This is a genomic window from Paenibacillus sp. J22R56 (assembly GCF_056269375.1).
In genome coordinates, this window is the sequence record NZ_JBWDNV010000013.1 from 1 (window position 1) to 115343 (window position 115343).

The following is a 115343-nucleotide window of genomic DNA, read 5'->3' on the forward strand; positions in this document are numbered from 1 at the left end:
TTTCCCAATTAGTAAGACCCCTTGAAGACGACGAGGTTGATAGGTTCGGGGTGGAAGCACAGCAATGTGTGGAGCTGACGAATACTAATCGGTCGAGGGCTTATCCTAAAATACCTTGCATGTTAATTGCAAGTGATATAAATTGCTTAACTTTCATTCATTCGCATCCAGTTTTCAAGGCGTAAGCCAAGAAAAGTCTGTCGCATTAGCGGCAGGCTTTTTTGTTATTTTAAGAGGCTTGAAGGAAAGTTAAAAGATATTAATAATCATTTCAACCCTCTGATAACTTAATAATAATACGAATTATATATTAAATAACGAGTATATTCATGGAAGAACATCATAGAATGAGAATTATATTAGAACAGATTAGAATATTCTAGTTAATTATGATGTTCAGGATAGTTATGGTATACTCGTGAGCCCAAGAACAACTTAGGCTATTTACATTCTGGAGGGATTTGCTTGATGAAACGAAAGTTAGGATTACTTGCTCTAACGATGCTGATGGCATCGATCTTCTGTCTGCCATTTCAGGCTTCAGCCGCATCATTAACCGTAGGCAGCAAAGGTAGTGAGGTTGGAGATTTACAGGAAAGACTCTACATGCTGGACTATTATAAAGGTTCAATTACAAAATACTTTAGCGCTTCGACGAAATCGGCTGTTGCAGCTTTTCAAAAGGGAGCAGGCCTGAAAGCTGATGGTGTTGCGGGTTCCGTTACGCTGCATGCACTGCATAAAGTTACGGTTGACCGCTCCGACTTATCTCGAATGGCGAGAGTGGTGAATGCAGAGGCGAAAGGTGAAAGCTACAAAGGGAAAATCGCTGTAGCTGCTGTTATTTTGAATCGTACCAAGGCTAATGGTTTCCCAGGTACAATTCGCGGCGTTATTTTTGCACCTAGCGCTTTCAGCGTAGTGAGTAACGGACAGTTCTGGGATATGCCAACAGTCAGTGCACTAGATGCATCAAAGGATGCTGCAAAGCGTATAGATCCAACGCATGGAGCATTGTATTTTTACAACCCTAAACTTACCGATTCCAAGTGGATGAAGTCTCGTCCAGTAACAGTGAAGATCGGGAATCATGTCTTCACGAAATAAAGAGAAAAGCCTGTCGTTACGATTACTCGTAATGACAGGCTTTATTTTATCCGAAGAAGGTTTTGTAGAGCAGGTAAGCATTCAGTCCAATAATGACTATGGCTACGAACCAGGCTAGCAGCTTTACCCAGAGTGGATTAACGAACGTACCCATTTTCTTCTTATCACTTGTAAATTGTATGAGAGGAATGACGGCAAAGGAGAGCTGGAATGACAAGATAATCTGGCTTAAGATCAGGAGATCCGTTGTACCACTTTCTCCGTATATGGCTGTTACGATGACGGCTGGAATAACGGCGATGAGCCGTGTCATCAAGCGGCGGAGCCAGGCGGCAATCCGAATGTTCAGGAATCCCTCCATGACGATCTGGCCGGCTAGAGTGCCCGTTAAGGTAGAGTTTTGACCGGATGCAAGGAGAGCAACTCCAAACAAGACCGAGCCAACTGCTGTTCCAAGCAAAGGTGTCAACAAATCATAAGCCTCGCTAATGTCAGCTACCTCGGTCATGCCCGCTTTGTTAAAGGTTGCAGCAGAGATGATCAGAATGGCAGCATTGATAAACAGGGCAAAGAACAAAGCAATTGTAGAATCCCATGTTGCATATTTTATCGCTTCACGTTTACCAAGCTCTGTTTGCTCGATGCGCCTAGTTTGAACGATAGAGGAATGCAGATACAGGTTATGCGGCATAACCGTTGCACCGAGAATACCGATCGCGATGTATAGCATAGTTGGATCCATTATGATGTGATGACTAGGAATAAATCCAGCAAATAAGGCGGATGTGTCTGGCTTAGCGAAGAAAATCTCCGTAATAAAACATGCGCCAATCGTGAAAATAAGAACGATAACCAAGGTCTCAATATAACGGAAGCCTTTGTTCTGAAGCAGCAGTACGATAAAGACATCAAGTACGGTTATAATGACCCCATATATGATCGGGATTCCGAATAATAAATTTAACGCGATGGCTGAGCCAATAACCTCGGCTAAGTCACAAGCTGCAATCGCGAGCTCACATAGGATCCAGAGCCCGAATACGACTGGTTTGCTGTAATGATCGCGGCAAGCCTGCGCCAAGTCCCGGCCTGTTACAATCCCAAGCCTGCCTGCCAATGCCTGCAGAAGGACCGCCATCAGATTGGAAATGAGGATAACAGACAGTAAGGTGTAGCCAAACATGGCACCTCCTGCAATATCCGTGGCCCAGTTTCCTGGATCCATGTAGCCTACAGCAACTAAGTAACCTGGTCCTGCGAAGGCGAGGAATTTTTTAAGCCATGAGCCTTTCATTGGAATACGGAGCGAGCCATGCACCTCGGGGAGAGAAGGCTGAGAGCCTTTTGTTCTCCAAGCATCATCTTGCGAGCCTGTAGCAGATGGTCCTACCATCGTGAATCACCTCTTGTCTTTTCCTTAGACTAATAATGTTGCCTTAGTGCAACTTATTTTGTAAAAAAAACCACATACATAGGTGTATGTAGGAATGTTCTGAATGTTGCTATAAATTTATTGTACCAGTGCAACTTTTTTTGTCAATGACAACTTTTTCGTAAAGATCAAAAAGGTCATCTATAGTGATGGATTAATGGGACTTGTGTGGATGAAGTTATACTGCCCCATTTTGCTAATCAATACTCTATGTAAGTGATGTATAGGCAAAAGGCTGCTCCGCTTGGGAACAGCCTAAACTTGATTATTGGTGTTTATGAGTAGGAAGCTCCTCATAGTGGCTATCAAATGATTCTTGAACATGATCGACGATTTCTTCAACAGCATCGCTGACCATATCCAGAGGTCCTGAGCTTTCATGGTTCTTTGGCGTATTAATACCTGCAACGGTATTGGATGTTTCATTATACATTTCGTTATGTTCATCATCGTGCTTCTTTTTGCTCATGTTAGACAGCCTCCTTTTGCACGTCACTCTGCTACTGGTCTTGAGGTAGTTTACCCGATTTGAGGAAAAGCCAAACAGATGTCATTCGACGAATTTCTACGTACATGCACTTCTAGGCCGTGGCCTACATACAATGTAGAACCGACTTCATCGTGAACCAGTGGTATGTCATGCCCCTGGTAATCCAGCTTATGGGGGTGCAGGAATATGGGACTGTTTGCTGCAATTGCTTTGTTCATTAAGCAGCTGTCGCTGCTCGTATCGTACGTGAAAAATAATGCTTTTCCGCAGCCGCTTCATGAAGAGGAAGAGATGAAGCATCTGCAATTGATGGCAGAAGGCAATGCGCATTCGCGCAATCTGTTGATTGAACATAATTTGAGGTTAGTCGCGCACATTGTAAAAAAATTCGATAACACAGGCGAGGATCTCGAGGACCTAATCTCGATCGGTACCATCGGGCTAATTAAAGCGATCGAAAGTTTTCAGACGGGTAAGGGGACGAAGCTCGCGACATTCGCCGCTCGTTGTATTGAGAATGAAATACTTATGCATTTACGCTCTTTAAAGAAGACTAGGAAAGACGTTTCTTTGCATGACCCTATTGGTACGGACAAAGAAGGCAATGAAATTACCTTGATCGACATCCTCGGTACTGAAGCCGATGATGTCGTTGACCGGGTGCAACTGAAGATCGAGAAGAGCAAGATCTACCGCAACCTCGATATACTCGATGAGCGGGAGCAGGAAGTGATCCGCGGCCGGTTCGGCCTGGATCATGGTGGGGATGAGCGGACGCAGAGGGAGATTGCAAAGGAGCTGGGTATCAGCCGGAGTTATGTTTCGCGGATTGAGAAAAGGGCGTTGATGAAGCTTTATCATGAGTTTTATAAGGCGAAGAAGTGAATTAATTGAGGGAGCAGGGAATTGGTTGATAATAATACATTAATGTCTGACTATACCTCCAAGATCGAAGCTGCACAAACAAAAGGCGACATTACACAAGATCAAGCAATTAAGAAAAAGCAGGCTGTGATGAAGGATGTTGAGGACTTCGTGGATCATACACAGACAAAGATTGAGCTAGAAGCTAAAAAATAAGTTAAGTATGAAGGCTGCCGGCGACGGCGGCCTTTTTAATTAGACATATCGGGGGGATTAATGAAGTAATTAGGAAATAAGACATGCTAAAAGCCAGGAATCAACAGGAACATACTCGTCAGTTTAAAATGTGCTCTGGTTTATCTCATCTCACTCAATTAAACATACATTAATTATGAAATATGTCAGAGTAGTATTTATTAAAAAAATTATAGAGAGAGGGATATATACGAATAAATATCTCACGTGGAAACAAGTTTTGGAAAAGGTGAAGTATGCTTTAGACCGTAGAAAACCTTTTTCATTGGTTAGAATTGGCGATGGAGAGAATATTTGCTTAGCACAAAACTCGGTATGGCCCATACGCGATGTTCTGAAAGAACCTTGGACAATAAGGGCCAATCATGGAGAGAAAGGTGTGAATTTACCTAATATTCGTCTAAGAAATGAGCTTGTTCAAGGGATTAGAAATGCAAATGTTGTAGGCATTCTACCATTTAACGATAACAGAATTCATGCTCCAAAGAGACTTAAAAGAATTTTAACAAACAAAGTTTTCACTCATTTTAATCTCTCACCACGTTTTACATGTGATGCCTGTATTAATCGCTATATTCCTAAATACAATGCTTTTTGGGGCGTTCTGAAAAACAGAAGAATTCTTCTCATTTCACAACACGCAAATAAAATGAAACAAGTACTCGTTAATAAATATAGTTTAAATATAACAGGAACCATATTATTTTCGGATTATAGACAGACTAATCGGGTATTAGAGGAAGTTGAGGTGCTGAAAAACAAATTTGATTTAGTACTCATTTCAGCAGGCGTAAATGCTGTTATTCTAGCACCAAAGATAGCTCGAAAGACGGGGAAAGTTGCAATCGATTTTGGTCAAGGACATAAAAACTTTATGAAATCCCGGAAAGTTTGAATATCACGCTTCATGTAAAAAGAATGAGAAAGGTGATGACCAAGTAAAAATAGTATTTTATTTAAAAGTCGCATGATATGCGGCTTTTTTGTATTCTTCGCAGAATTAGGATAAATTTGTACTTCTCATTAGAGTATTTTCATAGATAACGATATTTAGAAAATGAGCAGATTTGAATTGAACGCTATAAAGGAGTTCTAAAAGAAGTTACTTCATTCTCATGTTGAGATGATCGAAGCAACCAAATCTCAATCCGTCCCGGAGTGGACTAGCGGTCTAAAGGCATTGGCCCATCAAATGATCCTGTTTGTCGTTAAGGATGAAGTTGAACTTTATTTCGGAGAGCACATTGAGCAAATTGAAAAAGATGCTCTTTTTTTTATTTCTACCTGATACGGCCGACACGCTTGATTAGTTGACCGAAAGCCAATTTTTGCAGAATAACAATAATTACAACTGTCGTTGAAGTTCCGCTAGACTTACTTCCACAACTTTTATTCCCACAGCTCTTATGCCCAGAACTTTTATTTCCACAGCTTTTGTTTCCACAACTCTTGCTCCCTGAACTTTTGTATGAGACATCTTATCTCCTCCATTTTCCAATACTTTACATCATATAGATCAAATGAAACTTGATGTCAATGCTTTCGAGGAAATCTATTGTAAAGATCATTTGATGAGCTCCCATTTTTATTGAATTAATGTTAAGGGCAGGAGTGTTTAACTACTGGGCGAATAATTCTTTATAGAGCAAGAGAGAACGCACCAAGAGATGCTGCAAATGTACCATAGATACAATAGTGAGGTGTGACTATGGAAGTTGTGACGATAAACGAATCATTAAAAATTTTGGAGATTGACCAGTGGCTGGCACCGTTTGAGGGAGACTTGCGGCTGCGGATGTCGGAATTTGAGCGGACGAAAAATCGGCTGTTGAGTGGTGAAAATCAGACACTTTCGGATTTTGCGAATGGCTACAAATATTTCGGTTTTCATCAGGACGGCGACTGCTGGACTTTCCGTGAATGGGCGCCGAATGCGGAGATGATGTATCTGGTCGGCGATTTCAACGGCTGGAATGGGCTTTCGCACGAGATGACGCGGCTGAATGGCGGTGTTTGGGAGCTGCGCATGCCGGGCAGTCTACCAATCGGCTCGAAGGTTAAGGTTCAGCTGATCGTGGATGGTGAGCCGCTCTATCGCGTGCCGAGTTACATCAGCTACGCCATACAAAATGATAATTATCAATTTGATGGTGTGATTATGCAGCCAACCTATCAGTTCAAAAATGCCGCGCCCGACCTGTCAACTGAAGCACCGCTGATTTATGAGTCACACATTGGTATCTCTTCAGAGGAGCATAAGATCAATAGTTACGAGGAATTTACGCGCGATGTGCTGCCGCGGATCAAGGCAGCTGGCTACAACACGATCCAGCTAATGGCGATTATGGAGCATCCGCTCTACGCGAGCTTCGGCTATCAGGTATCAAATTTTTATGCAATCAGCTCCCGTTTTGGAACGCCTGACGAACTGATGGAATTGATCGACACAGCGCACGGGCTGGGGCTGCGTGTCCTATTAGACGTCGTCCATTCGCACGCGGTGAAAAATGTGGGCGAAGGACTGAATTTATTTGACGGCACGACGTCGCAATATTTCCACGAGGGCGATCGCGGAGAGCACGAGGCTTGGAACACAAAGCTTTTTAACTATGGAAAGGACGAGGTCATTCATTTTCTGCTATCGAATCTGAAATTTTGGCTCGAAGTTTATCATTTTGACGGCTTCCGCTTTGACGGCGTGACGAGTATGCTTTACCACCATCATGGGCTCGGGACCGGCTTTGACAGCTATGAGAAATACTTCTCAATGGATAAGGACATCGAGGCAATCATCTATCTGATGCTCGCAAATGAGCTGATCCGCGAGGTCAATCCATCAGCGCTGACGATTGCTGAAGATATGTCTGCGATGCCAGGTATGGCGCTCCCGCTGGCTGATGGTGGCATTGGATTTGACTATCGTCTGTCCATGGGCATTCCTGACTACTGGATCAAGCAGCTCAAGACGAAATCGGATGATCAGCTGGACCTGATGGAGCTTTGGTGGGAGCTGACGACGCGGCGGCCAGGAGAGAAAAATATCGGCTATGTGGAAAGTCACGATCAGGCGCTTGTCGGCGACAAGACCCTCATGATGTGGCTCGCGGATGCTGAGATCTACTATTCGATGGATGTTCATTCGCAGTCGCTGATTATTGACCGTGCGATCGCGCTACATAAAGTTTTGCGGCTTGTCACTTTTTCGCTTGCAGGCGAGGGCTATTTGAACTTTATGGGCAATGAATTTGGCCATCCCGAATGGCTCGATTTTCCGCGCGAGGGTAATGGCGACTCGTTTGACCATGCGCGGCGGCAATGGTCGCTTGCGACCAATCCAGAGCTTCGCTTTCAGTATTTGCTCGGCTTTGACAATGCGATGATTGCGCTGGAGCACGATTCAAAATTTTTACAGAAGACCGCAAGCCTGCAACAGAAGTGGATTCAAAACGACGATAAATTGCTAGCCTACCAGAAGGGCGATTTACTCTTTGCTTTCAATTTCCATCCGACGGACACGAAATTTGTCAGTTTTGACTCAACGCCTGTTGAACTGATTTTTGATACGGACGACGCGCGTTTTGGCGGTTTTGGACTGCGCTCGCAGTTCAAATGGGCGGCTGGTAAGCTCGAATTACAGCTCGCTAGCCGTACGGCGATGGTGTTTAGGGTGATGTATCAGTTGTAAAACTTAAATTACATTGGGTTGTGTTCATAACGTCTGATAATACCGGGGGAAGATCTTGAGGATCTGATCTCCATCGGGACAATCGGATTAATCAAAGCGATCGAAAGCTTTCAAACAGGAAAAGGAACAAAGTTGGCCACTTTTGCCGCTCGTTGTATTGAGAATGAAATACTTATGCATTTACGCTCTTTGAAAAAGACTAGGAAAGACGTTTCTTTGCATGACCCTATTGGTACGGACAAAGAAGGCAACGAAATTACCTTGATCGACATCCTCGGCACGGAGGCCGATGATGTTGTGGACCGGGTGCAACTCAAGATCGAGAAGAGCAAGATATACCGTAACCTCGATATACTCGATGAGCGGGAGCAGGAAGTGATCCGCGGCAGGTTGGGGATGAGCGGACGCAAAGGGAAATTGCGAAGGAGCTCGGTATTAGCCGGAGTTATGTGTCAAGGATTGAGAAGAGGGCGCTGATGAAGCTTTATCATGAGTTTTATAAGGCGAAGAAGTGATACTGATTGTTTGAACCAATTAAAGTAGCGAAGAGGTCAGGGGTTCGAGCCCTGGGCTCCACCATAATAAAGTATTCAAAACCCTTGTGAATCAAGGGTTTTTCTTTATTTTTGGAAAGATGCTCATTAGCAAAAGAATATCTGTATATGGTAATAGGGGACGGATTTGAGACGATTTGATGATTTTCAATTATAAACGGATTGGCTAACGTTAGGCTCACTATTAGCATTTTTGGGCTTTTAACTGGAATTGATGGCTCATTTAGAGATCAGAACAACCCAAAGGATTTAAATTCAATACAACACAAGGGGAGCTGACATGATGTTCAGCCCCGTTTTCATGATAGGTGTGGGTTTAGTGTAAAGTCAAAGTGTATGACTCGATCGTACGTCATTAAGAGCTATCCTCCGTTTCAAGGAAGCGGTGGAGATGATCAATTCGGACTGGGGAACGAAACTAGTGTTCAAGATGTAACGCGACAGCAGTCATTTTCGGCTGCTGTTTTTTTATTTCTTATATGATGAATTCAGGGGTTGAGAAGAAATAACTCCTTGATATGATGGTAATAGACCCACGAAGCAGGTTGAATCAACAATACACTATAAATCACCTTTGAACGGGAGTTGTAACTTAAGTGCGCTTACAAATCGACTATGAGCACGAAATTCCGGTTAATGCGTTTATATGGATCCCTGAATCGATTAAAAAGCCTCTTCATTATCACACAAGTTTGGAGATTGGATGTTGTATATCCGGCGAAGGAGAGTTCTATTTCGGGTCTAAGAAGTATTCCGTCGTTCAAGGAGATATCTTTATTGTTAATCATATGGAGATGCACATCGCTCGTTCGGCAGAGCATAATCCCAGCACGTTTTTGTTTATTAATTTTGATCCAAACCTATTATTGGTGGAGGATGAGCGTCTTTTGCTTCCTTTCTCTATACCTTCAGAGCGTTTTCAGAACCTTATTCCGGCAGTAAACGAGTTGTCTAAAAAGATGTTCTCAATAATGAAGAGCATCTGGAGCGAGCTTGAGAGCAAACAGGAAGGATATCAGATCATGGTAAAAGGACTTTTGTTACAGCTTTGTTCGCATATCCTTCGACATTATTGTTCACAAACCGACCCGGAAGCCTGGAAGAAGCTCGCTGTAGCTTTTTCGAAGTTTCGGCTGCTTTCCGACTATATGAACAGTAACTTTAATGAACCTTTAGATTTAAATCAGCTTGCTAATGTGCTTAAAATAAGCCCCTCAAGAGTATCGCGATTATTTCAAGAAGTATTAGGGAGAAGCTTTAAGGAATATTTGTTATTACTTCGCCTCACTGAAGCTCGACGTCTTCTTATCAGAGCAGATCTGTCCATTACGGAGGTTTGTTTTGCAAGCGGATTTCAGAGCGTTTCTTCTTTTTATCGTTTGTTTGCTGCAGCGGAAGGGGTATCACCTATGAACTATAGAAGCAAATATTCTGGAGTTGCAATTTTTGAGAATGAAGAACTTTGAATTGGGAAGCCAACTGCCGTGTTTTTATATATGATCGATAGTAAATGTACCAAAGAAGGGAAGGAAAACTTAATGGCAGGCTGGGATCTATTACAATCGCTCGTTAAAGAAGAAGTTGTTCAAAGAACGGAAGAAGGTTGCAAGACAAAGGGATTTGATCAGAAAGTAGAGGAAGCGGGAGACAATGAACGACAGCTTATAAGCTTGTACCAAGAGTTATCTAAGCTGCAGGTTCGTTCAGACTTCCCTTACGAGGAACCGTCAGATCTGGAGCATATCCGCAGGCTTCGCCCGGAAGGTCCTCGCAGCTTGCAAACAGGATGGTCGGAACAGGAGTGGCGCAATAAATTTAAAGGGGCGTGGTTGGGTAGAAGTGTTGGCTGTGCCCTAGGCAAGCCATTGGAATGCTGGCCATTCATGGCCGGAACCAAGGATAATCCTGGATGGAGGAATATACAACGCTGGTTTGAAGGAGCAGGTGCATGGCCTATTAAAGGGTATACTCCGATTGAATCGCCAGGAGCTAAGGCATTAGGATTGGAACTGGCTCATTACGGTTTGAAAAGCACACGTGAACGTATTGCTTTTATGGAAACCGATGATGATATCCGTTATACGGTTCTTGGATTAATGATGTTAGAAGAGAAAGGGCTCGAGTGGGATTCATGGGATATCGGCAAGCTTTGGCACAATAAGCTCACCTACTCTCAAGTATGCACAGCTGAAACGCAAGCTTATTTGAATTTTTCTCAAATCACTTCTCATGTTAGGGCTGACAGACCAGAGGATTGGAAGAACAAGCTGGAATGGGTTCGTATGCATTTGAATCCATATCGAGAATGGATTGGGGCTCAAATTAGGGTAGACGGATATGCATACGGAGTAGCCGGAAGACCGGAGCTTGCTGCAGAGCTGGCTTGGCGGGATGCTTCATTCTCACATATAAAGAATGGCATATACGGGGCTATGTTTGTAGCGGCTATGATTTCCGCGGCTTTTGTAGAAAAAGATCCACGCCGAATTGTTGAGATTGGTCTTAGCGAAATTCCAGCGACATCCCGGCTTGCAGAAGATATTAATAAGGCAGTAGAAATTGCTACATCCACGAACGACCAGCTTACGCTTGTAGCACGGGTTTGGGAATCATTTAAACACTATAACCCCGTTCATACGAATAATAACGCTGCGCTTGTTGCTGCTTCTTTGATATTTGGTGATGGAGATTTTGAGAGATCCGTCACTACTTCGGTATTAGGTGGTTGGGATACAGACTGTAATGGCGCTACGGTTGGATCAATTATGGGGGCTTTATTAGGGGCAGAAGCTATTCCTTCTTATTGGACTGCCCCATTAAACAATACGTTGTTTGCTGATTTAATTGGTTTTGATCCCATTACCATCTCCAGTTGCGCAGATCGGAGTTATCAAGTATTTCGTAAGTTGTCGAAGTAATTAGCATAATAGAAATATATACCGTCCTAAAAAATTCATTTACGTTCGCTTAAGAAAACACGCAAGGTTGTATCCTAGCATGACCCGATTGGTACGGATAAAGAAGGCAACGAGATTACATTGATTGACATCCTCGGCACGGAAGCCGATGATGTCGTGGACCGGGTGCAGCTGAAGATCGAGAAAAGTAAGATCTACCGCAACCTCGATATCCTCGACGAACGAGAACAGGAAGTAATACGCGGCCGGTTCGGCCTGGATCATGGCGGGGTCAAAAGAACATTGAAAAGACAATCCATTCTTTAATGTGGATTGTCTTTTTTTAACAGCAAACTAGCTGTTAAGAGGTTGGGTGAAAATATGTTCTGGATCCATGAAGCGGATGCGACCATGAAGGTCGCCGCTGAAATGAAAATTAAGCAGACCCTAATGATATAGACATGATTGGGTCGCTGCATCCTGTTGGAAAGTTAAATACTTCCGTACTTCCCTTAAGACGGCCACGTTCATGGACAACCGCAACAGGCTTTAATCACGCTCGAAGCGAATATCTTCGGGGTTTGTTCGGGTTCGTGCCCGATAAGTGCTGGGCGTTACCCCGTGCCGTTTTTTAAAATGCGATGTGAACGACTCGGCGGAATGATATCCGACTTCTTCGGCAATTGCGCCGATTGTCATCAAGGTTGCATCAAGCAAGCGAGCCCCTTCCTGCAGACGGGCTTCTAGCAGTTTTTCACGCAGGGACATCCCGAATTGCTTGTGAACCGCACGTTCGGTTTGCCTGATGCTAAGGCCGAGCTGATCGGCAAGCGTTTTTATCGTGATGTGTTTATAGTTATACAAGATGTTGTTCTCGATCAATACCATTCGTTTATCATCCAGCGTCTTCAGCGGTGCAGTCTGCAGCGTCGGCCTATTGTTCGTATAGTCCCGGACTAGACCGATGACGATCTGCTCCAATAGGATCGTTATGCTGCGCCGATAGCCAATAGAGCGGGCGTTTATCTCCCAAGCCAGCTTCTCGAACACATGCTGCAATTGCTGGCTGTCCTGTCCAATCCAGAATGGCGTGTCCAAGAATAATCTCGCTATTTCGCCGATATCCTCGGAATCGACTCCGCTTCTCCAGTACAACGGCTCACGGTAATGGCGACCGCTAGGGAGCGCCTCGAAAAAAATACAATACTCAAACATCGGGTCGGACGGATCGGTGATCTGCTCATGGCCGATTCCCGGTCCTGTCATGTATAAAATGCCGGGTGACAGCGGGAATTCTCTTCCTTCTGCAATCAGGCGTCCGTGGCCGGACGGAATGTAATGGAGCTCAAAACTGCCGTTACTGTGACGATGCTCGGGCATTGACTGGTGGAAGAACCCCGATTTAATATATAGCACGTTCAAAACAAGCTTCCCAAGCATGATCTTGAGATCCAGATTATCTAATAGAATCATTGGATGCCCCATTGGAAGCCCTCCTATCTGTATCATTGCGACATCTTTGTCCAGATGGACGTCGCACTTCCCTCTATCCCGCGCTATTTCGGGTGGCTATGATTGGATTATAGCACATGCGAAAGGAGTATAAAGATGGATAGAAACGTATATTTAAAACGAATTGACGAGGAGGTCGCATCGGGCAACTTCAGCGACGACTGGGATTCGCTCAGCGGTTTCCGTGTTCCGGATTGGTACAAAGACGCAAAGTTTGGCATTTTTATTCACTGGGGAGTCTACGCCGTACCGGCTTTCGCCAATGAGTGGTACCCGCGAAATATGTACATCCAGGGCACACGAGAATTTGAACATCACCGCGCGACGTACGGCGACCATCAAACGTTTGGCTACAAAGATTTTATACCGCTGTTTAAGGCGGAGAAGTTTTATGCGGACGAATGGGCCGAATTATTCGAGCAAGCGGGAGCACGGTATGTCATGCCGGTTGCGGAGCATCACGATGGCTTTCAGATGTACAAGAGCGAGCTGTCCAGATTTAACGCATTCGAGATGGGACCTAGGCGAGATGTGCTGGCAGAGCTCAAATCGGCTGTTGAGGCACGGGGATTAGTTTTTTCCGTGTCGTCCCACCGGGCCGAACATTGGTTCTTCATGTCGCATGGCAAAACTTTTGAGTCGGACATCCGCGAACCGCTTGCATGCGGTGATTTCTATTGGCCTTCGATGGCGGAACCTGATCATCAGGATTTGTACGGTTCTCCGCCGACTAAGGAATATTTGGAGGATTGGCTGCTTAGGTGCTGCGAATTGGTCGACAATTACCGGCCGAAAGTCTTTTACTTCGATTGGTGGATCCATACGGCAGCCTTCAAGCCATACCTCAAGAAATTCGCGGCGTACTATTACAATCGCGCGGCCGAGTGGGGATATCAAGGCATTATCAATTACAAGCACGATGCTTTCAAGTTCGGTTCTGCGGTTCTTGATATCGAACGGGGCCAGTTCGACGATCTGCAGCCGTTCTATTGGCAGACCGACACCGCCGCGGCGCGTAATTCTTGGTGCTATGTGGAGGGAATGGATTACAAATCGTCCGTAGAGATTATTCAGGATCTCGTTGATGTGGTGAGCAAGAATGGCAACCTGTTGCTCAACGTTGGACCCAAAGCCGACGGTACGATTCCGGAAGGCGACCGTCAAATTCTTCTCGATATCGGCGGCTGGCTAAAGAAGAATGGTGAGGCGATCTACAGCACGACATTCTGGCGAACGTTCGGCGAAGGGCCTACGGCTGTGGAGGAAGGGCAGTTCACGGATGGAAAGGCGAAGCTATTCACCACCGAAGACATCAGGTTCACAATGAAGGGGAGCGCTTTGTATGCACATGTTCTGTCTTATCCGGACGATGGGGTCGTGAAGATCAAATCGTTGAAGGAACGGGCACACCTATTCCACGGCATCATTCGCGAAATCGATGTATTAGGGTTTGATGAGAAGCCGATATGGGAAAGGACCGAAGAGATGTTAGTTATCCGAACGAGAGAGGTGCGCAGCTCCTATCCTGTTGTCTTCCGCATTCGCGTTGATTAAGGCTGATTACCCTGATTGATATGCTAGGCACGGAGGCCAATGATGTGATTGAATCATCAGCCGAAGGCCGGCAAATGGTCGTTAACGGAACGGCCCAGCTATTTGCGTCTGTATGCATGCCGTCCCATCGAAAGGGACAATTTTTTCACCGTAAGCAACGTCATTTCACACAGAGCGTTTAGAACCGTTCACAATACTGTAACCGCAAAAATAGATCTAAGCGGTATGGTTGACGAACAAGAAGCGGGTCTTTGTCATTTTTCACAAACCTATTGCACGATTGGGGTTCAACAGCGGAAAGTTTAGTTATGAGGCTGCTGAAAGCCGTAAGATGCGGTAACCAATGTGAATTAGGATCAAGACTAGATCATTGGTTCCCTCGTAATGATTCAGTTTCCTCACTCAGACTCATGAATTCGCAGGATTTCATCCTTAAGTTAAGTCGAAGAGAGGGATGATTGGGGGAGCTGGTGGCTAGGAGATAGAGAACTGGGCATGAGGAAATAAAGAACTCACAAAGCCTAAACGTAAAACCGAAGAAAGAGGATAAACCTTTGCTGTGTACTGTTGAAATAGTTGTGTATTATTAATTCTTGAACCTTGATGATCCTCGTGACCATCAAGGCTTTTCTTTTGTCCGCTATCTGGTGCGTTATTTGGTTACATCGGTTTGTCTTCACAAACTCGAAAAGGAAATTTGCCATGAGATGAACCCAGTTGGGCGTCCTCGCATAGATTTAATCTATAGCTAGAGATAAAAATTACATCGGATCGTGTTCGCATTGTCAAAAAATTCGACAATACCGGAGAAGACCCCGAAGATCTGATCTCCATCGGGACAATCGGATTAATCAAAGCGATCGAAAGCTTTCAAACAGGAAAAGGAACAAAGTTGGCTACATTTGCTGCTCGCTGTATTGAGAATGAAATACTTATGCATTTACGCTCTTTGAAGAAGACTAGGAAAGACGTCTCTCTACTTGACCCAATTGGTACAGATAAAGAAGGTAATGAAATTACGTTGATCGACATCCTGGGCACAGAGGCTGACGACGTTGTTGACCGGGTGCAACTGAAGATCGAGAAGAGCAAGATCTACCGGAACCTCGATATACTCGACGAGCGGGAGCAGGAAGTGATCCGTGGCCGGTTCGACCTGGATCATGGTGGGGATGAGCGGACGCTGCGGGAGATTGCGATGGAGCTGGGTATCAGCCGGAGTTATGTTTCGCGGATTGAGAAAAGGGCGTTGATGAAGCTTTATTCATGAGTTTTATAAGGCGAAGAAGTGACCTTATGATACTGAAGCAAAAGGACGCCATCGAGATGATCTCACTCGATCCGTCCTTTTTTTGCTTGTTTTTGAGCTTCAGATGCCGACTTGAACCAGTCAATGGCTCAAAAAAATAAAAGAAAATACTTTATTCCACTTTGCATAAAAGTGAAAATCTGATACCATATAGAATATAGTCTATAGATTTAGTAAGGATTAAAGGGAGGCACTTTTTCATGGACAATTTGATGCTTGATTCCATAGATGCAACAACACATCTGGATCAACTCGAGGCTGAAGCGATTTATATTATTCGAGAAGTAGCGGCGGAATGTGAAAATCCCGTGATGTTGTACTCGATCGGCAAGGATAGCTCTGTGATGCTGCATTTGGCGCTGAAAGCATTTTATCCAGAGAAGCCGCCGTTTCCTTTCCTGCATATCGATACAACGTGGAAGTTCAAAGAGATGATTGAATTCCGCGACCGCAAGGCGAAAGAATTCGGAATCAAAATGCTTGTTCACTCCAATCAGGAAGGGATCGAGCAAGGGATCAACCCATTTGATCATGGTTCCGCATATACGGATATTATGAAAACCCAAGCCCTGAAGCAAGGCTTGGACAAATATGGATTTACAGCTGCTTTTGGCGGCGGAAGACGTGATGAGGAAAAATCACGTGCGAAGGAGCGGATTTTCTCATTCCGTAATAAGAATCATGCCTGGGATCCGAAAAATCAGCGGCCGGAAATGTGGAAGCTTTTCAACACCAGAATTAACAAGGGTGAAAGCATGCGCGTATTCCCGATTTCCAACTGGACGGAAAAAGATATCTGGCAATACATTCGCAGAGAGAACATTGATATTGTTCCCCTCTACTTTGCGAAAGAAAGGCCTGTCGTCAACCGTGATGGGCAGATGATTATGATAGATGATGAGCGAATGAAGCTCGAGCCAGGTGAGAAGATTGAAATGGCAAAGATGCGGTTCCGCACATTAGGCTGCTATCCGCTGACTGGCGGTGCCCCGTCAGAGGCAGACACGCTGGATGCTATCATCGAAGAAACGCTTGGTGCGGTATCCTCCGAACGGACAACAAGGGTTATCGACCAGGAAGAAGCGGGAAGTATGGAAAGACGCAAACGGGAGGGCTATTTCTAAGATGAAGAGTCTGCTTAAGTTTATTACTTGTGGAAGTGTGGATGACGGAAAATCCACCTTGATTGGACATATGCTTTATGAGGCTAAGCTCTTGTTCGCCGACCAGGAGAGAGCGCTCGAGCTGGACAGCAGGCTGGGCAGCCGTGGCGGCAAAATTGACTACTCCTTGCTTCTTGACGGGCTGATGGCGGAACGTGAGCAGGGGATTACGATTGACGTGGCTTATCGGTATTTTACAACGGATAACCGTTCGTTCATTGTAGCGGATACGCCAGGGCATGAAGAATATACACGCAACATGGCCGTAGGCGCATCCTTTGCTGATCTTGCCGTTATTCTGGTGGACGCTACTAAAGGGATTATTACTCAAACGAAGCGTCATACCCGAATTTGCGCCCTTATGGGGATTAAGCATCTGGTTTTGGCAGTAAACAAAATGGATTTGGTGGATTTTGATTCGGATAAATTTGATGAAATTAAAGAAGAATTCTCTCGCATTACCACTGAATTCCGGTTTGAGAGCATTCAGGTAATCCCTGTTTCTGCAACAGAAGGGGATAACATTACGAAGAAATCGCCTAATACGCCTTGGTACAAGGGGCTTGCTTTGCTGCCGTATTTGGAGAGTGTTGATGTTCATGCAAGCGATGAAGTGAAGCCATTCATGATGCCCATTCAGCGAGTATGCCGACCGGACCACACCTTCCGCGGATTCCAAGGCCAGATAGAAGCCGGGAGCATCGCAGTTGGCGATGAACTGACAACTCTGCCTAGCCATGAGAAGGCAAAGGTCAAGCGAATCTTAGTAACAGATCAAGACAGGAATTCGGCTCATGCGGGACAACCTGTCACTATTCAATTAGATCGCGAAGTCGACGTTTCAAGAGGTTGTGTGTTTACGAAGGACAATCAGCTTCAAGAAGCTGACAGCTTTAGCGCCACGATTCTTTGGATGGATGATTCTGTCCTGACGCCGGGCAAAGATGTTCTGGTGAAAGTTGGTACTAAGATTCTTCCTGGTACGGTGACGGCAATCAATTACAAAATTGATGTGAATACAGGCAATACGGTTACAGCCGATCATGTGGTTAAGAATGAATTGGCTAAATGTGAAATTTCATTATCGGATGGTATTGTTTTTGATAAGTTTGAAAAAAATAAAAGCATCGGTGGATTTATTCTCATCGATCGTGTAACAAATATGACATCCGCTTGCGGCGTCATTGATGAAGCTCTTCAAAGCTCTTACATTGTTGACCGAATGGATACGGAAATCACACGAGATGTTCGTGCCCAGCAAAAAGGACAGCAGCCATTAACGCTTTGGCTTATTGGTTCAGTTGTAGGCAATACGGCTCTTGCGAAAGAAGTCGAGAAAAAGTTGGTAGCGAGAGGCTATCATACGATGTTGATCGATAACAGCTTAGGTGAATCTGTGCGGCAACTCGCGGGTTATGCCACATTGCTAAACGATGCGGGACTTCTTGCATTGGTACCAGCTGGTTCTACGAACGACAACGACCAAGCCATTGCGCAAGAAATCATTGGTCAAGCCTTTTTGCCAATCGAGGCTGCTATCAACAGCTCTTCGATCGAGGAAGCGGCAAAAGATATCGTAAAGCGTGTTGTGAAGGCTCTCATTCCAGATAGTTATACCATATAAAAATAAAAGCGCCGAAAAGTCCTAAGGACTTTATCGACACTCTGAGAGCACTGTTAACGCAGTGCTCTTTTTTATTTCAAAGATATAATCCCTTTCCTTCCTCGACAAGCTGGGCTCGCGGAAGCCGGATGAAGATACGCCCAATAAGGATCATGTCGATGAGGGGACGGGTCAAAAGGAACCAACGCTTCCTGAGATTAAAACCATAGTTACGGAGGTGGAAATGTGTTTTGTTCATTTTACTTTGGAGGCAACTCTGAATTTAGTGAATTTAAGAAAACGATTATAAGACTGCTGCAAGGAGGCGAGATCGTAGATACGGATGATAATCTCACAGTTTCTTGTGATGGATTTACGCCAGTGAAGATCATAGTATTGAATTGAAATTTAATGTTTATATTGACGTTATTGTTTCCTATACGAATTGGGCATGTTGTAACTGTTGATGAAAAGAAATTAAGTGGAGAAAAAGGGTTTCCTTTTGGCGCATTGGGTATTGATCTTGAGTATCAAGGGTTTTTTTGTTTGAACAAGATAACTTCTAGCCCCAAAAACTAATCGTGAGAATTCCTATTAAAATGATGACCGAGCACAATATCCGTAAAGTACCCTGCTTCTCCTTAAGGACGACAATGCCTAGAAACGTGGCAAATACGGTGCCAATTTCACGCATTGGGGAGATATGGGCAACGGGTGCGTACTTCATTGCGAAAAGGAACAATAAATACGATCCTGGATTGAGAATTGCTCCGAATAAAATGATCCTACTGTTTAATTTCCATTCCATGCGAAGTTGTTTGGAGGCTATAACGGTTGGTGTCAATGCCGCGACGAAACCGATATTAGTCACCTCAAGTAAAGAGATCGCTGAAATATGTTCAAGGTTGAGCTTATCTACGAAGACATAGCAGGTCGTGCATAAGCCAACACAAAGCGCCATAAAGAAAGGTTTAACGGACCCAATGGAAGCTGAACGTGATCTTACTCTGGTGAAAATGCCGCTGAGTGAAACGAAACCAATGACCATACAAAGCAGTCCAATCCATCCATATACCGATAAGGATTCACGAAGGAACAGGACACCAATAATGGGAACGAATAAAGTACTGGTACCTCTCATAATCGGATAGATTTGCGACAAATCACCCATGTTGTAGGTACGTGCTAACAAGAGAGAATAAACGGCCTGCAAGCAGGCAGATAACAGCAGAAGGCTGTAGGACGATAAGGATAAAGGATGAAGCCATAATTCTCTTATTAAATAAGGAAGAAGAACGATGGTGGTTACCATAAGGATGGACCATAAGAAGACGCTTTTGTTATGACTGCTTTTTGTGAATAAACTCCAAATGGCATGTGCTAAGCCAGAAGCGATGACTAGCAGCGTTGCGACGATGATCAAACCATTACCTCCAAGTTAAGAACCAGGGATGTGTTCAGGCTGCTCGGTAATAACTGTGCCGTCAGCAAGTCGCAGCCACATCTCGAAGTTATGCTCGTCTTCTCGGAGTCGGATCATTCTTGCGCCTCGTTGAAAACCCTCTTTTCCATACGTGTTATAGCCGCTGGCTCTGCCGTAACAAAGACGAATCCCGTGCAGATCACCCCAATAATCGTTGATATGATCATGGCCAACGAAGGTTCCAACGATATCGCCCATCTCAAGCATAGCTGCAAATAGGCCTGAGTTCACTTGGCTGCTGGAGACACTAGCCTCATAAAAGTGCCCATAACAAGTTTTGGTGTCCCACACCTCTTGATATTCTGGGAAGGGAATATGGAAGAAAGCGAGAGCTGGCAAAGGCTGTTCAGCTGAAGTATCTCCAATCTGTAGAGATTCTTTCTTGTACCATTCAATCTGATCGCTGCGAACCCAATCATATCCTTCAATATGGGGAACGGGTGAATAAGCACCTGAATCAAAAAAGTAAAGGTTGAATTTGCTTTGCCCTGCAGCATTTTGAATGGACAACCGGTAATTCCCTTCTCCGCTAACCTCTACCGGGCCCCGCTGGGTAACCGTATGGGGATATTCCAGAACGGCATGGATGAGCTCTTCTCTCGTAATGATCGATTCCGTGTCATGATTGCCGAACACGATAGCCCATGGAATCCCGCGAGTCTCTACGGAGTGGACTGCTTCTCGTAATGCACCTAATGGGTCCTCGCACACGAGATCACCTGGGGCTACCTCACCGGTATAGATGACATCACCTGTAAAAACAACAAGATCTGGCTGTTCAGCATCGAGGATGTCCTCCATGAGACGGCGTGTCTTCTGATCTAGCTCACCGTTATCTTTCCAATGTAAATCAGTGAATTGCGCAATCGTAAAGGTGTGATTCTCGCGAAAGACGAGTGAATGTGGCACGATAAGCCCTCCATGTTTATATTTAATGATGTCAAAACCATTCTTTAATCATGTTGAATTGTGTTGTTTTCATGTTGTTTTATGAAAATTGTAGCGCCGCTAAATCAGACTGTCAACCAGAAATTCTGATAACGTTCCGCTGCAAGAGGAATCAGCTGATGAGTTGACATCCTGTACCCCTGCTTCTAAAATGATGAAAACAACACAAAACAACATTAATAAGATGAAATCAGTCAAGTAGGAGGCTCCTGATGTCATTAACGTTTGAAGATCGCAGGATGACGATTCTGAATCATTTGGAAATGGAAGGAAAAGTGCAGGTGCATCACCTGTCTGAGCTGCTCAGCGTTTCAACGGAAACGGTGCGGCGTGATTTGGATCGACTGGAGAAGGAGGGCAAGCTTCGCAAGGTGTACGGGGGCGCGGTCAAAATGCGCATGGAGCTTGTCGAGCCGCCTTTTCTGAAGCGGACCCAGATGATGAAGACAGAGAAAATGTCCATTGGTAAGCTGGCGGCTTCTTTAATTAAAGACGGCGAAACGATTATGGTGGATACCGGAACGACGACAATTGAGATTTTGCCTTATTTAAAGGATCGAACGAACATTACTTTGATCACGCACTCGGTCCCGGTACTTAATTTAGCGATGGAAACGTTTCGTGGGAAAATTATTTTTGCAGGCGGGGAAGTAAATCAAGAGTACCAAGCGACAACAGGCTCCCTGACCGATCAGATACTGGATCAATTTAAAGTGAACAAAGCGTTTATTTCGGTGGGTGGCATTTCACTTGTAGATGGCATTACGGACTACCATTTAGCTGAAGCGACCATCTCGCGGAAAATGATGCAGCGGGCGGAAGAGTCTATTGTGGTTGCGGATCACTCCAAATTTGGGATGTCCACGTTTTCCAGAGTATCGAGGCTAGAGGAGATTTCAATGCTGATCACGGACGCAGGTTGCTCCAAAGAATGGGTAGATACGATGGAAGCGCTTGGTATCGAGGTGCGAATTAGCGAGTAGGATTTGAAGTAGTAGCATGAGTTTTATAAGGCGAAGAAGTAGCTCATAAAAATTATAAGAAATAAATGACAACTCTCTTCTGCAATGGGAAGAGGGTTGTCTTTTGTATTTGCGCTATAAAAACCACCTGAGGTATGTGCGGGCAAACCTACCTACCTACAATTACTGAGGTATATTGTCAATTCTTGAACAGGTTGTTTCTCTCCTATCTTGGATGTAAAATTTCGGTGAAATCATGTAGCTTTACATCAATTTTAAATTACAACGAAAGGGTGCTCATTGTCTGCTTGTAAATTTAGATCGGTCAATACATTAATTTCTTTAAAAGGTAAAGAAATGCTTTTGTATGTAAAAAAATGAACATTGTTTTTTTATTTGGTGTTGTTTCAGGTCTAATTAAAGGTTTTACAATGAATAAATGCGAAAAAATCTATACTTTTTAAATAAAAAAACACATCGATTAATAATAGCAATTATTTTAAGATGAGCACAGGTTCAAATTAAAGTTAGATATAACCAAAAGAGGAGGCAACAAAATGATTAGGAAGTCATTAGCAATTTTGTTAGCGGTTACATTGTTGGTGTTCATAGTACCACGCCAACAAGTATTCGCTGCGCAGAAGGAAGATACGACCTTTGAGAATCCGTTAATATGGGCGGATGTTCCGGATCCCGATGTCATTCGAGTAGGTGATACCTATTACATGACCAGTACAACGATGCATATGAATCCTGGTGTTCCTATCATGAAATCTTATGATTTGGTCCATTGGGAAATCGTCAATTATGTGTATGACATCCTCGCAGATGAGGATGAGCAAACTCTTCGAAATGGAAAAAATGATTACAGTAAAGGATCATGGGCAAGCAGCATTCGTTATCATGAAGGCAAATATTACATTGCGTTTGCTTCATACAGCACGGGTAAAACTTACATCTATCAAACATCGGATATTGAGCACGGCCCTTGGACACATGCGGAGCTGGATGGTGTCTACCACGACATGTCCCTTCTGTTCGATGATGATGGACGTGTGTACATGGTTTACGGCGGTGGAGATATTCGGATCATCGAGCTTAACTCAGACGCGACCGCTGTTAAAGCGGACGGGCTTAATAAAGTACTGATTCCGAATGCAAGCTTGGTTGCAAGCACGCAGGAGAACGTTGGTCTTACTGCGGAAGGCACACATATTCAGAAAATTAATGGCTATTATTATGTGTTTAATATTACGTGGCCCAAGAATGCACCAAGAACGGAAATCGTACACCGTTCCACTACAATTGACGGCACGTATGAAGGCAGAGTCGCTTTACAGACAGGAGTCGCACAAGGCGGCATTGTGGATACGGAAGATGGCAAATGGTACGGAATGTTGTTTCAGGACCACGGCTCTGTTGGTCGGGTTCCCTTCCTTGTTCCAGTGTCGTGGGAAGATAATTGGCCGGTATTTGGTGAAGATGGTTCAATTCCCGAAAACATAAAAATTCCCGTAAGTGGTATCAATTCTAAGAGTTTATTCGTAGATTCCGATGAGTTTTATCCACAGGCTGAGAAATCTGGAGCCTCCCATTATCAATCAAGTGATTCAAGCGCAAGCACAGCGAACATGACACAAAATACAACATTGGCAGCAACGCACGGGACTAGCGAGCTGACGATTGAAGAAGGGAAAGAGCTTCTAGTTAACGGGGACTTTGAAGACGGACAAGAACCATGGTCAGCTCATGATGATGCTGCAGTGACGGTGACAAGCGATGTTTATAGCGGCGGGTCACAGAGCTTGCTTATAAGCAATCGACAAGCTACTGGGGCTGGTGTTCAGCAGATGCTTACCGGTAAGCTTAAAGCCGGAGGCACGTATTCGTTTTCAGCAAAAGTGAGATATGACGGTGATGAGTCGCTTCCAGCTGCCAAACGGTTTAATTATGATATCCAGGATGGAGACTGGCAGACAATTAAAATACTTGGCTCTGCCATGATTACGAAAGGAGAATGGGGGACCATTGAAGGAACGTATACGATTCCGGCTGATACTACGTTTAATGAACCTCGCATTTTCCTTGAGACGGTATGGACGCCAGAGCAGGATCCTATCCAGGATCGAATGGACTTCCATGTGGATGATATTTCCTTTGTGGACGTGACACCGGATTCGAACCTTCTGAAGAATGGCGGATTTGAATCCGGTCTTGCCCCATGGACCAAACACGATAATGCTGTGGTGGCGGTAACAACAGATGAAGCGAACAGCGGAACCAGCAGCTTGTTCATCAGCAGCAGAACGGCTACAGGTGCAGGAGCACAGCAAGATGTAACTGGGAAGGTAAAGCCAGGCGGCGTGTACAAGTTCTCGGCGAAAGTGAAATATAACGGAGACGAGACGCTTCCAGCAACCAAACCCTTTAACTTCGATTTCCAGGATGGAGATTGGAGAACGATTAAGGTTCTTGGTTCAGCAACGATTGAGAAAGGGAAATGGGGAACGATCGAAGGAACCTTCACCGTACCGGAAGATGCTTCATTGAATGCTCCGCTTATTTTCCTTGAGACCGTATGGACGCCTGAACAAGATCCGGTTAAGGATCTGATGGATTTCTATATCGATGATATTTCTCTTGAAGATGTTACACCAGTCGGAGGATTGGACAAAACAAACGACGGAGAGAACGATTATAACGGCGATAACTTGTCCCTGGTCTGGCAATGGAATCACAATCCGGATAACAACTTATGGTCCCTTTCCAAACGTTCAGGCTATCTTAGACTGAAGACGGGTCATAAGAGTACTTCGATGCTCGATGCCCGCAATACACTTACGCAACGTACGTTTGGTCCGGAGAGCTCAGGCAGCATTGCAATCGATGTTGGGCAAATGAAAAATGGGGATTATGCTGGACTTGGCGCCCTGCAGAAAGACTACGGGTTTGTAGGGGTCAAAATGAACGGGAATACGAAATCGGTTGTTATGGTTAATGGAAGCTCGGGAACTGCAGAGGAAATCGCCAGTGTTCCGCTTAACCAGAACAGAGTCTACTTAAAGGCTGAGTTCGATTACAAGAATAACACGGATAAAGCATACTTCTACTATAGTCTGAACGGCACAGAGTGGCATGCAATCGGCAATACGCTGCAAATGAGCTATAAGCTTGATCATTTCATGGGTTATCGCTTCGCCTTGTTTAATTATTCGACCAAAACAACTGGCGGTTACGTTGACTTTGATTATTTCAGAACGGAGGACAAATTGACCGGTGAGAACGGTGCAGCTTCTATTCTGAATGCAAGCCTGGATGACGTATCCAATGTTATTGGCGTTCAAAACATGGAGCTGGAGGTTCCAGTACACATGGAGGCATTGCCGGAAGGTCAATATTCATCCATTGCGGCATCGTTCAACATTCCGGAGCATCTTTCTGTTACCGATGTCGTGTTTAATACGGACAACATAACTGGAGAACCAACGTACACGTATTCGGGCAAGCAGCTGCAGATGAGTGTATCCGGCAATAAAGTGAACTTCACGAATGAGTCTTCTAATCTGTTCGCCACTATCAAGTTGAGAGTGGAAGGGTTCGTCCCATCGGATCTAACGGAACAGATTCGTACGGATTATGTAAAGGTCGAAGGCGGAAGTGCAGCTTATAACGTTCATAACGCAGTAGCGAACATCGGATTGAAGCTATTTGATACCGAAGCACTTGCGAAAATTCCCGGCTATTCGAACCCGCTTATGAGCCATAAGCTTGGAGCTGATCCGTTCGCTATGGTTTATGACGGTAGAGTCTACATCTATATGTCTAGTGATGAATTCGAGTATGACGGCAATGGAAATGTAAAAGATAATTCGTTTAGTAATCTAAATCGCGTATTCGTCATTTCCTCTGATGATATGGTTAACTGGACCGATCATGGTGCGATTCCGGTAGCCGGGCCAAACGGCATTGCAAAATGGGCCTCTTTCTCATGGGCTCCCGCAGCAGCGCATAAGAAGATTAACGGAGTAGATAAGTTTTTCCTTTATTTCGCGAACGGAGCAGGCGGTATAGGGGTGCTTACGGCAGACAGCCCGATCGGTCCTTGGACAGATCCGCTTGGCAAGCCGCTTGTATCGGGCAATACGCCTGGTGTTCCTGGTGTCGTATGGCTGTTTGACCCAGCTGTATTGGTCGATGACGATGGAGCGGGCTACTTGTACTTTGGAGGCGGAATTCCAGGAGATCCAAATCCTTCAGCTGAACAAATCGCCCATCCGAACACGGCCAGAGTCATAAAGCTAGGTGATGATATGCTCAGCACGGTTGGCTCGGCAGAAAAGATCGACGCACCCTACATGTTTGAGGATTCCGGCATTCATAAATTTAACGGCAAATATTATTATAGCTATTGCTCGAATTTTGCAGGTACACATCCGGAAGGAACGCCACCTGCAGGTGAAATCGCGTATATGGTAAGCGACAATCCGATGGGGCCATTTACTTACGTTGGACCCATTCTGAAAAATCCCGGTGTGTTTTTTGGAGTGGGCGGTAATAACCATCATTCCATCTTTGAATTTAATAACGAGTGGTACATCACTTACCATGCTCAAACCGTCAGTAAAGCGATGATTGGGGATGGGAAAGGATACCGTTCCACGCATATCAACAAAGTGGAGTTCTATGAGAATGGTCATATCAAAGACATTCAAGCGGATATGAAAGGGGTTTCCCAGCTTACTAATCTGAATCCTTATACAAGAACGGAAGCAGAAACGATTGCCTGGAATGCAGGCCTTGCGACGGAGAAGTCAGAGGCACCAGGAAACCCTGTTGAAGAGATTAATCTGGATGTTACGAATGTGAATCAGGGAGACTGGCTAGCGGTAGCAAACGCTGACTTTGGGACGGATGGAGCAGCGACCTTCGAAGCGAATGTTGCTTCCACCAATGGGGGCAAAATCGAAATTCGAGTAGACAGTCCGATCGGCGACGTCATTGGCACGCTGGATGTCCAGTCTACAGGCGGAGCACAGCAATGGAAGCTCATGAAGACCGATGTCACGAATGTGACAGGCGTTCATCATATTTTCTTTATGTTCAGTGGTGAAGGGGATAATCTATTTCATATCGATTATTGGAAGTTTACTTCAAAGAACCAAACGTCACCAGTAATTCCAATAGAATCCGTTAGCCTTGCAGATGCTCCTGCCTCGATGAAGGTAAATGGACAGGTAACGGTAAATGCTGCACTCGCTCCGGCAAATGCAACAAGCCCTGTCTACAAATGGGAAGCAAGTGGCGCGATCAGCATCGCTGGAGCTGACAATCAAGCAGCCGTTACGATTAAGGGTGTATCTGCAGGTTCTGGAAAGCTGAAGTTGATGGTTACAGCTGGAGGAGTGCAGAAACAAGCGGAAGTAAGTGTTACGGTAACGAAGGATAGTGACAGCGGTAATCCAGGAGCACCAAAACCGACAACACCAGAACCAACTGATCCTGTGGAACCACCAACTGTTCCTGTATTTACCGATTTAAGTGGCTACTCTTGGGCGGAAGAAGCTATAAACGCTTTGGCGAAAATAGGTGTCATTAATGGAACATCCAGTACAACATTTGAGCCAAGCCGCAGTGTGACGAGAGCTGAATTCGTAACGCTGCTGGTCAGAGCGATGGGGCTGAAAGCCGAAGTAACAGACAATTTTGTCGATGTACCAGCTAATGCGTATTATTATGAAGCATTAGGCGTAGTCAAGCAGCTCGGTATCGCGCTGGGGTCTGGAGACAATGCATTCCACCCGAATGCTACCATTTCCAGACAAGATATGATGGTGCTTGTCGCACGGGTACTTGAAATTGCGAATAATGAGCAGTTGGATGGTAATGCAGCTGACCTGAGCGGTTTCACCGATAAGGACAAGATTGCTGATTACGCAGCAGAAGCACTAGCGGCATTAGTGAAGGAAGGCATTGTAACGGGAAGCGGGAACGGCAAGATCAATCCTCTTGGGGTGACAAGTAGAGCCGAAGCGGCCGTTATTATTTATCGCATACTGAATGTGTATGGCCAAACACGATAATTTTTTGTAATAAAGAAAGCCCATATCCTTGATGTGGGCTTTCTTATTTTGCCGAGCTGGGTAAATCAACTGGTGATTTTTTTTGTTTATTTTGTTTTAACCCATCTAAGAATAGATCAATAATCAATGAGGATAGGTCATTGTTTTGAATAATTAGATATTCTATACTAACTTCAATAAGAACAATGAAAGCGCTACCAAATGTGAATAGAAGGAGTATTAAATCATTTTTCACAGAGGGGAGCGGCTATTATTTTGAGCCTTAAGCATTGATTTCTGAATATTAAGAATTATGAATTAATTTAAATAATCAGGTGGTGTAAAACGATGCGAATTCCTTACAACAAGAGTAGAACTTCATTTATAAAATTTCTATACATACTGCCATTTATGATCTTACTTGGTATCTTTGCTTACTACCCTCTTTATGGATGGGTATATGCATTCTTTGACTATACGCCTCCCATTCCTCTATCTCAGTCGCCCTTTGTAGGTCTAAAGTGGTTTCGTTCTTTGGTCGAAAACCAAGTGAAAATAGATCAACTTCTTCAAATTATAAAAAACACGTTTGGCATGAGCGGCTTAAATCTACTTTTCTCCTGGCTTCCCATGGTCTTTGCCATATTCTTGACAGAGATTAAAGCGGTCCGATTCCGGAAGTTTATACAGACGGTAACGACCCTTCCAAACTTTATCAGCTGGGTATTGGTTTATTCTTTGGCGTTTTCCATGTTCTCGAGTGAAGGGATCATTAATGGCCTCCTGAAGATGCTTGGATTTATCGATTCTCCGATTTTATTTCTTCAAAACTCCGACCACGTTTGGATTACGATGTGGATGTGGTCGACTTGGAAAGCATTAGGCTGGTCCGCTATTTTGTATATTGCGGCAATTATGGGGATAGATGATTCTCTTTATGAAGCCGCCCATGTTGACGGTGCGACGCGAATGCAGATTATTTGGTATGTGGTATTGCCAAGCATGCTGCCGACTTATTTTGTTTTATTGATGCTGCAAATTGCGAGCTTCCTGAATAATGGTCTGGAACAATATTTCGTGTTTCAGAATGCTTTTAACAAAGATACGATACAGGCTTTGGACTTATATGTATACAACCTGGCAATGGGCGGCGGCAGCTATTCCGTTTCGGTCGCAATCAGTATGCTGAAGAGCTTGATTAGCGTGGTGCTTCTCTTTTCTGTGAACAAATTATCCAAATTGCTAAGAGGAGAGAGCATCGTATGAGTAAAGTGAAAGTACAGACTAGCACCACAGACAAAATGATTTCTGTCTTGATCTATACGGTGTTTTCCCTGTTTGCTCTTATATGTGTGTATCCCTTTTATTCCATTATCATTAACACCATTAGTGCGAACGATATTAGTGCTAGAGGCGATGTTGTATTTTTCCCTAAGCATATTCATTTCCAGAACTATCTGGATGTATTTAAAATACCTGGACTATGGGACGCTGCTGTCATATCTCTAAGCAGAACGTTAATAGGTACAACTTTGACAGTCGGCGCATCCGCTTTTCTGGGCTTTATGTTTACCCAGGAGGATATGTGGGGGAGAAGATTCTGGTATCGATTTACGGTCGTTACGATGTTCTTTAATGCCGGGGTTATTCCATGGTATTTGACGATGAGATCTTTGCATCTAACCAATAACTTTTTGGCTTATATCCTGCCTACAATCGTAGCTCCCTTTTTCATCATTCTTGTAAAGACCTTTGTAGAATCGACACCAAAGGAATTGCAGCAGGCGGCAAGCATTGACGGCGCCGGCATTATGACTCTCTTTTTCAGAATCATGCTGCCTATAAGCAAGCCTATACTAGCAACCGTTGCTATATTCTCGGCCGTAGATCAGTGGAATTCCTTTCAGGATACGCTGCTTCTGGTTACGGACAGCAAGCTTTATAGCTTGCAGTTTATTCTCTTTAACTATATCAATCAGGCAAGCTCCTTATCTACCATGGTCAACCTGCAAAATGCCGGTTCAACAGCCATGGCAAGCTTGGCCACAAAGCAGACCACGACTTCTATTCGCATGACCGTTACCATTATTGTTGTGGCGCCAATTTTACTGATTTATCCGATATTCCAAAGGTTCTTCGTAAAGGGAGTTATGATCGGTGCAGTGAAAGGTTAACTTGCGCCATTATAATACATGAAATGATTCGGGGGGATGTAAATGAAGAGCAGCAATAAAAAATGGACGTTGTTATCGGCTGCAGGTATCTTCTTGTTGTCGACAACATTAGCTGGGTGTCAGAACGCTTCCAATCCATCGCCAAGTACGTCATCAGAGCCTAGTAATGGGACGGGCACATCGCAGTCCGGCAAAGGGATCGATCACAGTAAGCCGCTGACCGTTACCGTTTACGATAATGCGGCCAATTACCAAGGAGAGCAGACAGGGTGGTATGGAAAGCTCATTAAGGATAAGTTCAATATCACGTTGAACATTCTTGCTCCTCAGGTTGCCGGCGATCAGCTGTACAAGACAAGAACCGCGGCTGGAAATTTAGGTGACCTCCTGATTGTCGATAATAGTCAGTTGGAAGAATTAATTCCGGCAGGGCTTGTTATGGATATCTCGGACAAGGTGAAAAATACGCAATATCTTTCCAAATATGTGGATAATCATTTCAAACCTTTTAATACTGCCTTTGATAAGGTGAATCCGGATGGAAAAATTTACGCCATGCCGACTTTTGAAGCAGATACTTCTCCAACAACATTCTCGGAAGAAATCCCTTATTCCAGCCCAATTATGCCTTGGGATTATTACAAGGGGGTAGGTGCTCCGAAGATCAATAACTTGACCGATCTTCTGAATGTATTGAAGGAGATGCAAAAGAAATATCCTGCTACGCCAGACGGCAAAAAAATCGTTCCGATTACTTTGTGGAAGGACTGGGATGGCGGAAGTATGGAAAATGTACGTTGGCTCAGCAACTGGTACGGCTATGAGCAGCCAGACGGAACATCGACCATTCAATTGAATGCAAAAGGTGATATCGTTCCGCTTATCGATGATAACAGTATGTACAAAAAGATCTTGCAATTCTATTTCACAGCCAATCAGATGGGTCTTGTCGACCCCGACTCTGCATCGCAGGATTGGAACAAGGTCTCGGAAAAGCTGACCAACAAACAGGTTCTTCTCTTGTGGTACTCCTGGCAGAGAGGTTTCTATAACTCTATTGAAAGAGGCAAAAACGGTGATGGCAATGTGGCTGTTCCGATTGCCGACACTCATATTATTCAGAGCAGCGATGCTTATTACGGAAATGGCAGAGTATTCGCCATTGGTTCAAAAGCTAAGGAACCTGAAAGAATTATGGAACTCCTTGATTGGATGGTTTCTCCTGAAGGTCTGCGATATTATACAAATGGATTTGAAGGCTTCAATTACGAAAAGACTGCAGATGGCAAGTTGAAGCTTACCGAAATAGGACAAACCGCCTTCCAAAAAAACACTCCGGTTCCGGATCAGTACGGAGGCGGCGGATACCAGGACGGACAAAGCAAGATTAACAGTATGATTATGAGTGATTTTGTCGTCGATCCGGATACAGGGGAATTTTATAACAGCACTTATTGGAGCTCAACTATCGAGGCAAACAAAACGGCACTCACTACAGACTGGCAGAATACCTATAACGCAGCAAACGCAACCGAGTATTACATGAAAAACAATATGATTGACATCGTGCCGAATATCAATACAAGTCTTGGAAGTGATTCATCGGACATTAAAAACAAACGCAGCCAGATTTCGGATTATGTAAAGAATACATCCTGGAAGATGGTATTCGCTAAGAGCCAAGAAGAATTCGATCAGTTATGGACAAAGATGAAGAGCGATGTAGTAGGACTCGGTTGGAATGATGTCGTTGCAGCGGATACGGAAAAAGCTCAAAAAATCGTAAAAATGCGCGCCGACGCAACAGCCGGCAAGTAATTATTCGGTTAAAGGGAGGATGAAGCATGCTTAGAGTTGTGAAAGTGGAAAACGGGATGGTACAAGGGCTGCCGGCTGCTGATCCCCGGATTACGAGTTTCAAAGGGATTCCTTTTGCCGCTCCGCCCGTAGGAGAGAACCGCTGGCGTGCACCTCAGCCGGCCAACGATTGGGATGGCGTACTGAAAGCCTACGAATATTCGCCGATCCCGCTGCAGGTCAGACAGGAACTTGACGATAACAATATTTATACGCGGGAATGGGCCGTTGAGCCGGATATTGCGATGAACGAGGATTGTCTTTACCTGAACGTATGGACCCCAGCTAAAAACGCTGGCGAAAAGCTCCCTGTATTTGTATGGTACTTCGGCGGAGGCTTACAGGTTGGTCATCCTTCCGAAATGGAATTTGATGGTGAACGCATTGCCAGAAGAGGTATCGTGGTGGTTACCATCAACTATCGGCTGAATGCATTTGGATTTCTATCCCACCCTGAAATTACGGCAGAAGCGCCGGATGCACCTGCCAACTTCGGCCACCTCGATCAGCAGGCAGCTACTAGATGGGTCAAATGCAATATTGCGGCTTTTGGCGGTAATCCGGACAATATAACGATTGGCGGACAATCTGCTGGCGGCGGGAGTGTCATGAACCAGCTAACTTCACCTCAGAACAGTGAACTTTTTCAGAGAGCGATTGTTCAGAGCGGAGTGTTCACCCAGTTATACCCGAACGCAGGAATGCCAAGGTTTCTCCGCACGTTAGAGGAAGCCGAAAAGGAAGGCATCCAGTTCTTTAACTTTCTTGGAGTAACCTCGCTTGAAGAAGCACGAAGCCTTGATGCCGTCTATTTACGGGATAAGATAGTGGAATATAAAGCTTTTTGGGGGACCGTCGTAGATCATAAATTCAGCGTGGGGAACTCCTTTGAACTATTCCTTCAAAACAAGCGTTTGCAGGTACCGGTCATGCTCGGCCATACATCGTCCGAATTTTTCAGTGTTCCTAAAGCGGTATCACTGGAAGAATTCCAACAGAATGCCGTCAATCTGTTCGGTGACAATGCCAAGACGTTCTTGGAGCTATGTGAGTATTCAACAGGCAACCTTGAAGAAGTTATTAAAAAGGCTTCGGTAAGCAGCATCGAATATGCGATTCGGATTGCAGGCCAGGCGAATGCCGATACGGGGGCAAATACTCCCCTTTATTATTACAATTTCGATGCAGAGATTCCAGGATGGGATAATCCAGGGACCTTTCATTCGGTAGATCTTTGGTTCTTCTTCGAGACTCTTGCCAAATGCTGGCGGCCTTTTGTCGGCAAGCATTACGATTTGGCCCGTCAAATGTGCAATTATTGGGCGAACTTCATCCATGCTGGAGACCCGAACGGCAAAGATTCTACTGGAGAGGATTTGCCGCGTTGGGAGCCCTATACGCCTGATGGACCTTACGGTATGAAGTTCGCGGATCAGGCTGAGTTTGCCAAGGAACAGCCTAATGATAGGATGAAATTCCTCGTAGGAGAATTTTTTAAGGAGAATCAATTGATTTCGACGGAATGACCGGTACGTCCTGAATCTCTTCGAAGGAGTCAGCATGCATTTGGAATTTTCGCGGCGAATAACCGGTTACTTGTTTGAATTGCCGGCAGAAATGTTCCACATTTTGATAGCCGCACCGATAAGCAACTTCGGTAATCGTTTGAGAGCCGTGGAATAAATATTCTTTGGCTAGACGAATTCGGCTGATGATGACATCCTCTATGCAGGAAATACCAAAGGTCTTTTTGTAAATGGTCTGCAGATAGCCCGGGCTGATCCGGAGGGAATCCGCCATTTTCGGAACCGTCCAGTGATCGCCCGGGTTGCTTTGAATGGCTGCCCGCAGTCTTAATAAATCGTAGTATTGCGTCGTAAAGCCATCATGGCAGTAGGACTCCAATAGCTTATTGAACAACGTATGAAGTAGATAATCAATGGAAGATTTCTTGTAATCTTTATTAAAATTATGCTCGATCACTAGCAGCTCGAACAGCTTGTGGCAATAGTCCGGATCATCCAAGGAGAATGGAATGCCAAATGGAAGCGATGTTTTTGAAACGAACGGTTCATCCGATTCAAAGCGGATCCAGTTGTTTACATATTTATCAGCGCAGGCCTGGTAATAGATTTTCTGTTGTGCTTGGTAGAGGATTGCGCTGTGGGGCGGGTATTTTTTGAGTTCACCATTAACCCAGAATTGAGCAGGGGTCTTGGTGATGACCAGAAGCCAGCAGTGATGGCCTTGAGGAATATCAAATATAAAATTGCTTGCGTGCGTAGCATCGCATTCCACATAGTGAATATGATTCATCTCATTTTGTCTCTCCTTTTACATGCTGTATATTCCCATTATTCCGTTCATAATGACAGGGGACTCCCTCAAATATACAAAAAAGGAATTAGTAATTTAGGTAATAAACGGCCTATAACTTGTACGGTTATTAAACCGTTTTTAACAGGCTGTTGTCAATGAGCTGGAGATGCTACTTTATTTTATAATAGAAAGATTTAGAAAGGGGAAAGGCAAATATGTTTCTTGAATCAGCTCCTCTCGGCTATGACCAATATAGGGAGGACATTCCTCACGGTCAAATAACGACTGTTGAATATGAATCCGGCACGGTTGGAAGCACACGAAAATGTATGATTTACACACCTCCAGGATACACAGAGGAACTAAAGTATAATGTTCTGTATCTCTTGCACGGGATTGGCGGAGATGAGATAGAATGGTATAAACATGGTGCTCCGCAGGTTATTCTGGACAATTTATTTGCGGAAAATAAGCTCTCCCCTATGATCGTGGTTCTACCTAATGGGCGTGCAATGAGGAATGACCGGGCGGAGGGAGATATATTTGCACCAGAAAAGATAAAAGCATTCGAAACGTTTGAATCCGATTTGCTGCATGACTTGATTCCTTTTGTTGAGTCGCATTACCCAGTCCTAACAGGTTCCGAGAACCGCGCTTTAGCCGGCCTATCCATGGGAGGCGGGCAATCATTAAATATGGGGTTTAATAATCCCGATTATTTTGAATGGGTAGGGGCATTCTCTGCTGCGCCAAATACAAGAGAGCCCGATAAGTTACTGCCTTATCCGGAGAAATCGACAACGCAATTGCGCCTGCTGTGGTTGTCTTGTGGTGTGCTTGATGAGCTGAAGCATGTCAGCGACAGAACGCATGCGTATCTTGCGCAGGAGAATATTACACACCTCTGGTATGAGGAAAGCGGAGGTCATGATTGGCCGGTCTGGAAAAATGATTTGTACCATTTCTCCCAATTAATCTTCAGATAATACGATAGAACAAGCAATCGGGGCAGCCACCACGTAGCGGTTGCCCCGATTGTTATGTTAGTTGATCTTCACCAGCTGCCACTGCTGGTTCAGGTTGCCCCGATACAAATTCTGTTGAATCAGAGCATTGTTGGCTGTTGAAGAATTAGCAACTTCAACCGCCTTATTGCTGTTCACGTTGATGATGCTCCAATACCCGTTGCTCAGCTTGATGAGTCGGAACTGCTGCGGGGTATTATTGTTATCCGACATGAGCTGAATGGCTTCTCCATTGTTTTTTGTGCCGTTTCGGACATCCATGACTTTGCTGTCGGACGAGCTGACACTCCGGAGCTTGTAGTAATTATTGTAGGTGCCTTGATCCGAAATAACCCACTGCTGTGCGGTTGCGCCATTGTCTGTGTATTGCTGGAGCTGCAGCGCGTTTGTGTTTGCACCGCCCGGCACTTCCAACGCTTTTCCGGAAGCCCGGTTAATAATCTTGTAGGTCGATCCGGACTGTATGCCATTCCAGATTCCGTTCCATGGATGCAGCTGCGCCCGTTCGTAATACCATTCGAATATAAATCGGGCCATGCCGTCCCTCGCCGTATTGCCGTCATACTTCAATCCGGCCGTAGGATCTGCGAAGGAGCTTCTTGTACCCGGCTCCAGCAGGAAACCGTTCATATGAACGGCGATGCTGACATTGCCCGCCGCTGTAAAGATCGCTTTCGTATTCTTGCCAAAGCCTTCGTTAGAACCGTTGAACAAATCCCAATAGGAAGAGTCTCCAGTTAATGTCTTGAACCAAGTTGTCTCGGTAATATTGATTGGATAACTGTTGGCACATGGCTTGATGGTATCATCCCAGATCTGCTGCAGAGATGCATAATCATCATGAGCACCATAACCAGGATACCAGTGAACGGCATAACCGTAATTGTTGAGCGGATCAGTCAGAGGATAAGAAGCGCATAGTTGATAGTATTGGTCCCATCCAAGTCCTGCCGCCCAGATCACATTATCTGCTCCGTTATTGCGGATCGTTGAGATGATCGAGTTCTGGAACGTCTTAAGAGAATTCCAGTAGGCAACGAAGTCGCTTTGGGCAGGGTTGCCGCCCCAAGAACCGTTGGCATTAGCTTGGACAGGCTCATTAATGAGCTCGAACATGACATTGTCCGCACTCTTGATGGCCGTCTGGGAGGACAGATAACCCCAGATTTGATTGAATTTGTCTAGATTAGCCTGTGTAGTCGCTTGGTTATTAAGAATGGTGAAGTCAAGTCCAAGCGTGACATATACTCCCTTGGTCTTAGCGTAGTTAATGAACGGAATGATAACTTCCTGAGTGACGGACTGCAAGCCTGCAAAATTGTAGGTGCCGGCCGCCACGTCGCCCATGTCCTCACGATCAATGAACAGGCGGACCTGGTTCATATACCAGCCATGATTGTTGCCGTATTTGTTTGATGTGTTGGTAAAGGTATCCGTAATATCCTTCAGGTACGCCAGAACAGCCGCATGCCTGTTCCCGCCATACTGATCTAGATAGTACTTGCTGTCCTGATACGTCCAGTATGAGCCGGAAGGCTGATGCCAACCGCTCAGCAGTACAGGCTGACCGCTGCTGTTCACAAGCTGATTGCCGCTTACATGAAGCTTGGACATGTTCATTCCTGACCATGCTTTCGCCGGATTACTGTTCAGCAGGGATGGCGTTAATATAAGGGCCACCAGTGTGAACAGCTTCAGAATCCAGCTTGACTTGCTCTTTCTCATTAATACCCAACTCCTTTGGTATTTGGTTGTCGGCGCAATTGAATGCGCTTGCAAGAACGAGTTTACTACTTGGGAACAGGCGATGAACACCTGTCTAATTATGGGGCTTAACCCGCTTAACGATATAACAGCGGCAGGCAGCCCAAACGGCTGTACAGTCATTTTTCTGCTCAACAAGTAAACAACGGGTAAGGAAATAAAGAGATGTGTATTGTTTAACCCTACTGCTGGTCAGATAATTAAACATATCATTTCGAAAGCGGTTGCATAGATTTCGTAAGCTGACTTCTTGGTAAAGTGCAGGTGTTAATAATGTACAAAGCGATAGTAGTGGATGACGAGCCCTATATGCTGGAAGCCTGGGAAACGCTGATTGATTGGCAGGCGTTCGGCTATCAATTATGCGGGACGGCAAAAGACGGTGAAGAGGCGCTTGCTTTAATTAAGACAAACGAGCCGGATCTGGTTATGACCGACATTCAGATGCCCGTACTGGATGGTATTGAACTCGTACGTGTGATGAAAGAGGAGCTTAGACTGGAAGCCCGGACTGTTATCGTAAGCGGTTATTCGGAATTTACCTATGCGCAGCAAGCGCTGCGATACCAGGTTGATCATTATGTACTCAAGCCTTTAATGCTGAAGGAAATTCACAGCATCCTCACGGAACTGAAGGAAGAGCTGGATAAAGCGCGGATAGCCAAGGAAGAAGTTAACAGAGAGAGAGCTGCGGCGGAAGCAGCTACCATTTTAAGACTAGCCAAATGCGGCGGAACTGCTACTGTTACAGCTGCTGAACGGCTGCTCGGATTAGAAGGGGATTCACAGGTAACTCTGCTAATGGCTGAATCTGCTAATCAGACGAATCGATGCGGGGATAGCCATTCTGAAGAAGAGGCTCTGTCCATTGCAGTCCGACTCCAACAATATGTCAGTCAAGTATTCCAAGACGACAGCATTCGGATGTGGCAGTTCGAAGATGGTCCAGAGCGTGCGGGACTACTTGTCGTGAATGAACAGCTGGAGCAGGAGAAATGGGAGACAGCTCTTGCGCTTGTTGCAGCTGCGCAGCCATTCTTGCTGGAAGAGCTGACGGTTTATAGCAGCGCGAGTTCTTGCAAGCTTTCAGAATTGCATGAGCTGTACAACCAAATATTAGAATCTCGCCGCAGTGCACAATTTTTCGTGAAATCGGGTCTTCTGGTGTGCCGCAGACAGGAACAGGACTGCTGCAAATTGGAGGATATAACAACAATTGCTCACGAACTGCTTAGTCATATTGAAGCAGGCGATTCTGACCGTATACATTCGACCGTTGATCGGCTGCATGAAAGGGATAAAGGTACGCCATTCATGTACGGCTGGCTGCAAGGAGCTCTTGAGTATCTTTGTGGTGAATTGCTGCGCAGGTATGAGGAGGAGAAGGATGAATCCGGCTGGCTGCTGAATTGGTGCAAGGAAACGACAAGTACAAAGTGCTGGACAAGTGAGCGTCTGAAGGCGAAATGCATGGAGGTATCGGTGCATACGAGGAACCGGAAGCAACCGCTTCGTGCAGTGGAAGGAATCATTGCAGAAGCGATTAACTACTTGAAGAACCATTACCAGGAAAAGTTGCAAATATTGGATGTGGCTGATCTGTTCCATCTGAATCCGGTTTATTTCGGGCAGCAGTTTAAACGGACGACAGGCACCAGCTTTCATGATTTTATTCACAATCTTCGGATTGACGAAGCGAAAAAGTTGATCAGGAGAACGGATTTGAGACTTTCCGACATTGCCAAAATGCTAGGCTACCACAGCACGGAATATTTTACCGTCAAATTTAAAGCGCTTACAGGTAAGCTGCCTTCCGCTTACAAAAATGCTTGTCAGAGGTGAAAGATATGGACGGCAGAAAGCCTGGGATTATTGGCATTAATGATATCCCGCTGAAATACAAGTTCCTTCTTATTTATCTACTATGTGTTCTGCTTCCCATCGTAACCATTAACCTCTTCTTCTATCAACGGAATTCGGAGGATATTAAGATACGTGAACAGGATAATTTGCGCAAATCGATTGAGCGGGCGTCCGGTGAGCTGCTTGGCATGATTGACGAGAGCGTCGCGCTGAGCCGATCAATTGGCAGCGATGATTCGATCTATGAGGTACTGGACCGGACTTATGATTCGCCCAGTGATTATTATGAGGTGTACAACGGATTACTGCGGGACCGTCTGACTCGTTATATGTCCGAGAATATTGTGGAGGCTCGAATTTATACAAGCAATCCTACGATTCTGACCGGTGCAAACTATTATGTGATGGACTATTCGGCTGACGAGGATTCCTGGATCAAGCCGCTTCAGCAATCTAACGGCAATATTATAGTGGCGGCCTATTACGAGAGTACGGGATTTAGTCCTGGCAAACGCATCAGCGTTATTAGCAAGATGAATACGTACACTTCGTTTTCCAAATACCCCAAATATTTACGTATTGACTTAAATGTTGACAAAATTAATCACATTCTTGATCGTGAGCTGGACAGTCTTCAGCTTCGTCTGGTGGATGGCCGGAACCGGATTGTTGCTGCTAGCAGCGGACTACAAACCTCTGATCCGTCAAACCCGGAAGAGCTGCTGGTTCAAGTACCGGAGGCAAGCGGCGATTATACCATCGAGCATATGCTCGGAGATGTCAGTTATGCAAAGGGCTGGAAGCTGACGGGCATTGCAGATACGCGGCGGATAGACAAGCTGCTTGAGGATGCGCACCGCTCGATCATTTGGCTTGCAGTGATTAGCACGGTAGTACCGTCTTTACTTATATTTATAATTTTCCGTTCCTATCATTACCGGGTGAAGAAGTTATCCAGACATATGCAGAAAGCAAGGAACGAGAAATTCGAGCTCATTGACATTCAGGAAGGCCGAGATGAGATTGGAGGTTTAATTTATACCTTTAATGTCATGACCGGCAAAATCACAACGCTGATTAATGATGTATATAAGCTGGAGATCCGTCAAAAGAGTATGGAGCTTGAGCAGGTCCGGACAGAGCTGTCGATGCTGCAAAGCCAGATGAACCCTCATTTCCTCTTCAATACTTTAAATGCGCTGCTAATCGTCTGCATGAAGAAAGGTTATTGCGAGGTGACAGAAATAATCAGTAATCTGTCGCTGTTAATGCGCCAGCTTCTGCAGAGCGCGGACGGTCTTGTTACGCTTGAGGAGGAACTTCAATTCACTACGATGTATCTGCAAATCGAGAAGTTCCGTTTTGGCGATCAGTTTGACTATCATTTTGAGATTGATCCGGCATCCCTCTCCATGAAAATTCCGAGAATGAGCATTCAGCCGCTTGTCGAGAATGCTTGCAAGCATGGTTTGCAGGTTAGAAAAGGGAACAGACTGATTCATGTTACCTCGAAGGTTAGTGACCGCGCTCTTGAAATCAAGGTAATCGATAATGGAGTTGGGATGGATGACAGAAAGCTTCAGCAGCTGATGGAGAGAGTAAGAAACGATCAGGATATGGAAGGCCATGTCGGTATCCGCAATGTATACCGCAGGCTGGAGCTGTTCTACCACGGGCATGTCCGTTTTCTGATCAGCAGTAATCCTGATAACGGAACGGCAGCTGGATTCCACATTCCTTTATCCAAACTTGAGCCTATAAAGGAATAGAAGGAGGCAAATACATGTATAAAGTACTGCTGGTAGATGACGAACCAATTGCAATTGAAGGCCTTGAGCTGCTCATTAATTGGGCAGAGTACGGTTTTCATATTGAAGCTGCATGTAATAATGGGGAGGATGCGATGAACTATATCCGGAATTACAACCCGGATCTCGTTGTTACGGATATTCAAATGCCGGTTCTAAATGGACTGGAGCTAATTGAGCAGACGCGCACTATGGGCAATCATTCAACGATGTTCGTTATTACAAGCGGATACAACAATTTCGACTATGCGAAGAGAGCGATTCGCCTTGGTGTTTCGCATTATTTGACAAAACCTATTAACAGTAAAGAAGCTAATGCCGTACTTCTGAATTTGCAGGAGACGCTTGAGGAGCGGGAACGCCAGCACCTGATTAAGGCTAGTGCAGACCAATATGCAAGTAAACGTGCTTTAACACGGCTTCTGTTCAACCATGCGGAGAAAGAGCGACTTGAAGCTAAAGAGCTGCTGCAGAGGGTTGCAGGACAGGTGGATCAATGGATCTGCATGCAGCTTATTACGGATGCTGAAAATCTAGGCAATGCGCGTGAGGCAGCCCACCAGTTTTCCGTTCAACAGGATTTATGCTACTTGATTGACGGTGATAAGGATAGGCTGGGCCTGATAATCGGGCTTCAGACAGGCGGCGGATCCACTGACAGACAAGGGCGCATACACGAGTATGCGGACGGGCTGCTGCAAGCCGTGAAGAACAGGGGCCATGGAAAAGTCGGAATAGCGGTCGGCAGCAGCGCCAGAAGCCTGGATGAGTTGTTCATGTCCTGGGAGAGCGCTGAGGAAGCCGGTCGTTTTTTATTTTTCAGCGAGACAGAGATTGTTCTTTGTGAGGATATCCAGATAAACCGATTCTCCAATGATTCCAGTTTTCTGAAAGCGGCAGATTCAATTATTGAGATGCTGGAGAGTGGTGATGAGGGAGATTTGGAATTATCCATCCATGAGGCATACTGTAACTTTAAGTCTCACCGAACAATACCTGAATTAGTCAGTATCTTTTATACCCAGGTTATGATGCGCTGTGCAGCCGTGTATAAGGAACTGGGAGGTAATCCAGATGAACTTCTTGTTGGGTTCGGACAGAGGCTAAGCGCTTCAAGAAGCGAGGATTTGCATGAAATGGCCGTTGCCTTGACCAGCTTTTGCCTGAAGAGCCAGAAGGCGATTCGGCTGTTACAGGAGAAGAATACGGGTGGAACAGCGGTAAAGGTAGCAGAATTTCTTAATCAGAACTACAGGGATCCGTTGACGATCAAAGATATTGCAGAACGCTTTTATATGAATCCGGTCTATCTGGGACAGCTGTTTGCGAAGAAATACGGCAAAGGTATTGTTGATTACATTCATGATCTGCGGATGGAGGAAGCTAAACAGCAGTTGGTTGAAACGAATCAGGCTTTATATATGATCGGGGAAAATCTTGGCTACAGCAGCTATCAATATTTTATGAAGCAGTTCGAGAAGCGAGTGCTCATGAAGCCGGCAGATTATAGGAGCCATCATAAAACCACTTAATTATGGGGGTTAAAAATCTAAAGTATGCGTATGTTGCAAGCGCATTCATTTCTTCATAATAAAGAAGCAAGGACATAAGGAATTTAAAGGAGGAGCAATAAAATGGGGGTAATGAAAAGAAAAACGTTGTTAACCACGATGTCGCTTACACTTGCACTTAGCTTGACACTTGCGGGCTGCAGCAGCGGTAATAACAACAATGGCAAAGAATCTCCGACAGCTTCAAGCAATGCATCTGGTTCCGTAAACACGGCAACGGATAAGAAAGAGCAAATTACGATTTCGGCCTTTTTGGGTTCACCAAGTCAGGCGCCTACAGCAGATAATCGGATCTACAAAAAGATTCAAGATGAGCTTGGGGTTAAGCTCAATATGGAAATGCTGGTAGGCGATCTGCAGCAAAAGCTGGGGGTTATGATTGCCGGCGGCGAATACCCGGATCTGATCACGGCCGATACAAAACTTGTAGCTGCAAAGGCGGTTATTCCGCTGGAGGATTTGATTGAGCAGTATGCACCTAATCTGAAAGCACACTATGCTGATGTATGGAACAAGATGAAGGACTCCAGCGACGGTCATATTTATTGGCTGCCGAACTACGGTGTTCAGCAAGGCGAAGTTCATTCCAACTACTATTCCGGTCCGGCCTTCTGGATTCAGAAAGATATTTTGAAGGAAGCAGGCTACCCAACTCCGAAGACACTTGACGAATATCTTACTCTCATTCGCAATTACTCGGCCAAGCATCCGACAACAAGCGATGGTCAACCTACTATTGGCTTCACAACTCTTGCATTCGACTGGCGGACCTTCGGGCTGCTGAATGCACCTGAGCATCTGACAGGACATCCGAACGACGGTGGTGTTGTGGTCGATAACGGTGCAGCTTCCGTTTTCGCCGATAAGGATATTGCGAAGCGCTACTATAAAGAACTGAACGGCCTTTATAACGAAGGTCTGATGGATAAAGAGGCATTTGTTCAGAACTACGATCAATACCTGGCCAAAATCTCAACCGGCCGCGTACTTGGCATGTTTGACCAGCACTGGAATTTCCAGGCGGGTGAAGATACGCTTGTTTCCCAGAACAAGATCGGTGAGACGTATGTCGGTTTCCCACTTGTTTATGATGCAGGTACTAAAGATTATTATTGGGATCGTGCTTTGCCTAACTTGAATAACGGTTTTGGTATCAGCAAGGATGCCAAAGATCCGGTTGCAATTATTAAGTTCCTTGATGCCCTTATGAGCGAGGAATGGCAAAAAACGTTGTCATGGGGTGAAGAAGGCGTTGACTATATGGTAGGCGACGATGGAAAGTTCTACCGTACCGAAGAACAACGTAAGCAGCAACAGGATCCTACCTGGAAGCTGGCAAACAAAGCAGAAGCCTTCTACGCCGCATCACCGAAGATGGAAGGCAGCTTCAGTGACGGTAATGCAACAGATGCTGGCAGCCAGCCACAGGAATTCTATGATTCGCTTAAACCGGAAGATAAAGAACTGCTGGACGCTTACAAGTTCAAAACCTGGACAGATTTCTTCTCTTCACCGCCAGAAAACCGGGTTGACTACCCAGCATGGCAGGTCGATCTGATTGACGGCTCGGACGCATCTGTTGCCAACAAGAAGATGACAGATTCATCGCTTAAGTTTTTGCCGAAAGCCATTATGGCGAAGCCTGAGAAGTTCGACACAGTATGGCAAGAGTATGTCAACGACTACAAGAAAATTAACGTCAAGGCGTACGAAGACCGTATTAACGAGCAGCTGCAATGGCGGACTCAGAACTGGACGAGCAAATAAAAAGAAAATAGGATGAAGTGCCGGAAGCAAAGGCAAAGCTTTTGCTTCCGGCAGTCACTCTATATGAAGGATCGGAACAAGGAGGAGAGAAAGATGGCGAGTACCCCGGAGATAATGACATCAAAGCCGTCTGCGAAAGCCGGCACTAAGTTATCGGTAATGAAACGGATGCGTGGCCAGAAGCAGCTCATGCTGATGTCGCTGCCTATAATGATTTACGTAGTTATTTTCTCTTATTACCCCATTTGGGGCTGGACTATGGCTTTTCAAAATTACAGTCCAGCAAAACATTTCTCCGAGCAGCAATGGGTAGGTTTCAAGCAATTTAAATTTTTGTTCAGTGATGAAACGTTCCTGCGGGTTCTCCGCAACACGATTGGTATGAGCGTTATTAATATGGTGTTTGGTTTCGTAACAGCGATTGTATTTGCCATATTGCTTAATGAAATTAAGAACAAGCTGTATAAACGCACCATACAGACCATTTCTTATCTGCCTCACTTCTTATCATGGATCATTGTAACTGGCATTGTTGCCAATACGCTGTCGGTAGATGGCGGGATCGTGAATGATGTACTAATGAAGCTTGGCTTTATTAATGAACCAATTATGTGGCTGAGTAAGCCTCATTATTTCTGGGGAATCGTAGCTGGATCCCATGTATGGAAAGAAGTTGGTTGGAATGCCATTATCTATCTTGCGGCTATTACGTCCATCGATCCTTCCCTGTATGAAGCAGCGGAAATCGACGGGGCTAACCGATATAAGAAAATGATGCATATAACACTTCCGGGTATCAAATCCATCGTTATTATTTTGCTAATTATGAACCTCGGTTGGATTCTGGAAGCGGGCTTTGAGGTCCAGTACCTGTTAGGTAACGGGGTTGTTATAGACTGGTCGCAGACGATTGATATTTTCGTACTGAAGTATGGTTTGCAGCTCGGAAACTACTCGCTTGCGACAGCAGCGGGCATCTTCAAAACAGCCGTCAGTATTACTCTTATTTTTGCAGCTAATAAAATCGCCCAGCGTTTCGGCGAAGACAGACTGATATAGGAGGGCAATCTGAAATGAAAACTAAGCAGCTTCGAGCAGAACCGATTGTCTTCCATTCGTTTAATACCATTGTCATGATCTTGCTGGCTGTTGTTACCTTATATCCGTTTCTGAATACGCTCGCCGTATCCTTTAATGCCGGTAATGATACGATCCGTGGAGGCATTTACTTATGGCCGCGCGTTTGGACACAGCAGAACTACACGGCCGTATTTGCAGGCGGAGCGATCTACCATGCTTTCTGGGTCTCGGTAGCAAGAACAGTTATCGCCACGGTGCTCAGCTTATTCCTCACCTCTATGCTGGCCTACACGGTAAGCAGGAAGGAGTATGTGTTCCGCAAGCCGATTACGATCATTATCGTGCTTACGATGTATTTTAATGCAGGACTGATCCCTTCTTACTTCCTAATCAAGGATCTGCATCTCTTAAACAGCTTCTACGTCTATATTATTCCAGGACTGATCAGCGCCTTTAACATGATTGTCATCCGGACTTATATTCAGACTCTGCCGGAGGGACTGATTGAATCGGCGAAGATAGACGGTGCAGGGGATTTCCGTACCTTCATCTCCATTATTCTCCCGCTTTGCCAGCCTGTACTGGCGACAGTCGCACTGTTCGTAGCAGTTGGGCAATGGAATTCTTGGTTTGATACATTCCTATTCGCCTCCTCGAAGGAGAATCTCAGCACTTTGCAATACGAGTTAATGAAGTTGTTATCTTCTTCCATGTTCTCTAACAGCAATGCTGCTGTATCCAGCAGCGGAAGCGCGATGAACGCCGTACAAAACATGGTGACACCTGTGTCGATCCGGGCTGCGATTACGATCGTATCTGCCTTGCCGATTCTCGTGGTATATCCATTCATGCAAAAGTATTTCGTTCATGGCATGCAGCTTGGAAGCGTGAAGGAATAGTTTTAACTCGAAAAGGCCGTGCGGGTATTACAACCTGTACGGCTTTTTGACTTGAATACAGCCCTCAATTACTGTACATTTCAAAGTATTAAATAGTAAACAACGGGTAACGACATAAAGAGATGTGTATTGTATTATCAGGTGTCAACCAAGATAATGAATATCATACAGCTCGTCGCAGCTGCGCCCGAGTGAAAAGGGGTAATCCTGTTGCGGATACCAAGGTCAAGGTCAAACAAAGCTAAGCTTATGCTTACAGCAATTATGTTTCTATCAACCTTAGCTGCATGTGACGAAGAAAACGCTACCAACCGGCCGAAGGAGCAGGTCAGCAATCCCCCAGTAATAAGCGGTGACTCGTCCTTCAGCCGATACGACCCTCCGATTGAGCTTTCCTTTGTAAGAGAAACAGGGGAAGGACTGGATAGCCTGATCAACAGCCTGCCCGGGGAAACCCTGGCGGATAATCGCTGGACCAGGCTTGATGAAGAGGTTCTCGGAATCAAAATCAAGTACGATTGGACAGCCAAAGGGGACTTATACCGTCAGAAGCTTGGCGCCTCTATTGCTTCAGGCAATATTCCGGATGTAGTGGCAGTGGATGCCCAGCAGCTCCGGGAGCTCAGCAATGCAGGACTGATCGAAGATTTGACGGATGTCTATGAACAATATGCTGCACCCCTTACGAAGAGAGTACTCAGTGAGGAAGGTGATGGTCCATTTGAGACGGCAACGATTGATGGCAAGCTGATGGGCATTCCGCAGACAAGTTCATCCGTTGAAGATGCCGACTTGTTATGGATTAGAACGGACTGGCTGAATAGACTAGGGCTGAAACCGCCAACAACGATGCAGGAACTATTGACCATTTCGAAAGCGTTTACAGAGGGTGACCCTGATCATAACGGCAAAGACGATACCTTCGGAATTGCAGCAACCAAATATTTGGGAGACCCTGTTATGGGGCTTGTGGATCTTATGGCCGGTTATGATGCATTTCCAAATATATGGATAAAGAATCAGCAGGGCAAACTCGTGTATGGAGGGATTCAGCCTGAGGTCAAAACAGCCTTGAAGGTCATTCAGGATATGTATCGGCAAGGGCAGATTGATCCTGAGTTTGCTTTGAAGGACGGAGAGAAGGCTAACAAGCTGATAGCATCCGGGAGGATCGGCATGATCTACGGCGAGCAATGGGCTTCCTTTCTAGTGCAAACAAGCCGTGATAATAATAAGAATGCTGACTGGCAGGCTTACCCGATCGTGTCTGCTACTGGAGACGCAGCCAAAGTTCCACTTAAATTCAACACGAACACTTACTTCGTGGTCAAGAAAGGTTATGAGCATCCGGAAGCCATCGTCAAGCTGTTTAATCTGCATCTAGAGAAAAACTGGGGACAAACAGCGGAGTATGAAAAGTATTACAACACGACCTATGCAGTATGGCAGCTGTCACCGGTTACGCCGTCCCCAACCCGCAAAAATCTGGAAGCGTTCCGTCAGATTGAAGCTGCGAACAGGAGCGGAAATAATGCTTTGTTGAAGGATGAAGCAAAGTATATTAAGAAGAGAATGGATACTTATTTGTCCGGTAAGGATTCCGGTGAATCAGGCTGGGGCTGGCTGAAAACTTACGGTCCTACGGGAGCTTTCTCTATTATCGATCAATATGAAAAAAATGATCAGCTGCTGTACGAGAGTTTTGTTGGCGCTCCAACAGATACCATGATTGATAAGCAGCAGATTCTAAGTGATTTGCAGAATGAGACCTACTTTAATATTATTTTGGGCAGACCTATCAATGAATTCGACCAATTTGTAAATAACTGGTATAAACTAGGTGGGGACAAAATTACAGATGAGGTTAATCAGTGGTATGCGAAGCGCGAAAGCGGGAAACAGTGAATACCGGCCAACGAGTGCCCTATATTAAAATAGATCAACGGAGGTATTCTTTTGTTTAGACTGCCAGCTCATTCATGGCGCAATGCATTGTTTGTCAGGCTGATTATCACGAATCTGATTGTGATCCTGCCGATTATTTTACTAGGGGGCTATTTGTATAACTGGAGTTATACCAATGCCAGCAATGAAATATCAAAAAATACAACTGCCCAGCTTTCCTATTATCTGGAGGACTTAAATCATGAGATAGAGTGGCTGGAAATTCAACAATATGATATTTTGCAGGACACGGACATGAATAAGCTAGCGGTTACCTGGGATTTAATGGACAATGCTGACAGGAAGGAAAGCATCGATTATTTGCTCCACCGTTTTACTTCCATTAAAAACAGCAGCTCTTATATTAAAGATATTTATGTGCATGTACGTACCATTCAGAAGACCATCTCATCCAGTAATGGAGTTGACGATTTCAATCAACGCAGCTTTGACTATTTCCGTACAGAAGTGGATAAGAAGCAGGTACGCCTGATCCGTTGGAATGATTCACTTCATTTAAGTGCTGCCAAATATGGCGGCAAGGAAGGAGCTCCTTTATTTATTGTTCAGATTGAACTGGATATGGATAAGCTTAAGGAATCCTTGCAGCAGATCAGTGTCTATCCCGAAAGCGGCTCTTTTCTAATCTCGAATAAAACCGGATTTACACTAGCCAGCAACGATGGCACTTCAGACGCCTTAGAGAGCAATATATTTGCTGCACTTCATTCCAAAGATAATACAATGATCACCCGGTTAAATAATCGTAATTATCATCTGGATAAAGCCTACTCTGAGCCGCTTGGATTATCTGTCATCACCTATCTGCCTGAATCGGTTGTGAAGAAGCCGCTGAACGGATTTGTTAACTGGGCTTGGGTGTTCGCACTGACCTCTTGCTGCGCAGTCGTTATTTATGCTTTATCTACCTACAAGTTTGTTCATAAGCCGCTGCTGCTGCTTGTACAGAGCTTCAGAAAGATGGAAGGAGGTGCATTGGACATTCATATTGACCATGAGCAGAAGGATGAATTCGGCTATTTGTATAACCGGTTCAACCAGATGATTAAGAAGCTGCAGACGCTGATCGACCAAGATTTCAAGCAAAAGATGATGATGCAGAAGGCAGAGCTCAAGCAGCTTCAATCCCAAATTAAACCACACTTTTTGTACAACAGCTTTTTTATTCTGAACTCATTGGCAAAAACAGGGGATTTAGAGCGCGTTGAGCTTTTCACGAATATGCTTGGTGAGTATTACCGGTTTATTACCCGCAACGGCGAGGATAATGTCCACTTATCGGAAGAGACTCGGCATTCCAGAATGTATACCGAAATTCAAAAGCTCCGATTCTCCAGAAGAATTAAGGTAGAGTTCGATGAGCTGCCTAAGGATATGGAGCGTATTCGGGTGCCAAGACTGATTATACAGCCGATAATCGAAAATGCTTATGAGCATAGTCTCGAGAAAATGACAGATGAAGGCTTGCTCCGTGTATCCTTCGCTATGGATCAAGAGGAAGCAAGAATTGTGATTGAGAATAACGGTGATAACCCGATCAGCGACACTCAGATTGAAGCCCTTCAATTAAGATTAAACAGCAGAGGAGAATCCGGTGAAATGACCGGCATGATCAACATCCATCGGCGTATTCTTTTGACCTATGGAGAAGGCAGCGGTCTGTCTCTGTCCAGAAGCGAGTTAAATGGCCTGAGGGTTGAGATTAGAATCAGGCTGAAAGGGGCCGGTGACTTTGTATAGATTGCTCATAGTTGATGATGAAGATATTATTACGGACTCGCTGTACGAGGTTTTTCACCGGCTGATGCCGGAGAAGCTGGATGTCTGCAAAGCCTATTCGGCTAAGGAGGCTTTGCAGTGGATGTCACGGACAAGGATAGATATCGTCTTGACTGATATTAGCATGCCAGGGATGAATGGTCTGGAGCTTTCCGATGAAATTCAAGCCTTCTGGCCAAGATGCAAGGTCATCTTCCTGACGGGATTCAGTGAGTTTGACTATGCCTATAAAGCGATTCAAATGCCGAAAGTTCGGTATTTGCTGAAGACTGAGGGCTACGATAAGGTTACGGCAACGGTGCAAGAAGTAATTCAAGAGATTGAACATGAGAATCAGATGAGCAAGATGCTGGAGCAGTCACAAGAGCAGCTCTATGCTCTAGAGCAGATGGCACAAGGTGATTACATCCGCCACCTGCTTCAGAAAAGCTTAAATCTAGAAGAGTCCCGTCTGATAGATGAATTCCGTAAAATGAACATCGGTCTTGATCCGGAATTGCCTGTGTTTATGGTCATCGGACATTTATGTTACCCGGATGGTACTACTTATATAGAAAAAAGCAGCTTGCTTACGAACGCAAGAATGATCTGGAATTCGTATTTGTCGGAAAAAACAAGACATATCGGTATTGTTGATAAGCAGGGGGATCTCTTATGGCTGCTTCAGCCCTCCGAGTCTGCCGATGAGAAGTTCTACAATCATTTTGTCCGTTATTTGGAAGGCACGCTGGAATTGATTCAAGAGACTTGCCTGCAATCTCTTGGACTGCCAGTAGCCTGTACGATAAGCGGCACTCCCTGCGCCTGGGATGTGATGAACCGGCAGTACGAGCGGCTCCGTCAGCTGCAGCTGATGAAGATTGACGGAGATGGAATGACCATTATTTTAACGGACCGCGGTGAGCAGCTAGAGGACTCCATAGAGCAGCTGCAAAGGAAAGAGGAAGGGCATATCTCCTCTAAAGTAGAGATGCTTGCTGCCTTTCTGGAAGCAGGCAAAGCGGATAAATTCGGTGAAATATTCGAAGAGCTGAGTACGAGCATGTTGCAGGCTAACAGTCCTGTCAAAAAAACCATTGAAGTGTACTACTCTATTGCGCTGGTTCTGCTCTCTTATATCAATCGTTCGGGGCTATGCCTTGAGATTCATGATTACTGCAAGCTGATGCGCTTGGATGAGCACGCTTCAATGAAAGAGGCGGTTCACTACTTAAGGCAGGTCATTGATCAGCTATTTCAAGTGAAAAGCTCAAAGAAGAAAGATAATGTATCCAGCGTTATTGGTAATATATGTGAGTATATCAATGAGCATTTAAGCGAAGATCTGTCTCTTGTCCGGCTGGCCGAGATCAATTATTTCAATCCGTCCTATTTGTCCCGGTTTTTCAAACAGGAGTGCGGCGTCAATTTATCGGAATTCATAGATAATTGTCGGGTGAGAAGAGCAAAGGAGCTGCTGAAAGAGGATGACCTGAAGGTGCGGGAGGTTGCCGCTCTGGTGGGTTATGAGGCTGCACACTCCTTTACAAGGTTTTTTAAGAAGGCTACCGGCATGACACCGCAGGAATATCGGGACGCTCTGACCCAAACTTGAAGGGGCTGATCCATGAAACGGATAAATCTAAAGATTGCCTTACGCTTACCATGCAAGAATCATCACGAATCGTCTAATCCTGACTATTTGTGTGATTATTCTTTTAAGGAGGAATTATCAATGGAAGAATTACAAGTTAAGTTGGCTAGCGCAGTAGGTAAAATACCGCCTCAAGGCAATCCGCTTGTCTCGCACAAGTTTGGAGCAGACCCATACGCTCTTGTATATGATGGCCGTGTCTATCTGTATACGACAAATGACGTGCTGGAATACAGCGAGGATGGCGCCGTGAAGGATAATACATACGGAAACATTAACAAGATTGGTGTTATTTCCTCTTCGGATCTGGTGAACTGGACGGATCATGGCATAATTAATGTTGCAGGTCCTGATGGAGCAGCTAAATGGGCAACACAATCATGGGCGCCTGCTATCGCTCATAAGGTCATTAACGGACAAGACAAATTCTTCCTTTATTTTGCGAATAATGCGAGTGGAATAGGTGTACTCGAGGGAGACAGCCCAACTGGCCCTTGGAAGGATCCAATTGGTAAAGCGCTGATATTAAGATCGACACCTGGAGTTGAGAAGGTTACTTGGTTATTTGATCCGGCCGTGCTCGTGGACGATGATGGCAAAGCTTATATCTACTTTGGCGGAGGGGTGCCGGAAGGCAAGGATGAAAAACCGGATACAGCACGAGTCATGCAACTGGGTGACGATATGACCAGCGTAGTGGGCGAAGCACAGGTTATCCCGGCTCCGTTTATGTTCGAGGATGCAGGTATTAACAAATATAACGGTACTTATTACTATACGTACTGCTCAAACTTTTATAACGGCGTTCGTCCGGAAGGAAGCCCCCCAGCAGGGGAAATCGCCTATATGACCAGTGACAGTCCAATGGGACCATGGACATACCGGGGAACGATTCTGAAAAATCCGGGGCATTTCTTCGGAGTAGGCGGCAACAACCATCACGTCATCTTCACGTTTAAAGATGTCTGGTATATTGCATATCATGCTCAGACTTTATCGAAAGCGATGGGGGTTCCGAAGGGTTATCGCTCCACTCATCTGAATGAAGTTAAGTTCCAGGATGCCGACCAGTCCATTGAAGAAATTGCGGCCGATTACGAAGGTGTTCAGCAAATTCAGCCGTTCAATCCCTATGAGCGTGTAGAAGCGGCAACGATTGGATGGAATGCTGGAATTGCAGTTGAAGCTTCTTCTGACGGCAGTGTGGCTGTATCAGATATAGACAGCGGTGATTGGCTCGCATTGTCAAAGGTTGATTTTGGCAGTGGTGCTTCCGGGTTTGCAGCGTCTGTATCAGAAGCAGGTTCGGTTGCTGTAATTGAACTGCGATTGGATGCTGCAGATGGCCAGTTAATTGGGACTTTGCAGATTCCTGCTGCAAAGACGGAGGCAGCCGAATATCATACCGAGGTAACTGGTGCCAACGGTATTCATGATTTGTACCTGGTGTTCAAGGGCAAGCCTGACAGCAAGCTGTTCAAGCTGCATAGCTGGCAGTTCAGCCAATAAGTATGGTTTTGTGAAGCAGAGGATCGCGGCAAGAAAGAGCCGCGGTCTTTTTTGCAGGCCGGAAAGGATACGGATGTTGATTATGAAGCAGATTCGAATCTTTGATACCTTTAACAGTAGTCAGTTGATTTGCACCTACAGTGGCTATAAACCTGCCAACAGGCATAAGTGGGGGCCAGGCGTACGTGATATTTATGCTTTGCACTTCATTGTAAGCGGGAAGGGAACGCTGGAGACGCATAATCAGCGGTATCTGTTAACAGCAGGCGACAGCTTCATGATCTTTCCGCAAACGGAGATTCACTACTATCCGGATCCGGAGGATCCTTGGGAGTATGTATGGATTGAGTTTAAGGGGGATGAAGCGAAGCGTTTAGTGGCGATGACGGAGCTTGAGTCGGATAAGCCAGTAGTCACTGTATGCAAGGTTGATTTAAAGCCGTATTTCCCTGTGGTGCCAGGTGCTGAAGCGAGACCTTTTGAGAAGATGAGAACAGAGGCGCAATTACGTTTGCTGCTCTCTTATTATGTGGAATTTTATCCAAGAGAATCTCCTTCGATCAATTACGTCCAGCTGGCGAAGGAATATATCATGATTAATTATTGGCGGACAACCTTGACCGTATCGGATATTGTCCATGCTGTCAGCCTGGAACGCAGCTACCTGTTCCGCCTGTTCAAGGAAGCGGAAGGGATGTCTATATCAAGCTATGTGACTGCATACCGGATTGAACGAGCCTGCGAGCTGCTGAGATCACCTGGATTGTCCATCAAGTCGGTCGCATGTTCGGTAGGTTACAAAGATCAGCTCTATTTCTCCAAGATATTTAAGAAAGCAGCGTCATATACGCCATCTGAATATATGACGCTGCATAGCCAAGACACGAATGCTTTAGCGGAAGAGGACGCAGTTGCCGGATTCCCGGAAATATCGAATTAGCTTCTCGATAGGCTCACGTCCGCAGTCTAGTTTGACCCCCAGGCAATCAATGCATAAAAAGTGCTGAGCTGTTCTGGAGATAAGTTTCATATAGATCGCTCTGTCATCTGCCTGAAGGGGAGCCTGACAGGCTTTGCAGGCTTTACTATTCATCTTTATTTGACCAGCTTCGCCCGTACAATCAGGCAGTCATGTGCCGGCACAACGGGAGCGAACCGTTCCTTGAACACGCCAAGCTCCTTATGCTCCCAGCAGTCATACATAGATAAGGAGAACCCGGAAGCGTAGGGAAGGCCGATATCCCAGAATTGCAGCGACAACTCTCGTTGACTATCGCTCAGATTAAAGAAACCGATCGCTACGTCGCCGTCTGTAAGTACTTTTACCAGCATAAAGACATCCTCAGCATGGAACCATTGCGGCTCTGGCTTGATCCGGTAAGCTCCACGGCTCTCGATATCTTGATTAATGGCGATTAAATCCGGATTCAACAGTATATCTTTTGTCGCTTGATTAGCCGTGCGGATATCGCAGCCGATCATGAGCGGAGAACCCATTAAGCTCCATAATGAAAAATGAGTTTTGTATTCATTCTCGTTGCAGCCGCCTATCTTACTGCCGATAAACGAGTTATTGCTGCCGCCATACATGCCAACAACGAGCATATCCATATCGTTATGGCAGAAGGAACCGGTGTAGCATTCTTTGTCCAGCTGAGAGAGAGCAAGATTCTTGATAGAGTCCCAATGATCCTGAATATCGCCTGTTGACCGATACATATGGGCACCGGACTCACGTATCCATTGATAGACATTATCCTCGCCCCAATTGCAGGCAGAGAAGAGAATTTCTCGTCCGCTGTTTTTAAGGGCAAGACTCATTCGTTTGTACAGCAGTTCACCAGAGATATGCCGGGGCTTGAAGCAATAATCGTACTTCAAATAATCGACGCCCCATTCGGCGAATAATTGAGCATCTTGAAATTCATGCTCAAAGCTGCCGGGATAACCCGCGCAAGTATGTGTGCCAACGCAGGAGTACATGCCGAATTTCAAGCCTTTCGAATGAATATAATCGGCGAGTGCTTTCATACCGCTCGGAAACTTGGCAGGATCAGCAATCAGATTCCCTTGCTGATCACGCTGTTTCAAGCTCCAACAATCATCAATGACGATGTATTCATACCCTGCGTCCTTATAGCCCTCCGTTACGAATAGATCGGCAACATCACGAATTAACTGTTCGTTGATGTCCCAGGTGAAGGTATTCCAAGAGTTCCATCCCAAGGCGGGAGTAAGGCCAAGCTGCTTGTCCACTAGTCATACATCCTTTCTTATGCCGAGAATTAAGAGTTTAATGAAAAGAGCTGTTTGTATTACAACATAAGCGGGCCTTACCAGCCTATAGCCTGATGATGCTTTTATATGGATGGTTGTTGTTTCTAATAGAGTCATTATTTATAAAAAGTTTAACCTATAATTTGACGGGTTATAGAGCCGCAATCCGGCGGGTTGTTCGAGCCTGCTGCGAGAGCTAAACTTTCCTTGTTGCGCCAATAAACAAGGGATAGCAATACCTTGATGAATGGAGAGGGGAACTGCACATGAGCAGCATTGTTATAACGAACCCTATTATTTGGGCGGATATACCTGATATTGATATGATCCGCGTAGAAGATACTTTTTATATGGTAAGCACTAGTATGCATTCGATGCCAGGCTGTCCGATTATGAAGTCTAATAATCTGAAGGATTGGGAGATCGTAAATTATGTTTTTGATACGATCGAAGATAATGATGCCCACAATCTATCAGACGGTAAAGGCATTTATGGGCAAGGCTCATGGGCTTCCAGCCTGCGTTATCATAACGGAACCTATTATGTATGCTTCTCCTGCAATGATAGTCAGAAGTTCTATATTTACCGGACACAGGATATCCAGCACGGCACATGGGAGCGCTCGGTTATCAATGGGCTTCTGCATGATCCTGGACTGCTATTTGATGAAGACCGCGTCTTTGTATTCAGCGGCAACGGGAATATCTATATTACCGAATTAACAGCTGATGCTACCGAAATCAAGCCTGACGGAATCCGTCAGCTATTAATTGAAGGGGAGCGGGAAGGCATGGGGCTGCGGATAGAGGGCTGCCATGCTTATAAACTGAACGGTTATTATTATTTATTCTTCATAGATTGGCCGCGATCCGGTCATGGACGCCGCCGAGAGCTGTGTTACCGTGCGAAGGAGCTTCTTGGACCTTATGAGTATAAAGTCATTCTCGATGATGATCTTGGCTATCACAACAAGGGAGTTGCACAAGGCGGGATAATCGATACGCCTTCTGGTGAATGGTACACCTTCTTATTCCAGGACCATGATGCAGTCGGCCGGATTCCATGCGTGCTGCCGATGTCCTGGGAGAACGGCTGGCCGTTTATCACAAGTGACGGCAAAGCACCAATCTCCTTTGAGGCAAATCTGCCAGAGTTGGCTTCCAAGCCGATTGTCATCAGCGATGAATTCGACTATGAAGAGAACAAACTCGCTCTGAACTGGCAATGGAACCATAACCCCGACAACAAGCGGTGGTCAGTTACAGCCCGGCCAGGTTATCTGCGTCTGGAGACTACACAGATCACTGATCGTGTCGTGCTTGCCCGTAATACGTTGACCCAGCGGACGGAAGGTCCGGCATGCAGTGGAAATACGATACTTGATCTGTCCTATATGAAAGCTGGTGATCATGCCGGACTTGTCGCCCTGCAAAGCGGATATGGTACGGTTGGCGTTCAAGCAGAGGATAATGGCGAACGTTATGTCGTGATGGGGATGAACCGCGGTGACGGAGGTATGGAAACGGTGGAGAAGCACCGTTATGAAGGCAGCCAGATTCATGTGAAAATTGATTTTGATTTCCGTGACAGCATTGATCTTGCCTATTTCTATTATTCAACTGACGGATTGGAGTGGACACAGATCGGCCGTCCTCTGCAGATGAGATACACGCTGGATCATTTTATGGGCTACCGGATTGGTCTGTATAACTATGCCACGAAGCAACCCGGCGGCTATGTCGACTTCGATTATTTCCGTTACAGCAAGTCAATTGAAGAAAAGGGGATATGAATCATGACAGCAGATCAAAAACAGCTGCAAACAGAGGTTTCGTTAGCTAAAGCCTTCCAGGATGATTTTCTTATTGGAGCAGCAGTAAATAAACGGACAATCGTCAGTCAGAGTGATCTTCTGAAGAAGCATTATAACAGCTTAACCGCCGAAAACGAAATGAAGTTCGAAAGCCTACATCCGGAGGAGCATCGTTATACCTTTGAGGAGGCTGACCGGATTGCTGGTTTCGCGCGCGAGAACGGCATGAAGCTGAGAGGACATACGCTTGTATGGCATAATCAAACGCCAAACTGGGTGTTTGAGGATGGCAATGGCGGGAAGGCTGGTCGTGCTTTGCTTCTTGACCGAATGAAGTCACATATAGAGACGGTAGTATCGCGTTACAAGGATACGATCTATTGCTGGGATGTTGTAAACGAAGCGGTAACGGATGAGGGAGCAGAATGGATGCGTCCAACCAAATGGCTGCATGGCATTGGTGAAGATTACATCGAGCAGGCTTTCAGGTTTGCACATGAGGCCGATCCTAAGGCGCTGTTATTTTACAACGATTACAATGAGTGTAATCCCGGCAAACGTGAGAAAATCTACTTCATGGTCAAATCACTGCTGGAAAAAGGTGTTTCTGTTCACGGGATCGGACTTCAGGCGCATTGGAATCTGTATGATCCATCTCTGGACAATATTCGTGAAGCCATTGAGCGTTATGCCTCACTAGGCGTAAAGCTGCAAATGACGGAGATGGATGTGTCTATGTTTGCCTTTGACGATAGACGGACGGATCTGACGGAGCCTACGGCGGAAATGATGCGTCTGCAGGAAGTAAGATACAAGCAGTTCTTTGAGCTGTTCCGGGAATATAAAGAGGTTCTGACCAGCGTAACCTTCTGGGGGGCGGCAGATGATTATACCTGGCTGGATCATTTCCCTGTTAGAGGCAGGAAAAATTGGCCACTCTTATTCGATACCGATCAGCGTCCGAAGGAAGCGGTCAAAACCATCATCGGACAATAACAAATAGAGAGAAACGCGTTCCCTGCGGGAGCGCGTTTTTTCGTGTGAAAGCTGCCATACTCATCCGGTTTTTTCTATAGCTTGGCGGGTGTTCTACCAAAGAGCGACAGGTTGTTGCCTCTTTCTGTAAGCACTACACTTTTTAAGAAAGCAATTGCGGGGGTGTTGGCCATTAGGAAACAAAGCATAGAGGAAAGGGAAATAGCTGTGCTGGCACTGGAGGAAGAGCAAATAGAAGCAGGTGATCAGGCGCTTCTTACGGCAACGGGGATTAAGCGGGTATTCGGAAAAGGTAATACCGCAGTTACCGCGTTGTCTGATATTGAGCTTGATGTACCTGCCGGTTCGATGGTTGCCTTGAAAGGGCGGTCGGGCTCGGGTAAGACAACGCTTCTCAATATTTTAAGTGCGCTGGATGAGCCGACAGAAGGCCAGGTTTTTTTTCGTGGTAAGGAAATTACCGGATTATCTGGTAAGGCGAGGAACGCATTGCGGCGTAAAGAGATCGGGCTGGTGTTCCAGTCTTTTGGTTTGATCCCGCTGATGTCTGCTTACGAGAATGTTGAGTTCGGTCTTCGCATTGCGGGGACACCAGTCAAGGGGAACCGTGAAGCTGCGGAACGAGCGCTTGAACGGGTAGGAATGCGCGAGCGGATGAAGCATCGTCCAATGGAGCTGTCAGGTGGTGAACAGCAGCGCGTAGCTATAGCCCGTGCGATTGCACATGAACCGGCGCTGCTAATTGCTGATGAGCCTACCGCTGAGTTAGACAGCCGAATGGGTCTGCAGGTAATGCGGGTTTTCCGGGATCTAGTCAGACATGCCGGTATGACCATTCTTCTTACCACTCATGACCCGGGAATGATGGAGCTCGTTGATTATGTTATTGCATTGGAGGATGGGAAAATTGTTTCCAAAACAACAAATCAATTCTAATTGGAAGACGTTTGCAAAGCGGACTGCGGTCGTGGCATTCACAGCGATTACCTTGTCCGGCTGCTCACTTCTTCCAAATGAAGAAGCGGCACTGCAGCCCCCACTAATTCAGCCGGTTCAAGAGAAACTGGATCTGGTTGCTGTAACCCGAGGCAATATTCAAACCTCACTGAAGGGTACGGCAACCTTTGTCTCCTCAAATGTGAAGACGTTGTCATTTACCGAATCAGGCGGACAGCTGAAATCCGTTAACGTTAAGCTTGGACAAGTGGTGAAGGCCGGCGAACTACTGGCTGAGCTGGAGACAGAGGACCTGGCACTGCAGGTTCGACTGCAAAAGCTAAGCGTAGAGCGAGTGCAGCTTATGTATAAAGAAGCCGTGCAGGGCGGAGTGTCCGGGACGGAGAAACGGCTGAAAGAAATCGACCTTGAAAGGGAACAAATATCGCTGCAGGCGATGGAAGGCAAGCTTAACAAGTCGCAGCTGTACTCCCCAATCTCTGGAACGGTTATTTACGTTGATTCAATTAAAACTGGCGACCGAGTAAATGCCTATCAAACGATTGTAACGGTAGCGGACCCTTCCAGCATGCAGCTGACTTATGTGGCATCGGATGCCAAGGATGTTCTTGGTATAGAAGCTGGCATGCCCGTCAGTCTGAAGTATAAGGGGAAGGATTACACCGGTAAAGTGCTGCAGTCTCCATCGAGTGCACCAGTCAGTACAGATCAGTCAAAGGCTGACAGCAACGCTGTAACAATAGTAATGGGGATAGATCATCCGCCGGAAGGGATTCAAATCGGCCATAGCGCCGACATGATGATTGATCTTCAGAAGCGGGAAAATGTCATCGTGCTGCCGCGGAAAGCGATCCGCTCCTATATGGGACGCAATTATGTGCAAATTGCAGACGGTGAACGTAAAAAAGAAGTCGATGTTGAAGTTGGCCTGACAACGCCAACTGAAGTGGAGATTGTAAAAGGCGTGGAGGAAGGACAGCAGGTCATTCTGAACAACTGACGGTACTATGAAAGCCCGAGTGACAGGGCGCAAGAATGAGGTGTATGCATGGCATTATGGACAATGATTCTCCGCAAGATGGCAAATAACAAATGGCTGCAGTTGAATTTATGGTTTGGACTCACTGTATGTGTAGCACTGTTCAGCTCAATGCCGCTTTATTCGGACGCCATCCTGCAGAGAACTTTGCAGAAGGAACTTCAAATGGTTCAAAGCAAGAACTCCGAGTATCCGGGTTATGTGCGGGTCAGCACATCGGTCTCCGCTTCCAAGATGGATCAGAAAACAGTAGAGGCGATTGGACGTGCGGACCGGTTTATACAATCGATTCCCGAGCGCATGGGGCTGGACGCTCTATCTTTTTATCAACAGCGCTTCACCCAGAAAATGAAGGTATATGGAGCGGATGCATCGGAGCAGGAAATCAAAACACAGAAGACGACAGGCGGCTTCAAGTCACTGTCTGATATGGAAAAGCGGGTTCGTCTCATTGACGGCCGGATGCCGGTTGACCGTTCGGATGGCCTGTTTGAAGCGCTCGTAACGCAAAAGTTTCTTAACTCTACCAAACGCGATCTGGGAGAGGAGCTTCTGGCAGAATCGGCGGATAAGCAATTGTTTCGAGTCATCCCTGTTGGGGTTATTGATACGGACCCGTTAGCAGATCCGTACCTACCTTTTTTGGTGACAGATGAACCAGACGGTTTTATTATCCCCTTCCAGCAATTTGAGCGCGAATTCATTACAAAGGACGGCAAAGTAAGGGTATCCGACTTGGAATGGCGTTATGCAATGGACTATAAGCAGATGAGTATTGATAAGATCGAGGAATTTAATGAAGCCAACCGGGCGATCCGAAGCTACTTCCGCGGACGACTTGGTTCAGCAGAGGTTAATATTCCTGCGAATGAAACCATTGCTTCCTATCAAGGCAAGAAAGAAAAGCTTGATGTCATGATGCTGTCGCTGTATTCCCCGGTTATGCTCATGCTGGCATTCTATTTGTTTATGGCGGCTAATCTCGTCATTGAGAGGCAGAAAACGGAAATATCCGTACTGCGAAGCCGCGGAGCCAGCCGGCTTCAGATCATGACTGCGTATACCTTGGAAAGCCTGCTGCTTGGTGCAAGCGCACTTGCGGCTGGTCCGTTTATTGGGGTTACCTTTACCAAAGTGCTCGGGGCATCCAACGGATTCCTTGAATTTGTTCAGCGCTCGGCACTGGAGGTCAGTCTTAACAGCAGTGCATACAAAGTCGCTGTTACAGCAGTAGTTGGAGCCATTGTACTTATCTTGATACCAGCTTTTTTGGCGACCAGGGTATCGATAGTAAGTCACAAACAGCAGGCGGCAAGGCTTACCAAGATGTCCTTCTGGCATAAGACGGGCATCGATATTGTGCTTGTCGGTCTGGCATTATATCTACTCTATAATTTCAATAACCGGCAGGAGGATTTGAAGCGTCTGGCGCTGGATTCAGATGCCCTGCAGGTGGATCCGCTGCTGTTTCTAATGCCTGCTCTCTTCGCGTTAGGGGCCGGACTATTGGTACTTCGGATTTATCCATGGTTTATCCTGCTAGTTTATTGGGCGGGACGCAGGTGGTGGCCGCCAGCACTATACAACACGCTTATACAAATCAGTCGTTCATCAAGGCAGTATCTAACGATTAAAGTGTTTCTGGTGCTGACGGTGTCTACCGGCTTGTTTAGTGCCAATGCAGCCCGGACGATTAACGATAATATGGAAAGTAAAATCCAATATAACATCGGTGCAGACATAACCTTGACCACCCGCTGGGAAAGCGATGCACCTCCGCCAAGCCTGCAGGGGGGAGAACCTCAGACACAAGCGGCGCAAGGAACTGGTGACAAACGGGTGCAATATACCGAGCCGCCGTTTCAACCATTCCAAAATCTGGAGGGCATAGAAGCATCAGCTAAGGTATTCCGGAAGGATGGGGCAAGATTTAGTGCAGGCAGCAAAAATACATCCGGAGCAACTACTCTGGTAGGCGTCGACACCATGGCATTTGGTCAAACCGCATGGATGAAAGATGGTCTGCTGGATCATCCGATCAACAGTTATTTGAATCTGATAGCAACTAATCCGAAGGCCGTATTAATCTCGCGGTCGCTGGCAGATGCAGCCAAGGTTAAACCTGGAGATCCGATTCGTATTTATTGGGATGGATTAGATGAGGCCATATTTACCGTTTACGGCATTATCGATTATTGGCCGGGCTGGAATCCACTGCCGGTTGCTGCGGATGGAGAGGAGAAGGCCTCCAAGCCCAATCTAATCATTGGGAATCTGAGCACCATTCAGAACAGGCTCGCTGTTGAGCCATATGAGGTATGGCTAAAGCTGAAGGAGGGTATTTCCAGCCAATCCATTTATGATCAGCTGACCACAGCCAAAATCAATGTGACCGGACTTCAAGATGCGAAGCAGGAGCTGATTACGTCCAGGAACGATCCGTTCCGCATGGCGATTAATGGCGTCATGACACTGGGATTTGTAATATCCATGCTGATCAGCTTCTTTGGATTTCTTTTATTCTGGGTTCTGGCCTTGTCAGGCAGAACACTGCAGTATGGTGTTCTTCGGGCGATGGGGATTCCGTTCCCACAAATTATCGGTATGCTGCTCAGTGAGCAGCTGCTTACCTCCGGCGCAGCGGTTATTATCGGTGTGCTGATCGGCAACATGACGAGTGAACTTTTCGTACCCCTATTCGAAATGTCATTTGCAACGTCAGAGCAGGTTCCGCCATTCGAGATTGTATATAAGCTGAGCGATTACGTGCAGCTGTACACCATTATTGGCCTGACACTCACCATTGGTCTGCTAATTCTTGGTTATCGGTTGTCTAGGACCAGAATTGCTCAAGCCTTAAAGCTGGGGGAGGAGTAAAGCATGATCAGATGCGAGGAGCTTGTGAAAATCTACAAAACGGCCGATCTCGAGGTTGTTGCTCTTCAAGGGCTGGATATGCAGGTGAACGATGGAGAGTTAATGGCGATTATCGGCAATTCAGGCAGCGGGAAATCCACGCTGCTGAATATGCTGGGCGGATTAGATAAGCCGTCTGCAGGCAAGCTGTTTGTTGATGGTAAGGATTTGCTTTCGTTCGGTGAGAAGGAGCTTGTGAACTATAAGCGTGAAACGGTTGGTTTCGTATGGCAGAATAATGCCCGCAATCTGATTCCTTACCTGACCGCACTAGAGAATGTGGAGCTTCCTGTTCTCCTGAAGGGCAGAAGGCGCAAAGCGCGTGCCATCGAACTGCTTGAGGCAGTAGGTCTTGGCCATCGTTTTAAAAATAAGCTCAGTGAGCTGTCTGGCGGCGAGCAGCAGCGGGTCGCTATCGCCATCGCATTGGCAAACGAGCCTAGGCTTCTTCTTGCAGATGAACCAACAGGTTCACTGGATACGAAGACCTCCGATCAGGTACTGGATCTGTTCCGTACCCTGAATCAAACGATGGGGATAACGATTGTGATCGTCACACATGATCCGCTGCTCGCCCGTAAGGTAGACCGGGTTGTCCAAATCAGGGATGGTAAAACCTCTGCTGAAATGATCCGCAGAGAATCCTATGCCGATGAGCTGGCAAGGCTTGATGCCGAGGATGCGATGTCTGGTCAGCAGGAGAGCCACATTGAGTACGCCGTGCTGGACAAAGCCGGACGACTTCAAATTCCGGCCGGCTATTTGGACGCAGATGGTTTCAAGGACAGCAATAAGGTGCGGGTGGAGATGGAGGAAGGCCGAATTATCCTTTATCCGCAGGAAATGATGCCATGATCTGCCCCGCGAGGGGCGTTTTTATGGAATATACAAGATAAAGGAAAGGTGAGGTGTATTTATGTTAATGAAGAAACTTGGTTGGAAGCGCTCACTATCAGGCGTTTTGGCCGCTGTTGTAATGCTCGTGTCTTTGTCGCTAAGCGTACTGCCGAAACAGGCAGGGGCGGAAGCGGGAACAGAGCGAATGGCAACGGACTTTGAGGATGGCACGATCCAAGGATGGACTGGACGCGGGGGAAATGAAGTGTTGACTGCTTCGGAGCTTGCGGCCCACTCAGGTGCATACGGACTGCAGGTATCAGGGAGATCGCAAAGCTGGAATGGCCCACAGCTGAATGTAACCTCTATTATGGCGGAAGGAAAAACCTATGTGCTTACCGCATGGGTCAAGCTTCCGGCAGGGTCAACAGCCTCATCGGTATCGATGACTGTACAGCGTACAACCGATGGCACAACTAACTATGAAGGGGTCAATGCTGGGAATGCAACCGCGGACGGCTGGGTAAAGCTTAGCGGTCAATATCTATTGAAGCAGCCGGTTGAAAGTCTCTCTGTTTATTTTGAAGCATCAGCAAACCCTACATTGGACTTCTATGTCGATGATTTCTCCATTGAGAGGCTTCCGGATCCGGAGCCGATTGTCATTGAGCAGAATATTCCTTCCCTGAAGGACGTATTCGCCGATGATTTCAAGCTGGGGACAGCTATTCTCGTTAATGAGATTGAAGATCAGAGCGGACCCGATGCACAGCTGATTAAGAAGCATTTCAACAGCTTAACGGCTGGCAATGAGCTTAAATGGGATGCTACGGAGCCGCAGGAAGGTCAGTTCAACTTTACACGTTCGGATAAAATCGTTGATTTTGCCGTTGAGAATGGTATTGCTATGCGTGGTCATACGCTGATCTGGCATTCTCAAACCCCAAACTGGGTGTTCTACGATGAGAATGGTAACCTTGCAAGCAAAGAACTCCTGTTTGCAAGAATGAAGCGTCATATCGAGACTGTTGTTGGACGGTACAAGGGCAAAATCTACGCTTGGGATGTTGTTAATGAGGTGCTTGAGCCAGGTGATAATCAGCCGGGAGGTCTTCGCAACAGCTTATGGTACAAGATTGCAGGCGAAGAGTTTATAGAGAAGGCATTCGAATATGCGCATGAAGCAGACCCGGATGCGAAGCTCTTTATCAATGATTACAATACGAATATACCGGACAAGCGGCAGGATCTGCATGACTTGATTAAAAGGCTGAAAGCTAAAGGCATTCCGGTTGACGGCGTTGGTCATCAGACACATATTGGCATTGAAAATCCACAGGTTCAAGAGCTTGATGATATGATTCAGGCTTTTACTGATCTGAACATTGAACAGCAGATTACTGAGCTTGATATGAGCGTGTACACGAATGACAATGATGCCTATGAGACATTCCCGCTTGACCTGCAGATTAAGCAGGCGAAACGTTATAAGGAAATATTCGATGTGTTCAGGAAGCATGCAGACCAGTTAACGGCTGTTATCTTCTGGGGCAAAGATGATCTGAATACTTGGCTGCGAACCTTCCCGGTCGACCGCAACAACTGGCCGCTGTTGTTTGATGAGCGGCTTCAAGCGAAATATGCCTATTGGGCATTGGCAGATCCGAGCAAGCTGCCGGTGGATATACAGACTACAACAGCAGCGAATGCTGGTGCTGACATTGATGGTAAGCTTGAGGATGCTTGGAGCAAAGCCTCTGCCGTATCCATACAAAACGAAGGGGCAGCTGTCGCGAAGTTTAAGACGTTATGGGATACAGACCATCTCTATATTACAGTAGATGTATCAGATGCAAGCACGAACGGAAATGATGCTGTTGAAGTATTCATCGATGGCAATAACGGCAAGACAACAGCATACGAAGCGGATGACAAGAAATATACCTTCCGCCTTAGTGGAGCAAATCCGGGTAAGCCTGCTGCGTATAAAGTGGTTAAGCTTGCAGATGGATATCGGATTGAAGCGGCAATTCCGGTAGCTGGCTTATCACTGAACGATAAGCTTGGATTTGATGTTCGTATTTTAGACAAGGCCGGCAGTACAGTAAAGAAGACTTCATGGAACGATAGAACGGGTTCACAAGATACGGATACATCCAAATATGGCGTATTAACCTTGATTCAAGGACCGCAATATTCAGAGGCTGTGATGGGCACGCCAGTTATTGACGGGAATATGGATTCCCTATGGAGCAAGGCAAATATTATAACAACAGACCGCTGGGTACAAGGAACCAATGGAGCAAAAGCTAAGGTTAGAACGCTGTGGGATGCAGGACGTTTATACGTACTGGCAGAAGTAACGGATTCGCTGCTATCCAAGCAAAGTCCTAATGTGTGGGAGCAGGATTCACTAGAAATATTTGTTGACCAGAACAAAGCGGCGACTGCCAGCTATCAAGCAGATGACGGCCAATATCGGATCAACTTTGATAATCAGCAAAGCGTAAATCCGGTGGTGCTTGGTGGAAATCTTGTATCTGTAGTGAAACAAACGACGAACGGTTATATCGTAGAAGCTTCAATTAAATGGAACGGAACACCTCCGGCAGCCGGGGATATCATTGGCTTTGATGTTCAGGTAAACAACGATGAAGACGGCGACGGGGACCGTGACAGTGTGGCGATATGGAATGACCGTTCCGGTCTATCTTACACGAACACTTCCGGCTTTGGACTGCTGAAGCTGGGTGGGAAGTAAAGCAGAACTGAGTAACGATCGCAACAAAGAAAACCGGCTAAAGTTCGGGACTTATGGATAAGTCCAAAGCTTTAGCCGGTTTATTTTTTGTGACTGCAAGCGCTTTCTAAAATGATATTCCGAACTATGCAATAACCGTGCTTTGCTTGCGGTACTCATTAGCGCTCGCGCCGGTGTATTCCTTGAACTTCTTATAGAACCAGTCAATTTCCGTATAACCGACTTCATTTGCAATCTCATAGATTCGCATGTCTGTTCTTTCAAGCAGAATTTTTGCCTTCTCCATTCGCTGCTGAAGAAGATACTCATTAAACGACATATTCTCCTGGTCTTTGAACTTCTGGCCAAGATAGGCACAGTTAAAATGTAGCAAGCTTGAGATTTTTTTTAAAGTAATGTTTTGATGCAATTGCTCCTGTACATATTGCTTGACAAGGTCAATGATGGACGGATTCAAATTTTTTTTCTTCTCATAACTTAAGGTTATCCTATGGGAGTGAACAGATTGAGCGTCGAGCTCTTTCTTAACCTTACGCAGGCTGGCAGCCAGATCCTCTGGCTGTACGGGATCCGCAATGTAATCGCTTACCTGAAAGGCCATCGCTTTCCGCAGCAGCTGGAAATCATGACTGCCTCCAAGAAGAATAATAGGTACTCGGCTATACTCACGGATCCGTTCACAGAGCAGCATGCCGCTGGACTGCGAGTGTTTAAGATCTATTAGAACAAGGTCAACTGACTGTGTACGGAGTATGTCTAGAGTGTCAGAGAGAGAATACGCATCGGCTTGAAGCATGAAGCCATGCTGCTCCCAATGAAACATATGTTCTTCTCTGGAATAACGGTCAGGTTGAACTAGCAACGCCTTATACATAGGCTGAACCTCCCTTTCTAAGGAATCGTCTCTGACGGATTATGGTTTTTATTATTGTTCATCCGGTGGACAGGTGACAATGTGCATTTCTTTATCCATCATCCATTTGTTTACTTCTTGGCTTAATAGCTGGCTGACAATCCGCGTTATTCCTCAAAACCTATAAATTGACAGGTCATTGACCTATTTACAGGCAGGTTGTTGGTCAGAAATGTAAGCGCTACACTTTTCCCTGTAAACCAATTTAGGGGGGACCAATGTGGGAGTAAGAAAGACGGTTATGATGCTTTCGACTTTGATGTTAGCTGCTTCTTTAACGGCATGCAGCAGTGGTGGCAGCAACAACGGCAATGGGAACGTGAACAAGAATAGCAACAATGCAGATGCGACAGCAAGTAATAATGCAGCCGCCTCTAATAACGCCGCAGCGTCGAATAATGCCGGGAACGCCGAAGAGGATCCTTCTTCGCCCGAAATGGACTTCGACATGGGCGGCAGAACAATCAAGGTTGTATCCTGGTGGGATATGACGATTGGGGAAGACAATCCAGATAATATCCAGCGCAAGAAGAACCTGGAGGAGCTTGAGAAGAAGCATAACTTCAAGATGGAATACGTTGCGATTGACTACGGCGAATATCAGCAAAAAGTTGTCGCATCCCTGCTTGCAGGCGAACCCCTTGGCGATATAGTGAGATTGGGTAAAAACTACAGCATCCCGACCCTCGTACAGCAAGACCTGCTATGGCCGGTTGATGAATATACGAAAAACACAAAAGTATTTAATCCAAAGGCTACCGAGTTTATGTCCTACAATGGCCGCGGTTACGCTTTCACTGAAGGTCAAGGTAACTTAATTACCGGCATTTTCTATAACCGTACTCTCCTTAACAAGCTTGGTATTAAGTCTCCTCAAGATTATGTGAAAGAGGACAACTGGAACTGGGATACATTCACTCAAGTAGCTAAAGATGCGAACAAAGATACGAATAATGACGGAAAGCTGGATACATGGGGACTTGCGTCAGGCGGGTTTATGGATCCAGCTCTTGTCTCCAATGAAACGAGCCTAACCAATGGAGATAAGCAAAATCTTGACGATCCAAAAACCGTTGAGGTATTTAACTTCCTCTCCAAGCTGGCAACAGAGAAGGTTGCCCGTCCAACAGAAGGCGGTGACTGGACAGAGCCAGGTCAATTCTTCCGTCAAGGCAATACGCTTATGTATGCGGGTGCTATGTATGAAATTGGCGGCTTGAAAACGGATATGAAGGACTACGATATCGGCTTTGTGCCATTCCCTAAAGGTCCAAGTGCTACGGCATACCATTCCTCTGAAGGGGCATTCCAAGCTCTGACCATTCCGAAGAGTGTAGAAAATCCTGATCAGCTGGTATACATCTGGGAAAAAATCAATGATATCGATTCGATTTACGACTATGCGGATCAAGCAACGCTCGAGAGCAACTTCACGGATGAGAACGATATCCAAAACGCCCGTGATGCAGGCGCAGGCATGCTGGTGCTGGACAGCGGCACATTCCCTAAATTCCCTTACTACGAAATGATTGGCGAGCTGACCTCTGGCAACTCGGTATCTACTGTCATCGACACGTATAAAGCACCAGCTCAAGCCGCGATTGACGAGGTTTACAAAAAGTAACAATTGAAGTTAATGCCGACAGTCCCCATTTCGAATATGGCAATGGGGACTGTTGCTAAAGGAAATCTCTTGCCGCAGGAGGGGAGAAGAGTTGAGTAACAAAAGAAGAAATCGCTACGGAATTGCCATACTGGTTCTACTCGTATTTTTTTTGTCCATTTGGGCTTTCTACCCTTCGGGTCAGCTGCATAACGGACGCGCTCAGGCGATGGGCGGATTTCAGGCGATTACAGATGCGGATGATAAAGGCGGCTATAACGAGTATTTGAAAAGTTATTCTGCTGATGACAGACCTTCTCAAGTCATTCGTATAGAAGGCGAAAGTTTCGCTGAGAGCGATGGAGAAGGGTTTGAAGTGGACGATCATCCGGAAGGATTGGACGGAAAAGCAGTCATTACGCCAGATGCCGGCTCGATCAGCTGGAACGTTCCTATTGAGCAAGCCGGACTCTATAATCTTCGGATTCACTATTATCCAATTGAGGGGAAAAGCTCAGCCATTGAACGCAAGCTCACGATTAATGATGAGCAGCCGTTTGCAGGGGCTGAAGATCTGTTATTTGACCGGCTTTGGGGCAACCGTGATTCCGGAATTCAAAGAGATGACCGGGGAAATGATCTTCGTCCAAGGCAGATTGAGAAGCCAGCTTGGCAGCTCAAGCCATTGATGGACAGTGAAGGTTATTATGCAGAGCCCTATTTATTCCACTTCGACAAGGGGACACAGAAGCTTACGTTGACTGCTTCCCGTGAGCCGATGGCCATCGACTATATCGAGCTTTATCAGGATCAGACCATCAAGTCCTATGAGGACTTGAAGAAGGATTATGAAGCGGAAGGCTTAAAGCCTGCCAAGAATCAATCTATGATGATTCAAGCGGAGGACGCGATGCTCAAATCGTCTCCTACGCTATATCCATTGTCTGACAAGTCAAGCCCTGCTGTTATTCCGTATGATGTGTCCAAGATTCGGATTAACGCAATAGGCGGTGTGAACTGGAAGCTGCCGGGACAGTGGATGGAGTGGGAAGTGGATGTACAACAGGATGGATTATATCAGATTGCGTTAAAAAGAAAGCAGGATCAGCTACGTGGTGTATACAGCACACGCAGTCTGATGATTGATGGCGAATATCCGTTTAAAGAAATGAAGCAGATTCCGTTTAATTTCGATATGGACTGGAAAATGGACGTCATGGGTGGAGATGAGCCCTATTTGTTCCATTTGACCAAGGGTAAGCACGTGCTTCGTTTGTCCGTATCCCTGGGCGAGATCGCTCCGCTGCTACAGACGATTGAATCAAGCGTCCTGCAGCTTAATGAGATATACAGAAAGATTCTGATCATTACCTCCAATTCGCCTGATCCGTACCGTGATTACCAGTTAGAGAAGCGGATTCCGGAGATGACGGAAATTTTCAAAACACAGGCAGCTACGATAAAAAGTGTTGCCGATTATCTCGAACAAACAACAGGCGAGCAAAGTGATAAAGTAGCGGTTCTCCATACGATGGTGACTCAGCTTGAAGAGATGGCTGCAAAGCCTGAAACGGTTGCTAAACGGCTGACCGCTTTCAAGATTAATGTCGGCGGACTTGGTACTTGGATATTGAACGTTAGAGTACAGCCGCTTACGCTGGACTATTTAATCGTATCTTCCCCTGAAGCAGAGCTTCCGCGGGCAAGTGCAACCTTTTTCCAAAAGGTTAAGCATGAGCTTGGAGGACTGGTTGCTTCTTACACGGAGGACTACGACAGCATCGGCAATACAAAGAAAAGCGACAAGTCAATCACCGTATGGATTACGACCGGCCGGGATCAGGCGCAAGTATTAAAGAGCCTGATCGATGAGAGCTTCACGCCGGAGTCGAAAATATCCGTGAAGCTAAGGCTTGTTCCGGCTAATATTCTGCTTCCTGCGACGCTGGCTGATGAGGGACCTGATGTTGCCATGCAGATTGGGGAAGATGTGCCGGTCAACTATGCGATGAGGAAAGCTTCAGCGGATTTGTCCGTATTCCCTGACTTCAAGGAAGTTGCCTCCAGGTTCAACGACAGCGCTTTGGTTCCTTATAAATACAGCAATGGCGTATACGCCTTGCCGGAGCAGCAGACTTTCCCGATGCTCTTCTACCGGAAAGACGTGCTGGCAGAGCTTGGATTAACACCACCTCAAACTTGGCAGGAAGTATACAATATGATTTCCGTGCTGCAGAAGCATAATATGGAATTCTGGCTTCCAATCGACGACGTAAAGAATAATGCGAATCTGATACCGAACACAACTTTCTCGATGATGCTCTATCAGAATAACGGAAAGTTCTATACCGATGACGACAAGAAAAGCGCACTCGATTCGGACATTTCCATGGAAGTTTTCAAGAAATGGACGCAGTTCTATACCAACTATAAGTTTCCGCTGATTGCGGATTTCCCGAACCGGTTCCGTACCGGCGAGATGCCGATTGGGATTGCGGATTATACGACTTACAACAACTTGACGGTAATGGCGCCTGAGATTAAGGGGCTATGGGACTTTACGATGGTGCCGGGGACGGAAATGCCTGACGGCACGGTAAATCATGAAGTGGCCAGCCATACAACCGCTGTGATGATGCTGGAGAATGCCAAGGATAAGGATGCGTCATGGGAGTTCATGAAATGGTGGACCAGCAAGGAGACACAAATTGCATATGGCCGCGAGATGGAAGGACTGCTCGGAGAAGCCGCTCGTTATCCGACCGCTAATATTGAAGCACTCGAAGAATTACCATGGCCAGTCAAGGATTATCAGAACCTCCAAAGCCAGTGGCAATGGGTGGAAGGAATTCCTCAGGTTCCGGGCGGCTATTTCACCGGACGCCATCTGGATAATGCCTTCCGGAAAGTAGTCAACGGCAGTGAGAATCCTCGTGAAGCCTTATCGGATTATCTCTTGTATATCAATGATGAAATCGCAATTAAGCGAAAAGAATTTAAATTACCGAACTAGCTTGGGGGTGAATTCCGATGCCTGAAACGAGTCAAACCGTAATCGTGCCTGTGCCTGATCTCATTAAGCAGCCAGTCAAGGTATCAAGATTGGCGCAAACGTTCCAAGAGATCAAGAAAAACAAGCACTATTATATCCTGATGAGCCCTTACATGATTATTTTCACCCTGTTTACCATTATTCCGGTTATATTCTCGATCTGTCTCAGTTTTTTCTATTTCAATATGCTCGAATTCCCAAGGTTCGTAGGATGGGACAATTATTCCAGGCTGTTTCTGAATGATGATGTCTTTATGATTGCCTTGCGGAATACGTTCATGTTCGCTGTCATTACAGGACCAATCAGCTATCTCGCCTGCTTCCTGTTTGCCTGGATTATTAATGAGCTGTCTCCGAAAATCCGGGCGATTATGACTTTGATTTTTTATGCGCCATCAATTGCAGGGAATGTGTATTTCATATGGCTGATCGTATTTTCGGGAGACCGTTACGGTTACTTGAATGGTTTCCTGATCAAATTCGGCTTTATTCTGGAGCCGATCCAATGGCTTACGAACGAGAATTATATTCTGACCATCGTTATTATCGTTCAGTTGTGGCTGAGCCTTGGTACCAGCTTCCTTGCGTTTATCGCAGGGCTTCAGACGATTGATCGAACACTTATAGAAGCAGGCGCAGTTGACGGAATCCGGAACCGTTGGCAGGAGCTGTGGTTCATTACGTTGCCATCGATGAGGCCGCAGCTGTTATTCGGCGCAGTCCTTCAAATTACAGCTTCGTTCGCCGTTGCGGATGTTTCCATCGCACTGGCGGGCTTCCCAAGTGTTAACTACGCGGCGCACACAATTGTCACGCATCTGATGGATTATGGCACAATCCGCTTTGAGATGGGTTATGCCTCAGCCATTGCAACCGTTCTATTCCTGATTATGGTGGGTGCCAATAAGCTGACCCAGAAATTGCTTAGAAAGGTCGGTGAGTGACGTTGAACAGTTGGACGGCGGTTTTCCGTATTCAGAAAAAACTTAACCGGTCCCTTACCGTCAGTTTTTTACTCTTCCTGCTTCTTGCCGTGTTCGGCCTGTTTATGGCCATTCCGCTAGTCTACGCAGTGAACAATGCCTTCAAACCGCTGGATGAGTTGTTTATCTTCCCGCCTAGGGTAATGGTAAACAATCCGACGCTGGATAATTTCTTTGACTTATTTGCTCTAATGGGTAATTCCTGGGTTCCATTGTCCCGCTATATCGCTAATACGCTGGTTATTACGCTTGTGGGAACCTTTGGGCATATTCTTCTTGCATCAGCAGCAGCTTATCCGCTTGCCAAGCATAAGTTCCCAGGCTCCCAGATCATTTTCTCGACCGTAGTCTTGTCACTGATGTTCTCTGGCACGGTTACAGCCATCCCAAACTATATGATGATGTCTTGGCTGGGCTGGATTAACACACATTTATCGATTATTGTTCCATCGCTTGCTTTCCCACTGGGGCTATTCTTAATGAAGCAGTTCATGGAACAGATCCCGGATGCGTTAGTGGAAGCTGCCAAGATTGATGGCGCAAGCGAGTATCGGATCTATTGGCAGATTGTGATGCCCAATGTAAAGCCTGCATGGCTGACCCTTATGATATTGCAATTCCCTATGCTCTGGGGCTCTGATGGGGGCAACTTTATCTACAGTGAAAATCTTAAGACGCTTCATTACGCATTGGGGCAAATATCGCTCGGAGGAATTGCCAGGGCTGGTGTTGGGGCTGCCGTTGCGCTCATCCTGATGGTCGTTCCAATCACGCTCTTCATCATATCCCAGAGCAGTGTCATCCAGACGATGGCCACTTCCGGGATGAAAGAGTAGAAGGGAGCCAAAGAATGATGTGGGTACAGAAAAAGATATACCTCCTCATTGCCCTATGCTGCTTAGTGGGTATAGGCGCAGGAGGAACAATGGTTCAAGCGGCGGATGGCGCAGAATCCTATAACTATTCTTATTGGGGGCTAACAACCGTTGCTCCAGCAGCCTATCAGGCTAATGTGTTGTGGAATGGTGAAAGCATAGGGGCAGGAGCTTTCAAAGATCCGAGTGATTTCCATGTGACAGAGGATCAACAAATCTATGTGCTAGATTCAGGCAATAACCGAGTTGTGGTGCTGGATAATAAATTCCAGCAGGTACAGACGATCAGTTCGTTTGTTCATGGCGGCAAAGAAGAGACCTTTAATAATCCTCAAGGATTGTTCGTTACCGGCAATAAGCAGCTTGTAGTAGCAGACACCGGCAATAAACGGATTGTCCAGCTTGATCAGAGCAATAATCTGATAAAAGTTATTGAAGCTCCAAAGTCAGATATGCTGAACGAGAAATTTGATTTTCAACCGGTCCGGGTGGTTGTTGATAAGGCGCAGCGGATTTATGTCATGTCCACTGGCGTGTACGACGGATTTATGGAATTTAGTCCGGACGGCACGTTTACTTCGTTCGTTGGAGCGAACAAGGTCTTCTTTAATCCGACGGATTATTTATGGAAGATGTTGTCGACCAAAGCACAGAAAAGCCAGATGGTCATGTTTACGCCAACCGAATTTACGAATCTGGACATCGACAAGGAAGGCTTTATTTATGCAACGAACGGTCAGGACAGTGGTAATGTCAAAAAACTGAATGCCCAGGGCAATGATATCTTACGGAGAAACGGATACTTTGCCCCTGAAGGTGACATTCGCTATAGGACTGCTGATGGACCATCCCGATTAATCGATATTGACGTAGGTGACAGCGAGATTTTCTCCATTCTGGACGGCAAACGGGGCAGAATTTTTACTTACGACGGAGATGGCCATTTGCTGTATGTGTTCGGCGGAATGGGTAATCAAATGGGGCAATTCAATACGCCGGTGGCTATTGAGCGACTTGGCGATGAATTCCTCGTGCTTGATAAAGCACTTGGTGAGATTACCGTTTTCCAGACAACCGAATACGGCCGCACGCTTAATGAAGCTGTCAAAGCTTATTACAATGGTGATGAAGATAAAGCCTATAGCTTGTATCAGCAGACAATCAGCATGAACACCAATCTGGAATTTGCGTATGCAGGGATAGGTAAGGCGCTGCTGCGTCAAGGCGATTATCACGAAGCCATGAAATATTTCAAGGAGAGTATGGATCAGAAGGATTATTCCAAGGCCTTCCTGCTTTACCGCAAAGAAGTTCTCCGCGAGTATTTCCCCGGGATCATGACAGGCGTTCTTCTATTTATTGTTTGTTGGTTCGGGATCAGCAAGTACCGGAAACGGAAAGGGGGGAAGAAGGTTGACTTCATGGAACAGTGAGCTGTACAAATATCCGTTATATTTGATTCTGCATCCCTTTAATGGCTTCTGGGAATTGAAATATGAACGCAGTCGGAAGATGAATCTGGTCATCTCCCTGATCATCTTGTTCCTGCTGATCGTCATGAAGATTATGAAGACCCAGTACAGCGGATTTATTGTCAACATTGTATATCCCGACAGTATTAACAGTCTGATGGAGACGTTATATGTCGTGGTGCCTGTCCTGTTCTGGTGTGTAGCGAATTGGTCGTTAACAACCTTAATGGACGGGGAAGGCAAATTCGTCGATATCTTTACCTCGACTTGCTTTGCCTTGGTACCTCTCCTGGTCATTCAACTGCCATGGATTGGGCTGAGTAACCTCATTTCGCTGGAAGAAGTATCTTTCTATCAATTTTTCAATAGTTTGTCTGTGCTCTGGTGTGCCTATCTCCTGTTTGTCGGCAATATGACAGTACAGCAATATTCACCGTCGAAGACAATCGGAACCATTATTCTAACCATTGTGGCCATGGCGTTTATGGCTTTCTTATGCTTATTATTCTTTAGTTTGATTCAGCAGATGATCGCTTTCGTACAAGTCATTCACCAGGAAATCGTGCTTAGGCGTTAGTAGCGCTTTCGAAGCAAGAATTGCTTCACAATTCTTTAAGCTGATGCTTACGAAGTATGAATCATCACAATGGCCTGAAGCTGGGCATTTGGGTGATCATTCATTTGAGGCATATGCTTACGAAGCAAGAATTGCTTCACAATTCTTTTGAGATCATGCTTACGAAGTATGAATCATCACAATGGCCTAAAGCTGGCCATTTGGGTGATCATTCATTTGAAGCATATGCTTACGAAGCAAGAATTGCTTCACAATTCTTTTGAGGAGGCAAGAAGATGAATAAGGCCAGAATGGCCCTGCTGACCGCATGCTGTCTGGTTGGGATCATGCTTGCCGGATGCTCGGATTCCACATCGGGCAAACAGGCGGGAGAAGCCGAGCAAGCCGCAATGGCGTTTACGCAGGGAAAGGCTTTGAGCGCGACCTTCACTGATCCCCGTTTTGCCGACATGAAAGGGGTGGCCGAGAATGATCATCTTCGGTTATTTGCAGATGATCAGACTGGTGCTATCGCTGTTCTTAATAAGCAAAGCGGAGATGTTTGGCGCAGCAACCCGCCCGGCAGCAACGGGGATACCCTTGCTGCCGGGGTGAATAAGGACTTATTATCAGCCCAGATCAAGCTGGACTTCTACAATAATTTCGGTCAGCTTAACTCGATTAATTCCTATTCGGACAGCGTAGTTAACAAACAGATCAACATGGAGAAACTTCCGAATGGTCTCAGCGTTACCTATCAATTCGGCAAGGCGGAGAAAACGCTTGAAGATATGCCCAAGATGATGACTACTGAGCGGTTTGAGGCATTAAACAAGAAGCTGGACAAAACCGGACAACGTGCGCTCAAAATCGCCTATAAAGAAAATAAGGAACAGACGGCATATGAACGAAATGACAGCGCGTTAAACGGGCTTCAGCTCGACCGGGCACTAAAAGCGATCGAAGCCGCTGGTTATTCAGAGGAAGATCTGAAGAAAGATATGGAGGAGCTTCACTTCTCTCAGGAGAAAACAGCCCCGAGAATATTCGAAGCCACAATTGAGTACACCTTGGACGGCAACAGTCTGGTTGCTTCCGTCCCAGTAGAAGGTATTCACTATCCCAAAGAGTATCCGGTAAACAGTGTATCCTTCCTTAATTTCTTTGGAGCAGGCGGGACAGACGAGAAAGGAACGATGCTTGTTCCTGACGGCTCAGGTGCACTTATTAACTTTAACAGCGGAAAAACCAGATACCCTTCTTATCAGCAGCTTGTCTATGGTCAAGACAAAACAATGGCAAGAACAGAAGATGCTGCAAGAGAAGAGGCAGTCAGACTTCCGGTATTCGGTATCATCCGTGAGAACAGCGCTTTCCTTGGCATTATTGAGCAAGGGGAGTCAGTTGCAACGATTAATGCGGATATTAGCGGCAGGCTAAACAGCTATAACTACGTTTACCCAAGCTTTAATGTCGTCAATAAAGGCGAGGTAACATTGGATGCCAACGGTCAGCAGCGTTCTCTTCCGAAGTTTCAGGAAAATCCGATGAAATCTGATTTTGTTGTCCGATATGCCTTCCTGAACGGGAAAGATGCTACCTATCAGGGAATGGCCAGCTATTACAAAGATTACCTGGTCAATAACAAAGCTTTGCCTGTTCGAGAGAAAGCTGCAGTTGAGGATAACATTCCATTCTACCTCCAACTGGACGGAAGTATTACGGATAAAAAGCATTTTATGGGCATTCCGTATCGTGCGCTCGAGACATTGACTACCTTCAGTGAAGCTAAAGCGATTATCAATCAGATGAAGCAATTGGATATTCATAATATTAAACTGAAGTATGCCGGATGGTTTAACGGGGGACTTGATCATAAAGTGCCCAAATCTATTTCGGTAGACAACGAGATTGGTGGAAGCAAAGGACTGAAGGACTTAGCATCGTTTGCTGCAGGCAACGGGGTTACGCTTTATCCAGACGTAGCGCTTCTGACAGCAAATACCGGTGCGAATTTTGATGAATCCAAATCGGCTTCAAGAACGCTAAGAGGAAACCCTGCAGCGATTTATCCAGTAGACTTGGCTTTAAATCGGCGAGATATTAACAAATCTCCATCTTATATCGTTTCGCCTCGGCTTGTTGAGAGCTATGTAGATTCAACTTTGAAAGCTATCAGTAAATTTAATACGGATGGCATTTCGCTCAGGGACCTTGCCGATCAATTGAACAGTGATTACCGGAAGCATGATCAGATCGACAGAACAGAGTCCGAGGAGATATCCAAGGCGGCACTAGCAAAGCTGCAGGATGGGAATTTGCAGGTGATGGGTAACGGCGGGAATGCGTATGCGCTTTCCTACTTATCTGACCTTACGGATGCTCCGATGGGCAACAGCGGCTTTAAGCTGGAGGATGAGCAAATCCCGTTCTATCAGATGGTTGTCCGCGGATTTGTGGATTATACGGGAGCTCCTTATAACCTGTCCAATTATACCAATGAGAAGCAATATATTCTGCAGTGTCTGGAGTATGGCGCTAATGTGTATTTTGAATGGATCTATGAGCCGAATTATTCGGTGAAGGACACCAATCATAATGAGCTGTTCGCGGTGAACTACAAGCTGTGGATTGATAAAGCTGCAGCCATGTATCAAGAAGTGAACAAGGTTCTGAAGAGTGTCCAGCACGAGCCGATTACAGGACATGAGAAGCTGCAGCAAGGCGTCTATAAGACGGTGTATGGAAATGGTATGTATGTCATTGTTAACTATAACCGCTCACAAGTGACGATAGAAGGCAAGACCATTGAAGCTGAAAGCTACATGACGGGTGGTGGCCAATCTTGAAACTGATATCAAAGCTCGGCATGAAGAATAGAACCTATGCAGAGCAAAAGGCGCTGCTCGGATTTCTGTTTGTATTGCCTTGGCTGCTAGGGTTCATCTTCTTCTTTATTATTCCGCTGGTCAACTCTTTCCGATATAGTCTTAGCAAGATTGAAGCAAATTCATCCGGTATGAAAATCAGTTTCATCGGCTTTGAGAACTATATCAATGCTCTGACCGTGAACACAAGCTTTAACCGTACGCTGACTGAGTCCATCATTAACATGGTTGTTAATGTCCCGTTAATTGTAATATTCAGCTTGTTCCTGGCTGTTCTGCTTAATCAGAAGTTTATTGGCCGTTCCATTGCGCGTTCGATCTTTTTCCTGCCTGTTATTCTAGCTTCCGGTGTGATTATGACGCTGGAGACATCAAGCCTGGTTCAAGCGGTTAACGATCAGAACCAAGGCTCCGGCGGTGCTATTCATGCTTTAGGCGCATATGAGCTGGCGGGACTAATGCTGGATGCAGGAGTAAGTGAGAGCATTGTTAATTATTTGACTAGTGCGGTAGAAAGAATCTACCAGATTGTCAGCCAATCGGGTGTACAGATTCTGATCTTCCTGGCAGGCATTCAGACTATCTCCCCGCAGTTGTATGAAGCTTCCAAGATGGAAGGGGCAACAGGCTACGAGGCGTTCTGGAAGATTACTTTCCCGATGGTCAGCCCTCTTATCCTAGTTAATATGATCTATACCATTATTGATTCCTTCTCCAGGAACGAGATGACGGATCTCATTAAAGAGACGGGGTTTACTAACTTTGACTTTGGACTTAGTTCGGCAATGGCTTGGCTTTATTTCGTGTCAATTATGCTGATTCTGCTGATTAGTTCCTATATCGTTTCGAGGAAGGTCTTCTACCAGGAATAGAAAGAAGGTGAGCTCGTTGATTATGGCCCGATTGTTATCATTTGAAAGCTGGAAGCGCTGGCTTTGGTCGTTCGTTCGACTAGTCCTGATTGCCGGACTTTCGTTTGTTATTTTATACCCGATCATTCAGAAAATATCTACTGCGATAAAAGCAAAAACGGATCTATATTCACCTATTGTCGTATGGATTCCCGAGCATTATTCGCTTGAGAACTTTAAGAATGCGATCTCAATTATGGATTACTGGAAGACGCTTCTGAATACATTCACGCTTTCAGCTACAACGACAATTCTGACGGCACTCTCTTGCGCGCTAGCGGGATATGCTTTTGCTAGATTGAAATTTAAAGGCAGCAACCTGTTGTTTGCCGGTGTTATTCTAACGATCATGGTGCCACCTACAACGATACTTATTCCGATGTACCTGAATCTGAAAGACTTCAGTCTGATGGGGCTTATCCCTCTTATTACCGGAAAACCTGTCAATTTGCTGAACTCCTATTGGCCGTTTATCTTAACCGCCATAACAGCAAATTCCCTGAAAGCTGGATTATATATTTTTATTTTCCGGCAGTTCTTTCGAGGCATTCCGCGGGAAGTCGAAGAAGCAGCTTATATGGATGGAGCAAGTGTTGGTCAGACGTTCCTGCGGATTATGCTTCCTAACGCGATTCCTTCCATTATTACGGTACTGCTCTTCTCGTTTGTCTGGCAGTGGAATGACAGTTTTTTTACGACAACCTATCTCACCTCGAGCAACGTCATGTCAACACAGCTATCGTCCTTGCCTTATAATCTGTCTATCGTACTTGGAAATGACGCATCAGCGAAGGATCCATTCTACTTAAGTATGGTACAGGATACAGGCATTCTGCTTGCTATTCTGCCTCTTATCATTATGTATCTGTTCGTGCAGCGATACTTCGTCGAAAGTATCGAGCGGACAGGACTTGTTGGGTAATAGGGTCGGCGATACACCTGGTGGGAAATGGCTGGACACAGCATTCTCACTAGGTGTTTCTTATTTCACAAGAAGAAAGCGGGTTTCTTATGCTTCGAGTACGTAAGAAAATCTTTTTTGCTATTATTTTCTCAGCGACTCTCCTCGCGGTAATCCTACTAGTACTAGCGTTGAATAAATCCGGAGAAACCGATCAGACTGCTGAGGCTCCTGTATCAACGGAACAAACAAATTCCGCAACTCCACAAGAACCGAAACGCAGTACAGAGCCGTCGAAGCAGCCGGCGGAAGTCGCAGCGCCTTCCGTTCAGATGGATATACCGTCGCTGGCGAAAACCTTTAAGAATGATTTTGCCATTGGAGCTGCCCTGGAGCCAAATCAGATGAGCGGATTATCGGCAGAACTGATGAAGAAGCAAGTGAATATGCTAGTCGCTGAAAATGCGATGAAGCCGGCTTCAATCCAGCCGACAGAAGGGCAATTTAAATGGGATCAGGCGGATCAGATAGTCGCTTTCGCTAAGGAGAACGGCATGGCTGTCCGCTTCCATACCCTTGTATGGCACAGTCAGGTACCGGACTGGTTTTTCTTGGACACAGACGGCAATGCGATGGTAGATGAGACAGATGCCAAGAAGCGTGAAGCCAATAAGAAACTTCTGCTGGACCGCCTGGACGCTCATATCCAGGCCATTGTTAGTCGCTATAAGGATGATATTCCATATTGGGATGTCGTAAATGAAGTGATTGAGCCTGCGGATCCAGACGGCATGCGGAACAGCAACTGGTATAAAATAACGGGAACCGACTATATTGCGACAGCCTTCCGGGCTGCAAGGGAAGCGGGTGGTCCTGGAATTAAGCTGTATATTAATGATTATGGAACCGATGATCCTAAAAAACGGGACCGACTGTATGACCTGGTGAAAGAGATGCTGGATAAAGGCGTACCGATAGACGGTGTTGGTCATCAAACCCATATTAGCATTTATAACCCGTCAGTTATGAATATTATTGATTCTATGAAGAAATTTAAGGAGCTGGGACTCGATAACCAGATTACCGAGCTAGATATGAGCCTCTATAACTGGAATGACCGTTCCGATCTCGGAGCTGTCGTACCGGAAGACATTCTTCAGAAGCAGGCACAGCGATACCGGGAATTGTTTGAAGCATTAAAATCCAACGCAGGGCTGGTTAGTGCTGTTGTTTTCTGGGGGATCGCTGACGATCATACCTGGTTAAGCACGTTTCCAGTTACTCGGACCGAAGCGCCGCTTCTGTTTGACAAGCAGCTGCAGGCCAAGCCTGCATTCTGGGCGATCGTGGATCCTTCAAAGCTCTAGTACAAGGTGTGGCCGCTCCAAGAGGAGCGGCCTTTTTTGCTCGATTAGAAAGGTGAAAAGTAACTTAAAATTATACATTATCTTTAAGAAACCAAACCTTCGTAATGATATCCTCTTCTATTTCATACATGGCAACGGCTTCCAAAGCGCCACTTTCTAATCTACCAGTTATTGTTTCATGGTCTATAGCATATTTTCCATGAAAAATTCTCTTATCAACAGTAGCGATCATATTAGGGTATGTTTCGAATAGCTTTTGATAACGAGCTCTCATAGCCTCTTGACCTTCCAAGGTGAGTGTATGAGGAAAATCATAGATCTTAACATCTTCGCTGTAGCATTCCATGAATAAGTCGATATTTTTATCGTTATAAGCCTGCAATTGTCTTTGTACAACCGATTTTTTCATCATACTTTCCTCCAAAATAATGATAATCAGGTTTTTAAGGCAGTTTCCCTAGCCGTATTGTGAGCCAGTCTATGCAAGTGGTTGTTTTTCTTATGTTTACTAATATATTTGATCTGAATGTCAACCTCGGGATACATACGTTTGAGATTGTCTAGAACCGTTAATAGTTCATCTCTTCCTTGTTTTGCAGCATGCTGCGAAAATCGTTCTTGATTTAAGAGATGCGAAATGCGGATACAGTCGGTAAAAATGACTGCGATTTTTGGCTGATGTTCCACTAATGCTGCAGCAAGTGTTTCTAGACTCAGAATGATCGCCAATAATTCGCCGTAGTTCGAACCTTGATCCCGTGTAATCGGCAGTTTCTTGGCTGTTATGCTTACCACTCGATTAAACACCATACAACAAGCTACACCGTAAACGTTGCGCGAAGCAAAGCCGGAGTAATCGCAATAAAGAAACATCGTTCCTTTGTTTAAAATATTTTGCCTCAGCCTAGGGCTCGTAAAGGCTTTTTTGACCAGCGGATCATTCATTACATCCATAATCAGCGTATCTCCTATTAATAGATGGAACAAGTAATTAGTATTCGATCAGCATAACCGAAGGAACACAATTTAAACCTGCGCAGTACAAAACCGATACACTGTTGGATAGCGGAAATAGATCTCGTTATAATTGGAATTATCAGTTGCATTGCGACACAGATCTAACTTCCATTCCATATTCTTCACAAGCGCAAGGATTATTCACCAAGCTTGATGAAGGCAGGCTCTCCTTGGACAATGACAGCGTAGCAGCTATTTATCGATTGGATTCCAATCGGGAAAAAATCAATCGAATTAGTATGCTCGCAGAGGAGAAGAGAATTACGGTTAGTCAAGTTGCCCTAGGCATACATTCTTGTTCTTCGTATAACCGATGTGTTTGTTGTTGTAAAAAGGATATAATAGAATGACTGCCTTAGTAGGTATTATTCTTATACAACATTGGAGGATTACATGTCCTGGAGCAAATTGAAGCAACAACTGGAGAGTTTTCTCTGTCCTGCATTAATAGGGAGGGTCGAATTTACGGCAACCAGCTACCGTTATTCACCCGATAAAGCAGGTCATTGCTATATTGCAGTAGACAAAAAGAACGTACTTAATATGAGTGATGCAACAACATTAATCAGATGGTATCAAACGGAGATGGAAATTAAGAATGATCCAGATCTCTATATTCCTATTACCACTGAAGAAATTGAAGCGGTCAGAAAAGGTGCCAAGGGACCGATTCCGGAGGATCGTTTAAAAATAATGGCTAGAGGCAGAAAAATATCTGAACTTGCAAAGGAGCTTATTTCAGCGCAGTCAACTTTAAGTAAATCCAATTTTACGGTTGAAGCTACTAAGTTTCTAGCCTCTTCAATAGAGGAAAGCCTAGAGAGCAATAATATCTTGTTAAATATTTTGGCGTTGATTGACAGGCGAGTTGGCAAAAAACGGATTGTAAACATGAAGGATACAATAAAGCTAAAGCATCCAAGTGTGCAGTATTTTTATGAACTACGACTTAGTACGTTTTGAGAAATCTATAAAATGAACCTCTATGGAATGAGCCAATCGTTGTGACATCACAATGGTTGGCTCATTTTTATTGCCATGAATGATAATGGTTGGTGAAGCGCTTTATATTTTTTTTGGATTCATATTTTAAACCGCTTTAAAAGATGACATTCTTTCAAATAGAGCGCATACAATTTACAAAAAATTAATATATCGGAGGTGAGCTTTGAGGTCTTACTGGCAGCCAAGAATCGGTTCATAGCAAGAAAGAAGGGGAGCGCAGCATAGTCGATACAAGCAAAGTTCACGAATGGAGGGGTTCATTTGAGGAGACAGCGGAAGCTTCTAGCTGTTCTATTAGTCATCCTTTCTATTATTTCGGCAGGGTGCACAAATAACAATAATTCACCGGCGCCGTCGAACTCGGCCGGAGAGCCAAGCAACGACAATAAGGGTACGAACAAGGAGGAAGACAAAGGAGGAGGCGGTGGGGCGGGCACGACAGCAGCCAAGGAAGCGCCAATGCTCGCCAAGCTCGCAGCAGACGGTACGCTCCCTCCGCTGGCGGAACGCCTCCCAGTCCAAGCAGACGTCATGGTAGAGCCCGTGGTCAACGAAATCGGACGGTATGGCGGCGATTGGACGATGGCCTGGACGGGTCCTGGCGACAAGTGGTCCGTCGGACAGCCGACGGAGGAGGCGCTTTTCCGTTTCAACAAGGATGGCAGCGGCGTAGAACCGAACGTAGCCAAAAGCTATGAGGTCAACAAAGATTCGACCGAATTTATCATTCATCTTAGAGAAGGTATGAAATGGTCCGACGGAGTACCTTTTACAGCGGACGACGTGTTGTTCTATTGGGAGCACATGTTGACAAAGGAAACCTTCGGCAAGGCGATTTATGATGCCTATTACTCGGTTGATCCGGTTACGGGAGATAAGGCTCTGGCCACGGTAACGAAGGTGGACGATTACACGTTCAAGGTTGTTCACAAGTACCCGAGCGTACAGTTTCTTGAACGTGTCGCGATCGACAACAAGTGGTTTTTCGCGCCGGCCCATTTCCACAAGACAATCCTGCCCGAGTTTGTCGGCGAGGACAAAGCACTGGAGATCGCCAAGCAATGGGGCTTCGAGGATACGACCGCTTTCCTGAAGGAAACCGGTTATTATTACTGGCTTTACCCGCAGATCCCAACGCTCCGGCCGTGGGTGGCCAAGAACGATCCGAACAGCGACCAGTTCATCATGGAGCGGAACCCGTACTATTGGAAAACAGACAAGGAAGGCAATCAGCTGCCCTACATGGACCGAATCGTCGCAACGAAAATTCAAGATCCGAGCCAACGGGTTCTTGGCACGCTGGCGGGCGACTTTAACTTATCCACGTTCGGAGCGCAGGATTTCACCGTACTGAAGGAAAACGAGAAGAAGGGTGATTTCCGTGTCATCACTTGGCAACAGCCGGCTTGGATGACTTCGGGTATCCAGCTCAACCAAACTATCGATGATCCAAATCTTCGTAAATTGTTCCAGGATATCCGCTTTAGGGAAGCTCTTTCAATTGGGGTTAACCGCACTGAAATTACGGAAATTGTGACGAATGGCATCGCCGATCCAATCCAGGCCTCCGTTCAGGAAGGGCTTGTCGGCTACCAGGAAGGCTGGGCGGACCAATGGTCAAGCTTCGACCCCGAGCGGGCGAACTCGCTGCTCGACGAGATTGGATTAACGAAGCGCGACAAGAACGACTTCCGGTTGTTCCCGGATGGCAAGGATGTGACCCTCACCATTATGGATTCCTCGGAGGATAGCGCCAATTACACCGAACTCCTCAAGAAGTATTATGAGGATATGGGCATTAAGACAAACGTGAAGCTCGTTGATCAGGCGACGCTGCAGGAGCTGAAATATTCGAATCAGGTGCCGGTGAGCATCGAGAACATTTCCGTTGTGAACGTCGCATACCGTCCCGACGCGCTTGTGCCGCTTCGAGTCTTGACCCCGTGGTATGGACAATACGGCTTGTACGTTTCATCGGGAGGTAAGGAAGGCATGAAGCCGGAGGGCGACATTGCCAAAATTCTAGAGTACTGGGATCAGATTAAGGCGGCTGGAACTGCCGAAGAGATTAACAGGCTCGGCGACGAGATCGTCAAGCTGCATATGAAAAACCAATGGGTGATCGGATACGCCGGCCCGACGCCAACCTTGATCGCCGCTTCGAACAAGATGGGCAACATCCCGGAGGATCTGATCTGGGCTGACGAGTTCCGTTCGCTTGGAGCGGCCCACCCCGCGCAGTTCTATTTGAATCCATAACTTTATTTTGCATGCATGCCGCAAGGGGGAGCGGTGGCTCTCTCTTGTGGCAGCATGTTCATTCTAAAGACAATTCGTTTTGGCAACGAAGATTGGTCAAAGGGAAGGGAGGATAACAGGTGCTACAGTATACGTTGAAGCGTATTTTGCTGGCTATCCCGGTCGTGTTTTTCATCTCCGTTATCGTGTTCTATATCATACAGCTGCCACCCGGCGATTACGTATCCAATTACGCGGCTGAGGCTTCAGTTGCAGGAGAGGTATTCACGCAGGAAGATATGGATGCGATGCGGGCGGATCTGGGTCTTGACCGTCCCGTTTACGAGCAGTACTTCATTTGGGTGAAGGACATTGTATTGTACGGAGACTTTGGGTTCTCCTTTAACTATAACAAGCCTGTGCTAGACGTGATTGAACAATATATGGGTCTGACGTTAACCGTATCCTTGGTCACAATGGCTTTCCAATATCTTGTGGCTATTCCGATCGGAATCTACTGCGCGGTCAAGCAATATTCGGTAGGCGACTATTTCTTCTCCGGGCTGAGCTTTCTCGGAATGGCGACGCCGCATTTTCTGATGGCCGTCATTCTGATGTTCCTCTCCTACACCTGGTTTGGCGACCCGCTGCTCGGTTTGTTCTCCGCCGAATACGTAAATGCGCCGTGGTCGATGGACAAGGCTCTCGATCTGGCAAAGCATATGGTCATACCCGTCATCGTCATCGGGTTGTCTGGGACGGCGGATTTGATTCGTGTTATGCGGGGCCAGATGCTGGATGAGTTAAATAAGCCGAACGTCATTACGGCAAGAGCGAAAGGCTTATCGGAGGGAAGGATATTGTTCAAGTACCCGACAAGGGCGGCTCTGAACCCGATTGTCAGCACGTTCGGCTGGTCGCTTACGTCCATCTTCACCGGATCCACGATAACGGCGATCGTTCTTAATTTACCGATTCAAGGGCCGGTCATGTTTAATGCCTTGCTTGGACAGGACATGTATCTGGCGGGGACTTGGCTGCTGTTCATGGCTCTCTTGACGGTGCTCGGAACATTGATTTCGGACATTTTGCTCGCATGGCTGGATTCAAAAATCCGTACAGAATTCAGGGGAACGTAGACTATGAAACTACTGCCGGTATTCGGAAGACGACAAGAGTCTGGCGCTGAGCCAGCTGTGGACAAGGACGCGAACTATAGCTCGCAATGGCGGCTGATGTACGTAAGGTTCAAGAAGCATAAGCTCGCCCGAATCAGCTTGATCGTGCTTGCGCTCCTATACGCGGGAGCGTTATTCGCCCAATTTCTAGCCCCCTACGGACTGGAAAACTACGACAGTAAATACGTAAACGCCTCGCCGATGAAGCTGCGATTCGTCGATACGGAAGGAAAGTTCCATATTCGGCCATTCGTATACGGGCTGAAGTCGGGGCGCGATCCGGAGACAATGCGCAAAATTTTTACGGCTGACACGAAGAAGAAGTATCCTCTTCAGTTATTTGTTAAAGGGGAGCGCTACAAGTTTCTCGGCCTCATACCTTCCTCCACGCATCTAATCGGCGTCGAGGAGCCCGGTCGTCTCTTTCTGCTCGGCACGGACTCGCTTGGAAGAGACTTATTTTCCCGCATTTTGCTAGGAAGCCAGGTATCGTTAAGCATTCCTCTGGTTGGGGTTGGCATCAGCTTTGTATTGGGCTTGATTATCGGCGGAGCTTCCGGCTATTTCGGAGGCTGGCTGGATGCCGTCATTCAACGGGTTATCGAAATTATACGCTCCTTCCCGACGCTTCCGTTATGGATGGCGCTGTCCGCGGCGATTCCTCCACGCATTCCAGTCGTCCGAATGTACTTCTATATCGTTATCATCTTCGCGTTTATTGAATGGACGGGACTAGCGCGGGTCGTACGGGGCAAGTTTATTTCTCTCAAAAATGAGGATTACGTCGTTGCGGCCAAAATCGCCGGAGTCAGTGACGCGAAAATTATCGCCAAGCATTTGCTGCCCGGCTTTATAAGCTACCTGGTCGTAGCCACGACGCTGGCGATTCCCGGGATGATTCTGGCCGAGACCGCCATGAGCTTCCTGGGGCTTGGCATTCGGTCACCCGCCACCAGCTGGGGCGTGCTGCTGCAAGAAGCCCAGAAGATCGATAATATTGCTCTTTATCCATGGAAAATCATTCCGCTCGGTACGGTTATTCTCACCGTCTTGACGTTCAACTTTTTGGGCGACGGCCTGCGCGACGCGGCGGATCCATACAAAAGGTAGGTCAAAATACAAGGTTATAGCGAGGGGATACCTATGACAGCAGAAGCCGCTCAACCACAAATGCCACTTCTCCGTGTTCGGGACCTGAAAATTCGGATTCAAATGGATAACGGAGTGATGAATGCGGTGGACGGGGTCGATTTCGAAATCCGCAGAGGCAAGACATTAGGTCTCGTAGGCGAGTCAGGCTGCGGCAAAAGCTTGACGAGCCGGGCGCTTATCGGCATTAATCCGAAGGAATGCGAGACGTCCGGGACGATCTCTTACCGGTCGTCGTCGATAGAACCCGAGGCGAAGGAGGAACCGCTGGATCTGCTTGCGCTGGACCCAAACGGCCGTAAGATCCGTTCGATTCGCGGGCGGAGGATCGCAATGATCTTCCAAGAGCCGATGACGGCTTTCTCGCCGATGTACACGATCGGAAATCAAATTATGGAAGCGATATTGATCCATCGGACCAAGAACAAAAAGGAAGCGAAGAAGATTACGCTCGAAATGCTGAGCAAGGTCGGTATATCGGATCAGGAAAAGCGATTCGACCAGTACCCGCATGAATTCTCAGGTGGGATGCGCCAACGGGCGATGATCTCAATGGCATTGTCATGCAACCCTGAGCTGCTGATCGCCGACGAGCCGACGACAGCGCTTGATGTGACGATTCAAGCACAGGTGCTGGAGCTGATGAAGCGGCTGCAGCAGGAATTCGGGATGGCGATCCTGCTGGTGACGCATGATCTGGGCATCATCGCAGAAATGTGTGACGAGGTTGCCGTTATGTATCTCGGTAAAATCGTCGAGCAGGCGCCAATGAAGGAGATTTTTCGCAATCCGAAGCACCCTTATACGAAAGGACTTTTGCGCTCGATGCCTAGACTTGGCGGCAATAAGACGAAACGGCTGGAATCGATCGAGGGCTCGGTTCCGGTTCCGGTCAATATGCCGCCGATGTGCGGCTTCTACGAACGCTGCAAGGACCGGATCGAAGGCATATGCAATATGCGGTCCGTGCCCGTGACGCAAATTTCGGGCAGCCACACAGTCAGATGCTTCCTATATTCAGAACAGCAGGGAGGGCAATGACGATGACGGGGCCGATATTGGAAATTAAAAATCTCAATAAAGAATTTAAAGTGAAGTCCAAGAAAGCACTGTTCGCCAAACCGCAATTCGTCCGCGTGCTGCAGGATATTTCTTTTCAGCTGCAGGAGGGCGAGACGCTGAGCATTGTAGGCGAATCGGGGTGCGGCAAGACAACGCTGGGCCGATGTATCGTAAGGGGGATGAATGCCTCTTCCGGCGAAGTCGTTTATCGTACGGAGGATGGAGGTGCCGTTGATTTTCTTAAACTAAAGGGCGCCGAATCGAAGAAGTTCAGGAAAGACGTTCAGATGATTTTCCAGGATCCTTACTCCTCGCTAAGCCCGCGGATGAGCGTGTATGATATCATATCCGAGCCGCTGATCGCTAATTTCAAGCTGCCCAAATCCGAAGTTGAGCGGAAAGTGTCGGCCATTGCGGAGAAAACGGGTTTAAACGTCAGCTACCTTAAACGTTATCCGCATGCTTTCTCCGGCGGGCAGCGGCAGCGCATTGCCATTGCACGGGCACTAATTACCCAGCCGAGGCTGATCGTTTGCGATGAAGCGGTATCCGCGCTGGACGTGTCGATTCAAGCCCAAATCATTAATCTATTGAAGGATCTGCAGGAGCAATATAAAATCACTTATATATTTATCTCGCACGATCTGTCGATCGTCGAGAACATTTCTGACCGCGTGGCGGTTATGCATTTGGGTAAGGTGGTGGAGATGGCTGGCGTAGACTCCATGTTTAAGCAGCCTAGACATCCGTATACCGAGGCGCTTCTCTCTGCCGTGCCGCAGCCGGATCCGGATCTGAAGAAGGATAGGATCGTCCTGGAGGGGGAGGTGCCTAATCCGGCGAATCCGCCAAGCGGCTGCCACTTTCATCCTCGCTGCGCATACAAGACGGAGAAATGCGTGAAGGAAATACCCGCATTGCGGGATATCGGAGACAACCATATGGCGGCATGCCATTACGCAGAACAATTAACATTAAGGGGGGCAAGGCATGAACGGTGAACAAGCGCTGAACAATGATCTGAAAGAACTTATTATTTTTCTTGATTGCGGAGATACGATTATCGATGAAGGAACGGAAGTACGCGACGAGCACGGCACGGTTATAGAGGGGAAAGTCATTCCAGGAGCCGATGAGATGGTTAGAACTCTAGCGGAGCGTGGTTACCGGCTTGCTATCGTAGCCGACGGTTTGGCCCAATCTTTCAAAAATTTATTAACGATAAACGGCCTATACGATTACTTCGAAGTATTAATCTACTCCGAGCAGTTGAAGGTCGAGAAGCCAAGTTCGCGCATGTTCAGAGCAGCTATGGGTGCGATGGAGCTTGGCGAGCAGGATAGGAGCCGGATTATTATGGTCGGCAACAACTTGTCGCGCGATGTCAGGGGAGCCAATCAGGTCGGTATTACAAGCGTGCATCTGAACTGGACCTCGCGTTACCCGAAGACATCGCTTGATCCCGCGGAGCGGCCGGATTACACGATCGAGCAGCCGCTTGCGCTCGTGGAACTTGCGGATCGTTTGAATGAGGAACTCGCTTTGAAGAAGCGGGTTCAGGCTTAAAGGGAGAAGCAGCTAACCATGGCGAAAATCGATGATGTGGCGCGACTTGCCGGCGTATCCAAAGGAACCGTCTCCAACGTGTTCAGTCAGAAGAGGCCGACCAGCAAGAAAGTGACGGAAAGAGTGCTTAAGGCATCCAAGGAACTGAATTACGTTCCGAATCACATCGCGAGAAGCCTGGTAACGAAAAAGACGATGGCGATCGGGCTAACTATCCCGCACGGCAACTTCTTTTTCAGCGCCTTTCACAACCAATTTATTAACGGCGTCGTGCTGGAGGCCTCCCGGTTCGGCTACAGAGTGCTGCTCGATATGCTTCCGGTGCTTCAGGTGAAGACTCCTTCTTTGGCCAGTTATCCAATAGATGGCGCGATCGTGCTTGGGCCAACGGAGGAGGATGAGCGGATTCGCTTGCTCGACCTGAACGGCATACCTTTTGTCACGGTCGGCAAAATTTTTAATGCGCAGGTAAAGGAAGCTCCAACGGTAAACAACGATAACGTGAAGATTGTACATGACATTTGCGATTACTTGATCGCCAGAGGACATGTAAATCTTATGTTTCTGAACGCTACGGAAGGGATGACCGTCTCGATTGAGAGAAGGAAGGCGTTTAGCGAAGCACTGGCGAAGCACCGCATCGTCATTCGGGATGCCATGCACCATTACAAGCCGCGCATCCAATCGGATCAATATTTGCATTACGGCTATGCGGAGACGATCCGCGTTATTCGGGAGAGCGGAGAGAAGGTTACGGCAATTATTGCGGACGACGACCGGGCGGCCTTCAACGCCATGAACGCGATCAAAGATTTGGGCCTGCGTATTCCCGAAGATATTTCCTTGTTTGTCATTTGCGGTGATCTTTCGATGATGCATCGGACAATGCCTCCACTGACAAGTATGGATCTGCAGCCATCTGAGCTGGGAGTACAGTCCGTCAAGCTGCTTATGCATAAGCTCGGCAGCAATGAGGGCGATTACCCTGACCATTTAATCATCGAAAGTAAAATCATCGAGGGAGCTTCCTGTTCTTCGATAGAAGGTTCATTCGGATAGGCGTTGATGCCATTACGACGCGCAAGCCGGAGATGCTGCTTGGTTTCCTAACTACATAGTTAAAGATTAACCGGCCACTGTCTCTGACGGCAGGCGGTTTTTTTTTGCCACAATGTAAAAAAAACAATATTGCATGGAAGACTCCTTAATCGGGCTGCTGAACCGCTAGATATATAATTCGTAAGGTTACATGTCTCTTAATCGACATGATAGTATTGATCTATAACAATGCGACCGAAGGGACGATAATGACCATGAAAAATAGGAATGTGACGGCGGTGCCTGCCGAGTATTTGAGGTCCGTTAATGAAGAGCTTCAAGGGACGATTCATGAGGTTTCCTATGAGGTAAGCAACTATATTCATTTATCGCGACAGCTTGTAACGGATCGGAACATCGCTATAAGTGAAGCGGGAAGAGAAACCGTTGCGGGTGATTCCATATGGAAGAAATGTAATGTCTACCTACCAGCGGGCTATGACCCGAACGACACGGCCGTCAGATACAATGTATTGTATTTACTTCATGGAGTCGGCGGGGATCATTATGAGTGGTTAAGCAGCAATGGTAAGGTTGACGGACGATTTATTATTTGCAATCTATTCGACAATCTTATTGCAAACGGCGATATCGATCCGCTGATCATCGTTTTTCCCAACGGAAGAAGCGCGCATGACTGGATGGATACTTCCTTCACTTCGGAAGGTACCAATATGCTGGGATTCTATTACTTCGATTATGAGCTGAGATATGATTTGATTCCATTTATAGAATCCAAATACAAAACCTACGCGAATATAACAGACACGTCACCGGAGGGAATTCTATATAATCGCAGGCATCGAGCGATTGCCGGGCTTTCGATGGGGGGAATGCAAGCTCTGAACCTGACTCTAGGCGGTTACAGATATGACTCGACACGTTTTACTGGAACCAGGAGTATCTGGAACAACGGACTGGATAATACGGTGCTCGCATCAGGCATGTTAGATTTGTTCTCTTATGTCGGAGCTTTTTCAAATGCTCCCACATCGAGTGACGGCAACGTTCTTGGAGCAAGTCTCGCATCATGCGATCATAAGCTTCATTTGCTATATATGACCTGTGGAGATGCCGATGGTGTAGCTATTGGCAGCTATGCAAAATCGATAGAAGGTCTATTCGAACAATCGAGGAATCATCTTGGTCATTACTATCAAATTTTGATAAAGGATGGTTTCCATGATTTCAACGTTTGGAATAACGGTGCCTACAATTATAGTCGCTTGATATTTAGAAATAGCGATGAGTATATGTCCGATATTGTTCAGAAGACGCTTACCTAATCGTTCCTTTCACCATCATTCTTGTCGTATTGAAGAGAAAGGAAGTAATCGCGAGATGAAGGGGTTCTCGAAGTATATTGGCGGGATTTCCATTAAGAATAAAATATTCGTTGCGAATATTTTAATCATTGTCGTATTTATTTCCACCCAGTCGATCTTTGCCAACACGATTTCGCAGAAGGCCATTATAGAGAAAGCCGTTAACAACTCATCCCGAGAGCTTGTGCTCATCAAAAACAACCTTCAAACCTTATTATCCACCATCGAAGATTATTCCAAAATTCTGGCCAGCGATTATCGATTGCAAAGCGTGCTTTATAACGATTATTTGATAAATAACAAGGTTAATGAGGGCAAACCGGTGGAAGGATTAAATAACCTCTCGATGAACAAAACCCTTTCAGAGACGATCAGCAATATTGTGGAGCCTAACACAAAAATCAAAGCGGTCAGCATTCTTACCTCCAATCAACATTGGGTGGACGTCGGCTTTGCCGACAACGCCTATGCTTCCCGTATATTCGGTTATGGTTATGGAGCGGATGACCGGACCTATTTGCCCAGTTGGACAGGTTTGATCAAATTCAAATTCTTATACGAAGGGGAAGACAACGTATTTGCGGTTTCCAAAACGGTTATTCACAAAGATACAGGAAAAACGATCGGCCGAGTTTTTTTGTACGTGAAAGAAACGACCATTGCCTCGATTTACGAAGAGGGGAAAAATAAGGGCGGGGAGTTTTATATCGTCGATTCCGACGGGCGTATTATTTCCGCGCAGAATAAAGCGATGTTATACCGAAATTTCAAGGAAGCCGCCTCCATCAGTATTCCCGAAGACGGTAAAGACGCAAGCTTCACTCAAGGCAGCGGAAGTCAAGAAATGCTGATACTCACCCATCGCTTTGAACCGCTCAAATGGACAATTGTAAGCGCTATCCCCATGAATGAAATTACTTCGGAGCGGAAGGAAATCAATCAATTGATTATCGGGATTGGGGCTGCATGCTTGCTGCTGGCATTAATGGTGTCCTTCCTGTTATCCCGATCGATCACTCGGCCCATCTTCCGGCTTGCCAAGACAATGAGAGAAATCCGGACGGGAAAGATGCAAGTCAGAAGCTCGTACCAATCAACGGACGAGATCGGATATTTAAGCGAAGGCTTTAATAATTTAATGGATCGCATTGAGGCGCTAATGGCCGAGAACGTTGAGAAACAAAGGACAAAGGCCGAAATCGAATTTAAATTGCTGCAATCGCAAGTGAAGCCTCATTTTTTGTACAATACGGTGGAAACGATTATTTCGCTTATTAAGCTGGGCCTTGGGAAGCAAGCCATAACAGCGGCCCAATACATGGCGAATTTCTATAAGATCTCGTTAAGCAAAGGCAACGATATCATTTCGATAGGGGAAGAGATGCGCCTAACGGAAAGCTATTTGGAAATCCAGCAGCTGCGTTACGTGGAATACATGGCTTACACGATGGAAGTCGACAATGACATTTTGACCTATTCGATCCCGAAGCTAACTTTGCAGCCCATCGTGGAGAATGCCATCTATCACGGATTGAAACTCAAAAGGGAAAAAGGAATCATTCGCATTACAGGAAGGCGCTGCGGCAGCAATGTGGAAATCGAAATTTACGATAACGGAGCTGGCATGCACAAGGATCAAACCCAGGCGATTATGGCAGGATCCGGCTTCCCCAATGAAGCCGGCGGTTTTGGGATCAGAAGCGTATCTAATCGAATCCGAATGCTGTACGGGGACAGATACGGACTGAAAGTCGAAAGCGAATACGGCGTTTACACGAAAGTTATCATCGTACTGCCTCTTCGGATGGAATAGATCAGGAGGAAAGAACATGTACAAAGTGCTTATCGTCGATGACGAATATTATTTCAGGCAAGCTTTGAAAATTTCGCTGCCATGGAGTGAGCTGGGTTTTCAAATCGCGGGGGAAGCAAAAAACGGGGCGGAAGCGCTGGAGATGATGCCCGAGGTTGAACCGGATGTCGTATTGGTCGATATGAATATGCCGATCATGGATGGTTTGGAGTTTATACATAAAGCCAAAGAACTCGGCAGGAATACAAAATTTCTAGTGTTGTCGGGACACAGCGAATTCGCGTATGCCAGACAGGCCGTGCAATTGGGCGTTTTTAATTACGTGCTGAAGCCTATTAACGAAGAGGAACTCCAAAACTGCTTGCTGGATATGAGGGAGTTGATACGAACGGAGCGCCGGGGCGAGCTTGAGTTGGACGATTTAAGGAAGCAAGCAAGCGAAGGCTTGTCTGTCAGGAAAGAGCAAGTGTTAAACGGTTGGCTGCAAGGCAACGGACATGATATCTCCGGATCTGAGCAGGATCTATTAGGGGAATTGGGAATAAAGCTGGAAGGATTGCACTATCGGGCGGTTGTCGTCGAACTGGATGCAAACGAGGAGAGGAATCTTGAGGAGAGTAGGCCGATCCGCAAAGCCAAGGTTCAAGAAATGGTTCAACACCACATGCAAAGCGCCTTTCCGTGCTTCGGTTGTCACGATCAAGATGCGCGTCTGGTTCTGATAATAGGATCGCCTGACGGTTCGTTCAACGGCCTGGAAACGATTTGCGAACGGATTCGTTTAAACATACAGAGCGATTTAGACAGAACGGTAACACTCGGTTTAGGGAATGGCTACGATACGTTTGAGTCCATTCCGGTGTCCTACAAAGAAGCGTTAGCCGCCTTGAAGCAACGTTTTGTACGGGGAGGCAACCAGGTGTTTGTTCATTCCTCGCTTGCGGAAACCGGTATGAAAGTCGGATTGTTCTCGGTGGAAAAAAGAAGCGGCTTGCTGATGTTCATGAGAGTCGGAAATTTGTCCGAGACGGAAGAGTGGCTCTCCCGTTTTTTTCATGATGCTCGCGTTCAAAAGGCTTCCAAGGAAATGCTTCTTCTCGCCGGGATCGAAATCGTATCCACCTGCCTTGAATTTTTGGCCGAAGTATCGCAAAGCTTAGAAGATGTCTTCCAGAATACGACGCAGCCCGATATGATACAGCGCGTTCAGCGGATGCAAACTTTCAATGAACTGGAAGACTGGATACGTACTACGATTCTAAGGGCTATGAATCATGTGCATAGCCGCAAGCCCAATAGAGCCGTCAAAGTCATAGAGGAGGTTAAATCATACATTTTGCGGCATTACGGCAACGAAGAATTGCGCATCGAAGATATCGCGAGAAGCGTTCATGTCAATTACAACCATCTTTGCTTCGTTTTCAAAAAGGAAACAACCTTCACGATCAATGACTATCTGACCGAAGTTCGGATCATGAAAGCAAAAGAGCTCTTCGATCAGGGAGAGATGGTTATCCAAAGCGTAGCGAACCGGGTGGGGTATGCGGACGCCAACTATTTCAGCAAATGTTTCAAAAAGGAGATGGGAATCACGCCTAGCAAATACGTGAATCAAATCCGATAGACTATACTTCCGTGCAGGCGTACGGGGAAAGTGAAAACTTTACCTCTATCGTCTATTTTTTTGCCGTTAATTTTACTGCCGGCCCGAGAATAGTCTCTGTACTAAATGTAGGAAGATTCGTAAAATTAGCACAAGGTTAAGATTGACAACGCTTTCAACAGCTAGATTCAACCGATATCCGTTTCGACAAATAGGGGAGGTAAAACAATGGTAACGAAGTCAAAGGCAGCGGCCATGATCCTTATGGCAAGTACTCTACTGGTTTCATCGGCATGCAGCAGCGGGAACAACACAAATGCCAATAAGCCGTCCAACAATCCGTCGCCCTCGGCAGCAAGCACGGAAGATACAAAAGAGACTGCGGCGACGGACGGCAAAAAAATCAAGATGAGAGTCATAACGATTACGACGGACGAGAATCGAAACAACATTATGGAGAAATTCATCAAGCCTAACATTGCCGCAGCGCTCCCCAATCTTGAAGTCGAGTTTGAGCCCGGCGGCGGCGGCGAGGATATGGCAAACAAATTGAAAACGTTGAATTCGTCCGGGGATATGCCCGACGTATTCTGGAGCGATGCGGGCTACTTTACCCCGCTGAAGAGCACGGGCAGCATTCTGGATTTGACGCCTTATATTTCCAAAGACGGCTTTATGGACAAATATGCGGTGCCGGATGCGCTAAAGCATGTCGATAACGGAATTTACAGCCTATCCTCCGGAGCCGACACGTATTTCACCCCAGTCATCTTTTATCATAAAGACATGTTTGAGGAAGCGGGCGTTAAGGTGCCGACTACGTTCGATGAGCTGATTCAAATCTCGAAGACGCTCAAGAGCAAGGGCATGGTTCCGGCGGTGACTCCAGGCAAGGACGGATGGGGGCCGAAGCTCTTCATGCTTCAGCAAATGATTCAAATCGGGGACCCGCAGGCGATGGCGGACCTCGTCAGCAACAAAACGGACTTCGCCAATCCATCCGTCAAGGAAGGAGCGGCCCGCATAGAGACGATGGTCAAGGAAGGCGTGTTCCCAGACGGCATTGCCAACTTGGATTACGGTCCGGCGATGGAGATGTTTACGTCCAAAAAGGCGGCAATGCTAATGATGTTTACTTGGGAGCTGCCGAATCTGGCAAAAGACGAAACGGTTGATTTCTTCCCGTTCCCAAGCGCGAGCGACAAGTATGATCCTGCACAGACCGTACAGTTCTGGGGCTCGCCGGTTAACGGCTATGCGGTAAACGGCAAAACCGAGCATCCGGAAGAAGCCGTCAAGCTTGCCGAATTTCTGGCCATGGCGGATGCGTTATACTTTGAAACTACGGGAGCGCCAATATCCTTGCAGACCGGCAATCAAGCAAATAACAGAAGTCCGCTTATGCAGAAGTTCGTAGACTGGTATAATCCGATTCCTAATAAAATCGCATCCTTTGCTCTTAATTCGATAGATGCGAGAACCTCTGCCGAAGTGTCGACGCAAGGAGCGAACTTATTGACGGGCGAGTACGCAGCCGAAGATTTTAATGCCGCGATGAACAAGATCTGGAGCGAAAATACTTGGTTTGACAGATAAGAGATGCGATAACAGCTAAATCCCCTTCGACTACACCGGGGGGGATTTAGACACAAATTAAACGGTGGAGAGAGCGATGAACAAATACTTTAGCACCAAAATGTCCATATTTGTGTTTGCTTCCCCGGCCTTGCTGCTGTTTACCGTATTTTGCGTATACCCCTTGCTGCCGGAGATCTGGATGAGCTTGCATAATCATGACGGATTTCGAAATTTGGGTTTTGTTGGTTTAGATAATTATAAAGATGTGATGGCTTCTCCATCCTTTTGGACCGCTCATAAAAATACGTACCTTATTGTAGCCATCTCCTTATTGCTTGGGCTTCCCCTATCTATGATGCTATCGCTTTTTATGGATGCGCAAACACCAAGGTTTCGTCGATTCTTCAAGACGGCGGCGATGTTTCCCGCTATCTTGTCGGTTACGGTCGTTGCCCAGATCTGGCTGGCGTTCTACGAACCGAATTGGGGATTGTTCAATAGCATTCTCCGTTCTCTCGGTTTGAGCTCCTGGACGCATTCGTGGTTAACGGAAAAGAAGATGGTTATGCCAAGCATCGGGTTGACATTCCTGTGGCAATATATCGGACTCAACGCGATGCTGTTTTATACGGGTATCAAAATCATACCCAAAAGCTACTATGAAGCGGCTTTGATCGACGGCGCCAATTTTGTTCAAGTTTGCTTGCGAATTACGATCCCCTTGCTGCAGAATGTCATCAAATACGTACTTATTCTGTCTACGTTAGGCTCGATGGCCTTCTATTCGCATGTGCGAGTCATGACGGCAGGAGGTCCGGGCGACACATCGAGGACGGTCATATATCAGATGTATTATATGGCATTTGATACTTCCGAGTTTGGCAAAGGTACTGCGATCGCCGTAATTTTTATTCTGGAGTGCCTATTAATCTCCTTTATCATTCAAAGGTACGTAGCTAGAGAAAAACTGGAGTTTTAAGCTAGGGGGGAGCTTTCTGAAATTATTGAGTCGAGTGTTTTGGGTAGCCGTCGGGTGCACGTTTTTGTTTCCCTTGTACTGGATGGTAACGATGTCGATGAAGTCCAAAAGCGAAGCTTACGACAATCCCTTTGGCGTACCGTCTTCCTTGGATTGGCTGAACTTCAGCGAAGCGTTGTCCAAATATCATTTTTATACGTATTTCGAGAACAGCTTGATTTATACGGCAGGCACAATTGTCATAACGCTCGCAACGGGAAGCATGCTTGCTTACTGTCTTAGCCGCATGGAGTGGAAATTCAATTCGGCGATGCTGTTCTATGTTTCGATGGGTTTAATCGTCCCGATTGAGGTCGTCGTTATTCCTTTATTCCAGCTGGTTAAAGCGCTGCATATCAAGAATAGCTATTTAGGTCTTATCTTGCCGTATTCCGGCTTTGCCATCGCTTCCTGCGTGCTGATGCTGTATGCCTTTCTCCGTTCGCTGCCCAAGGAGCTGGAGGAAGCGGCATGCATAGACGGAGCAAATGTCTATCAAACGTATATAAGAATCATATTCCCAATCGTGATGCCGGCGCTGGTGACGCAATGCGTCCTAATCTTCATTCGGATCTGGAACGAATTCCCGCTTGCTTTTATTATTGCCTCCAAGGATCAATTTCGGCCGCTTACCGTGGGATTGCTTGGTTTCTTTATCAACGTGGGAGTGACGGATTGGGGCCTGATTGGCGCGAGCATGCTGCTGTCCAGTTTGCCTATGATCATCGTTTATTTGGTAGGCAACGAGAAGATCGAGAATGCTTTGACAGCCGGAGCTATTTTGAAGTGAATTCGAAGAAAGAGGAGGGGACACGGCTCAATAAACGAGTTTTATTTATTTATTGATAAATAAAACGAAGAAGCAGGCACTCCTACCGCTCAGGCTTATGCAGTAATGTGTAGTTTATTTTACTTACATCCAAGGAGGTTTATGGAAGTGAGAAAAAGAGCATTCGTTTGGATTATGACTTTCGTAATGGTATTTTCCATGCTGCCCTTTTCAAGGTCGGTAGTCTCAGCTGACAGTGCGCCGAGTACGACGATCTATGTGGCTGCAAACGGCAATGATAATACGGGTGACGGAACAAAAGAAAAGCCGTACAAAACGGTTGCCCAGGCAAAAGCGGTAGTAAGGACGCTGCCTAAGTCCGGCGGCGATATCGTCGTTCAAATTGCGGATGGATTTTATTCGCTTGACGAAACCTTGACTTTTAGCAAGGAGGATTCCGGAAGCGCAAGCAGCACGGTTCGTTATGAAGCGGCACCGGGTGCGAAGCCGGTAATCAGCGGCGGCGAGATGCTTGAAAAAGGCGTATGGACAGAAGCGGATGGCCTTACCCAAACGGGCGGTTTAAAGGCGTATAAAACGACTCTTAACCGGAACGAAAAGCTGCGAGCGATCTATGTAAACGATAAGCGCGCCAACATGACTCTCAGCCCGCAAATCATTTCGGCTAACAGAACCGTCACTGGAACCCCCACGGTCAGCTTTACTTCCGCTGATAACCCTTGGGCGTGGCAGAACGGCAGCAACATCCGGGCGGGTATCGTATTTGATGCCAGCGTAGGTCTGACGGAGGAAACGAAAAACCCCCAAAACATCGAAGCCGAAAGCATGGGCGGCTCCACCGCCAGATGGGCAAGACCTTTCGTCACCTTCGCGTCGATCGAACAGGCGCCGGCAGCGAGCAACAAACCAGGCGGCGTCATGCTCCGGTTCCAGATGCCGTATGGGGCGATATCGCAGTCTTTGAGTAATAACACGCAATACAATCCAGGCAACAATCAAGTCATCCGCAACGCTTTCGAGTTCTTCAACAAACGCGGAGATTTCTATTTCGACCAGGCGGAAAGCACGCTCTATTACATCCCGCTTGTTGGCGAGGATATCAATACCGCCGACGTAGTCATTCCAAAGCTTGAGACGGTCCTCGACATAAGAGGAATCCCGGTAGGAGACCGGTTGAACCCTATTGAGGGTTCGGATGACGGACGCGTCAAAAACGTAACCTTTAACGGGCTGACTTTTGCCCATACCGACTACAAACTCTTTGAACTGACGGGCACCTATACCCTTAGCGACGGATCCGGTCCGGTAACGACCAGCTCCCGCGGTTACGCGTCCGTTCAAGGCTCAATCGTGAACAAAGTTTATTTCCCGAGCAGCATCAACTGGCATGAGACTTTCTACCGAGGGTATGACATACCGCCTGCGGTCGTTATGATCAACGCGGCGAGGAACATTAAGGTACTGAACGGCGAGATCGGGCTTGCCGGCTTTAACGGCATCCACGTGGAAAACGATGTCAAGGATATCGAAGTCACGGGCAACTATATCGTGAATACGCTCGCTTCCGGCATCGTAATCGGACATCCCCAGCATATCTATGAGAACGATGAGCCGATTAAGCAGGAATCCAGCGTTTCGGTCTCTGGCACGCCGATAAGGAACTGGGCCGGCGTTAATAGGGAAAAGTTTGCGGCGGGCACGGAAGCCGTACCGGAGAATATTTACATCACCAATAACTTTTTGTACAGAACGTGCTACGGATTCCCTGGCGCCAACGCGTTAGCCTCTTTCTACACAACGAACATGCAGGTCATGCACAATTACATTTATGACACCACTTACGGCGCTATGAGCATCGGCTGGGGCTGGGACGAGTATGACGGGTTCGGCTTTACGGCCCAAGGTACGAACAAGACCGGCGGCCCTTACCATGGTACGCACGAAACGAGCATCGCAAGGTCTCCAGTCATTTCAACAACCTCGAGAAATAACAAAATAAACTATAACCGGATAGAGGAAATTTGCACGGTAGTAAACGACTCCGGAGCCATTTACTCACTGGGACGCCAAGGCGATCCGGGTAATTTGCCGGGCGGAGGAACTTGGGACACCGTCAACAATTTGACTAACGACCCCGTCACCGACAAGAATAGCAACTGGAATCCTGACAACTGGACGAATTTCACCGAGATGAACTACAACTTCCTTAACCCGAATCCAACGGATAAACCAACAACCTCCAACAACTGGACAAACGGATTCCATCCCGACGAAGGCAGCACGTTCATCAAGATGCTTGGCAACGTCGTGCAGTCTAAGCTCTCCCATGCCGCGGGTCAAAGCCGTCTTTTTGAATTTAACAACTGGAAGCGCAAGAGCGATATGATTGCCGCCCAAGGTTACGTGGACGGGAATAACAACCAGAACGGCGCTCCTAGGATTATTAACGACAATTACAAAAGCGAAGCCCGCATTTGGCCGGTTAAGGGCAACGAAATCGTGTTGAATTCGGGCCTTACGAACGAATACGCCCATATGATCCCTAGAAGCCTTATCGCGGATACCGAGTTTGAGCTGGCTTCCAACGTCATCATGGGTAAAGGAGAAAAGCTGAATCGCAGAGGTCTGCTAAATGCCCAAGACACGGTCTGGCTTGCGCCTGCGAACACAACGGTCTTCAACGAAGGCAATAAGATGACAAAAGCTGCCGGCGATGAAAAGTCAATCAAAGCGCCGTCTGCAGCAGGTGAATACAAGCTCTATATCCAATACGGAGACGGCAGAAATACGGCTACTTCCAAGTATACGGTATACGTCGACCAGAACGCGTCAGCGATTAATGTGACTGACGGGGAAAATTACGAAGTTTCAGCGGTAATGCCTCTTGAACTGACTTTGAGCAAAGACTACACCTATACGCTGAGCGGCAATCCCGTTGTGAGCGGGTACAAAATCGCCACCGAAGGAAGCTGGACCTTGGTCGCCAGCACGCCGACGGAGCCGAATGCCATAACCGTCAACTTTACCACGACCGTATCGGTGGCCAACAGGCTGCTCCCGGCGGATGTATCGGTAGCTCCGGGCGGGCAAGTAAGATTTGCTCTCGATTTGGATGACTCGACTAAAAAGATATGGATATCCTCGTCGAGCGGAGGACATTTCGATGGAGGCGACGATGAAACCGTAGCTTCCGGCGACATGCTCGGGATGACAGCGCCAATGTTGCCTGGTCCGTACATTATTTACGTACTGGCAGCAGACGGCGAAGTACTGAGTCAGTCGCACGCTCGCGTTGTGGTGAGCGATAAGACGCCTGCCGATATTCCTAGAAACGGTCTTGACTTATGGCTAAAAGCCGATGAAGGCGTGGAAAAAGATAGCAGCGGCAACGTAATCGGATGGACAAATATGGGAAGTGTCCCGGCGAAGCTTGTCCCGGCGAACGTTCCCGGCAGCGGCGGCGATAATCTTGGAACACCAACCGGCAACCCTGCTTTAAAGAAAGATGTATACGACTATGTGGAATTCGCCGCGAACTCAAGACCGCTGAAGGCTGCGGGCTTTAAAGATTATAACGGCAGCACGCAGATGACGATATACACGCTTGTTAGACCAACAACCACAGCCAACAACTCTAGCGACCAAAATGGCCTTGTTTATTTCGGATTGAATGAAGCTTACCAAACATGGGCTGCCAATGACGGCTGGAGCGGCATTAATCTCGGCGTGGGAACAAACAGAGTTAACATTCGCTTTGGTAACGCGGATGGAAGCGTATCGGGCGGCGGACAGCAAATTGCGACAACTGCCACGGACGGCCTGGTCAGCGTGCGCGCTCAGCTAGATGGAACCAATAGAGCCGTTTACGTAGACAACAACGTCATCGGTACCCCTGGTACCAATGCCAAGGCGCTTACGGGGAACAAATCGGATCTAGGCGTAGGCTACTCGATGGCGGCTGCAACTCCTTTCCGTTTCATGGGCAGAGTCGCACAGATTCTGATCTACGACAGGGTGCTGACAGCTGACGAAATTTCGAAAGTAGAAGCTTACTTTAACGAGGTCAAAGCCGGTCGCGGCGGTTCCGCGAACCCTATTACCCCAGTGGCGGTCGATAAAACGCTGCTGACCTCCTTCATAGGGACCGTCAACAACCTGGATGATACGCTTTATACCATTGATTCCTGGAACACTTTTGCAAGCGCTTTAAGCGAGGCTCAAGCTGCCGTTGCGAATAGCGGAATCGGTCAGGAAGCAGTGGACAATTCCTATTACGCGCTGCGCAGCGCGTTCAAAGCGCTTCAACTGGCCGAGGAGCTGGAGATTTCCGGCGAAGCCGGCGCGACCTCCATTGCGACGAAAGACGGCACGCTGCAAATGCTCGCAAGAGTGCCCGTCGTATGGTCGGTAACCGCGGAGGACGGTTCGGAGACCCATGCGGCGATCATCAGCGAGACGGGATTACTGTCGGCCAAAAAGAACGGCGTCGTGAAAGTAACGGCGAAAGCCGTCGGCTCCAGCTTGAGCGGCAGCGCGCTAATTACAATCAGCGGTCAAGAAGGCGCGCTGCTGAGCGGACCGGCTTCCGTTGTATCCGGGGAAGCCTTCAAAATAAACTTTGGTTTGAACAACTTGACGTCGGACGTTTATGCGATCGATCTATCCGTTCGTTACGACCCTGCGAAGGTGGAATACGTGTCGGGCATCTCCCTGGTAGACGGCTTCTCGATCGTGCTTGACCAGGAAGGCACTTCGGGCGGCGAAGCCAACATCCGATTCCTTGCGGCAGGCGCAGGCCAGGCTATTTCCAATACCGATAAACTGTTGGAGCTGAGCTTCAAGGCCAAAAACGCCGATGCAACTGTCGAGCTTAACGCTATCACGGTCGAAAACGTAATCATCTCGGACGGCGTCACCGAAACGCCGGTTAGCTCGACCAGCCATAACGTCAAGATCGAGGTTACCGACAAGACGGCTCTAAGAGCGGCCATTGCTACGGCCGACAGCCGCTTGACCGCCGCGACAGAAGGTTCGTTCCTTGGACAACATGCGTCAGGTTCGAAAGCGCTGCTGCAAACGAAGCTGGCTGCGGCTAACGCTGTGCTGGCCGATCCGATCCTAACCCAAGCAGGAATTGAAGAAGCGGTAGCGCAGCTGACGGCAGCGATATCCGAATTCGACGGATCGTTAAAAACGCTGTCCGGAGCAAGCGCGTTAACCATCGGAGATTTGGCGGTTATCGGAAGATATTACGGGCAGAGCAACGCGGACGTCAATTGGCCGCTGTACAAGGCGCTCGGCATTACAACGCCGCGTCCGATCGGGGTGCAGGATCTGGCGGCGGTCGCTTACCGCATCATGGGAAATCCGCAGTAAACGAATCTGGTCCATCATTTAACGATGGGCAAATTAGTTCGGGAGGAGGCGTTTAAGCGCCTTCCTCCCCTATCCATTTGGAAGGGATGTTGGCGAATGATACATACCAAGAGGAAGAGCGCGCTGAGAAATATCCAACTCGTCTGCTTAAGTCTTCTGCTGGCCGGCTCGATTCTGTTGAGCGGGTTTTCCTTGGCGGCCGATGTCGCTTACGCCGCACCGTCGTATACGGTTTCCGCCTCGAACAATGAGCCGGTCACCGGCCGTGAAGTGAGAGTTCAAGTGATCGGTCAGGAGCTGACCGACGTGTACGCGACGGAGCTTCAAGCGACGTTCGACACCGATCATTTGCGATTCAAAAGCGCATCCAGCGACCGATTCGGGTATGCCGTTGCGCCTGCCGTAAAAGGCAGCCAAATTGTACTGGCGTTTACGAAGGTTGGACCGATAGCCGGGGAGTCCGGAACGGTCGTACTGGCGGAAATGGTTTTTGAGGCGACGGCATTGGGAAGCGGGACGGTCGAGCTGAAAAAAGTAAAAACCGTGGACAGCGCAATGAACGTCGCCGATCACGACGCGAACGCGATTGCGAGCTTGAAGGTGGTAGCGGCGCCGAGCGATCCTGGCCCGGGCACTAACCCGGGAAGCAATGGAGGCTCCGGAGGTGATACGCCTGCCGTCATTGCCGAAGAAGGCGGTAAAGTCGTTATCAAGCCGACGCCAAAAGTCGACGGCTCAACGGGCAGGGTCGCATGGAAAATCGACGAATCGACCTGGCTGAAGGCTGTCGCCAAGGCGACGGCAGCGGGCGGAGGACTCAAAAAGATTCAATTGGCATTAACCGCGGTACCAGGCAGCACCTCTCACGTGTTGGAACTGCCTGCTGTGGCGTTTAGTGCTTCCGCCGAGGTCGTGCAAATCGAAATTTCCACGCCGCTCAGCACGGTAACGGTGCCAAGCAACATGTTCTTGGGCGGCAAGCTGTCTTCGGGCGATATCGAATTTCTCATCCAGCAAGCCAACATCGGAGGATTGGACGAAAAACTGCGCGCGCAAATCGGCGATCGACCCGTTATCGATTTGAGCGTTCGCAGCGGCGGACAGGAGATTTCATGGAGTAATCCGAACGCGCCGGCAACGATCAGCATCCCTTATAGTCCGACAGCGGAGGAAAAGGCAAATCCCGAGCATATTACGGTCTGGTCTATTGACGGGCAAGGAAACGCGATCGCGGTACCAAGCGGCCGCTACGTTGCGGCGACAGGGTCCGTGCTGTTCCAGGCCACGCATTTCGGCAAATTTGCCGTCGTATTCGTGCAAAAGACGTTCGATGACCTGGGCAAATTCGCTTGGGCCAAATCGGCCATTGAGGTAATGGCTTCCAAAGGGATCATCAACGGCGTTTCCGCGACCGAATATCGGCCGGAGGATTCCGTGAGCCGGGCGGATTTCGCGTTGCTGCTCGTAAGAACGATGGGCTTGCAGGGAGCGAAAGGCGAGACGTTTTCGGATGTGGCGGCTGACGCGTATTATGCCGAAGCAGTAGCTGTCTTGCGCGGCATGGGTATCGCCACGGGTACCGGAGACAATCAATTCCGTCCAAACGATGCCATTTCGCGGCAAGATATGATGGTGCTGATCGACAAAGCGCTCTCGTACGCGAATAAAGCCGTACCTGCGCCAACGGAACCGTTAAGCGGGTTCAAGGATGCCGGCAGCGTTGCCGGATACGCCCAGGACAGCGTTGCCGGATTGATTCATGCGGGTTTGGTGAACGGATCGAATCAGAGCATCAATCCGAAAGCGTGGACAATGCGGGCGGAAACGGCTGTGTTGATGCATCGCCTGTACAACTATTTTTATAAATAAACACTTTAAATACGAATTACGTGACAACGAGCATGGAGATGTAGTTTGCATGACAATCGAGCATGGAAGAGCTTCGCCAGCGTTGAAACGTGGCGTGGTCTCTCCATGCTCGTTTTTTTTCGCCTGTTTAGGACTCCGGTAATTTTTATTTATTTGAACAAGATGATTACAGGTTATTTTGGTACAGCTTAGGAAGCCGAATCGAAACACGGGTACCCCGACCAACTTCACTATCAATCTGTACGGACGCATGGCTTCCGAATAAATGCTCTAGTCGCCTCTTCGTATTATTGAGCCCGATGTGCCTCAGGCCGATACTTCTCTTTTTCTCCTGTGTTTCCCAGATTGTCTGCAGCCGTTCCGGCTCAATACCGACACCATCGTCCTCGATTGTGAGGAGGAGCAGGCTTTCAGATTCAAGAGCGGCAATACGAATCGTACCGGGCTCGTCCTTTGGACATATGCCGTGGAAAATCGCGTTTTCGACAAACGGCTGAATCAGAATGCGCGGCACAAGACAATGAAGCGATTGATCATCTAACTCCCACTCCACCTTAAACATATCGGCGTACCTGTACGATTGAATGTCAATGTAATCCCTTAGCAGCGCGACATCGTCATGGAGCGGGACAAGCGAATCATCTCCACCCGTTCTTACCGCGTCCTGAAGCACTCGAATAAAAGCGGCAACCATGCGGACGATATCTTCATTCCCTTGCTTTTGGGCCATGTAAATAACGGCATTTAGTGTATTGTACACAAAATGCGGATTAAGCTGCGACAGCAGTAGTTCCATTTCGAGCTCACGCTTGTCTTTCTCGTGCTGGATCGATTCTTCGATGTGAGTCCTCAACTGGCTCGTCATCCGGTTGAACCCATTCCCCAGTTTTTCCATCTCATCACCTGTATTGATCTGTACGGATGTCTGCAAATTACCGCTCGATACAGCATTCATGGCGCTATACAGCCGCATAACCGGACGCGTAATGCGGAGGATGGCCGGAATCATAAGGGCAAGGATAAGCGTGGTGCTGACAAGCGTGAAGAAACCGAGCAGGTACAAGACGATCTTAGCCCGGTCGAACAACGACGATTGCGAGATGAAGGTGGCTAGCCGCCAGCCGGATGTTTCGAATCGGTCTACAAGCAGGTAACCGTTGTTCGCGCGGAATGCTCCTTCCTTACTCGCGGCATCATTAAGATCATTGACTAGGCTCGCAACCTCTTGGTTGTCGCCGTTTGGCTTCGCATACAACACGTTGCCGGAATCATTAAGCCAAGCCATGTTCACGAATGGACTGAAGTCGAGCAGCGACTGAAAATGGCTGTAGTCGAGATTGACGATAAACTTGCCAATCGTCTGTCCTGGCTTCTCGATGTCCCGCACCGTCACGACATAGCTGATGATTGTCGTCTCGGAAGTTGGTTTCTGGTCTGCAAGCATAAGGTGGGGTTCGGTGAAGCCGTACTCAGCACCTGACTGGACGAAGTTCAAGTACCACGGCTCCTTCAAGCGCTCGCTAAAATACCCGTCGTTTCCAGCTGCGTTCCAAAACACGCGTCCGTCAGGGAGCACAATCGCGTAGCTGGTTACTTCCTTGCGGAGGCCTTTATAGCCATCGACGAACTTGAACGTGGTCTGCATCATCTTAAACTGATCAAACGTGTCAAGCTGATCATATGTTTTGTAGAACTCCTGCAGCTGCTCGGCAATGATAAGCGTTAATGTAAATTTGGAAATGTCATCGGACATATAGTCGAGCTGGCGAACTGTCTGGCTCAGCTTCGCTTTGTCCTCCGCCATCATTTGACCGATCAGGATATGATTATAGTAGTAGTATGTAAAGGCGATGGACAGCAGGAAACTGACGGCGGCGACGATAACGATTCTCCAAAAAATGACGGTGCGAAGTCTGGTCATCGGGCCTGCTCCTTTGCACGGAACTGATGGGGGAGAACGCCTGTCAGCCGTTTGAACACTTGACTGAAATGCTGGGGAGAACGGTAGCCGACGCGAGCGGAAACTTCCGCCATTTTGGCGTCCTCGTGCATGAGGATCAGTTTAGCCTGCTTAATTCGGTATTCGGTCAAGTAATCAAGGAAAGTGCGGTTTAGCTCTCGCTTGAACAGTTCGTGCAAATATCTAACGCTAATGCCGATTGCGAAAGAGACATCCTCTACCCCAATCTCGCTTTGGAAGTTGACATGGAGGTAGCGTAGCGCCTGCAACAGCTTTGGTGACAGCTGTTTGTGGGCAGCCGATCCTTGCTCGCGCAGCTCTCCGAAAGCACGGATAAGTCGCTCGCGTATATCAGCTATATGGTAAAGGGGACCGGCCGTTCTTGGTTCTAGCGGATCTGCTTCGGGAAGTCCCGCTGCCGCAAGTCGTTCGCGATACAGGGTGGTCAGCGCACGGATGGCTTCGTACAAACCGTTCAAATCGCATTCCGGTCGTGATAGACTGTCGAACCACTCTTTGATAACGCTTTCAAAACTGCCGTAATCCTCTTGCATTAGAGAGGATGCCGCCGCGTCAAGCCACCGGCGACCACTATTCACATTTACAGGTGCCATTCGTGCCGGCAAAGGAAGATCATCCGCACATGCTAGAGCACCACGGCCAGAGAATACGGTATGTCGCGCGGCGTCTTCCAGTTTACGGATTAAGTCAGGTAGATGCGCAATATCGGTACATTCGAAAGCGAAATAGAGTGAGAGGGTATGACCAAGCCGATCTTCGAGCCCACGCTGCACTGCCGATGCAAGCGTGAAAAAGGTATCACGCTGCAGAGGTGCGTTTTTGTCGCACTGTTCGAACAACGCAACCAGCCGACCTGCTCCATGCGTGAATTCTCCAATTAACTCCCAGTTCGTTGATTTCTCCGCATGCTTAAATTCTTCCTTCCATCCCGTAGTTCCGTTCGTATCGTGAGTTGCCGTGACGGCTGGGATTGTCGTGAATGGTACATCTGCCTGCAAGAGGAGCGCGCAAAGCGGCGGCCGCGCGATATGTCCGCCGTACCTTGCCTGCTGACCGGAGGCGAAAAACGCTTCCTTCAGCTGCTCGGAGCGGGAGAGCTTACGCTGCTTTTCGCTCATCTCCCATGCGAGCTTTGCTTTCGCAAGCTCTTGTATAAGCTTGTCTCGATCAACTTCGTGTTTGATCAGGTAGCTCGACACGCAGCCTAGCGAAATCGCCTGACGGGCGTAATTAAAATCCTCGTAAGCGCTCATTACGATGAATTTGACCCCCCATCCGCGCTCGGCCACCGCGCGGATGAGCTCAAGCCCGTCCATGACCGGCATACGGATGTCCACGATCATGATCTGGGGACGGTGCTCTTCACAGAGGCGAAGCGCGCTTCTTCCGTTTGTTGCCGCCGCTGCGATTTCATATCCGTTCTCTTCCCATGGGATCAACGTTCTAATATGATCCAGCGCAATACGCTCGTCATCCACCAATATGATCTTCATCGAGGGCAGCCTCCCATGTCATAAGTGACTCCATTATACTCTACATATTTGGGGCGGTGAAGCAAAGTGCAGGATCCCGACCAAAAGTGCAGTTTTGTATTGTTTACGCTTTCATAGAGACTTGTATATGATGAGAACGTAATCAAAAACCTAAGGGAGGCTTTCGGATGCGTCGTTCGAAATGGGGAAGAGGAATCGCGCAGGCAATGACCACTTTGCTTCTAATCAGTTTGCTTGCCGCATGTTCAGGCGCGGGTGGAGGCAACAACGGAGGAAACAACAAGACAAGCGCCCCAGCGGCAGAAACAGAGAATAACGCTGCTGTAGAAGACGGCGGCATTAAGGAGCTTTCAGGGGAGTTCGTGCTTTGGACCTGGGAGCCGGAACATCCGACGGCGATAGCGGCCTTTAACGAGAAATATCCGGGGATCAAAATTAAGCGGGTGCAGGTCGAAGCGGCAGATGTGCCGAAAAAGCTGCAGACGACGATCGCCTCAGGCGGCGAGCTGCCGGACGTTATTCGGATCGAGCGTGGGCAGAAGGCAAAGATTTTCAGCATGGATATTCTCGAAGATCTGGAAGCAGACCCCTATATGGCGGATCGGAATGTGTTATTCGAGTATGACGCTCCGGCATTCTCGTTGAACGACCATCTGGTTGCTATTCCGGACGATATGAGCGTTGCCGGTGTTGCCTACATCAAGCCGTTAGCCAAAGAGTATCTAGGTACGGACAATCCCGAAGAGATGGAAGCGATGCTGCCGAACTGGGACGCCTTTATCGACAAGGGCAAAGAAGTTCTGGACAAGAGCGGCGGTAAGGTCATGATGTTCCCGAGCCTTGGCGGGGTTTACGATATCTTGAAGGGCCAGCGGGATCAGCCGTACTTCGAAGATAACAAATTAAACGTTCAGTTGCTCCAAAGCGTAGTATCCCGGCTCGTCCAGTTCCGCGATGCGGGCATTGTAGACAAGCTTGACCAATGGACGCCGGCCTGGAACGCCTCGTTTGGCGGCGACAAATATTTATTTACACCAAGCCCGGTATGGATGCCGCAATATGTCATCGGACCAAATGATAAGAAGCCCGATCGGTGGGCACTTATGGTAGCTCCAGAGGGCGGCTATATCCGAGGCGGCTCGTCGCATGGTATTCCAAAAGGCGCGAAGAACGCCGACCTCGCATGGAAATGGATCGAGTTTACTTCGATGTCGCAGGCAGGCGCGGAAGCGCAGAAGAAAGACGGTGTATTTACCCATTTCAAGGAAGCGTATCAAAATAAAGAGTTCTCCAATTGGACATGGGAAAACTTCGGCAGCCAGGATATCGGGGAGAAGTTCTTCGTTGACATCTCCGGGGTGACGACCGACGTAGCCGAGAATGTGAACGACCAAGTGCTCGACGAAGCCATGAGCATTGTGCTGCAGACTCTAGCGAAGGATAAAAGTTTCGGCGTAGAGCAGGCGATGGACCGGATTCAAAAAGAGCTGAAGGCGAAATTGCCGGACATCACGTTCGGATAACGGCTCGCTGGATGCGGCAGAGACGCTGGGAGCGGCCGGGCGGCCGCTCTTTGCGCTTTCCGCGGGCAATATAAACGATGGGAGTGAGAATGATGGATGCCGTGAAACGAAGATGGGTGCCGTATTTATTTCTGTCGCCGTATATGTTGTTCTACGTGGTCTTTGGCCTAATTCCAATCCTGTTTTCGTTCTATGTAAGTCTGACGAGTTGGAACGGGATCGGTAAAAAATCATTCGTTGGACTGGACAACTATGCGTTCCTGTTTAACCCAGACTCTTATTTCTTCACATCAGTCGGAAATACGCTGCTGTTCGTAGGCGTGTCGCTGCCGCTTCAGATGGCTTTTGGCCTGGCGATCGCCGCGCTGCTCTACAGCAAATTCGTGAAGTGGAAAGCCTTTTTCCAGCTCGTCAATTTCCTGCCGTACATCGTCACGCCGGTTGCGGTTGGACTCATGTTCAACCTGTTGTTCGATTGGCAGGCTGGTTTCGTCAACAAGCTATTGCTCGAATTTGGTCTCATCGACGAAGGGATTTACTGGCTTGGCGAACCAATCTATGCGCGTATCGTTATCGTGCTGATGTTGTTCTGGAAGGGATTCGGCTACACAATGATCTTCTATCTCGCGGGGCTTGCAAACATCCCGAAAGATTTGCATGAGGCGGCTGCCGTCGACGGGGCGACCGGCATGAAATCATTCTGGACGATAACTTTGCCACTGCTTCGCCCGGTAACAACCTTTGTTGCCATTACGGGGATTATCGGCGGCTTCCAATTGTTAGAGGAACCGATGCTGCTGCTCGGCGGCGCTGGAATGGGATCGGCATCGGCGGTCATCGGCGGACCGGAACGCTGCTGCCTGACAACCGTCTGGAATATGTACGATACGGCATTCGGAAGCACGACCCGGTACGGATTAGGTGCGGCGATTGCTTATGGGCTTTGCCTCATTATTGCCCTGTTCTCGTTTATTGGCACCAAGTTCTACAGGGAGGACACTTAAATGACGACACGATCTCGTACCATTACGGCGACGGTCAGTATCGCTCTGCTGTCGATCGTCGCCTTGCTGCCGTTTTACATTATGGTTGTCATGGGCACCTACAGGAATGAAGACCTTTTTACGAAAATCGTACTCATCCCAGGAAACTACCTTGTGGAAAATTTCAAGACGGTAGCGGCGAGCCGGTTTGATCTGGCCTACTGGAACAGCTTTATCGTTTCGGCAGTCAGCACAGTGTTGTCGGTGTTCGTCAGCGCACTTGCGGGTTTTGCGTTTGGGAAATACGATTTCCGGCATAAATCGAAAATATTCGGAGCCGTTCTGCTGACGATGATGATTCCGGGCCAGCTTGGCCTCGTTGCGTATGTCATCGAGATGCGCTATCTGAGCCTGTCCGATACCTTGATGCCGCTCATCCTGCCTTGGGTGGCAAACGCATTTGGCGTATATTGGATGACGCAGTTCATTCGCGGCGCGGTACCAGCGGAGGTGATCGAAAGCGCGCGGATCGACGGCTGTTCGGATCTCGGGATCTTCTTTCGGATCGTACTGGCCTTTATTTATCCGGCAGTAACAACGTTGTCTCTGCTTGTCTTCCTCTGGTCGTGGAATAACTACCTGCTGCCGTTGATCGTCATCAACAAGCCGGAAATGTATACGATCCCGCTTGGCATCACGACGCTGGGGTCTGCATACAGAACCGATCTTGCGGCTCAAATTCTGGGATTGTCGATCGGAACTTTGCCGGTGCTCGTTCTATTCGCCATCGGCTCGAAAAGCTTCATTCGTGGCCTGACGGCAGGATCGGTTAAGGGATGACGTCGAAGCTTCTTCTTATATAAAAATAAACGAGCCTCCGGAAACTGAATTCCAGAGGCTCGTTTATGATTTAATTTGCGATTGCTGTCCGCCCGATGGCATCGAGGCGCTTCTTCGCTTCCTCGTAGACGTCGCTTGGAAGTGGGCCTAGCTCGGCGAAACGGAGATTTTCCGCCAAGTGGGCGGGATTCTTGGTGCCGACAATTGTTGTTGTCATGGAAGGGTGTGACAAGGTGAAGCGCAGCAGAAACCCGGTACGCTGCTCGCCATGCATAAGTAAATCGTCCAGCTTTGCTTGCTCCCATGCGCTCCAGCGATCCTCCGAGCCGCGCCCGATGCCCGGCTCACCTTGGCCAACGCCTCCGCGAACGATAATGCCGGCCCCGGTATCCGCGGCTTTCGAAATCCATTCCTCGTGTTCGCGTTCTAGAGCGGAGTAGGGCAGCTGGAACGTATCAAACGTTCCCCAGTCCACGAAAGGAGGAAGGTTCGGAAGGTAAGAGGAGACGCCGATGTAACGGGCTTTGCCGCTAGCTTGAATTTCTTTCAGCACGTCAACCAGCGAGCCTTCCTCGGCTTGCTGCACCGTTGGTCCATGCAGCTGCAGGATATCGACATAGTCGGTTTTCATACGTTTTAAGCTCGTTTCGATATTATGAAGTAAATTATCGCGTGTCCAAATATGAGACGTCTCGTCGTGATTACCGCGATCGGTGACGCAGCAACCGCATTTTGTTGCCAGAATGAACTCGTCCCGACGGTGGCTGATGAAACGGCCAATCAATTCCTCGCTGCGGCCGTAATCGTAAGAGGTATCGATCAGATTGATG

General features: G+C 47.0%; 80 protein-coding genes, 1 rRNA gene and 3 pseudogenes (1 of these 84 running past the window's edge). 69 read left to right on the plus strand and 15 right to left on the minus strand.

Features of this window, described 5'->3' with window-relative positions:
• Together AC0YNT_RS27165 and AC0YNT_RS27170 are read left to right on the plus strand one after the other, a co-directional pair.
• Nucleotides 1-108: ribosomal RNA gene (locus AC0YNT_RS27165) — 23S ribosomal RNA — on the plus strand; the annotation flags it as partial.
• Between the two features lie 360 nt (nt 109-468).
• A complete protein-coding gene (locus tag AC0YNT_RS27170) occupies nt 469-1107 on the plus strand; it encodes a cell wall hydrolase (protein WP_475807427.1) in 639 nt (212 codons plus the stop codon).
• A 46-nt stretch (nt 1108-1153) separates the two neighbouring features.
• Here AC0YNT_RS27170 and AC0YNT_RS27175 read toward each other — a convergent pair whose 3' ends face one another.
• Both AC0YNT_RS27175 and AC0YNT_RS27180 read right to left on the minus strand, forming a co-directional pair.
• Complete coding sequence (locus tag AC0YNT_RS27175; RefSeq protein WP_475807428.1) at nt 1154-2500, minus strand: Nramp family divalent metal transporter; 1347 nt, start codon at nt 2498-2500, stop codon at nt 1154-1156.
• Between the two features lie 304 nt (nt 2501-2804).
• Nucleotides 2805-3008, minus strand: a complete 204-nt coding sequence (locus tag AC0YNT_RS27180) for a hypothetical protein (RefSeq protein ID WP_475807429.1) — start codon at nt 3006-3008, stop codon at nt 2805-2807.
• A 207-nt stretch (nt 3009-3215) separates the two neighbouring features.
• On the opposite strand from AC0YNT_RS27180, the gene sigK (AC0YNT_RS27185) reads away from it, so the two are divergent.
• The 3 genes from sigK (AC0YNT_RS27185) to AC0YNT_RS27195 all read left to right on the plus strand — a co-directional run bounded on the left by sigK (AC0YNT_RS27185) (nt 3216) and on the right by AC0YNT_RS27195 (nt 5043).
• Nucleotides 3216-3914: an RNA polymerase sporulation sigma factor SigK gene (gene sigK / locus AC0YNT_RS27185; RefSeq protein ID WP_015845870.1), complete on the plus strand. Its 699-nt coding sequence runs from the start codon at nt 3216-3218 to the stop codon at nt 3912-3914.
• Nucleotides 3915-3935: 21 nt separating this feature from the next.
• Nucleotides 3936-4109 carry a hypothetical protein gene (locus AC0YNT_RS27190; RefSeq protein ID WP_475807430.1) on the plus strand — a complete coding sequence of 58 codons (174 nt, stop codon included), beginning with the start codon at nt 3936-3938 and terminating at the stop codon, nt 4107-4109.
• A 175-nt stretch (nt 4110-4284) separates the two neighbouring features.
• Nucleotides 4285-5043 carry a GT-D fold domain-containing glycosyltransferase gene (locus tag AC0YNT_RS27195; RefSeq protein WP_475807431.1) on the plus strand — a complete coding sequence of 253 codons (759 nt, stop codon included), beginning with the start codon at nt 4285-4287 and terminating at the stop codon, nt 5041-5043.
• Nucleotides 5044-5493: 450 nt separating this feature from the next.
• Here AC0YNT_RS27195 and AC0YNT_RS27200 read toward each other — a convergent pair whose 3' ends face one another.
• Nucleotides 5494-5625, minus strand: coding sequence for a hypothetical protein (locus AC0YNT_RS27200; protein WP_475807432.1), 132 nt, complete (start codon nt 5623-5625; stop codon nt 5494-5496).
• 231 nt (nt 5626-5856) lie between these two features.
• On the opposite strand from AC0YNT_RS27200, the gene AC0YNT_RS27205 reads away from it, so the two are divergent.
• From AC0YNT_RS27205 to AC0YNT_RS27225, 5 genes and pseudogenes are all read left to right on the plus strand, one after another.
• Nucleotides 5857-7833 carry an alpha-amylase family glycosyl hydrolase gene (locus AC0YNT_RS27205; protein ID WP_475807433.1) on the plus strand — a complete coding sequence of 659 codons (1977 nt, stop codon included), beginning with the start codon at nt 5857-5859 and terminating at the stop codon, nt 7831-7833.
• 45 nt (nt 7834-7878) lie between these two features.
• Nucleotides 7879-8348: pseudogene (gene sigK, locus AC0YNT_RS27210) on the plus strand (RNA polymerase sporulation sigma factor SigK); the annotation flags it as partial.
• A gap of 635 nt (nt 8349-8983) precedes the next feature.
• Nucleotides 8984-9853: a helix-turn-helix domain-containing protein gene (locus AC0YNT_RS27215; protein ID WP_475807434.1), complete on the plus strand. Its 870-nt coding sequence runs from the start codon at nt 8984-8986 to the stop codon at nt 9851-9853.
• 72 nt (nt 9854-9925) lie between these two features.
• Nucleotides 9926-11305 carry an ADP-ribosylglycohydrolase family protein gene (locus AC0YNT_RS27220; protein WP_475807435.1) on the plus strand — a complete coding sequence of 460 codons (1380 nt, stop codon included), beginning with the start codon at nt 9926-9928 and terminating at the stop codon, nt 11303-11305.
• 33 nt (nt 11306-11338) lie between these two features.
• A pseudogene (locus AC0YNT_RS27225) lies at nt 11339-11587 on the plus strand (hypothetical protein); the annotation flags it as partial.
• 246 nt (nt 11588-11833) lie between these two features.
• Here the strand turns inward: AC0YNT_RS27225 and AC0YNT_RS27230 are convergent.
• Nucleotides 11834-12769: a helix-turn-helix domain-containing protein gene (locus AC0YNT_RS27230; protein WP_475807436.1), complete on the minus strand. Its 936-nt coding sequence runs from the start codon at nt 12767-12769 to the stop codon at nt 11834-11836.
• Between the two features lie 123 nt (nt 12770-12892).
• On the opposite strand from AC0YNT_RS27230, the gene AC0YNT_RS27235 reads away from it, so the two are divergent.
• From AC0YNT_RS27235 to AC0YNT_RS27255, 5 genes and pseudogenes are all read left to right on the plus strand, one after another.
• A complete protein-coding gene (locus AC0YNT_RS27235) occupies nt 12893-14350 on the plus strand; it encodes an alpha-L-fucosidase (protein ID WP_475807437.1) in 1458 nt (485 codons plus the stop codon).
• Nucleotides 14351-14398: 48 nt separating this feature from the next.
• Nucleotides 14399-14656 (plus strand): beta-xylosidase family glycoside hydrolase, encoded by a 258-nt coding sequence (locus AC0YNT_RS27240; protein ID WP_475807438.1) that lies wholly within the window; start codon nt 14399-14401, stop codon nt 14654-14656.
• 448 nt (nt 14657-15104) lie between these two features.
• Nucleotides 15105-15642, plus strand: a pseudogene (sigK, locus tag AC0YNT_RS27245) (RNA polymerase sporulation sigma factor SigK).
• Nucleotides 15643-15859: 217 nt separating this feature from the next.
• Nucleotides 15860-16783, plus strand: a complete 924-nt coding sequence (gene cysD, locus AC0YNT_RS27250) for a sulfate adenylyltransferase subunit CysD (RefSeq protein ID WP_243865218.1) — start codon at nt 15860-15862, stop codon at nt 16781-16783.
• Nucleotide 16784: 1 nt separating this feature from the next.
• Nucleotides 16785-18446, plus strand: a complete 1662-nt coding sequence (locus tag AC0YNT_RS27255; RefSeq protein WP_475807439.1) for a GTP-binding protein — start codon at nt 16785-16787, stop codon at nt 18444-18446.
• A gap of 541 nt (nt 18447-18987) precedes the next feature.
• On the opposite strand, the gene AC0YNT_RS27260 is transcribed toward AC0YNT_RS27255, so the two are convergent.
• Together AC0YNT_RS27260 and AC0YNT_RS27265 are read right to left on the minus strand one after the other, a co-directional pair.
• On the minus strand, nt 18988-19848 hold the full coding sequence (locus AC0YNT_RS27260; RefSeq protein WP_475807440.1) for an EamA family transporter: 861 nt from the start codon (nt 19846-19848) through the stop codon (nt 18988-18990).
• A 15-nt stretch (nt 19849-19863) separates the two neighbouring features.
• Nucleotides 19864-20817: a metallophosphoesterase family protein gene (locus tag AC0YNT_RS27265; RefSeq protein WP_475807441.1), complete on the minus strand. Its 954-nt coding sequence runs from the start codon at nt 20815-20817 to the stop codon at nt 19864-19866.
• A gap of 251 nt (nt 20818-21068) precedes the next feature.
• Between AC0YNT_RS27265 and AC0YNT_RS27270 the strand changes: the two genes are divergently transcribed.
• From AC0YNT_RS27270 to AC0YNT_RS27295, 6 genes are all read left to right on the plus strand, one after another.
• Complete coding sequence (locus tag AC0YNT_RS27270) at nt 21069-21839, plus strand: DeoR/GlpR family DNA-binding transcription regulator (RefSeq protein ID WP_167276623.1); 771 nt, start codon at nt 21069-21071, stop codon at nt 21837-21839.
• A 536-nt stretch (nt 21840-22375) separates the two neighbouring features.
• Nucleotides 22376-27898, plus strand: a complete 5523-nt coding sequence (locus AC0YNT_RS27275; protein WP_475807442.1) for a family 43 glycosylhydrolase — start codon at nt 22376-22378, stop codon at nt 27896-27898.
• Between the two features lie 513 nt (nt 27899-28411).
• Nucleotides 28412-29143 carry an ABC transporter permease subunit gene (locus tag AC0YNT_RS27280; RefSeq protein WP_475807443.1) on the plus strand — a complete coding sequence of 244 codons (732 nt, stop codon included), beginning with the start codon at nt 28412-28414 and terminating at the stop codon, nt 29141-29143.
• On the plus strand, nt 29140-30051 hold the full coding sequence (locus AC0YNT_RS27285; RefSeq protein WP_167276632.1) for a carbohydrate ABC transporter permease: 912 nt from the start codon (nt 29140-29142) through the stop codon (nt 30049-30051). Before AC0YNT_RS27280 ends, AC0YNT_RS27285 begins: the two co-directional genes overlap by 4 nt.
• A 42-nt stretch (nt 30052-30093) precedes the next feature.
• Nucleotides 30094-31869, plus strand: coding sequence for a type 2 periplasmic-binding domain-containing protein (locus AC0YNT_RS27290; RefSeq protein WP_475807444.1), 1776 nt, complete (start codon nt 30094-30096; stop codon nt 31867-31869).
• Between the two features lie 26 nt (nt 31870-31895).
• Nucleotides 31896-33434, plus strand: coding sequence for a carboxylesterase/lipase family protein (locus tag AC0YNT_RS27295; RefSeq protein ID WP_475807445.1), 1539 nt, complete (start codon nt 31896-31898; stop codon nt 33432-33434).
• Here the strand turns inward: AC0YNT_RS27295 and AC0YNT_RS27300 are convergent.
• Complete coding sequence (locus tag AC0YNT_RS27300) at nt 33403-34224, minus strand: helix-turn-helix transcriptional regulator (RefSeq protein ID WP_475807446.1); 822 nt, start codon at nt 34222-34224, stop codon at nt 33403-33405. The two genes, AC0YNT_RS27295 and AC0YNT_RS27300, sit on opposite strands and share 32 nt — an antisense overlap.
• Before the next feature lie 218 nt (nt 34225-34442).
• Here AC0YNT_RS27300 and AC0YNT_RS27305 point away from each other — a divergent pair, with 218 nt between their 5' ends.
• Complete coding sequence (locus AC0YNT_RS27305; protein WP_475807447.1) at nt 34443-35213, plus strand: alpha/beta hydrolase; 771 nt, start codon at nt 34443-34445, stop codon at nt 35211-35213.
• 57 nt (nt 35214-35270) lie between these two features.
• Here AC0YNT_RS27305 and AC0YNT_RS27310 read toward each other — a convergent pair whose 3' ends face one another.
• Entirely contained in the window at nt 35271-36977 is a 1707-nt protein-coding gene (locus AC0YNT_RS27310; protein ID WP_475807448.1) for an RICIN domain-containing protein, read from the minus strand.
• A 312-nt stretch (nt 36978-37289) separates the two neighbouring features.
• On the opposite strand from AC0YNT_RS27310, the gene AC0YNT_RS27315 reads away from it, so the two are divergent.
• The 11 genes from AC0YNT_RS27315 (at nt 37290) to AC0YNT_RS27365 (ending at nt 53830) form a co-directional block, all read left to right on the plus strand.
• Complete coding sequence (locus tag AC0YNT_RS27315) at nt 37290-38858, plus strand: response regulator transcription factor (protein ID WP_475807449.1); 1569 nt, start codon at nt 37290-37292, stop codon at nt 38856-38858.
• Nucleotides 38859-38863: 5 nt separating this feature from the next.
• The gene (locus AC0YNT_RS27320; protein WP_475807450.1) at nt 38864-40648 is read left to right on the plus strand and encodes a sensor histidine kinase; all 1785 of its coding nucleotides are present in this window, start codon (nt 38864-38866) and stop codon (nt 40646-40648) included.
• 14 nt (nt 40649-40662) lie between these two features.
• Nucleotides 40663-42219, plus strand: a complete 1557-nt coding sequence (locus AC0YNT_RS27325; protein WP_475807451.1) for a response regulator — start codon at nt 40663-40665, stop codon at nt 42217-42219.
• Nucleotides 42220-42321: 102 nt separating this feature from the next.
• On the plus strand, nt 42322-44025 hold the full coding sequence (locus AC0YNT_RS27330) for an ABC transporter substrate-binding protein (RefSeq protein ID WP_475807452.1): 1704 nt from the start codon (nt 42322-42324) through the stop codon (nt 44023-44025).
• 93 nt (nt 44026-44118) lie between these two features.
• Complete coding sequence (locus AC0YNT_RS27335; protein ID WP_441894426.1) at nt 44119-45084, plus strand: ABC transporter permease; 966 nt, start codon at nt 44119-44121, stop codon at nt 45082-45084.
• A 14-nt stretch (nt 45085-45098) separates the two neighbouring features.
• The gene (locus AC0YNT_RS27340; protein ID WP_475807453.1) at nt 45099-46004 is read left to right on the plus strand and encodes a carbohydrate ABC transporter permease; all 906 of its coding nucleotides are present in this window, start codon (nt 45099-45101) and stop codon (nt 46002-46004) included.
• A 249-nt stretch (nt 46005-46253) separates the two neighbouring features.
• On the plus strand, nt 46254-47909 hold the full coding sequence (locus AC0YNT_RS27345; RefSeq protein WP_475807552.1) for an extracellular solute-binding protein: 1656 nt from the start codon (nt 46254-46256) through the stop codon (nt 47907-47909).
• A 51-nt stretch (nt 47910-47960) separates the two neighbouring features.
• Nucleotides 47961-49709 carry a sensor histidine kinase gene (locus tag AC0YNT_RS27350; RefSeq protein ID WP_475807454.1) on the plus strand — a complete coding sequence of 583 codons (1749 nt, stop codon included), beginning with the start codon at nt 47961-47963 and terminating at the stop codon, nt 49707-49709.
• Nucleotides 49702-51342 (plus strand): response regulator, encoded by a 1641-nt coding sequence (locus AC0YNT_RS27355; RefSeq protein WP_475807455.1) that lies wholly within the window; start codon nt 49702-49704, stop codon nt 51340-51342. Before AC0YNT_RS27350 ends, AC0YNT_RS27355 begins: the two co-directional genes overlap by 8 nt.
• Before the next feature lie 120 nt (nt 51343-51462).
• A complete protein-coding gene (locus AC0YNT_RS27360; RefSeq protein ID WP_475807456.1) occupies nt 51463-52890 on the plus strand; it encodes a glycoside hydrolase family 43 protein in 1428 nt (475 codons plus the stop codon).
• An 82-nt stretch (nt 52891-52972) separates the two neighbouring features.
• Nucleotides 52973-53830, plus strand: coding sequence for an AraC family transcriptional regulator (locus AC0YNT_RS27365; protein ID WP_475807457.1), 858 nt, complete (start codon nt 52973-52975; stop codon nt 53828-53830).
• A gap of 155 nt (nt 53831-53985) precedes the next feature.
• On the opposite strand, the gene AC0YNT_RS27370 is transcribed toward AC0YNT_RS27365, so the two are convergent.
• Nucleotides 53986-55146, minus strand: coding sequence for a glycoside hydrolase family 27 protein (locus tag AC0YNT_RS27370; RefSeq protein WP_475807458.1), 1161 nt, complete (start codon nt 55144-55146; stop codon nt 53986-53988).
• Between the two features lie 287 nt (nt 55147-55433).
• Here AC0YNT_RS27370 and AC0YNT_RS27375 point away from each other — a divergent pair, with 287 nt between their 5' ends.
• From AC0YNT_RS27375 to AC0YNT_RS27405, 7 genes are all read left to right on the plus strand, one after another.
• Nucleotides 55434-56960 carry a glycoside hydrolase family 43 protein gene (locus tag AC0YNT_RS27375; RefSeq protein WP_475807459.1) on the plus strand — a complete coding sequence of 509 codons (1527 nt, stop codon included), beginning with the start codon at nt 55434-55436 and terminating at the stop codon, nt 56958-56960.
• A 3-nt stretch (nt 56961-56963) separates the two neighbouring features.
• Entirely contained in the window at nt 56964-57977 is a 1014-nt protein-coding gene (locus tag AC0YNT_RS27380; RefSeq protein ID WP_475807460.1) for an endo-1,4-beta-xylanase, read from the plus strand.
• Nucleotides 57978-58187: 210 nt separating this feature from the next.
• Nucleotides 58188-58913, plus strand: a complete 726-nt coding sequence (locus tag AC0YNT_RS27385) for an ABC transporter ATP-binding protein (protein ID WP_475807553.1) — start codon at nt 58188-58190, stop codon at nt 58911-58913.
• Nucleotides 58876-59934, plus strand: coding sequence for an efflux RND transporter periplasmic adaptor subunit (locus tag AC0YNT_RS27390; protein ID WP_475807461.1), 1059 nt, complete (start codon nt 58876-58878; stop codon nt 59932-59934). The genes AC0YNT_RS27385 and AC0YNT_RS27390 overlap by 38 nt, the downstream gene beginning before the upstream one ends.
• A 48-nt stretch (nt 59935-59982) precedes the next feature.
• Complete coding sequence (locus AC0YNT_RS27395) at nt 59983-62850, plus strand: ABC transporter permease (RefSeq protein ID WP_475807462.1); 2868 nt, start codon at nt 59983-59985, stop codon at nt 62848-62850.
• A 3-nt stretch (nt 62851-62853) separates the two neighbouring features.
• The gene (locus AC0YNT_RS27400; RefSeq protein ID WP_475807463.1) at nt 62854-63744 is read left to right on the plus strand and encodes an ABC transporter ATP-binding protein; all 891 of its coding nucleotides are present in this window, start codon (nt 62854-62856) and stop codon (nt 63742-63744) included.
• A 61-nt stretch (nt 63745-63805) separates the two neighbouring features.
• The gene (locus tag AC0YNT_RS27405) at nt 63806-66487 is read left to right on the plus strand and encodes an endo-1,4-beta-xylanase (protein ID WP_475807464.1); all 2682 of its coding nucleotides are present in this window, start codon (nt 63806-63808) and stop codon (nt 66485-66487) included.
• Between the two features lie 124 nt (nt 66488-66611).
• Here AC0YNT_RS27405 and AC0YNT_RS27410 read toward each other — a convergent pair whose 3' ends face one another.
• Nucleotides 66612-67361, minus strand: coding sequence for a response regulator transcription factor (locus AC0YNT_RS27410; RefSeq protein ID WP_475807465.1), 750 nt, complete (start codon nt 67359-67361; stop codon nt 66612-66614).
• Between the two features lie 259 nt (nt 67362-67620).
• On the opposite strand from AC0YNT_RS27410, the gene AC0YNT_RS27415 reads away from it, so the two are divergent.
• The 10 genes from AC0YNT_RS27415 to AC0YNT_RS27460 all read left to right on the plus strand — a co-directional run bounded on the left by AC0YNT_RS27415 (nt 67621) and on the right by AC0YNT_RS27460 (nt 82008).
• A complete protein-coding gene (locus AC0YNT_RS27415) occupies nt 67621-69024 on the plus strand; it encodes an ABC transporter substrate-binding protein (RefSeq protein ID WP_475807466.1) in 1404 nt (467 codons plus the stop codon).
• A gap of 91 nt (nt 69025-69115) precedes the next feature.
• Complete coding sequence (locus AC0YNT_RS27420) at nt 69116-72016, plus strand: extracellular solute-binding protein (RefSeq protein WP_475807467.1); 2901 nt, start codon at nt 69116-69118, stop codon at nt 72014-72016.
• A 17-nt stretch (nt 72017-72033) separates the two neighbouring features.
• Nucleotides 72034-72999 carry a carbohydrate ABC transporter permease gene (locus tag AC0YNT_RS27425; RefSeq protein WP_475807468.1) on the plus strand — a complete coding sequence of 322 codons (966 nt, stop codon included), beginning with the start codon at nt 72034-72036 and terminating at the stop codon, nt 72997-72999.
• Complete coding sequence (locus AC0YNT_RS27430; RefSeq protein ID WP_475807469.1) at nt 72996-73874, plus strand: carbohydrate ABC transporter permease; 879 nt, start codon at nt 72996-72998, stop codon at nt 73872-73874. The genes AC0YNT_RS27425 and AC0YNT_RS27430 overlap by 4 nt, the downstream gene beginning before the upstream one ends.
• An 89-nt stretch (nt 73875-73963) precedes the next feature.
• Nucleotides 73964-75346 carry a hypothetical protein gene (locus AC0YNT_RS27435; RefSeq protein ID WP_475807470.1) on the plus strand — a complete coding sequence of 461 codons (1383 nt, stop codon included), beginning with the start codon at nt 73964-73966 and terminating at the stop codon, nt 75344-75346.
• The gene (locus AC0YNT_RS27440) at nt 75327-75962 is read left to right on the plus strand and encodes a YIP1 family protein (RefSeq protein WP_475807471.1); all 636 of its coding nucleotides are present in this window, start codon (nt 75327-75329) and stop codon (nt 75960-75962) included. The genes AC0YNT_RS27435 and AC0YNT_RS27440 overlap by 20 nt, the downstream gene beginning before the upstream one ends.
• Nucleotides 75963-76237: 275 nt before the next feature.
• Nucleotides 76238-78790 carry a DUF5696 domain-containing protein gene (locus AC0YNT_RS27445; RefSeq protein WP_475807472.1) on the plus strand — a complete coding sequence of 851 codons (2553 nt, stop codon included), beginning with the start codon at nt 76238-76240 and terminating at the stop codon, nt 78788-78790.
• Nucleotides 78787-79701 carry a carbohydrate ABC transporter permease gene (locus AC0YNT_RS27450; RefSeq protein WP_475807473.1) on the plus strand — a complete coding sequence of 305 codons (915 nt, stop codon included), beginning with the start codon at nt 78787-78789 and terminating at the stop codon, nt 79699-79701. Before AC0YNT_RS27445 ends, AC0YNT_RS27450 begins: the two co-directional genes overlap by 4 nt.
• 22 nt (nt 79702-79723) lie before the next feature.
• Nucleotides 79724-80662, plus strand: a complete 939-nt coding sequence (locus AC0YNT_RS27455; RefSeq protein ID WP_475807474.1) for a carbohydrate ABC transporter permease — start codon at nt 79724-79726, stop codon at nt 80660-80662.
• A gap of 89 nt (nt 80663-80751) precedes the next feature.
• Nucleotides 80752-82008, plus strand: coding sequence for an endo-1,4-beta-xylanase (locus AC0YNT_RS27460; protein WP_475807475.1), 1257 nt, complete (start codon nt 80752-80754; stop codon nt 82006-82008).
• Nucleotides 82009-82078: 70 nt separating this feature from the next.
• Here AC0YNT_RS27460 and AC0YNT_RS27465 read toward each other — a convergent pair whose 3' ends face one another.
• Both AC0YNT_RS27465 and AC0YNT_RS27470 read right to left on the minus strand, forming a co-directional pair.
• Nucleotides 82079-82420: a nuclear transport factor 2 family protein gene (locus AC0YNT_RS27465; protein WP_475807476.1), complete on the minus strand. Its 342-nt coding sequence runs from the start codon at nt 82418-82420 to the stop codon at nt 82079-82081.
• A gap of 23 nt (nt 82421-82443) precedes the next feature.
• Nucleotides 82444-82962 (minus strand): RNase H family protein, encoded by a 519-nt coding sequence (locus AC0YNT_RS27470; RefSeq protein ID WP_475807477.1) that lies wholly within the window; start codon nt 82960-82962, stop codon nt 82444-82446.
• A 456-nt stretch (nt 82963-83418) separates the two neighbouring features.
• Here AC0YNT_RS27470 and AC0YNT_RS27475 point away from each other — a divergent pair, with 456 nt between their 5' ends.
• The 16 genes from AC0YNT_RS27475 to AC0YNT_RS27550 all read left to right on the plus strand — a co-directional run bounded on the left by AC0YNT_RS27475 (nt 83419) and on the right by AC0YNT_RS27550 (nt 107693).
• Complete coding sequence (locus AC0YNT_RS27475) at nt 83419-83988, plus strand: SF0329 family protein (RefSeq protein ID WP_475807478.1); 570 nt, start codon at nt 83419-83421, stop codon at nt 83986-83988.
• A 303-nt stretch (nt 83989-84291) separates the two neighbouring features.
• Complete coding sequence (locus tag AC0YNT_RS27480; protein WP_475807479.1) at nt 84292-86289, plus strand: ABC transporter substrate-binding protein; 1998 nt, start codon at nt 84292-84294, stop codon at nt 86287-86289.
• Between the two features lie 119 nt (nt 86290-86408).
• A complete protein-coding gene (locus AC0YNT_RS27485) occupies nt 86409-87407 on the plus strand; it encodes an ABC transporter permease (protein WP_475807480.1) in 999 nt (332 codons plus the stop codon).
• A 3-nt stretch (nt 87408-87410) separates the two neighbouring features.
• Entirely contained in the window at nt 87411-88556 is a 1146-nt protein-coding gene (locus AC0YNT_RS27490; protein ID WP_475807481.1) for an ABC transporter permease, read from the plus strand.
• A gap of 33 nt (nt 88557-88589) precedes the next feature.
• The gene (locus AC0YNT_RS27495) at nt 88590-89636 is read left to right on the plus strand and encodes an ABC transporter ATP-binding protein (protein WP_475807482.1); all 1047 of its coding nucleotides are present in this window, start codon (nt 88590-88592) and stop codon (nt 89634-89636) included.
• A gap of 2 nt (nt 89637-89638) precedes the next feature.
• Complete coding sequence (locus tag AC0YNT_RS27500; RefSeq protein WP_475807483.1) at nt 89639-90658, plus strand: ABC transporter ATP-binding protein; 1020 nt, start codon at nt 89639-89641, stop codon at nt 90656-90658.
• A complete protein-coding gene (locus AC0YNT_RS27505; RefSeq protein ID WP_475807484.1) occupies nt 90648-91223 on the plus strand; it encodes an HAD family hydrolase in 576 nt (191 codons plus the stop codon). Before AC0YNT_RS27500 ends, AC0YNT_RS27505 begins: the two co-directional genes overlap by 11 nt.
• Before the next feature lie 18 nt (nt 91224-91241).
• Entirely contained in the window at nt 91242-92282 is a 1041-nt protein-coding gene (locus AC0YNT_RS27510) for a LacI family DNA-binding transcriptional regulator (RefSeq protein ID WP_475807485.1), read from the plus strand.
• A 254-nt stretch (nt 92283-92536) separates the two neighbouring features.
• Nucleotides 92537-93607: an alpha/beta hydrolase gene (locus AC0YNT_RS27515; RefSeq protein ID WP_475807486.1), complete on the plus strand. Its 1071-nt coding sequence runs from the start codon at nt 92537-92539 to the stop codon at nt 93605-93607.
• Nucleotides 93608-93662: 55 nt separating this feature from the next.
• The gene (locus tag AC0YNT_RS27520; RefSeq protein WP_475807487.1) at nt 93663-95459 is read left to right on the plus strand and encodes a cache domain-containing sensor histidine kinase; all 1797 of its coding nucleotides are present in this window, start codon (nt 93663-93665) and stop codon (nt 95457-95459) included.
• A 16-nt stretch (nt 95460-95475) separates the two neighbouring features.
• Nucleotides 95476-97083: a response regulator gene (locus tag AC0YNT_RS27525; RefSeq protein ID WP_475807488.1), complete on the plus strand. Its 1608-nt coding sequence runs from the start codon at nt 95476-95478 to the stop codon at nt 97081-97083.
• Between the two features lie 207 nt (nt 97084-97290).
• The gene (locus AC0YNT_RS27530; RefSeq protein ID WP_475807489.1) at nt 97291-98658 is read left to right on the plus strand and encodes an ABC transporter substrate-binding protein; all 1368 of its coding nucleotides are present in this window, start codon (nt 97291-97293) and stop codon (nt 98656-98658) included.
• A 76-nt stretch (nt 98659-98734) separates the two neighbouring features.
• Nucleotides 98735-99619: a carbohydrate ABC transporter permease gene (locus tag AC0YNT_RS27535; protein ID WP_475807490.1), complete on the plus strand. Its 885-nt coding sequence runs from the start codon at nt 98735-98737 to the stop codon at nt 99617-99619.
• A gap of 91 nt (nt 99620-99710) precedes the next feature.
• Nucleotides 99711-100448 carry a carbohydrate ABC transporter permease gene (locus AC0YNT_RS27540; RefSeq protein ID WP_475807491.1) on the plus strand — a complete coding sequence of 246 codons (738 nt, stop codon included), beginning with the start codon at nt 99711-99713 and terminating at the stop codon, nt 100446-100448.
• Between the two features lie 141 nt (nt 100449-100589).
• Nucleotides 100590-105824 (plus strand): cohesin domain-containing protein, encoded by a 5235-nt coding sequence (locus tag AC0YNT_RS27545; protein ID WP_475807492.1) that lies wholly within the window; start codon nt 100590-100592, stop codon nt 105822-105824.
• A gap of 600 nt (nt 105825-106424) precedes the next feature.
• The gene (locus AC0YNT_RS27550; protein WP_475807493.1) at nt 106425-107693 is read left to right on the plus strand and encodes an S-layer homology domain-containing protein; all 1269 of its coding nucleotides are present in this window, start codon (nt 106425-106427) and stop codon (nt 107691-107693) included.
• A 166-nt stretch (nt 107694-107859) separates the two neighbouring features.
• Here the strand turns inward: AC0YNT_RS27550 and AC0YNT_RS27555 are convergent, their stop codons facing one another.
• Nucleotides 107860-109614: a sensor histidine kinase gene (locus AC0YNT_RS27555; protein WP_475807494.1), complete on the minus strand. Its 1755-nt coding sequence runs from the start codon at nt 109612-109614 to the stop codon at nt 107860-107862.
• A complete protein-coding gene (locus AC0YNT_RS27560; RefSeq protein WP_475807495.1) occupies nt 109611-111167 on the minus strand; it encodes a helix-turn-helix domain-containing protein in 1557 nt (518 codons plus the stop codon). The genes AC0YNT_RS27555 and AC0YNT_RS27560 overlap by 4 nt, the downstream gene beginning before the upstream one ends.
• Nucleotides 111168-111334: 167 nt before the next feature.
• On the opposite strand from AC0YNT_RS27560, the gene AC0YNT_RS27565 reads away from it, so the two are divergent.
• The 3 genes from AC0YNT_RS27565 (at nt 111335) to AC0YNT_RS27575 (ending at nt 114513) form a co-directional block, all read left to right on the plus strand.
• Nucleotides 111335-112690 (plus strand): extracellular solute-binding protein, encoded by a 1356-nt coding sequence (locus tag AC0YNT_RS27565; RefSeq protein ID WP_475807496.1) that lies wholly within the window; start codon nt 111335-111337, stop codon nt 112688-112690.
• A gap of 89 nt (nt 112691-112779) precedes the next feature.
• Nucleotides 112780-113694, plus strand: a complete 915-nt coding sequence (locus tag AC0YNT_RS27570) for a carbohydrate ABC transporter permease (protein ID WP_475807497.1) — start codon at nt 112780-112782, stop codon at nt 113692-113694.
• Complete coding sequence (locus tag AC0YNT_RS27575; RefSeq protein WP_475807498.1) at nt 113695-114513, plus strand: carbohydrate ABC transporter permease; 819 nt, start codon at nt 113695-113697, stop codon at nt 114511-114513.
• Between the two features lie 70 nt (nt 114514-114583).
• Here AC0YNT_RS27575 and AC0YNT_RS27580 read toward each other — a convergent pair whose 3' ends face one another.
• Nucleotides 114584-115343 carry the 3' portion of an aldo/keto reductase gene (locus tag AC0YNT_RS27580; RefSeq protein WP_475807499.1) on the minus strand. It continues 149 nt past the right edge of the window, so the window shows 760 of its 909 coding nt (coding positions 150-909); its start codon lies beyond the right edge, outside the window — the gene reads right to left on this strand; its stop codon occupies nt 114584-114586.

Coding starts and splice junctions, on each gene's coding strand:
- AC0YNT_RS27340 (WP_475807453.1), top strand. CDS start 45,099: ATGAAAACTAAGCAGCTTCGAGCAGAACCGATTGTCTTCCATTCGTTT.
- AC0YNT_RS27220 (WP_475807435.1), top strand. CDS start 9,926: ATGGCAGGCTGGGATCTATTACAATCGCTCGTTAAAGAAGAAGTTGTT.
- AC0YNT_RS27575 (WP_475807498.1), top strand. CDS start 113,695: ATGACGACACGATCTCGTACCATTACGGCGACGGTCAGTATCGCTCTG.
- AC0YNT_RS27205 (WP_475807433.1), top strand. CDS start 5,857: ATGGAAGTTGTGACGATAAACGAATCATTAAAAATTTTGGAGATTGAC.
- AC0YNT_RS27315 (WP_475807449.1), top strand. CDS start 37,290: ATGTACAAAGCGATAGTAGTGGATGACGAGCCCTATATGCTGGAAGCC.
- AC0YNT_RS27500 (WP_475807483.1), top strand. CDS start 89,639: ATGACGGGGCCGATATTGGAAATTAAAAATCTCAATAAAGAATTTAAA.
- AC0YNT_RS27570 (WP_475807497.1), top strand. CDS start 112,780: ATGATGGATGCCGTGAAACGAAGATGGGTGCCGTATTTATTTCTGTCG.
- AC0YNT_RS27565 (WP_475807496.1), top strand. CDS start 111,335: ATGCGTCGTTCGAAATGGGGAAGAGGAATCGCGCAGGCAATGACCACT.
- AC0YNT_RS27360 (WP_475807456.1), top strand. CDS start 51,463: ATGGAAGAATTACAAGTTAAGTTGGCTAGCGCAGTAGGTAAAATACCG.
- AC0YNT_RS27335 (WP_441894426.1), top strand. CDS start 44,119: ATGGCGAGTACCCCGGAGATAATGACATCAAAGCCGTCTGCGAAAGCC.
- AC0YNT_RS27510 (WP_475807485.1), top strand. CDS start 91,242: ATGGCGAAAATCGATGATGTGGCGCGACTTGCCGGCGTATCCAAAGGA.
- AC0YNT_RS27530 (WP_475807489.1), top strand. CDS start 97,291: ATGGTAACGAAGTCAAAGGCAGCGGCCATGATCCTTATGGCAAGTACT.
- AC0YNT_RS27520 (WP_475807487.1), top strand. CDS start 93,663: ATGAAGGGGTTCTCGAAGTATATTGGCGGGATTTCCATTAAGAATAAA.
- AC0YNT_RS27455 (WP_475807474.1), top strand. CDS start 79,724: ATGGCCCGATTGTTATCATTTGAAAGCTGGAAGCGCTGGCTTTGGTCG.
- AC0YNT_RS27195 (WP_475807431.1), top strand. CDS start 4,285: ATGAAATATGTCAGAGTAGTATTTATTAAAAAAATTATAGAGAGAGGG.
- AC0YNT_RS27285 (WP_167276632.1), top strand. CDS start 29,140: ATGAGTAAAGTGAAAGTACAGACTAGCACCACAGACAAAATGATTTCT.
- AC0YNT_RS27345 (WP_475807552.1), top strand. CDS start 46,254: ATGCTTACAGCAATTATGTTTCTATCAACCTTAGCTGCATGTGACGAA.
- AC0YNT_RS27470 (WP_475807477.1), bottom strand. CDS start 82,962: ATGGATGTAATGAATGATCCGCTGGTCAAAAAAGCCTTTACGAGCCCT.
- AC0YNT_RS27275 (WP_475807442.1), top strand. CDS start 22,376: ATGATTAGGAAGTCATTAGCAATTTTGTTAGCGGTTACATTGTTGGTG.
- AC0YNT_RS27270 (WP_167276623.1), top strand. CDS start 21,069: ATGTCATTAACGTTTGAAGATCGCAGGATGACGATTCTGAATCATTTG.
- AC0YNT_RS27445 (WP_475807472.1), top strand. CDS start 76,238: ATGAATAAGGCCAGAATGGCCCTGCTGACCGCATGCTGTCTGGTTGGG.
- AC0YNT_RS27295 (WP_475807445.1), top strand. CDS start 31,896: ATGCTTAGAGTTGTGAAAGTGGAAAACGGGATGGTACAAGGGCTGCCG.
- AC0YNT_RS27375 (WP_475807459.1), top strand. CDS start 55,434: ATGAGCAGCATTGTTATAACGAACCCTATTATTTGGGCGGATATACCT.
- AC0YNT_RS27525 (WP_475807488.1), top strand. CDS start 95,476: ATGTACAAAGTGCTTATCGTCGATGACGAATATTATTTCAGGCAAGCT.
- AC0YNT_RS27555 (WP_475807494.1), bottom strand. CDS start 109,614: ATGACCAGACTTCGCACCGTCATTTTTTGGAGAATCGTTATCGTCGCC.
- AC0YNT_RS27255 (WP_475807439.1), top strand. CDS start 16,785: ATGAAGAGTCTGCTTAAGTTTATTACTTGTGGAAGTGTGGATGACGGA.
- AC0YNT_RS27200 (WP_475807432.1), bottom strand. CDS start 5,625: ATGTCTCATACAAAAGTTCAGGGAGCAAGAGTTGTGGAAACAAAAGCT.
- AC0YNT_RS27330 (WP_475807452.1), top strand. CDS start 42,322: ATGGGGGTAATGAAAAGAAAAACGTTGTTAACCACGATGTCGCTTACA.
- AC0YNT_RS27505 (WP_475807484.1), top strand. CDS start 90,648: ATGAACGGTGAACAAGCGCTGAACAATGATCTGAAAGAACTTATTATT.
- AC0YNT_RS27395 (WP_475807462.1), top strand. CDS start 59,983: ATGGCATTATGGACAATGATTCTCCGCAAGATGGCAAATAACAAATGG.
- AC0YNT_RS27515 (WP_475807486.1), top strand. CDS start 92,537: ATGAAAAATAGGAATGTGACGGCGGTGCCTGCCGAGTATTTGAGGTCC.
- AC0YNT_RS27475 (WP_475807478.1), top strand. CDS start 83,419: ATGTCCTGGAGCAAATTGAAGCAACAACTGGAGAGTTTTCTCTGTCCT.
- AC0YNT_RS27490 (WP_475807481.1), top strand. CDS start 87,411: ATGAAACTACTGCCGGTATTCGGAAGACGACAAGAGTCTGGCGCTGAG.
- AC0YNT_RS27400 (WP_475807463.1), top strand. CDS start 62,854: ATGATCAGATGCGAGGAGCTTGTGAAAATCTACAAAACGGCCGATCTC.
- AC0YNT_RS27300 (WP_475807446.1), bottom strand. CDS start 34,224: ATGAATCATATTCACTATGTGGAATGCGATGCTACGCACGCAAGCAAT.
- AC0YNT_RS27170 (WP_475807427.1), top strand. CDS start 469: ATGAAACGAAAGTTAGGATTACTTGCTCTAACGATGCTGATGGCATCG.
- AC0YNT_RS27230 (WP_475807436.1), bottom strand. CDS start 12,769: ATGGGGCATCCAATGATTCTATTAGATAATCTGGATCTCAAGATCATG.
- AC0YNT_RS27290 (WP_475807444.1), top strand. CDS start 30,094: ATGAAGAGCAGCAATAAAAAATGGACGTTGTTATCGGCTGCAGGTATC.
- AC0YNT_RS27460 (WP_475807475.1), top strand. CDS start 80,752: ATGCTTCGAGTACGTAAGAAAATCTTTTTTGCTATTATTTTCTCAGCG.
- AC0YNT_RS27175 (WP_475807428.1), bottom strand. CDS start 2,500: ATGGTAGGACCATCTGCTACAGGCTCGCAAGATGATGCTTGGAGAACA.
- AC0YNT_RS27495 (WP_475807482.1), top strand. CDS start 88,590: ATGACAGCAGAAGCCGCTCAACCACAAATGCCACTTCTCCGTGTTCGG.
- AC0YNT_RS27180 (WP_475807429.1), bottom strand. CDS start 3,008: ATGAGCAAAAAGAAGCACGATGATGAACATAACGAAATGTATAATGAA.
- AC0YNT_RS27310 (WP_475807448.1), bottom strand. CDS start 36,977: ATGAGAAAGAGCAAGTCAAGCTGGATTCTGAAGCTGTTCACACTGGTG.
- AC0YNT_RS27435 (WP_475807470.1), top strand. CDS start 73,964: ATGGTTCAAGCGGCGGATGGCGCAGAATCCTATAACTATTCTTATTGG.
- AC0YNT_RS27320 (WP_475807450.1), top strand. CDS start 38,864: ATGGACGGCAGAAAGCCTGGGATTATTGGCATTAATGATATCCCGCTG.
- AC0YNT_RS27425 (WP_475807468.1), top strand. CDS start 72,034: ATGCCTGAAACGAGTCAAACCGTAATCGTGCCTGTGCCTGATCTCATT.
- AC0YNT_RS27560 (WP_475807495.1), bottom strand. CDS start 111,167: ATGAAGATCATATTGGTGGATGACGAGCGTATTGCGCTGGATCATATT.
- AC0YNT_RS27410 (WP_475807465.1), bottom strand. CDS start 67,361: ATGTATAAGGCGTTGCTAGTTCAACCTGACCGTTATTCCAGAGAAGAA.
- AC0YNT_RS27535 (WP_475807490.1), top strand. CDS start 98,735: ATGAACAAATACTTTAGCACCAAAATGTCCATATTTGTGTTTGCTTCC.
- AC0YNT_RS27325 (WP_475807451.1), top strand. CDS start 40,663: ATGTATAAAGTACTGCTGGTAGATGACGAACCAATTGCAATTGAAGGC.
- AC0YNT_RS27380 (WP_475807460.1), top strand. CDS start 56,964: ATGACAGCAGATCAAAAACAGCTGCAAACAGAGGTTTCGTTAGCTAAA.
- sigK (WP_015845870.1), top strand. CDS start 3,216: ATGGGACTGTTTGCTGCAATTGCTTTGTTCATTAAGCAGCTGTCGCTG.
- AC0YNT_RS27305 (WP_475807447.1), top strand. CDS start 34,443: ATGTTTCTTGAATCAGCTCCTCTCGGCTATGACCAATATAGGGAGGAC.
- AC0YNT_RS27235 (WP_475807437.1), top strand. CDS start 12,893: ATGGATAGAAACGTATATTTAAAACGAATTGACGAGGAGGTCGCATCG.
- AC0YNT_RS27465 (WP_475807476.1), bottom strand. CDS start 82,420: ATGATGAAAAAATCGGTTGTACAAAGACAATTGCAGGCTTATAACGAT.
- AC0YNT_RS27540 (WP_475807491.1), top strand. CDS start 99,711: ATGTCGATGAAGTCCAAAAGCGAAGCTTACGACAATCCCTTTGGCGTA.
- AC0YNT_RS27365 (WP_475807457.1), top strand. CDS start 52,973: ATGAAGCAGATTCGAATCTTTGATACCTTTAACAGTAGTCAGTTGATT.
- cysD (WP_243865218.1), top strand. CDS start 15,860: ATGGACAATTTGATGCTTGATTCCATAGATGCAACAACACATCTGGAT.
- AC0YNT_RS27545 (WP_475807492.1), top strand. CDS start 100,590: ATGGAAGTGAGAAAAAGAGCATTCGTTTGGATTATGACTTTCGTAATG.
- AC0YNT_RS27390 (WP_475807461.1), top strand. CDS start 58,876: ATGGGAAAATTGTTTCCAAAACAACAAATCAATTCTAATTGGAAGACG.
- AC0YNT_RS27405 (WP_475807464.1), top strand. CDS start 63,806: ATGTTAATGAAGAAACTTGGTTGGAAGCGCTCACTATCAGGCGTTTTG.